Raw genomic sequence first — 115,343 nt, forward strand, 5'->3', positions numbered from 1 at the left:
TTCATGTAAAATTACCGTTTTTCCGGCGTAACGAGGCCCCGTCATTTGTATATGGTCAGGAAGCGCTTTTGTGAGCGAAGCAATCATTTTTTTTATAATGGCCTGTCTTCCCATCATCGGGGGAACGGAGGTGCCAAGTACAGGGAAAGGGAACTCAGACATTTTCTTCCTCAGATTCAGTTCTGGCCTGACTTACAATCACATCCGCATCCTGATGTTGTTCTATCCAGTCAGCCATTAGTGGTATCGTTAATGCGTATTCGCTGTCATAGAGATCACCTGAAAACTCAATCAGCTCCAGCTCGCGCAAATAAGTTAAATCTATATCCAGCGCTTCATCAGTAATCTCAATACCGGACTGAATCAACAGTTCCTGTAAGGATGTAAAATTCAGGTGTTCTCTATGTTTAACAGCCTGTGCACAGCGCAAGAGTATTAAGTGCCTTCGGTGTCTGCCAGTTATAGGCCCCTGGCTGGAGTAATCCCACAGGCTGGCAAAATGCTCATTATCCCTGACCAGTTCACGGGCAGCCTCATCCACAACTGTTACACCAACTGAACGGCTTCGCATTTGTACTGCAAAATCGAAAATTCGGTTACACAAACATTGCATCAGATAAGGATGGCGGGCTGTTAATTCCAGAAGCCGTTCAATAGCTCCCCTGGAAAAAGCCAGTCGTCCTTGAACAGGCTCTGTTACAACTTTACGGGCGCTTTCAACATCCAACGCAGTAACAGGAATACTGGTGCCCAGCCCATAAAGAGCAGACCAGTACTCTTCACGTAACCTTTTCAGTCTGCGACTCCCGGTCAGAATGGCCGAGAAACGGGCATATGTCTGGATAAGAAAACGTATATTTTCAGGAACCTGTGGTGATGTTACCCCATTATCAATCCCCTCCTGTAACTTATCAAACTCATCTAGCATAAGGAGGAGCCCCATATTTTCTAGGACAGGAGCTGTGAGAATGAGCTCAAGATAATCGCGAAAATCAGAAAAAGAGGAATCATTTCTAATCCCCGCAACGCATGCAGCACTAATAATTCTGGCCCTTCCCAGCACAGGTGCGTTTGACAGAATGAGCCCCCCGTCCGGTAGCGGAACATCTACAGCCATTTTATTAAGTGAAGATGCAATACTGTGTGCTATGCACCTGAAAACCTCCACTGTTGGAACCCCGGTTTTTTGGGCATCACCATTCCCCCCCTGTAGACTGCAGTATACCGCCAGCCAGCCTGGAATGGCTTTTAAGCCTTCAAGATGCTTAAGAATGGATGTTTTTCCGGCCCGTCGGTTTCCCTCCAGAAGTACAACATTTCCCTGAGTGGCAACCTGACGGCACACTTTATCAATCAATTCCTCACGGCCATAAAACACACTATGTCCGTGAGCGGGCTCCAGAGGACTCCCTGTCACATAGGGGCTCCCGCCGAGTTCAGACTCAAAAGCCCTGGTGCGATGGGCGGAGTCAGATACAGGTAAAACCAGTTCCTTTTCACCTTTCAGGTTCATACCGGATAATGATACTGCGTGCCATGTGATCCGCCAGGACAATATGCCTTCACGTTTTGGAGTATCTCCATGCATGGGAAGAACAAATGGTTGTTTTTCTGTTAACCATGGGATTGCTAATCCTCCCCAGTCAGGTTCTGTCCTGATCACAACATTGCGTAAAGGCAATACTCCCCGATTCTGAAGTTCAACTGAAAACTCTTCGAAACTGCCGGTATTCAGGTATTCTGGATGAGTGACCAACTGGATACAGTCTTTATCAACCATGTCACTGATCGCCGCTCTTAGCCAGATACGCATGCGCTCACTAATCATTCGGGCTCTGGATTCATGAGGGAAATGCCCTGTAGCACTGTCCATTACCTGTTTAAAAGAACGTTCGGCATCCATCAGGACTGTCATTAACCCGGCTCCGGGGGGGATTTTACTCACTCCTGCCAGTGAGTCCAGGCTGCGAATCATCAAGGGTAGCCAGCGAACAGTCGTTCCTCGTTCATGTAATTCTGAAAGTGCACCTCCAACAACCAGCGTCTCCATACGATTTAGAGAAGGCGTGTCATCAATACCCACAATATACTTTGGCAATCGTCCCTCTGTGTCAGACAGCCATTGAGTGAGCTGTTCCGATGAACTGTTGCCTGCCATGTGCAAAATAAAGGCCTGCGCACTGGTTCCAAAATCATGGAACTGTGCAGCCGCGTGATTTTGTAGTTCATGAGGCAGAACAGGGATCGGCAACATTTTGAGGGCTTCCCTGTGTATATGCTGAATCGCAGTACCACGGGAACGGGATAACAACCACGTCTGACATACCGGACTGTGCAGATATGCCAAGAGATATCCGGGTTCAATTTTACCGGAATTTACGCGCAGAACATAAAATCCGTGTGACGCAACAGAACCTGCTGAGGCACCATCAACCATTGCGGCTTTTCCAATCGTACCTGAACGGGAAAAAAGGATATCACCTTCCCTGAGCCTTTCATCAGCACTCAAACTGGACGCTGAGATCCAACTTGAGGGGCGGGTAATTTTACCCTGGAATAAATTTTTTATTCGTATATATCCAACAGCATCAGTTTTATTTAAGGGACTGTCGAATAGCTCAGTTGATTTATGTACACGCCCCGGGAAGACTTCAGAAATTGAAACAAGTGAGGCTATTTTACTCGTTTCGTCCAGTGTATCGTTAAAAAACTGATACAGTTCTTTATCGTTTCGCCTCCGGGGGGTCAGATCCCAGCCCGTAAGCGAAAGTTCATCAACAGTAACATCCCACGCAAAGTCCTCAAGACTGCTGAAAATACGCTCCGATGGGGAACTGATGTCAAAGAAGCTGTAAGTGCCATCCTGTATAATGTCATAAGTCCGACGAACGTCTCTGTCTGTACTCGCATTTACCAGAATGTCGGTATTTGCCTGTGTTATGGATAAGGTCTTACTACCTGGTGAGCGCTCAAATAAAAGGCTGGCATCAACCATTCTGATTGACTCTGTACGTTTTACCCTATTCTTCCTGAGTATCAACAGGTTGCCACGAAGAGTTGAATGGCGGAAAAGGGTTCCGGCAGGAAGAGCAACAACAGCCTCAACAGCACCTTCCTTAAGCAAATATTGTCGGAGTTCTCTGTCTGCGCCTCCCCGAAACAAAAAGCCATCCGGGACAACAATAGCTGCGCGTCCCTCTGTTTTCAGGCTGGAAAATACGTGCTGTATAAACTGACCTGTACTGTCCGTATCAGGAAACAGAAATTCATTTTTTGACGCTTCTGATGATATGTATTTTGCGCCAGTCACTGGCGTGGTCATAACAACATCATACTTATCACGGGAAGTATGAGTACCTTCTGAAGGAAGCTTAGTCATTAAATGGATGTTTGTGGCACCGGCTAATATCAGTCTGGTGATACCATACAAAAATACATCAGCACGAGCTTCACATCCGATAAAAGAGGTCCCGCCATCACTTATTCCTGTACCGGGTCTGCTTCGTCGAACTTTTTCGAATGCGGAAAGCAAAAATCCCCCCGAACCGGAACAGGGGTCATAAACTTTTTCGCCCGCTTCAGGCGACATAATTTCAGTTACCAGATAAGTGGTGACATCCGGAGCTGTAAAATACCCTGCCCTCATGTCTTCGGTTTCATCAAGTACTGTTTCAAACATCGTGCTCAGCATCTGCCTTTCATCCGGCATTCCACGGGCATATGATGCTATCCAGTTAACAGTTGCAGTAAACTGAGCCAGATGTGTTTCATGTAACTTCTGCACTATTTCATTTAGCGCATTCAGGACAGGGATCTCTTGCCTGTCATGCCGCGCCAGATAAGCGACGAGCGAACTAACAAACGCCGTAAGATCTGTTAAAGTTATGGGATGAGGCCAGTTCTGGAAACGCAGATAAGAAGGTAATAACGGATGATAATCCTTTTCCTCAAAGAGAGCGACAGCCTCTCCCTCGGCATCGTGTATATCAATCCACCTCAGCAATAAAAATGCAGAGAAAAAATCACGAACAAACGTCCTGAATATCACTTCTGGCATACCGGCGGTCAATGCTTTCATGGACATGATGCATTGCATGGTTTCTTCACTAACTCTTTTTTTATCTTTTATGCCGGATTCAGTATTCATAATTCCTCATGAAATATAAATAACCACACTTAATAAACACGTTCAAATATCAGTGCAGCTAGCTGGTATACAGTAGCTCTTTTATTTTTTCAAAATCTTCCCTGAGTCTTGCTGCCCCACCATAGCGCCTGGCCATTTCCGGAAAACTGCCAAACTGTTGAGTAAAGGGAGGAGTCATATAAATCTGAGCATTCTCAAGGTCATCGATCCCAAACAGACAATAGTGATCAAGCGCAGTTTGCCAGACCTGAAGTTTTATACTGGCTGTACTACCTTCATTTTCCAGCCAGGACATCCCTTTGTCCCAAAGTGATTCAACCCGTTCAACACGATCTGGTACCCAGTCGAGCTGGAAACCTACTTTTGCATAAATATCTACATCATCAACATCAGGCAGATTAAGTATTACCCTTAAAACTTCCGCAGAAATATTATTTAATCTGAGATCCTCCCGAAGGTATTGACGTTGAACTCTGTTGACCCATTGAGCATATAATGTCCCTTTGTTGTTCTGACAAAGACTCAGGATCCCTCTCCGGCAATCATTAACATAAATATCTGAAGGGAGCTTTTGGCCGTCCGGTAAGTGAACATGCCCTTTTCCATCCAGATCCGTTTCCACTGAGAATCCCGCCCCAACAGACAAAAATGAACGAAAGTGCCTTTCATCGGTCTGAAGTGTCCAGTTCTCACCACTTTCCAGCGCAGTGCCACGCTCATCAAGCCTGTGGACACCAGTGTAATCATATATTGTGTAAAAACGTTTATCAGATGCAATGCTGAGATGCGCACCACATGCTTTCATCTTTTGATAAAGCGTTTCGCTATGAACAGGTCGCATGAACACAAGATTTCTGACATCAGGAACAGGCGGACCCGACGTCAGAAAGTCAACAGTAACAGCAGCTCTGGGAGAATGTGAGTCAGCCACGATGAACTTTTGCACCAGTTGATTTCTATTTTCATCATACCCGGTTATGCGTACAGCATATCCGGGATCTCCGGACAAATGCCCGAGTTCCCTCACCATAAACTCAGCCTGAGTACTGTCAGCACAGAATATGATTGTTTTTTCGTTCGTTCGGCCTTCCTGACTTAATAAAGTCCAGAAATCATCAGCAATAATTCGGATGTAGTCAGGCGAACGAACATTATAAGATTGTTGATTAGTGAACGGGTTATTGGAGGAGTGGCCATAAACTGTATCCAGATGCCTTATTACCATTCGGTATGGAGCAAGGAATCCCTCATCTATAGCCTGCATACCACCGTAAATAAATACGGGATTTCCAAACCATTCCGCCTGCGTAGTACTGGCACCACTCTCAGCCAAACTACGCATATAAGATCCCGAGAATGAACTGACGCCAAGCTGCATGGCATTCGCAAAATGCTTAAGCACCGGGAGACCACGGCTAAATCCAGGCCCTGTACTGTCATCAATGATAATCAATCCAAAAGTGTCAGGCGGGAGATCTCTGAAATATTCTCTTCCTTCATACTGATTTACTAGCATCTGCACCGTTGCAAGGTGAACAGCTTCCTCATCTGCTGAAATCATCATTTCCCGGTTAAGTACAACAGAATTTATATCCGGAAACTGTTCAAAAATAAACCGTAATTCTTCCAGTCGGGCTGCTCTATCTGTAATGAAAAGAACTCTGTTGGCAGAAATTACCTTGCCAATTAACATTTTTCTGACCAGGTGGAGAATCACCTGGGTCTTACCTGTACCAGTGGCCATAATGATACCCGCACGTCTGTGCCCCAGAGCGAAGTGCTGAAGTACCTTGTTAACCGCAATTTCCTGATAGGGTCGCATCTGTCGAACTAAAGGATAATCAGCTTGGAAAACTTGATCCCAGCGTTCCTGATTCAGGGGAAACTCCATACGCCTCAGTAATGTTTCAGGTTCAGGAGGTGAAGTCAGGATTTCCAGCCCTCCCGTTTCGTTGTCTTTTAACACCCAGTCAATACCGTTAGTTGCAACAGAATATCGAAGCGAGAGCCTGCTCGCATATCTTGATGCCTGTTGTATACCGTCTGCAGCACTTTTTACTTTATTTTTAACATTGACAACAGCCAGAGGTATTCCTTGAAATCTCAGCAGATAATCTACGGTAATGGCACGCATATCATCATAGGCAGTGGAGCCAGAGATGCTGATTTGCCCTGGAGCAATCTGCACCTTTGCCTGCCATGCCCAGCCAGCAGTAGTGAGTGCATCTTCAATATTGCCATTCCTGAGCAAATGCTCGTTACGCGTCATAATCAGCCCTTTCGCACATCTCTCATCGATTCTTTGCCTTATATTAACATCAATGTTTATACCTTAAACAGGCGTTACTAATCAGATTTCGAGCCACCGACAAAGATATGGGTACAGCCACAGTTTTACGGCATTGCCCACCAATTCCGGGGATTCACCAACAGTGCAGAAGGATGCTGTCCCCTGCAGGAATAGAACAAAAAACCCAAATAGCGAGCATACAGGATGGGCGGTATCAGTACACCAAACTAAAACAGTAAGCAGAAGGGCCGCTCAGAGCTGTGAATTCAACGAGTCGAGGCAACGCAGTCATGAATGAACTCACGGCGCAGAGTGGACTCCCAGCATTCATTCTCTTCGAATATTAAAACAGTCTAAAAAGCGGTTATGTGGGATTGGTTCATGAAGTAAATTTTTAATGAAATGACTATTGGTTAATACAAATTACGGCAAAATCAATGCATTATAAAAGCTAGCGCCTGTGAACTAGATTTTAGCTCGACATAAGTTAAATTGAATTTATACCGCATAGGCTTCTAACCCCATGGACCTGTCCACTCTTCGCCCCGTCTGATTTCTCTGTCTATAACCAATCATGAACAAGGTTCGGTCTCCTGCAGTTGAGATGCTTTGAGCAAAGCACTCTGTATGCAAACGCTATACAGAGTGCAATCTCAGTGGTTTAACGCTGACAAAATACCGACGGCGAACGGCTGGTATAGAACTGCCATGTACTGCTATTGAGTCGCAATATGCTGAAATAAAATGGCTCTTTGGGTTTAAGGAAAAAATCTGGCAACGTTCTCGCTAACAATGGATGAATGTTAGTGCCACCGGAACTTGAAGCGACATTTCCGGATTCCATAAAGTAATCATCATCCTTGCGGGTAAAGGTAAACCAGACATTTTGATTTACCGCCAGGTTTTCACCGTTATTATCAGTGATTTTTCCGCGTAAAATAGCCACCCCATTGCTGCCATTAAAAACGTATCTGACTGAAATATCACCACGAATATCTGGATACTTCATTACTAATTCTCCAGAGCAATCGAAATGCGACCGCTGCCAGTTTTGTAACGTCACCGTGGCTGCAATTGTTAACGCTACTGCTAAGATGATGCCTACGCACCATTTTATATTACGTCCCCACATGTCTGGACTCCGCGAAATAATAATGGGTCACACAATCATTATCCCGCCAGCGACTAAATTGCTTTCGACAAGTTAATGCGGAGATCCGCGGGAAATTGGGATACAGCGTGAGATAAACCCAGGGATAGCTTTGACAATCCAGCGTACTTGTTTTGATAAACTGCTGGTGCTGATCAAATTTAAGCACATCCTGATTGGCGTACCAGTGACATCCCTCCCCTACGCTTAATGGCACATAACGACTGAGTCTGGGATCAAACTGTGCCTCCCAGGTCACTATTGCGGCTAAAACGCAGCACACCACACTCGCCAAAATCCAGCACAGTGTGCGCATACGCAGTGATTTTGTCACTGTGTTTACCGACGTTACCGATGGCGTGACGGGGTGATCGCTGAGCGGCTCTTCTATCTTCTGTTCCAGCACTTCCAGTTGCGGCTCCAGACGGATCCCGACTTTCGGCACGGTTACGATAAGTTCTTCATTCAGGCTAAGTTCTTTAAAAGCGCGACGTAACAAGGAGATATTCTGATAGAACGTATTATTGGTGACCTGCGCACCGTTAATATACCAGACATGCTCAAAAAAATAATCACGGCCAATAACTTGACCCTGTTGTTGAATTAATAATAGTAAACAACGGGTTGCCGGATTGCTTAATGTTATACGTTTGGTCTCATCTGATTTCGCGTAGAGTACGTTCCGCTCTGGCCAGAATACAACGGTACTGTTAAGCAAAAACACGTGTGCCATTATGTTCCCTGAATATGGATTTTTGTCATTTTAGCTGGTGCGAGCACTGCCAGCGTTAATTTACGACAGTTGAAAATCCCCAACGATTTCCTTCATCGTTAATCACAGTGAAGTTTATCTTATTATTCAGCATTTCAGGAGGCGCGGATTTAAAAATTACCTGCCGGGAACGTGGTGAAACCACTATTCCAGTTATGGAATAGTCTCCTGAAGATACATTAGCCAGAGTTATGTTCCAGGAACTCTGATTAACAGCATAAATTTCCCCACTTTCATGGTGAAAACTCAGAAGATTGATGCTTTTTTCAGTCAACACGCCTGTGTTTTTCGGTCTCCATAGGACTTTTAGCTGATTTCTTAACGTTAAGCGCACTTTTTCACCAGTTGAGCTACTTTTCACCTCCGCTGGAACCTGGTACACGTTGAGCCAGAATAATGATTCGCGATCGTTGGCAAGCCCCGCACCGGACGTCATAACCTTTATCTCGCGTTGTTCGCCGGGGAGAATTTTTAGCACCGGGGGAAGCACGATAAAAGGCGAACTGGCCTGTGATGGCCCTTTCTCTGGGGTGCCGTCATCTACCCAACTTTGAACCACCACGGGATATTTACCGTCGTTGACTAACATCACCGAGCGTTGAGTTTCTCCGTGGTTGAAAATGACCCGAGTAGTACTGATGTTAACCGCCGCATGTAGGCCAAATGCCAGCATCCAGAGGCTACTGAATACGCAATAAAACTTGTACATGTGACTGGTAGCTCCCCGCCGTTAACGTATCCGCGCCAAAACTTGCCAGACGAGCTTCGAAGCTTTCGCTGTAGTAATTGATGCCATCCTGGCTGCCATTTTGCTGCGTATTGCTGCCAATGACTGGCATCCAGCCGCCTTCGCTACCGCTACCGACAGTCGACACCGCCATAAAATTCACCGGATTACCCGCACGGTAAACACGCACGCCAACGCCGCGAGCCCGCCCGGGAGCGCCATATTGCGTATCCAATAGCCAGGTTACTGTTTTACCGGTAATCAAATTAAAACCCCATGCGCTGTTGACGCTGCTTTCCGGCGCAAGCAGCCCCATTGCGACATTGCTCTTCCCGGTCGCCACACCGGAAACCACCGTTGATTCGCAGGCAAATCCTATCTGGAAGGGGGCTGAGGAATATTCCCCTTGCTTAAGCTGAGCCACGGAAATTGGCGGCAGATGCACTACCGGCGTAAAATCAGTGACCTGACACATTGCTGCACGTTTGACGAAGATCCCGTTGTTGTACAGGCTGATCACTGATGGCCAGTCATTCGCCCAGCCAGCCCAATTTCCACCACGGTGCGGCTGACCTATCTTGATACCCCACGAAGTTGTACCTGGCCCACGAAAAACCACGTAAGCATTGGGATTCACATAGCTATTATAAGTAGCAGACTGTGCCTGGTTGGCGTAATAGCGTGTATCCAGCGTTTTAATCAACTCGGCACTTATCGTCGAGAAGTTCTTGGCCTTAATCAGGAAGTTGCCATTGGTGTCAAGATCCAGGTTCTCCAGTGGGCGTTGCTGCCAACTGTCGGTAAAGACGCTACCTGTCGCGTCATGCGTCAAGCGTAATGCGACGTTTTTCATTATGGTCAGATACGCGCCAGGTACATCCGTTGCTTCATACCAGCCAGCCACGATGTCATCGCCGTTCGTTGACCAGGCTTCATAAAGTTGCCCGGCAGTGTCCGGTGTACAACGGAAAAATACCTGCTCAGGATCGTAACCACCGCCTTTATGGGCATATGTAGTAAAAGGGATCCCGCCGCTGGAAGTCAGTATCGTCCCTGCTGGCTGAAAGCTGCTATTACTGGTGATATCAACAGACTTACTCAATCCCGGCAATAATCCGTTCCAGGCATCGTTGCCGCCGCCGGAGCGCCAGTCATTGGCGATGCCGTCCGTACTTGCACTGAGTCTGTGGGTGCCTTGTGCACCACTACTCCCTGATTTGTATGGATAAATAATGTATTCACAGGCGGCCTGCGTTTGGCAAGAAAACAGCGCCAGCACCAGAAAAAATAGTCTCATGAGCGCCCTTTTATTACGCAATCCACCGTTAATGCAATTAATGGTTCTGTACGTTGTTGTGGGTTAAGTTTCCACGGCAACGAACAATCACTGCTTTCCAGCATCAATAGTCCCTCTTCGTCTTCAACGCGGGCATATACCTGATTAGCCTGGGCAACCATCCCCACTACCCGGCCTCGACTGTCGGTCACTGCCGCTCCCATCGGTAACGTCACGTCACTCTTCACAGTGATGAGTAACGGATAGCCAGAGAGCGTTGCAAAACGCAGTTTTACTGCGGCCCCTGCCATTGGCGCAATGCGGCGTTGACTCTCCTGAAGCTCTGCGTTGGTGTTCATTCCGCTACCGTCGAGAGTCACGTTGTTATAGCGATAAGGTGTCAACGAGGGGACCAGCGCATAACCCCCACTGTTCACGGTTGCACCCTGTCCACCCCCTACTCTGGCTCCCGCAGCGCCTGGCGCTTCTACCAGAGCAAATGTGTCGCCAACCCACGGGCCGGCAACGATGCCATGGCGATGTACAACGAGTGCCCCGCGAACACCAGCAGCCCATTGTTGATAGTTTTGTGACTGTGAAACGCTGCCGTTTAGCGTGCCGAAAGCAGTATTTTTTTGCAGCGAACCACTCCAGTCGGTCACGCTGTTCGATTCCTCTTGCCCTTGTTGCCAGCCCGTGGACAGCGCGTAATTGAGGGTTTCATCCTGATCAAGCGCACCAGACAATGCCAACTGTGCATTGCGCCCTGCATGTTGAGCCTGACTCGCCGACAGCGCCAGCGTATGCTCACGTTCGCCTATACCGAAAGGCATTGAGACGGTAATCGTTGCCATGTTTTCTTTTTGCACTTGTGACCGATCGCCGTTACGCCACCAGGTATCCTGTCTGCTGAATGACATACCTAACGTCATTCGTCCAAAGGTGGTGTTATAACCAGCCTGCAATTGTGTGCTGTTGCCACGGTCACTGTAGTAATCCATCATTGATCCCGACAGCCATAGGTTTCCGTAGCTGTTCAGTGTTTGGTTCACCGTAACGGAGAACTGGTTTTTTTGACGCAGTGTATCCGAGCGCCACTGCGCATTGCTCCCACTGACGCTTCGCTCACCCAGGACGTCACCGTAGTCACGATACCCTTCTGTGGAATAGCGATACCCCGCCAGCGCGACGTGAGTGCCTGTCGGGTTGAACGTTTTGCTCCAGTTGGTTTGCAACCGCCAGCCACTCATAGTTTGAGAAGAAATCCGGGCCCGCGAACCGGTAATATCGACACCAAAAGCGCCCATCGATGTAGCCAGAACGCCTCCCATCAGCAGTGCCTGATAGTCGTCGCCGATCCGCAAAGCGCCATTGGCGGTCAGGAGATTCGTCATCCCGCGCTCCAGCGTGAAATCGGTAAACAGACCATCGGCAGCGCTGTAATCCCGGGTCTTCCCTGCCACCAGACCGTAGCGCCAGACGCCGGGACGCAGTGATAAAGGTACGCTGGCATATGGCACGGTATAGCTACTCTTTTTGTTATCGGCGCCGGTGATTTCAACTTGTAAATCACCGTCCCAGGCTGTATTCGGCAAATCATCAAGTACAAAGGGGCCTTGTGGTACGCTGGTTTCGTAAAGCGTTCGACCATTCTGCTTGACCACAACGCGTGAAGGTGTCGATGCCGTGCCACGAATTTCTGGGGCGTAGCCGCGTCGCGACTGCGGCCACATCCGTTGATCGGTTTCCAGTTTGACACCTGTAAACGCCATACTGCCAAGCAGATTTCCCGAGGTGTAGCTTTCGCCTACCGTCAGTAAACTCTCCAGTGTTGCAACAGGATGTTGAAGCCAGGTTTGCAGCGCATCCCAGCGTTGGCTTTCACGATCGCCATCGCGCCGCCAGTTGGCAGATGACTGTTGGCGAAATTGCCAACTCCCCATATTGAAGCCGCTGCTCAGACCCAGCCAGCCGTAATCACTTTGCTGACCGTTATTTTTATTGTGATAAGCGTGCAGATTGTAGTTACTGAACAGCACACTCTCGCCACTTTGCCACTGCGACGGCGGTACATAATCCATTGGGGTACGTTTTAATGCGGCCTGAGGCACGCTGAGATTCAGACGCAACAGGCTCTGGTCAAAATCCCACCGTCCACCGCTGATCCGAGCTTCAGGGGCAAAGCATTCCTGCGCTTGTTCCGGTGCTGCTGTTACGCCCTGTTCATCCCAAAATTTAGCCGGAAGACAAGGTTCGGTACGCCCTGCGGTATTCTGGCGAAACAATACATCATCCCGCCCTACATATTGTCCATTGAGCCAGATATCCACGCTATAACGTCCCGCAACCACGGCATCCGGATCGTTGAGCATTGCCAGGCCTTTCTCGTAGCCACTTCCAAGCAACAATGTTTCATCAAAGGTGTAATCGCTGGCAAAAACAGGCATCGCAATGGGCAAAAACAGCCACCACCAACGTGGATTAGTCTCGGACATTGTCCTGCTTCTCCAGCGCCACACGCCCGCTTAATGAGGCTCCTTGATCGTTAATCCAGCGCATTTGCGCGTCGTTCAATTGCGAAATTTTTGCAGGCCATGACATCGTCGTCCACGGTGCGATCGTTTCGCTCTGAATGCGCTGTTTTTTTCCCGTGCCGCTGACGTCAAGTGACGAAAGTGCGAGATAGTAACCACTGTTATTGCGGAAATGCAGCTTGCCATTCTGCAGCCAGACCCGGCTGGTGTTCGCCATCTCCAGCGGTGAACCCACCAGCCCTTTCGGTCTGACCAATACTTTTACGCGGCTACGCACCAGCACCAGAAGCTGGTTATCGGTTTGCGCGTCCTTATTTGTGGGCGGGATCTGAATGAAGTTAAACCACCACAATGATTCCCTGTCCTGTGCGACGGGTTTACCGATGTAACGCAACCGCACAGTTTGCCCCGCGTGGGCCGCCATCCGAAAGACCGGTGGTGTGGTGACAAAAGGAGCGGCCGCAGTTTGTGGTACTGATTGTGCATCGCCATCATCAAGCCAAACCTGAACAACGCCGGGGACGTCGCCGCGATTAGTTAATTGCACGCTGACTTCCCGACTGTCTGCCGGATAGATTATCCGGTTGCCGGTCATCACTATGCTTGCCTGCGCGCAGAAGCACATCATCATTACTGCCAAACTAATAGCCAATCCTTTCATCACGCAGATCTCGCTTACAAATAGGAAATGGCGTATTGCACAGTGCCAACAACTGTCCCGGCGGTTGCCCCACCGTTCGGGCTATAATACTGCACGGCAAAGTCGTGCTCACCGGATGTATTTCCGGCCGCAACGGTAATTCCTGCAACCGGAGTTCCAGTACGTAAATCGATCGGCGTAGTACCCGCGCTATCGGTCAGCAGTTGTAATTCAACATTTTGCGCGGTACCTGTATTAGCCAGGTTACCGCGTTCGGTCATATTATTTGCAACGAAGACGGTTTTAATATCCAACGCGTTAGAATCAACTGTACAGCCGGTCACGCCGAGGGTGAATGTTGTCAGGCCTGCTGAAGATGCTGCTGACGCGAGATCGCTTTTCGCAACAGATGGCAGTAATACTACTGGCCGTGCATTTACACCGTTAACCGTGACTTCGCAAGTTTGTTCGGTCACTTCGCCTTTAAAGGTGATGGTATTTGCTGAATCAGCATACGCTATCTGCGCAAACAATAATGCAAGGCCACCAGCTGCAAATATATAACTGGCATGAGGAATATTGGTTTTCATATTGTCTATCCTTAATTAATAAATACACTGGCATCGTAATAAAATGATGCAATAACCCTTCTCCGCTTAGCGTGGAGTATTTATTCAGGGATGCAGCGACATCAGTAATGTCTTATGACACCGTAAGAGTAACCCTACGATGACGGCTAGTTTAAGAATAATCCCAGAAATTAAAACCTTTGTTTTCTCAAATCATATTAGGTCGATCTTAAATAAGATCTTAATTTCGATATTTTCATTCTAACTAATTGCTTTTATTGAGTTTTAATGATAATGATAATTTCCATAAGAAAAATTTTCTTAACCTGAATTAAATACAATAATAACGATATTCATCACAAATTAATGCAGCAACAGTCATCCAGATGACTGAGATGATGTTATATTTTTCTCATGAATTGAAGCTTCAATTAACATTGCCAAACTGAAATCCCCACAGAACGAATTAAAAATTAAAGCGGGAATGCCCGCCAGCGTGACGATCAAGACCGGTGAACGAACCTTGATGAGTTACCTGTTTAAACTGTTAATTGCCCGTCTGAAACTGGCCTTTAAAGAGTATTGAACCCTCCATTGCCGGTATGGCGTTCTGCTTGCGCGTCATACCGGTTTCTGCCATTGCTGGCAGCTTTGCTTTCTTGTAACCTTCTTTCCGTCGCACTACTGACAAAATCTGGAACCACTGAACTGGACTTCATATGAATGCTCATATTTCTAAAGACCCTTTACATGGCGTAACGCTTGAAATGCAGGTCAATGCACTGGTTGATCGTTACGGTTGGGCTGAGCTGGCACAACGCATTAACATCAACTGTTTTAAAAATGAACCGAGCGTTAAATCCAGTCTGAAGTTTCTGCGTCGTACGCCGTGGGCGCGGGCAGAAGTTGAAGCGCTGTACCTTGATTCTCTGGATGACCAGGCCTCAAATAACACCGTCGAACCGGCCATTGATCCCTGGGCTAACAGCCGCAACAAGAAGAAATAAGAGCCAAATCTGATGTCTGCATCCGGTTTTATTTCAGGAAATTATCAAAAAAAATTGGCGAATTTACTCGCCCGTTCCCGAGCCAGACTGCCGCTCACCAACATGAAATGGTTCACGCTGCTGGTAGGTAGTATGTTGCTACTCGGCAGTTGTTCTTCACAGCCGCCAGGTTCCAAAATCACCCCACAGACTCCGGTAAACAAATCACAGCAGAGCAAAGAGCCAGTGCGCGGTATCTGGCTGGCAACGGTTTCGCGTCTGGACTGGCCACCGATTTCATCTGTCAACATCAGTTCGCCTGGCGTTCGCATCAGCCAGCAGCAAAAAGCGCTGACTGACAAGCTGGACAATCTGAAACGTCTTGGTATTAATACCGTTTTTTTCCAGGTAAAGCCTGATGCCACCGCGCTATGGCAATCAAAAATCTTGCCGTGGTCAGATACTCTGACGGGAACGATTGGTCAGGATCCGGGCTACGATCCGCTCCAGTTTATGCTTGATGAAGCGCATAAACGCGGCATGAAAGTCCATGCGTGGTTTAACCCCTACCGCGTATCCGTGAACACCAAACCTTCGACAATCACCGAATTAAACAATACGTTGTCACAGACGCCTTCCAGCGTTTATGTTCTGCATCGGGACTGGATCCGCACCTCGGGCGAGCGTTTTGTGTTAGATCCCGGCATTCCGGAAGTTCGCGACTGGATAACCAGCATCGTGGCTGAAGTGGTTGAGAATTACCCGATTGACGGCGTGCAGTTTGATGATTACTTCTATACCGAGTCTCCCGGTTCTGCGCTCAACGACAGCCAGACTTTCAGACGATACGGCCAGGAATTCGCATCCAAAGCAGACTGGCGGCGTGATAACACGCAACGTCTGATCGCCCAGGTTTCACAAACCATCAAGAAACTCAAACCTGAAGTCGAGTTTGGCGTCAGCCCTGCGGGTGTGTGGCGCAACCGTTCGCACGATCCAGCGGGGTCCGACACGCGCGGCGCGGCAGCGTATGATGAATCATACGCCGATACCCGCCGCTGGGTGCAACTGGGGCTACTGGACTATATCGCCCCGCAACTGTACTGGCCCTTCGCCCGCGATGCGGCACGATACGATGTGCTGGCAAAATGGTGGGCAGATGTCGTGAAATCAACCAACACTCGCCTCTATATAGGGGTGGCGCTTTACAAAGTCGGCGAGCCGTCGCGAAAAGAACCAGACTGGACGGTTAAAGGCGGTGTACCAGAGTTAAAAAAACAGCTCGATCTGAACGAGTCGGAACCGCACATTAACGGCACTATTCTGTTTCGCGAAGATTATCTTAACCAACCGCAAACGCAGGAAGCGGTAACTTATATTCGCAACCGTTGGGGACGTTAATGGTTGTCCTCTGGTCTGTTTAGCGGGGAAATGTAGCGGGGAAATTTTTCCCCGCTCAGGCCGACGTCTTCAGTCCGCGTGGCGACTGTCTCGGCATCACCTGGACATTAACCTGCGGACATTATCATTAATCTGTTTCTGTATCGTATTCAGCGTAGTTTGTGTTATCTGATCGGCGTATTTGTCTTTGGCTGTAACGCTTAGCGCTGTCGCATAGTGGCAGATCTTGTCGATTATGGCGTTCACATGCTCAGCTGATAGCTCGGCTTCCTGTTCGCCAAGCTGCTGCAGGTGCTTTCTTTCGATATCCAGCGCTTCTCCCAGCACGTCCATTTGGTGATATCCGCCTGGCCCTTCGCACCAGGTCACGTCGTAAGCCGGGGCCAAAGTCCAGTTTCCGTCGGCTGACATTAAATAGGCAAAGTTTTTGGGATGATCATCGCGGTTGTTAAATGCCACGTTGAAAACCACGCGTTCGAACGCTTTCGCTTTTTCTCTGACATCATTGGTACAAATCTGTGTGGCGCGCAGAAAATCCCGGTAATCTAAAGCACCGGGTATCTGGTAATTTGCACCGGTAAATGCCGCCAGACTCTGCATAGGAATACGGACCGACTGGTCACGGTCGAAACGGCGGGTAGCAAACGCCGCCTGCTCGTCAGGCAGATTGAAATACGCTGTATCTGGCGTGGTAATCCCACATTGCCGCAAACATTCTGCGTATACTGCTTCGATGGCACATACCTCGGCATGCTCGTGCCTGGCAGGAAATTTAATCAACCAGCTTTCGCTCCCCGGGAGGGGCACAGTGGTGAATTTTGACGTGACACTGTCACGATAAAGTAACGCTTTTGGCCTTGCCCCTTGTGGTGAACCTCCCATCTGGAGAAGTTTTTGCAAGAATTCCCCGCCTTCTCCACTCAGGACTTCCTGAACCTCAGATGCCAGTTGTTCAAGAGGAACATCCTCTTTTGAAAGTTTCTCGACATCTGACTGAACGGGCCGGAACGTCATGGCACCCATTGCGTTATTGCCGACCCAGGTTAACCTCTCCAGAGGTCCTATGCGCGCTGCGTTGAGTCCACGGCGTTTAAATAACCGATCCATCAACAGCATCCCCCAGCCATCAGGTAGCGAATCGTACACGGGACCAGGTAATCCCAATTGATGAGCCGGGAAATCCCTGCGTAAACGGGGACCGTTCAGCGGTAACGTTAGCCGGGACAGCTCCAGCCCCTTACGTATGGCGTCTTCACTGTATTCAAAAGCGATCAACGGGCGTCCGGTCAGGGCTGTGGAAGACACCAGTTTTCCCCACAACCATTTTTCACCCCAGCCTTCATAAAAGACATCGACTTGCTCAGGCATCAGTATTTTTCCTTTTCACCCGCTGGCGTGCTGCGCTCTTCTCGTAACGCAAAATATCATCCAGACTGTCAATCCTGGGTTTAAATAAGCCCTCCAGCGCCTCACCATAGCCTAACACCATCGCGACTTTGACCAGATTCTCAAATCCTACATTCTTACCCGCTTCCAGATTTGAAACGGTATTCACACCGACCCCTGAACGCGCGGCAACATCAGCCTGCGTCATTTGCCGCGCGAGTCGTTCCTTACGCAATCTGTCGCAAAGTAGTTTGACGATATCGGCTGCTGTATTGAGCATTAAATCCATAATATTGGCTCTTATAGGGATAAAATAGACTTTACACCCAATATTATAGAGTTAAGCGAGGAATGATTCAAAGTTTTGTAAGACACAATAAAAAGGAGTTAAATCGATAATTCGTGGTTAAGCATCATTATACTGGAGTTATCCGGGCACAACGTTTGCACCCGGATATCGTGTCGTTATCAGGCAACTGAAGGCTCAGGCAATCTGAATGACGAGACCAACAACGCCAACTGTTCCGCCTCCTCTTTCAATGCCTGCGTACGTGCGGCGGCATCATCAATTAACGAGGCGTTTTGCTGAACGGTGCTGTCCATTTCGGTAACGGCCAGCGTAACTTCTGAAACGCCCTTACGCTGTTCTTCACCTGCCACACGAATTTCCCCCATCAGCTGACGTACCTGACGTACATTGCTGACCAGTTCTCCCAGACGTTCGCCCGCATGGTGAATTTGCTGGCTTCCGCTACCAACATGAGAAACGGATTCATCTATCAACGCTTTTATTTCCTGTGCAGCGGTGGCACTTCGCTGGGCCAGCGTGCGCACTTCGGAGGCCACAACGGCAAAGCCTCTGCCTGCATCACCCGCTCTGGCGGCTTCAACCGCAGCGTTGAGGGCGAGGATATTGGTCTGGAACGCAATGCTGTCGATGACTGCAACAATTTCTACCATTCTGCCGGATGACGCGCTGACGTTGTCCATCGTAGAGATAACGCCCTGCATCACATCGCCGCAGCGGTTGGCCGTTTGCGCTGTGCTATCGGAGAGTTCATCCGCCAGTTGTGTATTACTGGCATTTTGATGAACGGTTGCGTTTAATTGTTCCATCGCCGCTGAACTCTCTTCCAGCGCCGCGGCCTGCTGCGTTACGCGAGATGAAAGTTCCATATTACTGTCTGCCAGACTGACGGCGTTATTCGCCACTACCACGCTACTGCTTCTGACGGTGATCAGGACGGCTGCGATTTTATCGACGAACAGGTTAAACGCTTCGGCGATGGCTGAAATCTCATCTTTACCACGCACATCCAGGCGACGGGTAAGATCGCCTTCTCCCTGTGCAATGTCATCAAGTGCCTGACGAGTATCATCGAGACGCGAAATCAGTCGGCGAACCACTAGCCAGGATCCAACCAGCAACAGCGTCATAATCGGGATCAACACTTCCAGTACGTCCTGCATCATCACTTTAGCAAGGCCGACGATACGTGATTCAGGCGTCACCAGTCCCACTACCCAACCGGTATCTGCCATCGGGAACAGCATCACCCGGGACGCCGTATTCAGAACGTTGTCGTTTGCAAGCGTAATAGTCTTCACCCCATCTGTCGGGCGGAGAGATTTCAGGCCGTTTTCCACCGGGATAAGCCATTGCGCGCTTTGCGCCAGTTCATTAATGGTTTTATATTTTGCCAAATCGGCCTGCGGGAAGTAGAGAATTTGCCCCTGTTTGTCCACCACAAACGCGTAACCTCCGGTGCTGTTTCCCTGCTGTTGCATAAAGGTGGCGACGTTATCCAGACGAATATCGGTGGTAGCAACCCCGGCAAACTTGCCCGCCAGTTGATATGGCACGCTGCACGTTACCATGTTGACGCCCGAACTGGCGTCCTGATACACATCAGACCATAGGCAGCTGTTTTGTGAATGGTTTTTGGCGTGCTGATACCAGCTTTCATTATGGTATCCGCTTGATCCTTCGACGTTATAGTCGTTGGAATACACCAGTTTACCTTCCGCATTACGCGCCCAGAAAAAGCTGCGCTTCTCCACGCCAGCGGTAAAGGCGCCTGGTTCTGGCCAAATGCCGCCGCCGGTAATAATCGAGTCTTTACTTTCGCCAATCAGATGTGGAACGACGCTTTGGTAGAGGGATTCATCGTTGGGCAATACTTCAGCCAGTCGTGACAGGCTGACGGTCTCGCCTTCAATTCGGGACAACACGGTACTCAGTTGACGGGTTAAACCTTGCCCTGTTTCTTCGATCAGTGCTGTGTTGATTTCAACAACGCGCGGCTGACCACGCCAGAGCATAATCGCCACAATAACAAGCGTCGTGACTGCAAGCAGCAGAATGCCGCCGATGGTTAAACGCGTTGAAATACGAGTGGGATACCAGGCCATACAAACTCCTTGTGCGAAAGGCTAAGTTTTATCCAGTATCGGCACAGGCGTTTATATCTTTATAAAGTTTTCTTAAGTATCACAAAATAAATAAGTGACGTTGTCACGAATAGCAAAACCCAGCACTTGGACTGGGTTTAAATAACAACTTAATCTTATTTTGATAATTCTTTTTTGATTTCGTCTTTTATTTTACTTAATTCACTCTGCGGATGTTTTTTACAAAGTTCAACGGTCAGAGGAACTGCGGTAGTGACGGTTTCGTTATAGTCTACGTAATCACCACCTTTGAAGTCTTCGTCTTCATTGAGCACCCAGAAAGCCACTGGAGCCATAGTTTGCGGGTTCAAATCAATAAACTCCTGGCAGCTCATGCCTTTCGGAGTCACTTCAGTTTTAGCGTTATCAGTTGCTGCATTGACGCTGACACTGGTTAACAGCGCTGCGACCAGAATACCTGCTGTAGAAAGGGAGAATTTATTCATTGTAGTACTCCATTTATAATATAAATAATATCTACACTTGCGCTTCAAACCGTTAATGTAGTTCGCAAAAAATAATACCCCTACCTTCATAAGAATAAAGATCAACACCATGGATATGGCTGAAATTTATATTTCACATTACTGATTCTGATGTTCGAGCGCAAAACGTGGCCACAATGTGATCGTTCCGACGAAATCAGTAGATTCATACTCCATACCCCTGTCACTGCACCAAAACTGAACTACGCTGCACAAATGTTGATCATTGGTTAACGAATTTGAGTTGAATTTTAACAAAAACAGCCAGCATGCCGCTGTTACCAGCCTGGCACGCGTCCTGCATTGTTAATTCGCTAACAGTGAGCCGTAATCTGACAGACAACTAACAGCGAGAAAGTAATGACAGCGAAACCTGAGTTATTTACCCGCATAGAGCAGACCTTTAGCCAGCTGACGCCCAGCGAAAAGCGCGTGGCCGGATGGCTGTTAGCCCATGCTGTACAGATCCCTTTTGAGACGGCGGATGGTATCGCGAAGGCGACCGGAACCAGCGGCATTACCGTTGGACGCTATCTGCGTAAACTGGGCTTTCGCAATCTGGAAGATGCAAAAGCCAGCCTGCGAGAACTACCCGTAGTTCCCTATCAGCCCTGGGGTATGAACGAGCGGTTGGACTCCTGGCACCAGCAACAAAGTCTGCCCGATCGCGCGCAGCAGTCGCTGTTACTGGAAATCGACGCTATTACCCACGTTTATCAGCTTGCTCAGGGCGAGACATTTTTACGCATTGCGCAACAGCTGGCGCATGCGGAAGCCGTGTTTATCCTTGGGATCCAGTCTACCCGCGGGATCGCCAACGCTTTTTTCAGCCATCTGGAATACCTGCGGCCTAAAGTCAGCTACTCCGAAGGGCTTTCAGGCAGTTGGGTGGAATCACTGAATTCGGGTTTCACCCAGCCTTACGTAGTGATCACCGATATGCGCGCCTACTCTGCGGTCTCCAGACAATATTGCCGTATCGCCACAGAGCGCTGCATTCCGCTGGCGCTGGTCACCGATGTGTGGTGCCCGTGGGCCAGAGACTATTCCATTGATTTGCTTCAGGTGAAAACTGACACCGGGCATTTCTGGGATTCACTGGCACCGGTGAGCTGTCTGTTCAACTTATTACTCTCTGCGGTGGTGGCACAACTGGGTGACTCCCTCACAGAACGCCTGCAAACCAATCGCCAGTTACAACAACAATTTGGTCAATTTGAACAATAAACAGGAAACGTGCTATGTCAGAGACCCCAGAACTGGTCGATCTGTCAGTGATATTCCCGTCACTGCATATCGATCTTAAATACGCTACTGCAGATAACATTACCGGTGCGCCAATTTACCGGGAAGCACGTTGTCTGTTGCACACCGAGGCGGTAACCGCGCTGGCTAAAAGCATCAGTATTGCGCAACTGGCGGGCCTGAAGCTTGTTGTGTACGACGCGTATCGCCCGCAGCAGGCACAGGCGGTGCTGTGGAATGCGTGTCCGGATCCTCAGTACGTTGTCGATGTGGCGATTGGTTCTAATCACAGCCGCGGTACGGCTATTGACGTTACGTTAATGGACGATCGCGGCAAGGTCCTTGATATGGGAGCCGGTTTTGATGAAATGCACGACCGTTCCCATGCCTGGCATCCGTCTGTTCCTCCGATTGCACAGCGTAATCGCCTACTGCTCAATGCCATTATGTTCGGCGGCGGCTTTGTCGGTATCAACAGCGAGTGGTGGCATTTTGAATTACCTGATGCCGCCCGCTATCCGCTGCTTGACGATCAGATAGATTGTTACACTGTCACTCCCACAGCAACACAACATCCCCTTTGATTCTGGAGCCTGGTTATGAAGACTACACCTGCGTTAAACGCGTTTTTTCGCCCCGCTCTGATTGCCGTTGCGCTGGCGTTTGCCCTGCCCGCCGCACAGGCCGCCGTTCCCAAAGATATGTTGGTGATTGGTAAAGCAGCCGATCCACAAACGCTCGATCCCGCCGTGACCATCGATAACAACGACTGGACGGTCACCTACCCCTCTTATCAGCGACTGGTTCAGTACAAAACCGACGGCGGTAAAGGCTCCACGGAAGTTGAAGGTGATTTAGCCAGCGGCTGGAAAGCCTCTGACGACCAGAAAGAGTGGACGTTTACCCTGAAAAACGATGCCAAATTCGCCGACGGGACGCCGGTAACGGCTGATGCGGTAAAGCAATCTTTTGAACGCTTGCTCAAAATTGGCCAGGGCCCTGCAGAAGCATTCCCGAAAGATCTGAAGGTTGAGGCTATCGATAACACGACGGTGAAGTTTACCCTCAGTCAGCCGTTTGCGCCGTTCCTGTATACGCTGGCGAATGACGGAGCCTCAATCATTAACCCGGCCATTTTAAAAGAGCATGCTGCAGACGATGCCCGCGGATTCCTGGCGCAAAACACGGCAGGCTCTGGTCCGTTCATGCTTAAAAGCTGGCAAAAAGGACAGCAGTTGGTGCTGGTTCCTAACCCGTATTATGCCGGTGAAAAACCTTCGTTTAAGCGGGTTTCGGTAAAAATCATCGGTGAAAGCGCCTCCCGCCGACTGCAATTGTCACGTGGCGATATCGACATTGCCGATGCGCTTCCAGTTGACCAGCTTGCCGCTTTAAAACAGGAAGGCAAAGTTAACGTAGCGGATTATCCCTCACTGCGCGTGACCTATCTGTATTTGAACAACAGTAAAGCGCCGCTCAATCAGGTGGATTTACGCCGCGCCATCTCGTGGGCCACCGATTATAAAGGCATGGTAAATGGGATCCTCAGCGGCAACGGGAAGCAAATGCGTGGTCCGATCCCTGAAGGCATGTGGGGTTTTGACGACAAGGCCATGCAGTACAGTTTTGATGAGGCCAAAGCGAAAGCGGCGTGGGACAACGTTGCCAGCAAACCTGAAAGCCTGAGCTTCCTGTACTCTGATAATGACCCTAACTGGGAACCTATCGCGCTCGCCACTCAGGCAAGTCTTGGCAAACTGGGTATTAAGGTGAAGCTGGAGAAACTGGCAAACGCCACCATGCGTGACCGTGTAGGTAAGGGAGATTACGACATTGCCATTGGCAACTGGAGCCCGGATTTTGCCGACCCGTACATGTTTATGAATTACTGGTTTGAGTCAGACAAGAAAGGTTTACCCGGTAACCGCTCCTTCTACGAAAACAGTGAAGTCGATAAGCTGCTGCGTAGCGCCCTGGCGACCACCGATCAGGCGGCCAGAACCAAGGATTACCAGCAGGCGCAAACCATCGTAATTGATGAAGCTGCCTACGTTTATTTATTCCAGAAAAATTATCAGTTGGCGATGAACAAAGACGTTAAAGGATTTGTATTCAACCCCATGCTGGAACAGGTCTTCAATATCTCCACCATGAGTAAATAAGCCACGTTGATGCGGAGCCGCTCGGCTCCGCAAGGGGAAGCTAATGACGTTCTGGAGCATTTTACGCCAGCGATGCTGGGGACTTATTCTGGTGGTGATCGGTGTTTGCGTAATCACCTTTATTATTTCACACCTGATACCTGGCGACCCCGCACGGCTGCTGGCAGGCGATCGCGCCAGTGATGAAATTGTCGAAAATATTCGCCAACAGCTAGGGCTGAACCAGCCGTTGTATGTTCAGTTTTTTCGCTACGTCAGCGATATTTTCCATGGCGATTTAGGCACTTCCATTCGTACCGGCCGTCCGGTACTGGATGAGCTACGCATCTTCTTCCCCGCCACCCTTGAGCTGGCTTTCTGCTCCTTGTTGCTGGCGCTGCTCATCGGTATTCCGTTGGGCATTTTATCTGCGGTCTGGCGCAACCGCTGGCTTGATCACCTCGTTCGCCTGATGGCGATCACCGGCATCTCTACGCCTGCATTCTGGCTGGGGCTGGGGGTTATTGTGCTGTTTTATGGTCATCTGCAAATTTTACCCGGCGGCGGGCGTTTAGACGACTGGCTGGATCCACCCGCTCACGTCACCGGGTTCTACCTGATTGATGCACTGCTGGAAGGCAATGGCGAAGTCTTTTTCAATGCGCTTCAGCATCTGATCCTGCCGTCGCTGACGCTGGCTTTTGTGCATCTCGGAATCGTTGCCCGCCAGATTCGCTCTGCCATGCTGGAGCAACTCAGTGAAGATTACATTCGTACCGCTCGCGCCAGCGGGTTACCGGGCTGGTACATCGTGCTGTGCTATGCATTGCCTAACGCACTCATTCCATCAATCACTGTCCTCGGCCTGGCGCTGGGCGATCTGCTCTACGGTGCGGTGCTGACCGAAACGGTCTTCGCCTGGCCGGGGATGGGTGCCTGGGTAGTGACATCAATTCAGGCGCTCGACTTCCCGGCGGTAATGGGATTTGCCGTGGTGGTCTCCTTCGCCTATGTGCTGGTCAACCTGGTGGTGGACTTGCTCTATTTGTGGGTGGACCCTCGAATTGGACGTGGAGGCGCACAATGATGCTCACACAAGAAACGCCCGCGGCACCGCTGACCGTTCGCCGTCGCACGGACTGGTCCAAACTGTTCTGGATGATGAAAAGCAGCCCGCTGACGTTGGTTGGCGGGGTCATCATCGTATTGATACTGCTGTTGATGGTGCTGTCGCCGTGGATAACCCCTCACGACCCAAACGCCATCGATTTAAGTGCGCGCCTGCTGCCCCCGTCAGCAACTCACTGGTTTGGTACCGATGAAGTTGGCCGCGATCTGTTCAGCCGCGTTCTGGTGGGGAGCCAGCAGTCGGTCGTTGCGGGTCTGGTGGTAGTGGGTATTGCCGGAGGAGCGGGTTCACTGCTGGGCTGCCTGTCAGGTGTTATGGGCGGACGTGCAGATGCGATCATTATGCGCATGATGGACATTATGCTGTCTATTCCCTCGCTGGTGCTGACGATGGCGCTGGCTGCCGCGCTGGGTCCAAGCTTGTTTAACGCCATGCTGGCGATTGCGATCGTAAGAATTCCTTTTTATGTGCGCCTCGCCCGCGGTCAAACGTTAGTGGTGCGTCAGTTCACCTATGTACAGGCGGCGCGCACTTACGGGGCTTCACGCTGGCATCTTATTAGCTGGCACATTTTACGTAATTCTCTGCCCCCACTCATCGTGCAGGCTTCGCTGGATATCGGCAGTGCGATCCTGATGGCTGCCACGCTCGGGTTTATTGGTTTGGGCGCACAGCAACCGAGCGCTGAATGGGGCGCGATGGTCGCAATTGGCCGCAATTATGTGCTTGATCAGTGGTGGTATTGCGCTTTCCCCGGCGCGGCCATTCTGATTACCGCCGTGGGCTTTAATCTCTTTGGCGATGGTATTCGCGATCTGCTGGATCCGAAAGCCGGAGGAAAACAGTCATGACACAACCCGTGCTGGAAATCGAAGATTTACATTTGAGTTTCCCCGGCTATAAAGCTGAGGTGCATGCGCTGAACCATGTCTCGTTACACATCAACCGCGGAGAGATCGTTGGCGTGGTGGGTGAATCCGGTTCCGGTAAGTCCGTGACGGCCATGCTCACTATGCGTCTGCTGCCGGAGGGTAGTTATCATATTCACCAGGGACGCGTTTCGCTGCTGGGTGAAGATGTGCTCAATGCCAGCGAGAAACAAATGCGTCAATGGCGCGGCGCACGCGTCGCGATGATTTTTCAGGAACCCATGACGGCACTGAATCCAACCCGACGTATCGGTCAGCAAATGGTGGAGGTTATCCGTCATCATCAGGCGTTGAGCCGCACGGATGCCCGTCAGAAAGCCATCGCTTTACTCGAAGAGATGCAAATCCCGGACGCGTCGGAAGTCATGAAACGTTTCCCGTTTGAGCTTTCCGGCGGGATGCGCCAGCGTGTCATGATCGCGCTGGCCTTTTCCTGCGAGCCAGAGCTTATTATTGCCGATGAACCAACCACCGCGTTGGACGTCACGGTGCAACTGCAGGTGCTGCGGTTACTGAAATTAAAAGCGCGAGCCAGCGGTACTGCCGTGTTATTTATCAGCCATGATATGGCTGTGGTTTCACAGCTATGCGATCGGTTATACGTCATGTATGCCGGAAGCGTGATTGAGAGTGGCCCGACGCAAACCGTTATTCAACACCCGACGCATCCTTATTCTATTGGCCTGTTGAAATGCGCCCCCGAACACGGCGAGCCGCGCGCATTGCTACCTGCGATCCCCGGCACCGTGCCGAATTTAACCTGCTTGCCGGCGGGATGCGCATTTCGCGAGCGCTGCTTTGCCGCTGGTCCTCGCTGTGAAGAAACACCCGCGTTAAGCAGTCAGGGAGGCGCGGAGCAACAATCTGCCTGCTGGTACCCGCAACTGGAGACAACACATGTCTGACTTTTTACTGGATCTGCAGGATGTCCATGTCAACTTCCCTGCGCGTAAAAACTGGCTCGGCAAAGTAACGGAGCGAGTACATGCGCTCAACGGTCTGGATTTACAGATCCGACAAGGGGAAACGCTGGGAATTGTTGGCGAGTCTGGTTGCGGAAAAAGTACGCTGGCACAACTGCTGATGGGCATGCTGAAACCCAGTAAGGGAAACTATGGCCGCCGTGGTGACACGCAACATAACGGTATGCAGATGGTATTTCAGGATCCTCTTTCATCGCTGGATCCTCGCTTACCGGTGTGGCGAACTATCACTGAGCCGGTATGGATCCAAAAACGGAATCCGGAACGTGAGCGCCGCATGCTTGCCGAAGATTTGGCCCAACAGGTGGGAATCCGCCCAGAATATCTCGATCGTCTGCCGCATGCGTTTTCCGGTGGACAACGTCAGCGTATTGCCATCGCCCGGGCGCTATCGTCAGAGCCGGATGTTATCGTACTTGATGAACCCACTTCGGCACTGGATATCTCCGTACAGGCGCAAATACTTAACCTGCTGGTGTCACTGCAGGCGCGCAGAAACCTGACCTACGTGCTGATCTCGCACAATGTGTCGGTGGTCCGCCATATGAGCGACCGCGTGGCGGTAATGTACCTCGGGCAAATTGTTGAGCTGGGCGATGCGCAGCAGGTTCTCACTCAACCCGCCCATCCCTACACGCGATTATTGTTGGACTCCGTCCCTAAAACGGGAGCGCCGTTGGCGGAAGATTTAGTGTTGCGGAAAACCGAACTTCCGGGAAATCGAACTCTGCCAGAGGGCTGTTTTTTCCGTGACAGATGCCCGCTTGCGACCAGCGGTTGTGAGAAGAAACAGGCATTATTGAAATGTGATACCGGATGTGACGTTCGCTGCTGGCGGGCGGTTACATGACCTGAGCCGTTGAGAAAAGTCAGGTGCGATACGCCTTTTTCAGTGAATCCACCAGCACTTCAGAGGCGGTAGATAACTTATGATGTGCCGAACGCAAAACGCCGATCCGACGTTGGATCACCGGCGTATCCAGATCGATACAGATTGCGCCCAGCTCGGTCATTTGCGTACGGCACAATGCTGGCACGGCGCTGCCGCCCAGTCCACTCGCCACCAGGCGACCAACTGTCACCAGTTGATGGCTCTCCAGCGCCACCTCCAGCGTATGCCCGCTTTGTACCAGCTGTTCTTCCAGCATCAGACGCACGGCGGAAGGCCGTTGCAGGGTGATGAAATCCAGCGTCAGCAGTTCGCGCCACGCAATACGATCCCTCCCCGCCAGTCGGCATGTCGGCGGCACAATCGCAATAAAACGATCCACGCCGAGCGGCGTGAAATGCAGATGACCTGAGTAGTCAGGCTCAAAGGCGATACCCATCTCTACCCGCCCTTCGCTGACCATCTCAATCACCTGTTCGTTGATCACATCGTGTACCGTTACGTTGATACCAGAGTAAGAGTCACGAAATGTTTTCAGTACCGATGGCAGGACGTTAGCGGCAAATGAAGGCATGGCGGCAATCGAGATTTTACCGCGCTGCAGCGTAAAGTGTTGGCGCATTGCCTCTTCCGTATTCTCCCAGTCCGCCAGCAGTTGTCGTCCCATGTTCAGCAGCGTTTCTCCCTCCTGCGTCAGGGTCACTTTGCGGGTGGTTCTCAACAGTAACGCCCCGCCCAGGGAATCCTCCAGTCCTTTAATCGCCAGGCTTAATGCGGGTTGCGACATATTCAGTCTTTCACTGGCATGAGCAAAATTCAGAGTGTGAGCTACCGCTAAAAACGCGCGTAACTGTTTGATGCTCATTCCCATTTCGCATTCCCTTAACTTGTTGAATACCTTTAATTAACATTAAATTGATAAAAAAACCCAATGATTGAGTCACAAATTTAAAATTAACAAATCATTTTTCACCCCCAATGATGTCGGCAAGGACAACTGGAGGGGCAAGTGTATGGCTGGACTGGATAAACGGGTTGCCACTTATCAAGAGGCGCTGGAAGGACTGACCGATAACATGACGCTGCTGGCGGGCGGTTTTGGTTTATGTGGGATCCCTGAGAACCTGATTGCCGAAGTACGCCGTCGGAAAGTTCAGGGGCTTACGGTGGTGTCAAACAATTGCGGCGTGGATGGTTTTGGCCTTGGTGTACTGCTGGAAACGCGGCAGGTGCGTAAAGTTGTCGCATCCTATGTGGGTGAGAACGCTCTGTTTGAGCAGCAGGTACTCAACGGCGAACTGGACGCTATCCTGACGCCGCAAGGCACGTTGGCGGAGCAACTTCGGGCAGGCGGCGCGGGGATCCCGGCATTCTTTACCGCAACCGGCTACGGAACCCCGGTCGCACAAGGAAAAGAAGTTCGTGAATTTGCCGGACGCCCGTACATCCTGGAGCAGGCAATTACTGGTGATTTTGCCTTGGTTAAGGGCTGGAAAGCCGACTGGTACGGCAACGTTATTTACCGTCACACCGCACAGAATTTTAATCCACTGATGGCCGCGGCCGGGCGAATCACCGTCGTGGAAGTCGAAGAAATTGTCCCTCCCGGAGAGCTTGACCCCGCCGCTATTCACACCCCAGGAATTTTTGTTAACCGCATTATTCAGGGGCAATTTGAAAAACGTATTGAACAACGCACCCTTCGCCACAAAGGAGCCTGACCATGTTAACGCGTGAACAAATGGCGATGCGTGTCGCCCGCGAGCTGCGCGACGGTTATTACGTCAACCTTGGGATTGGTATTCCCACTCTGGTGGCGAACTACATTCCCGATGGCATGGATGTCATGCTGCAATCAGAAAACGGTTTGCTGGGTATGGGCCCGTTCCCCACGGAAGACGAAATTGATGCAGACATGATCAATGCCGGAAAACAGACCGTTACAGCGCGCAAAGGCGCGGCGATCTTCGACTCGGCGCAATCCTTCGCCATGATCCGCGGTGGCCACGTCGATCTGACGGTACTCGGCGCGTTTGAAGTGGATGTTAACGGCAATATCGCCTCATGGATGATCCCCGGAAAAATGGTGAAAGGCATGGGGGGCGCGATGGATTTGGTTGCTGGTGCTGACAACATCATCGTGGTGATGACGCATGCCTCCAAAAGTGGTGAGTCGAAACTGCTTCCCTCCTGCACCCTGCCGCTGACCGGCGTGGCCTGCATTAAACGCGTGCTTACCGATCTGGCGCTGCTGGAGATCGCCGATGGCGCGTTCATTCTGCGTGAGCGTGCGCCGGGCATCAGCGTGGATGAGATTGTCGCCAGAACAGCCGGCAAGCTGATCGTTCCCGAAAACGTCCCCGAAATGCAATTTAGCTGAGGATCTGACCATGCAGGATGTTGTTATTGTCGCCGCAACGCGTACTCCGATTGGCAGTTTTCATGGCGCGTTGGCGCCGCTTTCCGCCGTTGAGTTAGGCTCGGTAGTGATCCGTTCTCTGCTGGAAAAAACCAACCTGGCGCCTGAACAAATTGATGAGGTGATTTTAGGTCAGGTACTAACGGCAGGCTGCGGCCAGAATCCGGCCAGGCAAACGGCGTTACGCGCAGGACTGCCGGCAACCACGCCCGCGTTAACCATTAATCTGGTGTGCGGTTCGGGCCTGAAGGCGGTGCATCAGGCGGTCCAGGCGATTCGCTGCGGCGATGCGCAAATCGTAATAGCCGGTGGTCAGGAGAGCATGAGCAATGCGCCCTATTTTCTCGACGGTGCGCGAGCCGGTCTGCGGTTGGGCCATGCCAGTATGAAAGACAGCGTGGTACATGACGGCTTGTGGGATGCGTTCAACGATTATCACATGGGAATTACCGCGGAAAATCTGGCGGATAAATTCGTTATCAGTCGCGAGCAGCAGGACGCCTTTGCTCTGCGTTCCCAGCAAAAAACGGCTGCCGCCATGGAAGCCGGTCGTTTTATCGCGGAAATCACGCCGGTCATCGTCCCGCAGGGTAAAAAACCGCCGCGCGTTGTGAACCATGACGAACAGCCTCGCCCGGATACCCTGGCTGAGAAGCTGGCGCTGCTCAAACCAGCGTTTCGCCCTGGTAACGGCACAGTGACCGCCGGGAACGCCTCTTCAATCAACGATGGTGCCGCCTCAGTGATGTTGATGAGCGCCGCCAAAGCAGCAGAACTCAATCTGCCGGTTCTTGCCCGGGTGGCGGGCTACGCCGTTTCCGGCGTCGACCCTTCCATTATGGGCATTGGGCCGGTAGAGGCCACACTCCAGTGCCTGAAGCGAGCAGGCTGGACGTTGAATGATGTCGATCTCATTGAAGCCAACGAAGCCTTCGCCGCACAAGCGCTGGCGGTTGGTGAATCCCTGAACTGGGACAGCGACCGGGTGAACGTAAACGGCGGTGCGATTGCGCTGGGCCATCCCATCGGCGCATCAGGTTGCCGAATTCTGGTGACGCTGCTGCACGAAATGGCGCGTAGTAACGCGACCAAAGGGCTGGCTACGCTGTGCGTAGGCGGCGGTCAGGGCGTAGCCCTGGCGGTAGAGCGTTTGCAGGAGGTCCCTCATGCAAAGTAAATATGTCTGCGTATTGGGCGCGGGTTTAATGGGCGTCGGTATTGCCACCCACTTTGCTCGTTATGGTCACGATGTCTGGCTGTATGACACCGATAGCGACCGAATTGCTGAAATTGGCGCCGTTGCCAGCGGTATTCTGGATGAACTGATCACCGCCGAAAAGTTTGCCGCTGACGAAAAAGATCAGGTTGTGAGTCGTCTGCACGGTACGACTTCGCTACCGGAGATTGCTGCGTGCGGATTACTGATTGAAGCCATCCCGGAGCGGCTCGGGCTCAAGCACGCGTTGTATGCGCAACTGGAAAAACTGATCGCGCCGGAGGCCGTCATTGCCAGTAATACCAGCGGCCTGCCGCCGGATGCGCTGGCAGAAAAGCTCGCCCATCCTGAGCGGCTGCTCATCGCCCATTTCTGGCACCCGCCACATTTTATCCCGCTGGTCGAAATTGTCCCCGGCACCGCCACGAAACCGGAATACCTGCGTGAGCTGCAACAGCTGCTGCTCTCGATGCAACTGGAAGCCGTCGTCCTCGACCGCGCAGCACCTGGTTTTGTCGGTAATCGCCTGCAATTTGCGCTGCTGCGTGAAGCATTACATATCGTAAAAAGCGGTATCGCCAGCGCAGAGGTGGTGGATCAGGTCATGCGCGCCTCGCTCGGTCGCCGCTATGCGATGGTTGGCCCGCTGGAGGCGGCAGATATGACCGGACTTTCTACGGTGCAGGACATTTGTCGGCATCTGCTGCCGGAACTGGCCACCGGTAGCGACATGATGTCGCTGGTCGCGGATAAGGTTGCCTCTGGTGATACCGGCTTGCGCAGCGGCCAGGGGTTTTATCGCTGGGATGATTCGCGCAAGGAGTATATCCAGCAACGCCGAGAGCATCAGCTGCGCTTTGCCCTGAAACCGTAACTTCTCTTTCTGTACCCCACTATAACAATGATATTGAGGAGTCATGATGAGTGTATTAATCGCCCTGGCAGCGCTGGGCCTGCTGATGCTGGCAGCCTATCGCGGGTACAGCGTTATCCTGTTTGCCCCCATCGCGGCATTAGGTGCTGTATTGCTGACCGAACCCAGCGCCGTTGGCCCTGCCTTCACCGGCCTGTTTATGGAAAAAATGGTCGGTTTTGTGAAGCTTTACTTCCCGGTATTTTTACTGGGAGCGGTATTTGGCAAGTTAATTGAGTTATCCGGTTTTTCTCGATCGATCGTTGCCGCCGCCATCAATATTCTCGGGCGTCGTCACGCCATTCCGGTGATTGTGTTGGTGTGTGCGCTGTTGACCTACGGCGGCGTGTCGCTGTTCGTGGTGGCGTTTGCGGTGTATCCGTTTGCGGCGGAACTGTTCCGCCAGAGCAATATTCCGAAGCGCCTGATCCCGGCAACCGTGGCGCTGGGCGCGTTCTCATTCACCATGGATGCGCTACCTGGTACGCCGCAAATCCAGAACATTATTCCAACCAGCTTCTTCGGGACTAACGCCTGGGCCGCGCCTTGGCTGGGTCTGATCGGTTCCGTGTTTATCATCGTTGTCGGTCTGGTTTATCTCGAACGCCAGCGCCGTAAAGCACAGGCGAAAAACGAAGGCTATGGCACTGAACTGTTAAATGAACCGGAAACGCCGGATAACATTAACCTGCCGAACCCGATAATTGCTATCTCGCCGCTGATCCTGGTCGGGGTATTTAACCTGCTGTTTACCCGCTGGATCCCCCAATGGTATGGTGCCACGCATCAACTGGAACTTCCGGGTCTTGCCAAACCGATTACCACCGAAGTCGGTAAAATCACCGCTATCTGGGCGGTAGAAGCAGCGCTGATCTCTGGGATCTTGCTGGTGGTGGTGTTCGGCTATCGCAACATTAAAGGTCGCCTGGCGGAAGGCAGCCGAACGGCGGTTGGCGGCGCAATCCTCGCGGCCATGAACACTGCGTCAGAATACGGTTTTGGCGCGGTGATCGCCGCCCTGCCCGGATTCCTCGTACTGTCAAAAGCGCTGGCTGCCATTCCCGATCCGCTGCTCAATGAGGCAATTAGCATCACCACGCTTGCCGGGATCACCGGTTCAGCATCTGGCGGCATGAGTATTGCGCTCGCCGCCATGTCGGACACCTTTATCGCTGCCGCTCATGCCGCAAATATCCCACTTGAAGTCTTCCACCGCGTCGCCTCTATGGCCAGCGGAGGCATGGATACTCTGCCGCATAACGGGGCGGTGATTACGCTGTTGGCTATTACCGGTCTCAGCCACCGTCAGGCGTATGGTGGGATTTTCGCCATTACCATAATTAAAAGTCTGGCCGTGCTGTTTGTGATCGGCGTTTTCTACACCACCGGAATTGTTTAAGGAGAATCATCATGAACTTAACGGGAAAAGTAGCCCTGGTTACCGGCTCTACCAGCGGTATCGGATTAGGCATCGCGCAGGTGCTGGCGCAAGCAGGCGCGACGTTAATCCTCAACGGATTTGGTGATGTCGATGCCGCCAAAGATGCCGTTGCGCAGTATGGCAAAACACCGGGCTATCATGGCGCAGACTTAAGCGATGAAGCACAAATTGCCGACATGATGCGTTATGCCGAAAGCGAATTCGGTGGTGTGGATATTCTGGTCAACAACGCCGGGATCCAGCATGTTTCACCGGTAGAGACCTTTCCGGTTAATAAGTGGAACGCGATTATCGCTATTAATCTCTCTTCTGTTTTTCACACCACGCGTCTGGCACTTCCCGGCATGCGCACGCGTAACTGGGGGCGCATCATTAATATCGCCTCTGTTCATGGTCTGGTGGCGTCAAAAGACAAATCCGCTTATGTGGCAGCGAAGCATGGCGTGGTGGGTTTAACCAAAACCATTGCGCTGGAAACCGCGCAGACGGGAATCACTTGCAATGCGCTGTGCCCCGGCTGGGTGCTGACCCCGCTGGTCCAGCAGCAGATTGATAAGCGTATTGCCGACGGGGCTGAACCTGATGCAGCGCGTGACGCTCTGCTGGCGGAAAAGCAGCCGTCACGCGAATTCGTTACGCCGGAACAGCTGGGTGAGCTTGCGCTGTTTTTGTGCTCAGACGGTGCGGCGCAGGTACGTGGCGTCGCGTGGAATATGGATGGCGGCTGGGTGGCGCAATAAATTACATTGGCCGGATAAGACCCCGTCGTATCCGGCGCATACTTATTAAGACTTCAGTTGATAATCCAGTGTAATTTCCGCGTTCAGCACCTGGGATACCGGACAACCAGCTTTCGCTTTCTGGATGATGCCGTCAAATGTGGCGGCATCTATCCCCGGGACGCTTACCTGGCTGTGCAACGCCACTTTGGTGATAGCAAACCCGGCATCCACTTTATCCAGAGAAACGTCGGCTGTAGTATCAATGGCATCTGGCGTAAAACCTGCTTCGCCCAGCATGAGCGAGAGCGCCATTGAGAAGCAGGCTGCATGGGCCGCGCCAATCAACTCCTCAGGATTGGTGCCTTTCACTCCTTCAAATCGTGTATTAAACCCATACGGTTGCTGATTCAACACCCCACTTTCGGTCGACACGGTACCTTTCCCGCGCTTGATGTCGCCTTCCCAGTGTGCCAGACCTTTCTTATGGATAGTCATTATCGCTCTCCTGTGTTGTCGTTGGAGTTACAAGTATAGGACGGCTGAGAAAAAGCATGACACATAAGGGATAGTTCTCATTTCCTGCTTAAGCATTGACCTTTCAGATAAAATGACCGACCATCCAGAAAGCCGTTATGTTGAACATCGGCTTTCTATCAGGTTGTATTTCGTCCGTTCTTATACGGGCTCGCCCTTGAAACCAGTAACAGGATAAAGGAGTTAGAATGAAATCGAACCGTCAGGCCCGCCATATTCTTGGACTGGACCACAAAATCTCAAATCAACGCAAAGTCGTGACCGAAGGTGACAAAACCAACGTGGTCAATAATCCTACCGGAAGAAAGCGCCGCACTGACGGCAAATAGCCTTTCGCACGTATGACTGAGTAACGAGATAAACACCATTGCAACCGCAGTGGTGTTTTTGCTTATAAAACCCCTTAACCCATTCACAATGCTTTATACTTCGCCTGTTTCCCTGGCGGACAGGCCCGATACGATCATAAGAGTGCCAGGGACGGTTATTCAAAAAAGAGTGAGTGACATGGAAAACGAAACTAAAAAATTGCGTTCCCTTTACATCCCTTACGCTGGCCCGGTACTGCTGGAATTTCCTTTACTGAATAAGGGGAGCGCTTTCAGTGTGGAAGAACGCCGTAACTTCAACCTGCTGGGTTTACTGCCGGAAGTGGTCGAGACGATTGAAGAACAGGCCGAACGTGCCTGGATCCAATATCAGGGATTCAAAACCGAAATCGATAAACATATTTACCTGCGCAACATCCAGGACACTAACGAAACCCTGTTTTACCGACTGGTGCATAATCACCTTGATGAGATGATGCCGGTTATCTATACCCCAACAGTAGGCGCGGCCTGTGAGCGTTTCTCTGAGATCTATCGTCGCGCACGCGGCGTGTTTATCTCTTATCAGAACCGCCACAATATGGACGATATCCTGCAAAATGTTCCTAACCACAATATCAAAGTTATCGTCGTCACCGATGGGGAACGTATTTTGGGTCTTGGCGATCAGGGGATCGGCGGGATGGGTATTCCAATCGGTAAACTGTCGCTGTATACCGCGTGTGGCGGGATTAGCCCGGCTTACACTCTGCCAGTGGTACTGGACGTCGGGACTAACAACCAGCAATTGCTGAACGATCCACTGTATATGGGTTGGCGTAATCCGCGCATCACCGATGATGAATACTACGAATTTGTTGATGAATTTATCCAGGCTGTGAAGCATCGCTGGCCTGACGTGCTGTTGCAGTTTGAAGATTTTGCGCAGAAAAACGCCATGCCGCTGCTGACCCGTTATCGCGACGAAATTTGTTCATTTAACGATGATATTCAGGGCACCGCGGCGGTGACCGTCGGTACGCTGATTGCGGCCAGCCGTGCGGCGGGTAGCCAGCTGAGCGAGCAGAACATCGTTTTCCTCGGGGCGGGTTCCGCCGGTTGCGGGATTGCCGAGCAGATCATCGCGCAAATCCAGCGTGAAGGTTTAAGCGAAGAAGCCGCGCGTCAACGTGTGTTCATGGTCGATCGCTTCGGCCTGTTAACCGATAAAATGCCCAACCTGCTCTCTTTCCAGACCAAACTGGTGCAAAAACGCGAAAATCTGCAGCACTGGGATACGCAAGAAGATGTACTGTCGTTGCTCGACGTGGTCCGTAACGTTAAGCCGGACATCCTGATCGGGGTTTCCGGACAGGTTGGCCTGTTTACCGAAGAGATCATTCGCGAAATGCACAAGCATTGCCCGCGTCCGATCGTCATGCCGCTGTCTAACCCGACTTCCCGCGTAGAAGCCACGCCGCAGGATATTATCGCCTGGACCGAAGGCAACGCACTGGTTGCGACCGGTAGTCCGTTCGCACCGGTAGTGTGGAAAGAGAAAACTTATCCTATCGCCCAGTGTAATAACGCGTACATCTTCCCGGGTATTGGCCTCGGCGTGATTGCTTCTGGCGCTAAGCGCATTACCGATGAAATGCTGATGTCGGCCAGTGAAACGCTGGCACAGTATTCACCGCTGGTGCTCAACGGCGAAGGATTGGTGTTGCCTGAGCTGAAAGACATTCAGACCGTGTCCCGCGCCATTGCGTTTGCCGTCGGTAAAATGGCCCAACAGCAAGGTGTGGCGGTGAAAACGTCCGCTGAAGCGCTGCAACAGGCGATTGACGATAATTTCTGGCAGGCAGAATATCGCGATTACCGTCGAACCTCTATCTGACGCTTTGCCCGGTGGCACGTTGCTGCCGGGCAATTTTTATCATTCAATTAACAAAGGCGTTATATCGACTATTGCTCTGAAAGTTCAAGCTCTGCAATAACCGGCAAGTGATCGCTCGCAGTAGACCACGTGAACTCTGGCGAATTATGTGGGATCTCCAGATTTTTAACGTTCCACTTCTGGCCTTTAAATGTGAAAATATGGTCAATATCAATCGCCGGGTTTACGGCTGGCCAAGTACGAGTATCCATCCCTTCTTTTGTGACTTCATTGAAAAAATAACGTATTTCTTTAAGTGGCTGCTCATCCCGGGTCGAATTGAAGTCCCCTGCCAGGATCTTGATTGAAGATGCAATATCCTGGAAATCAGATGTTGCATCACCAATGCTGATATCTAACAGGTAACGCGCCTGCTCTGTCCGCATTGTGGGATCTTTTTGCCAGTCGAGATGTGTCACCATAATAATAGGCGCGGAATCAAAGCCGGGTACGTCAACCTGCGCCAGGAGCACCACGCGTTGTTCCGCGTTTCCCGAGGGTAGTTTCACGACCTGCGAATGCAGGATTTTATATTTGGAGAGAAGACCTAAGCCGTACTCACCACCATCGAAATCAAGGGCTTTACCGAAGGAATAATGTAGGTTATTGGCCTCAGCGATTTTTTTGAGTTGATCAATCTTTTGGCTACGTCCCGTTTTGTTATCAACCTCTGGAACAGCAATAATATCGGCATCAATTCTTTTAATCGCCGAATTAAGTGCTGTAAAATCCTTTACATCAGCAGAGGTTTCATTTTTACCAATGTTATAGGTGGCAATCTTTAAATGCGGTTTTTGTTGTGAGTAAATTTTGTCAGGCACCCCACCTTTTTGAACTTTAAGTATTTCATTTCCAGCAAGTTTCTCATTTGCCTGAGCATTTGCAAGTAAACATCCCAGCGCAATCATCGTGAATGTAATTGTTTTTTTCATATCATCTATTCTCCAAAAAATAAAATAGTGAGAAGAGGATACTGGAGAATTTCGACTGTTGTTGTGATCGTTAACTCATGCTTTTGACGCGAAGAAAATTAACTTTTGAATAATTATCCTGTGTTCATGGTTTCTGCATTAACGTAACGTCCAACATGCCAGGTTTCACGGCCATACGTTCGAAACTTGCACTACTGCGTAACTTGCGATTACACTTTCACCATCGATTAACATTCGGAAATATAAAAGGAGGATACTTATGCTGTACTGTGAACGTTTCATCGTTTCACATGCTTTTGGCGATCGCCAGTGCTCAAGCGTTATCGGTATCGTGCTGCGATAACTTCTGCTTGAGCGAAGCTAACTTCTAAATCCCCTTCTCTCGGGCTTACCGGGTTATCGTCAGCGATGTTTGACGAGGCGTTTTTACGCCTGTAACTCTTGAGTAAGCAACAATGAGCACATTACTAACCGCACAATCCTTACACGTTGATACGGCATTTGGCACGCTATTCGACGATCTCACATTTACCCTGAAAAAAGGCGACCGCATCGGGCTTATCGGCTATAACGGCTGCGGCAAAAGCACGTTGTTAAAGCTGCTTGATGGCACCATTTCTCCCACCAGTGGCGTAATCGCGCAGGCGAATTACTGTCAACTCGCCCGTGTAGAACAACATTTACCCGACGATGTACTGCCGCTAACGTTGCAGGAGGCGGTTCTTGCTCAACTTCCCGAACATGAGCGCGCCAGCCAGCAGTGGCGAGTTGAAGCGTTACTCGCCGAAATGGGCTTTACGTCGGAGAATTTGCACCTCACTGCACAGACGCTGAGCGGCGGGCAGCACACGCGGCTTTTATTAGCGCGGGCGCTGATGCGAAATCCCGATCTGCTGCTGCTGGATGAACCGGGTAACCATCTGGATTTGCCAACATTACTGTGGCTGGAACAGTTCTTACAGAACTGGTCTGGCAGTTTTGTGGTGGTTTCTCACGACCCACAATTGCTGGATGCGGTGACGCAGGGAACCTGGATCCTGCGCGATCGTACTCTCCATGCCTTCGATCTACCCTGCAGCGAGGCGCGTCAGGCTCTGGCAGAAAGAGACGCCAGCGATGCTCTGCGCCATAAGGCTGAACAAAAGGAGATAGACCGGGTTACCGCCAGCGCTAAACGGCTGGCAACCTGGGGGCGGGTCTACGACAACGAGGATTTGTCCCGCAAAGCGAAGCAGATGGAAAAGCAGGTGCAACGCCTGAAGGACGTTCAGACGGAAGTGACCGCAGGAAGTCAGTGGACACTAACATTGCATGGCGATGCCCTGCGTGCAGATCGTTTACTGGAGATGACTAATTTGTCGGTGGCCCCTGCTCCCGGCGCAGATACGCTGTTTTCCATTGCCGGAATTCGGTTAAAAAGCGGCGATCGGGTGGCGATTGTCGGACGCAACGGTTGCGGGAAATCTTCGCTGTTAAGGCTTATCTGGCAACAGTTTCAGTCACAGCTGGTATCACCTTCGCTGGTGTTGCACCCGCGCGTTACGTTGGGGTATTACGACCAGACGTTGCATCAGCTTGCCGATAGCGATTCGCTATTTGACGCGCTGGAGCCTTTTGCGCCTCAGCCTGATATCCGCAAAATGGCGCTGATTAGCGCGGGTTTTCCGTGGATCCGCCACGCGCAGAAAGTCAGTGTTTTAAGTGGTGGTGAGCGCTCCCGGCTGCTGTTTGTTGGGCTCTCGCTAGCTCGCTACGGCCTGCTGATGCTCGACGAACCGACCAACCATCTGGATCTGGAAGGTAAAGAGGCGCTGGCAGCAACGCTGCAAAGCTACCACGGCGGCGTGTTGCTGGTCAGTCATGACCGTCAGCTTATTAGCCAAAGCTGCAACCGGTTTTGGTTTATCGACGAGGGTGAGCTTGGCGAATGGCATGACCTGGAGGCAATCAACGCGCGTATTCAGGGCGCCACCAGTGAGTTAATGGTGCATAACAGTGTGGCAAAGGTTGTTCCTGCTCCCCATCGCAGTGGAGATGAAGTACTGGAAAAACTTCTTGAGCTGGAGCAGCGGCTGGCCGACGACCTCGCCCGCAAACCGAAGCATCAGAAACCGCAATTACAGACGCAATGGCGGAAGGAGATTGCGCGTCTGAATTCACAACTGGAGTAAACCCATTGCCGGACAGCGGCGTTGGCCCTGTCCGGCAAATCTTGCGTGACTTGTTTCTTCATGGAAGAACATCTGGCGTTATGGCGAAGCATGTCCGACGATTGCGTGCGACACAGACTCGCTGTTATCGATGTGGCCAGCCATATTACTGATATCAATATGCCCGGTTATAGGTTGCATCCACTGGCGGGCGATCGCGACGGCATATGGGCAATTTCTGTTTCAGGTAACTGGCGCATTACCTTTGAATTTGTCAATGGCGACGCGTACATATTGGACTACGAGGATTATCATTAATGAAGATGGCAAAAAAACGTGGATATTTCACGCCTGCGTAAGCTGGCAGTGCAGTGATAAAAGTGAATGCCGGATACGCTAACGCCATCCGGCATTTCATTTACTGCTTCGGCTGTTTTTCTTTCCAGGCATCCCATGCCTGCTTGATCTCTTGTTTCGCGGTGGCTGCATCGTTAAAGCCATTTAACTCTACTTTTTTACGCCCTTCCGGCAACTCTTTATACACGCGGAAAAACGACTCCAGTCGTTGCACTTCGATCTTTGGCAAATCGCTCAACTCTTTGATGTCGTCATAGGTGGGGTCAATTTTGCTTGCCGGCACGGCGACAATTTTATCGTCCTTTTCCCCGCCATCGATCATCTTCAGCACGCCGATCGCGCGCAACTTGATCAGCGTTCCCGGGGCCAGCGGTGCCCGGGTATAGAAAATCACATCCAGCGGGTCACCGTCACCTGCCAGGGACTGGGTCAATGAACCGTAGTTTGCCGGATAGACAACCGGCATCGACTGGAAGCGATCGGCGACGATAAAGCCGGTTTTCGCATCGGTTTCATATTTTATGATCCCGCCTGCCGGGATTTCAGTCACGGCATAAAACTCTTCCGGGTTATTCTCCGGCTGCGGAAAGTCGAGGATATTCTGCGCCTGAACGGACGCACAGAGAAATACGCTGACTGCGAGTAATGTTTTCACCAGATGCATTGTCTTTTAACTCTTCTCTTAATGGAAAGACAACACCTTACGTTTACCAGATGACAGAAACATGACGTTTTTTTGGCAAAAAAAATGGCGCTACGTCGGTAGCGCCATTTTTATCAGCAGAACGTTAATGGATTATTGTAACCCTTCCTCGTTCTCTTTTTTGGCTTCGGCCTTTTCAACTTCACGATACCAGCGCGGGTGGTGTTTCTTCGCCCAGCGGCGACTCACCTTCCCTTCGACCATGCCCTTAATCGAACCTTTCACCCAAAATGCCATATACATATGGATGAGGATCGCGTGCATCAGAATGATGCCCGCCGCAGCATGGATTAACAGGCTGTAGCGGACAACCTGCATCGGGAAAAACTGCGCAAAGTACGGACGCCAGATAATGATGCCGGTAATCAGCAGCACGAAAATCATGCTCATGATCGACCAGAACATCATTTTTTGTCCGGCGTTGTATTTGCCCACATCCGCCACCTTGTGTTCATTGCCCTTCAGCACTTCGACAATGTTTTTCAGCCACGGAATATCTTTCTTATCCGGGATGTTGTGGTGCACAAAGCGTACAAACATGAACATTAGCGCGACGAAAATCAGCAGACCGAAGAACGGGTGCAAAATGCGCCCCATCTGTGGCGTACCGAAGGTTTGCGTCAGCCATTGCAGCGTCGGGAAGAAAAACGAAATCCCCGACAGTGCCACCAGAAAGAAGCAGATCACCACCGTCCAGTGACAGGCGCGGTCGATAAACTTCGTGCGCACAATCATTTTCGACTTACTCATGATGATCCTCCTCGTCGTCGTCCACTTCCTTATTCGGACCAATACCAATGTAGTGATAAATCAGTCCGGCGAAGGTGGCGATAAATCCGGCAGCGGCCAGCGGTTTCAGCGCTCCTTTCCACAGATTGATAGAAGTATCGATCTTAGGTTCTTTCGGCAGACCGTGATACAGCTCCGGCTGGTTGGCATGATGCAGAACGTACATGACGTGCGTGCCCCCCACACCTTCCGGGTTGTAGAGACTGGCGTGTTCAAAACCACGTGCTTTCAGTTTTTCCACACGCTGCTCGCCCATTTCCAGCATTTCCTGCTTGGTGCCGAAATGTATTGCCCCGGTTGGACAGGTCTTCACGCAGGCAGGTTCCTGCCCAACGCTGACGCGATCCACACACAGCGTACATTTATACACGCGGTTATCCTCTTTATTGAGGCGCGGAATATTAAATGGACACCCGGCAATACAGTAGCCGCAGCCAATGCAGTGCTCTGACTGGAAATCGACAATCCCGTTGGCATACTGAATGATTGCCCCGGCAGATGGGCATGCTTTCAGGCAGCCCGGATCTTCACAGTGCATACAGCCGTCTTTACGAATCAACCATTCCAGCTTGCCGTTCTGTTCGGTTTCGGTGAACCGCATCACCGTCCAGGACTTAGCGCTGAGATCGGCGGGGTTGTCATACACCCCTACGCAGTGGCCGACTTCGTCACGGATATCGTTCCATTCTGAGCATGCCACCTGACAGGCTTTACAGCCTATACAGGTGGAGACGTCGATTAGCTTCGCAACTTCGGCTTTGTAATCACGGCCCTGAGGCGGCGGCGTGATGGAGTTTGTTGCGGACCTTTTGATGATGTCCTGCGTTTCCATAGACATTTGTTCGCCCCCTTACGCCTTCTCGATGTTAACTAAAAACGCTTTGTATTCCGGCGTTTGCGAGTTTGCATCACCGACATTCGGCGTCAGGGTGTTGGCGATAAAGCCTTTACGCGCGACTCCTTCAAAGCCCCAGTGAATTGGGATCCCAACCGTTTCAACCTGCTGACCGTTGACGTTCAGGGTACGCAGACGACGAGTGACGACAGCAACTGCGCGAATAAATCCACGCTTGCTGCTGACTTTCACGTAATCGCCATTGTTAATTCCCTTCGCTGCCGCCAGTGTTTCGCTGATTTCCACAAACTGCTCTGGCTGGGCAATCGCATTCAGTAATGCGTGCTTGGTCCAGGTATGGAAATGTTCGGTCAGACGATAGGTTGTCCCGACGTACGGGAAATCCTGCTTCGTCCCCATGCGTAATTTATCCGCCTCGTACAGACGTGCTGCCGGGTTGGAGATCACGCTCGGGTGCAGCGGGTTAGTACCCAGCGGTGTTTCCATCGGCTCGTAGTGTTCCGGGAACGGCCCTTCCGCCATTTTATCGATAGCGAACAGACGACCCAGCCCTTCCGGCTGCATAATAAACGGATTAGTGCCACTGCCCGGTGCCGCGGTGCTGAAGTCCGGGATATCGTTCCCCGTCCACTTCGTGCCGTTCCACTGGATCAGCATACGTTTTGGATCCCACGGCTTGCCCTGCGGATCCGCCGATGCGCGGTTATACAGGACGCGACGGTTCAACGGCCATGCCCAGGTCCAGCCCAGCGTATTACCAAGACCTGACGGGTCGGCGTTATCGCGGTTGGCCATCTGGTTGCCCTGCTCGGTCCAGCTACCGGTATAAATCCAGCATGAGGATGAGGTCGTTCCATCATCGCGAAGGAGTGCAAAGCTGCTGAGCAACTGACCTTTCTTCGCAATTAGCACGCCGTTGGCGTCATAGAGATCTTCCAGCGCATAGCCGTTATTCTCTTTCGCCACTTCCTCGGAATGCGGTTCGTCCGGTTGCTTATAGTTCCAGCTCATTTTCAGCACCGGCTCTACGGCCTTACCGCCTTCAGTGCGATACATATCGCGCAGACGGTGGTAAATACCGGCCAGAATTTCGCCGTCGTTGCGGGCTTCACCCGGCGCATCCTGTCCTTTCCAGTGCCACTGCAGCCAACGGCCGGAGTTGGCGATGGAGCCATCTTCTTCCGCAAAGCAAGTGGATGGCAGACGGAAGACTTCGGTCTGAATAGATGCCGGGTCGACATCGTTAGACTCGCCGTGGTTCTGCCAGAACGTTGAGGTTTCAGTCACCAGCGGATCGATTACCACCAGATACTTCAGTTTACTCAGCGACTGCACCACTTTGTTTTTATCCGGGAAGGACGCAACCGGGTTAAAGCCCTGACAGATGTAGCCGGTGACTTTCCCGCTATCCATCATGTTGAAGTATTTAATGACGTCGTAGGACTGATCCCACTTCGGCAGCCAATCAAAGCCCCAGTCGTTCTCTTTTTGCGCCGCATTGCCATAGAAAGACTTCATCAGACTGACGAAGAATTTCGGATAGTTGCCCCAGTAGTTAACCTGATCGGCTAACGTGGCTTTCGGCGTATTCGCGGCCAGATAGGTTTGCAGATCCGCGTGTTTCTCTGACGGCAGCGTCAGGTAGCCCGGCAGACTGGTCGACAGCAGACCTAAATCAGTTAACCCCTGAATGTTGGAGTGACCGCGTAAGGCGTTAACCCCACCACCTGCCATCCCCATGTTGCCGAGCAACAACTGGATCATCGCCATGGTACGGATGTTCTGCGCCCCGACGGTATGTTGAGTCCAGCCCAGCGCATACAGGAAGGTGGTTGTGCGATCGGCTGCGCTGGTGGAAGCCAGCACTTCGCAGACTTTCAGGAAGTCTGCTTTTGGCGTACCGCAGATGTTTTCCACCACATCCGGCGTGTAGCGGGAAACGTGCTGTTTTAACAGATTCCAGACACAGCGAGGATGGCTTAACGTTTCATCGCGTTTCGCGTAGCCGTTTTCATCGAACTGATAGTTCCAGGACGATTTATCGTATTGGCGTTTTTGTGCGTCGTATCCGCTGAACAGACCGTCTTCAAAAGTAAAGTCATCCCGCACCAGCAGGCTGGCGTTGGTGTAATGCTTCACGTATTCAGCATTGATTTTGTTGTTTTCAATCAGGTACAGCAAAACACCTGACAGGAACGTGATGTCCGTGCCGGAACGAATCGGCGCGTAAATATCTGCCACCGAGGCTGTACGGGTGAAACGAGGGTCAACAACAATCAGCGTGGCATCATTGTTGTTTTTGGCTTCCATCGCCCAGCGGAATCCCACCGGATGTGCTTCAGCGGCGTTACCGCCCATCACCATCACGACGTTGGCGTTTTTAATATCTACCCAGTGGTTGGTCATCGCACCGCGACCAAATGTTGGAGCAAGACTTGCTACCGTTGGTCCGTGTCAGACGCGTGCCTGGTTATCAACTGCCAGCATGCCGAGAGAGCGCACAAATTTTTGCGTCAGCATGCCGGTTTCATTACTTGCCGCAGATGCACACAGCATCCCGGTAGAAAGCCAGCGGTTAACCGTTACGCCCTGCTCATTCTTCTCAATAAAATTGGCGTCGCGGTCAGCTTTCATCAGTTTCGCGATGCGGGTAAAGGCATCATCCCAGCTGATACGCTGCCATTTGTCGGAGCCAGGAGCGCGATATTCCGGGTAACGCAGACGGTTTTCGCTGTGTATGTAATCCAATAATCCTGCGCCCTTAGGACATAATGCCCCACGGCTCACCGGATGATCCGGATCCCCTTCAATATGGTAAATCGATTCTTTGGCGTTTTTAGCTCCATCACCCAGGCTATACATTAATAGCCCGCAACCTACGGAACAGTATGTGCATGTGTTTCGGATCTCTTTGGCGCGTAACAACTTATAGTTTCGCGCCTGAGCCAGTGCCATTTTGGGTGCAAAACCCAGAGCGGCTACTGTTGTTCCCGCCATACCGCCCGCGCAGATTTTAAAAAATTGTCTGCGGCTGACGTCCATTGCTTTCCTCTTTTTTGCAGGGGTTCGTACAGGAAATCTCTCAAATTGCGCCAGCGCGGCTGTTTGAAAGATGACATGTACAACTTCGCGACGAAACTATCAGCTATATCCATATTTTTTTTGCGTCAAATCAATAACGAAACGGTTCCGCTACTAAATAGTGCTCTTTGCTTAACCTTTGTACTCATAAGGGAGTAGGTAAAAGGTAATTAATTAGCGTGCTATGGTGCAAAAGTGCTATAAATTTCAGCTTAATTTTTGCCAGTATCATGGACAGACAAATAGCATGACAAAACAAAAAGCAACGTTGATTGGGCTGATTGCCATTGTGCTCTGGAGCACCATGGTGGGTCTCATTCGTGGAGTAAGTGAAGGACTGGGGCCAGCGGGTGGCGCGGCAATGATTTTTTCATTAAGCGGCTTGTTGCTGATATTTACTGTTGGCTTTCCTGATATCAGAAAAATCCCTGTACGTTATTTGATCGCCGGTAGTGTGCTTTTTGTGAGCTATGAAATATGTTTAGCGCTGGCCCTGGGTTATGCCGCAACTCGTCATCAGGCCATTGAGGTCGGCATGGTCAACTATCTCTGGCCAAGCCTGACAATATTATTTGCCATTTTATTTAATGGCCAGAAAACAACCTGGTTGGTGGTTCCCGGATTAATCATCGCATTGACCGGGGTCTGTTGGGTATTGGGGGGTGAAAATGGTCTCAATCCTGGTGAAATTATCAGCAATGTCGCTACCAGCCCGCTTAGCTATTTCCTCGCCTTTCTCGGAGCTTTTATCTGGGCAACGTATTGCACGGTGACCAATAAATATGCAAAAGGTTTTAATGGCATCACCGTCTTCGTTTTACTGACGGCTGCAAGTTTGTGGGTTTACTATTTTATTACTCCTCAGCCGGAAATGGTTTTCAGCACGTCGGTGACGATTAAAATGTTCACCGCTGCATTAACGTTAGGATTTGCCTATGCTGCGTGGAATATCGGTATATTGCACGGTAACGTGACCATCATGGCTGTTGGGTCTTATTTTACCCCGGTGCTTTCCTCCGCATTGGCTGCTGTATTGCTCAGTGCTCCGCTGTCCCTTTCCTTCTGGCAAGGTGCGCTGATGGTCTGCGCTGGCTCGCTGCTTTGCTGGCTGGCAACGCGGCGCGCCTGAAAAAATACGGGTTTTATCACAAATAAATAAAACCCGGCTATACTTTAGACAAATTGATGAATAATAATTGTTCATTCTGTCTGCGCTTTATGTTTATATTTGTTTAATTAAATGTTAAATATGTGGTAATTAATTAACGCCCGAAAATATTATGCGGTTATCCATATCCCTTCACATGTATATATTACACCTGAGAAACTAACACTATTTAAATCATAGGGCTGGCAATAGTCCCCTATGTAAATATACCCATTCAGATCTGTCACATATAAAGATTAATGCAATCAGTTATATTATGTAGATCTGGATCACACAACTTCAAATATTTCGCAATATTATGAAACTTATTATTGAACTTATACCACTGCGTCATTTAAAAATAGTTTGCCATTGACGAACCCCTCGTTTAGCAATGGTTTAGGAAACACACCAAGAAATAATTATAAGGATTATTTAGAATGAAACTTAAATTAGTTGCAGTGGCAGTGACTAGCCTGTTGGCGGCAGGTGCAGTAAACGCAGCTGAGGTATATAACAAAGACGGTAACAAACTGGACCTGTACGGTAAAGTTCACGCTCAGCACTACTTCTCTGATGACACCGGCAGTGATGGCGACAAAACTTATGCACGTATGGGTTTCAAAGGCGAAACTCAGATCAATGACCAACTGGTTGGTTTTGGTCAGTGGGAATATGAATTCAAAGGCAACCGTTCTGAATCCCAGGGTTCCGACAAAGACAAAACTCGTCTGGCATTCGCTGGTCTGAAGTTTGCTGAATACGGTTCTTTCGACTACGGTCGTAACTACGGCGTAGCCTACGACATCGGCGCATGGACCGACGTTCTGCCAGAGTTCGGTGGCGATACCTGGACCCAGACTGACGTATTCATGACTGGCCGTACTACCGGCGTTGCAACCTACCGTAACACCGACTTCTTCGGTCTGGTTGAAGGTCTGAACTTTGCTGCTCAGTACCAGGGCAAAAACGACCGTTCTGACGTCAAAGAAGCTAACGGTGACGGCTTCGGTTTGTCTACCACTTATGAGTATGAAGGCTTTGGCGTAGGTGCTACCTATGCGAAATCTGACCGTACCGATTCCCAGACCCGTGCTGGCAGCGCATTCAAAGCTGACGGTAAAAACGCTGAAGTTTGGGCTGCTGGTCTGAAATATGATGCGAACAACATCTATCTGGCAACCACCTACTCCGAAACCCGCAACATGACCACCTATGGTTCTGTAAACGGTATCGCTGAAAAAACTCAGAACTTTGAAGCTGTTGCTCAGTACCAGTTCGACTTCGGTCTGCGTCCGTCCGTTGCTTACCTGAAATCTAAAGGTAAAGACATTGCAGTATACGGCGACCAGGATCTGGTTGAATACGTAGACCTGGGTGCTACTTACTACTTCAACAAAAACATGTCCACCTTCGTTGATTACAAAATCAACCTGCTGGATGACAACAACTTCACCCGCGCTGCCGGTGTAAGCACAGACAACATCGTAGCTGTTGGTCTGAACTACCAGTTCTAATTTTGTTGTAGCCTGAATACAAAGCCAGTCCTTCAGGGGCTGGCTTTTTCTCTTGATGTAGACTCGGTCATAAGGAGTATGCCGTGCAGACATTCACTGGTCGTTGTCTTTGCGGACAGAGTCATTTTACCGTCGACGTCGAAATGCTGGATGTCTATGCCTGCCACTGTACGCTATGTCAAAAGTGGTCTGGAGGCATTGCTATGTATCTGGAATCCAGCACTCACCCTCAGATGTCGCCAGATTCAGCCGAACCCTCACACTTTCCTTCTTCAAATCGTGGGGAACGTTTCTTCTGTTCCGGTTGCGGATGTCCCCTGTGGTTTACCCTAACGGGCAGCGATCGTTATTTTGTGCCGTGGACATTGCTGGAACTGAACGAGGTGGATCGCCGCCGCCTGGTGTTAGCGGCAGAGATCTATACGGAAACACAACCTGCGTTCTGGAGACTGACGGGGCAATACGCTCGACTGAGTGGAAAAGAAGTCGAAGAGATGGATTACCCCTGTCATTTAGCCCATTAGTTAATGACGCTGTACCTTTGCCAGACTGAACCACATTCCTACCGCCAAAACGATAAGCATGCTGCCGGCACTGCTTAAGGCCACGCTGTGCGACCAGGTAAAGGCTTCTCTGGCTGCTGACAACAACGCCTCACTCAGGGACGCCGGAAGCGAATGCGCCAGTTGTACCGCCTCACCCATTGACGATGAGGCTCGCTCTATTTCCTGCGGATTAAGTCCCGCAGGCGGCAGAATCGAGGCTGAAAAGCTACGGCTCAACAACAAACCAAAGATAGCAATCCCAAGCCCGGCCCCCAGTTCATAAGCCATTGTTTCGATGGCGCCTGCGGCAGCAGCTTTTTCTGCCGGTGCTGCCGCCATGATAGCCGCCGTTGAGGCCAGGAGCGCGCTGGCGGCGCTAAAACCGAGCAAAGCCATCAATATCCAGGCCTGAATCTGCTGGGTACTAAAGTCCGTCATTGCCAGACCGTAAAAACTGACGGCGCTCAGCGCCATACCCGCCGTTGCCACGCAACGTAATCCCAGACGTGATACCAGCATACCAGCGATCGGTCCGCTGAAGCCGCTGGCCAGCATCACCGGTAGCATAAATAACCCCGCCTGATACGGCGTTAAGCCATGTACAAACTGCAGCTCCTGAGCCATCAGCAACTCAAAACCAACCAGAGTAATCATCGCCGTCATCGCCATAACTACGCCGCTTAAAATAATACGATGCGTGAACAGCCGCATATCAATCATCGGGCGCGCGGCCGCAAGCTGGATACGCACGAACTGCCCCAATAATAACGCACCAATTATCAATGTCAGTACGATGACCACGATCGCTGTATGCCCTTTCAACGCCGTTTTCGCGCTGTAAACCAGCAGCAGAATGGCGACAATCAGCATTATCGCATGACCGAAGTTTAACGATTGATCGCGTCGTCCGGCCTGGCGCGGCACATAACGCGCGGTTAATGCCATAACCACCAGGACAATGGGCACATTGATTAAGAACACGGAACCCCAATAGAAGTTCTCCAGCAGCATGCCGCCCACTAACGGTCCAAATGCGGCACCACCGGAACCCACGGCTGCCCACACGCCCAGCGCCATATTACGATGACGTTGCTCGGCAAAGGTTGCGCGGATACCCGCAAGCGTTGCTGGCACAATCATCGCCGCACCAATCGCCAATACGGCCCGCGTGGCAATCAACCAACTGGCGCTGTGGGCAAAGGCGGCGGCCAGCGATGCCAGACCAAACAAGCCTCCACCTAACAGCAGCAAGCGTTTAAAGCCAATGCGATCGCCCAGCGCCCCCATGGGCAACACCATACCGGCCATTACCAGAGAATAAATATCAATGATCCACAGCAGCTCGTTACCACTGGCACCCAGCGTCATACTCAGCGTGGGCGCGGCAACATGCAGCACCGTTGCATCAATCGCAACAGGGATGTAGACCAGCACAATAATCACTAACGTTAACCACTGACGAAACATAAAATTCCCTTCGAAACTAAAACTGGACACATGTCCAACTTCAGCGATCCTACGGAAAATTGAACATATGTCCAACTTTTTGTTACACTGTGTGCTAAACGGGTATGGGAGGAACGATGAGCTATCTGAATCGGGATGAACGTCGGGAAGTGATTCTGCAGGCGGCAATGCGCGTCGCGCTTGAGGAAGGATTTACCGCCATGACGGTGCGGCGTATTGCCACGGAAGCTCAGGTGTCCACCGGCCAGGTACACCATCACTTTACGTCTGCCGGTGAGTTAAAATCCCTCGCTTTTGTGCAACTGATCCGTACCCTTCTGGATGCCGAACTGGTCAGCGCAAACGCCAGCTTCCGTGAACGGCTTCACGCCATGCTGGGCAGTGAAGACGGCGGGTTCGAACCCTATATTAAACTGTGGCGTGAAGCACAGGTTCTGGCGGATAAAGATCCGGAAATCAAAAGTGCTTACCTGCTGACCATGCGGATGTGGCACGAAGAAACCGCCGCTATCATTGCTCAGGGACAGAAAGCAGGTGAGTTTTCTCCAGGCCCGGATGCTACCGATGTGGCCTGGCGTTTGATTGCGTTGGTCTGCGGTCTGGATGGCATCTATGTATTAGGCATTGAAGAAATGGCCGATCCTGCGTTCAAGCGCCATTTGGATCGTATGATTACGTTAGAGTTAGTTAATTGATGTTATAGATGAATTAATAATACATCTTTTATGTTTACAATTGGTAACACTTAAGCAACGTGTAATCCCCCCATCACGCCGCGTTATTGCGCTTTTTTATCTATTCTTTCAGTCAATATTCCCAAAACTTTTCAATAGTTTCTAAAAAGAACCCGCGCGGCGCTGTATGCGTTTATTTCTTTTTCATGAACGGCATGTGCATGGAGAATAATATGTCAGCATCAAATGAGAAAAATAATCGTTATCTTTTAACTGACTGGAAACCGGAGAACCCCGCCTTTTGGGAAAATAAAGGTAAGCATATTGCCCGAAGAAATCTCTGGATATCAGTGAGTTGCCTGTTGCTGGCGTTCTGCGTCTGGATGTTGTTCAGCGCCGTGGCCGTCAATCTGAATAAAATTGGTTTTAATTTTACCACCGACCAACTGTTTTTATTAACCGCATTGCCTTCTCTTTCTGGCGCGATATTACGTGTTCCCTACTCCTTTATGGTACCTATATTTGGGGGGCGTCGCTGGACCATTTTTAGCACCATTATTCTGGTCGTTCCCTGCGTCTGGCTCGGATTTGCCGTGCAAAACACCGCTACTCCGTTTGGCGTATTTATTATTATTGCGCTGATGTGTGGTTTTGCTGGTGCTAACTTTGCCTCCAGCATGGGCAATATCAGCTTTTTCTTCCCAAAAGCGAAACAAGGTAGCGCGTTAGGTGTTAACGGCGGTCTCGGCAACCTTGGCGTCAGCGTGATGCAGTTGATCGCACCGTTGGTGATCTTTCTGCCCATCTTTACCTTTTTGGGCGTACAGGGCGTCCCGCAAGCCGACGGCTCGTTACTGTCGCTGGCCAATGCCGCATGGATTTGGGTTCCGTTATTGCTGATAGCCACCGTGGCGGCAAGCACGGGAATGAACGACATTGCCAGTTCGAAGGCCTCCATTGCTTCCCAGTTACCGGTCCTGAAGCGTTTTCATCTGTGGCTATTAAGCCTGCTGTATCTTGCCACCTTTGGTTCATTTATCGGTTTCTCGGCAGGCTTTGCCATGCTGGCGAAAACCCAGTTCCCGGACGTGAATATTCTGCAACTGGCGTTCTTTGGCCCATTTATTGGCGCGCTTGCGCGTTCGGCGGGCGGCGTGATCTCTGACAAGTTCGGCGGTGTACGCGTCACATTAATTAACTTCATCTTTATGGCGCTGTTTAGTGCCCTGCTGTTTCTTACCCTGCCAGGGTCTGGCGAAGGAAACTTTGTCGCCTTCTACCTGGTGTTTATGGGCTTGTTCCTGACCGCAGGTTTGGGTAGCGGTTCGACCTTCCAGATGATTGCGGTGATCTTTCGCAAAATCACCATTTACCGGGTGAAGCTGCACGGTGGTACTGAAGAACAGGCTCAGCGTGAAGCGGTAACCGATACCGCAGCCGCTCTGGGATTTATCTCTGCTATTGGCGCGGTCGGGGGCTTCTTTATTCCGAAAGCGTTCGGTTCATCGCTGGCGCTGACCGGCTCTCCGGTCGGCGCCATGAAAATATTCCTTGTGTTCTACATCGTCTGCGTGCTGGTGACCTGGCTGGTATACGGCCGTAAATCACAAAAAAAATAGTCATCTTTTAGCCAGTGCGGGCAACGTTATTCGAAGCAGGAGTTATGTCATGAGTAAACTGTTAGATCGCTTTCGCTACTTTAAACAAAAGGGTGAGACATTTGCCGAGGGGCATGGGCAAGTGATGCACACCAACCGGGACTGGGAAGACAGCTATCGTCAGCGCTGGCAGTTCGATAAAATTGTGCGTTCTACCCACGGCGTTAACTGTACCGGCTCATGCAGCTGGAAAATCTACGTCAAAAACGGGCTGGTAACCTGGGAAACTCAGCAAACCGACTATCCTCGTACCCGACCTGACCTGCCAAATCATGAGCCCCGTGGCTGCCCACGCGGCGCAAGTTATTCCTGGTATCTGTACAGCGCCAACCGCCTGAAATATCCGCTGGTGCGTAAACGTCTAATCGAATTGTGGCGCGACGCCCTGTCCCGCCAGCCCGATCCGGTGCTGGCCTGGGAATCCATTATGAACGACCCGCAAAAATGCCTGAGTTACAAGCAGGTGCGCGGGCGCGGCGGGTTTATCCGTTCCAACTGGAAAGAGCTTAATCAGTTGATTGCCGCCGCCAACGTCTGGACGGTAAAAACCTACGGTCCGGATCGCGTGGCCGGATTCTCCCCCATCCCCGCAATGTCGATGGTCTCTTATGCCGCAGGCACACGCTATCTCTCGCTACTGGGCGGAACTTGTCTGAGCTTCTATGACTGGTACTGCGACTTACCGCCTGCATCACCAATGACCTGGGGCGAGCAGACCGATGTACCGGAATCTGCCGACTGGTATAACTCCAGTTATATCATTGCCTGGGGTTCTAACGTGCCACAGACCCGAACCCCGGACGCGCACTTTTTTACTGAAGTACGTTACAAAGGTACCAAGACGATTGCCATTACGCCGGATTACTCGGAGGTCGCCAAACTCTGCGACCAGTGGCTGGCACCCAAACAAGGGACGGACAGCGCGCTGGCGATGGCAATGGGCCACGTCATCCTGAAAGAGTTCCACCTCGACAATCCCAGCGATTACTTCCTCAATTACTGTCGCCGCTATACCGACATGCCGATGCTGGTGCTGCTGGATGCCCGCGAAGATGGCACCTACGTGCCTGGACGCATGATGCGCGCCTCAGACCTTGTCGATGGTCTGGGCGAAAACAACAATCCAGAGTGGAAAACGGTGGCTTTCAACCGCGAAGGCGAACTGGTTGTCCCGAACGGATCCATCGGTTTTCGCTGGGGCGAGAAAGGCAAATGGAATCTCGAATCGCTGGCGGCAGGGACTGAAACAGAGCTTTCCCTCTCGCTGCTTGGTCAGCATGATGACGTGACCGGCGTGGCGTTTCCCTATTTCGGCGGCAACGAAAACCCACATTTTCGCAGCGTGAAACAGGAGCCGGTGCTGATTCGCCAACTGCCGGTAAAACATCTTACCCTCGCCGATGGCAGCCGTTGCCCGGTGGTGAGCGTCTATGATCTGGTACTGGCGAATTACGGCCTCGACCGTGGTCTGGATGATGTTCATAGCGCGCAAGATTACAGCGAAGTGAAAGCCTACACCCCTGCCTGGGGCGAGCAAATTACCGGCGTGCCACGCCGTCATATCGAGCAAATCGCCCGCGAGTTTGCTGATACCGCGCACAAAACGCATGGCCGCTCGATGATCATCCTCGGGGCGGGCGTTAACCACTGGTATCACATGGACATGAACTATCGTGGGATGATTAACATCCTCGTGTTCTGTGGTTGCGTGGGGCAAAGCGGCGGCGGCTGGGCACACTATGTGGGTCAGGAGAAGCTGCGGCCGCAAACCGGTTGGTTACCGCTGGCCTTTGCGCTGGACTGGAACCGTCCTCCGCGTCAGATGAACAGCACCTCGTTTTTCTACAACCACTCCAGTCAGTGGCGCTATGAAAAACTTACCGCTCAGGAACTCCTCTCTCCGCTGGCCGATGCATCGAAGTTTAGTGGGCATTTAATTGATTTTAACGTGCGCGCAGAAAGGATGGGCTGGCTGCCGTCCGCCCCGCAGCTAAACCTCAACCCACTGACCGTCAAGGAAAAGGCAGATCAAGCGGGAATGTCTCCGGTGGAATATACCGCGCAGGCGATGAAATCGGGTGATATTCGTTTTGCCTGCGAACAGCCGGATAGCGGCAAGAACCATCCACGCAACCTCTTCGTCTGGCGCTCTAACCTGCTCGGCTCTTCCGGTAAAGGGCATGAATACATGCTCAAATATCTGCTGGGTACCGAAAGCGGGATCCAGGGAGAGGCGCTCGGTTCAAGCGACGGTATTAAACCTGAAGAAGTTGAATGGCAGTCCGCAGCGATTGAGGGCAAGCTCGATCTGCTGGTAACGCTCGATTTCCGTATGTCGAGTACCTGCCTGTTCTCCGATATCGTTTTACCAACCGCCACCTGGTATGAAAAAGACGATATGAACACCTCGGATATGCATCCGTTTATTCATCCCTTGTCAGCGGCAGTCGACCCGGCGTGGGAATCGAAGAGCGACTGGGAAATTTATAAAGGCATCGCCAAAGTCTTCTCCGAGGTTTGTGTCGGGCACCTTGGGCAAGAAACGGATGTTGTATTGCAACCGCTGCAACACGACTCCCCGGCAGAACTGGCGCAGCCGTTTGACATTCTGGACTGGCGTAAAGGCGAATGCGATCTCCTGCCGGGGAAAACAGCGCCCAATATTGCCGTTGTGGAGCGTGACTACCCCGCCACCTACGAACGTTTTACTTCGCTCGGCCCACTCATGGATAAGCTCGGCAACGGCGGGAAAGGTATTGCGTGGAATACTCAGACGGAGGTCGATTTCCTCGGCAAGCTGAACTACACCAAACGCGAAGGCCCGGCAAAAGGCCGACCGTTGATTGACACTGCACTGGATGCTTCTGAAGTAATCCTCGCCCTGGCACCGGAAACCAACGGTCAGGTGGCGGTAAAAGCCTGGGAAGCGCTGGGCGCGATGACTGGTCGCGACCATACGCATCTGGCCTTGAACAAAGAAGACGAGAAAATTCGTTTTCGCGATATCCAGGCGCAGCCGCGCAAAATTATCTCCAGTCCTACTTGGTCCGGTCTGGAAAGCGAACATGTCTCCTATAACGCAGGCTATACCAACGTCCACGAACTGATCCCATGGCGTACCCTGTCCGGTCGTCAGCAGTTGTATCAGGATCATGCGTGGATGCGAGCGTTTGGTGAAAGTCTGGTGGCATATCGTCCGCCTATCGATACCCGCAGCGTCAGTGAAATGCGCGAAGTTCCGCCTAACGGCTTCCCGGAAAAAGCGCTCAACTTCCTGACGCCGCATCAGAAATGGGGGATCCACTCCACCTACAGCGAAAACCTGCTGATGCTGACGCTTTCTCGCGGCGGCCCCATTGTCTGGATCAGCGAGACCGATGCCAAAGAGCTGGGCATTGAGGATAACGACTGGATTGAAGCCTTCAACGCCAACGGTGCGCTCACTGCGCGTGCAGTAGTGAGTCAACGCGTACCTCCGGGAATGACCATGATGTATCACGCTCAGGAGCGAATCATGAGTATCCCAGGCTCGGAAGTCACCGGGATGCGTGGCGGGATCCATAACTCGGTCACCCGCGTCTGCCCGAAACCCACGCACATGATCGGCGGCTATGCGCAACTGGCATACAGCTTCAATTATTACGGGACGGTCGGCTCTAACCGCGATGAGTTCATCATGATTAGAAAAATGAAAAACATTAACTGGCTGGATGATGAAGGTCGCGATCAGGTACAGGAGGCGAAAAAATGAAAATACGCTCACAGGTAGGCATGGTCCTTAATCTGGATAAGTGCATCGGCTGCCACACCTGCTCCGTCACCTGTAAAAACGTCTGGACCGGGCGTGAAGGGATGGAATATGCATGGTTTAACAACGTCGAGACCAAGCCGGGCATTGGTTATCCGAAAAACTGGGAAGATCAGGAAGAGTGGCAAGGCGGCTGGGTTCGTGATGTCAACGGCAAGATCAGACCGCGTCTGGGCGGCAAGATGGGCGTGATCACCAAAATTTTCGCCAACCCGGTGATCCCGCAAATCGATGATTATTACGAACCGTTTACCTACGATTATCAGCATCTGCATAGCGCGCCGGAGAGCAAGAATCAGCCCACCGCGCGTCCGCGTTCACTGATTGATGGCAAGCGGATGGACAAGATTATCTGGGGTCCTAACTGGGAAGAGCTGCTCGGCGGTGAGTTTTCAAAACGAGCCCGTGACCGTAACTTTGAGAAGATGCAAAAGGAGATGTACGGGCAGTTCGAAAACACCTTCATGATGTATTTACCGCGCCTGTGCGAACACTGTCTGAACCCAAGCTGTGTCGCCACCTGCCCGAGCGGTGCCATCTATAAGCGTGAAGAAGACGGCATCGTGCTGATCGACCAGGACAAATGTCGAGGTTGGCGTTTGTGCATTAGCGGTTGCCCGTATAAAAAAATCTACTTTAACTGGAAGAGTGGCAAATCAGAGAAGTGCATTTTCTGTTATCCACGTATTGAGTCCGGTCAGCCAACGGTGTGTTCAGAAACCTGCGTCGGGCGTATCCGTTATCTCGGCGTATTGCTGTACGATGCCGATCGCATCGAGGAAGCTGCGAGCACCGAGCATGAAACCGATCTCTACGAGCGTCAGTGCGATGTGTTCCTCAACCCGAACGATCCGGCGGTGATTGAAGAAGCGCTGAAACAGGGGATTCCGCACAACGTTATCGAAGCGGCCCAACGTTCACCGGTCTATAAAATGGCGATGGACTGGAAGCTGGCGCTGCCTCTGCATCCCGAATACCGCACTTTGCCGATGGTCTGGTATGTTCCGCCGTTGTCACCGATTCAGTCAATTGCCGACGCCGGTGGCCTGCCGCACAACGGCAACATTTTGCCTGCGGTTGAGTCACTGCGAATTCCGGTTCAATACCTCGCCAACATGCTTAGCGCGGGCGATACCGGCCCGGTACTGCGCGCGCTAAAACGGATGATGGCGATGCGCCACTATATGCGTTCGCAAACCGTCGAAGGTGTTACGGATACTCGCGCGATTGAGGAAGTGGGTCTGAGCGTTGAGCAGGTTGAAGAAATGTATCGCTATCTGGCGATTGCCAACTATGAAGACCGCTTCGTGATCCCGACCAGCCACCGCGAAATGGCGCGCGATGCCTTCCCGGAGAAAAACGGCTGCGGCTTTACCTTCGGTGACGGCTGCCATGGCTCCGACACTAAATTCAACCTGTTCAACAGTAGCCGTATTGACGCTATCGACATCACAGAAGTGCGCGATAAAGCGGAGGGGGAATAATGCAAATCCTGAAGGTTATCGGCCTGCTGATGGAGTACCCCGACGAACTGCTAAGGGAGTGTAAAGACGAGGCACTGGCGCTTGTGGCCTGCGATGCCCCAATGCTTAGCGAATTTAGCCAGGCGCTGCTCAATGCGCCGTTACTGGATAAACAAGCCGAATGGTGCGAAATCTTTGACCGGGGTCGGGCCACCTCTCTGCTGCTGTTTGAACATGTGCACGCCGAGTCTCGTGACCGTGGTCAGGCAATGGTTGATCTGTTGGCGCAGTACGAAAAGGTCGGGCTGCAGCTCGACTGTCGTGAACTGCCGGATCACCTGCCTTTATATCTTGAGTACTTAAGCGTGTTACCGGAAGCGGAGGCTAAAGAAGGGCTGCAGAACGTCGCACCGATTCTGGCGTTACTGGGTGGGCGTTTGAAGCAGCGTGATACGCCCTGGTATCAACTGTTTGATGCCCTGCTGCTGCTTGCAGGAAGCCCCCTCTCAAGTGACAGTGTCACTAAACAGGTTAGCACGGAAACTCGCGACGATACCCGACAGGCGCTGGATGCAGTCTGGGAAGAGGAACAGGTGAAGTTTATTGAGGATAACGCCACCGCCTGTGACAGTTCACCGTTACAAAATTATCAACGACGCTTTAGCCAGGACGTGGCACCTCAGTATGTCGACGTCAGCGCGGGAGGCCCGAAATGATACAGTACCTGAACGTCTTTTTTTACGATATCTATCCGTACCTGTGCGGTACGGTGTTTATCCTCGGCAGTTGGCTACGCTACGACTACGGGCAATACACATGGCGCGCCTCTTCCAGCCAGATGCTGGACAAACGCGGTATGGTGTTGTGGTCAAACTTATTCCATATCGGTATTCTGGGGATATTCTTCGGTCACCTGTTTGGCATGTTAACGCCGCACTGGATGTATGCCTGGTTCCTGCCGATTGCGGTAAAGCAGCAGATGGCGATGATTGCCGGCGGATTTTGTGGCGTGCTGACGCTGGTTGGCGGCGCTGGCCTGCTGGTGCGCCGGCTGACTAATCCGCGCATTCGTGCAACCTCCTCCACCGCCGATATTCTGATCCTCTGCGTTCTGCTGATTCAATGTATTCTCGGTTTAACCACTATCCCGTTCTCAGCGCAGCATCCTGACGGCAGTGAAATGCTGAAACTGGTCGGTTGGGCGCAGTCGGTGGTGACCTTCCAGGGCGGTGCGTCTGCGCATCTGGATGGCGTGGCGTGGATTTTCCGTGTGCATCTGGTTCTGGGAATGACCATTTTCCTGCTGTTCCCGTTCACCCGACTGGTCCACGTATGGAGTGCGCCGTTTGAGTACTTTACCCGCCGTTATCAGATAGTGCGTTCACGCCGCTAATTTTTTCTGATGCCCGGTATAGCTTGCGCTTACCGGGCCTGGATCGCTATCCCGCTTTTTGTACGTTATGATGCTTCTCCATCCCAGGGAGAACGCTAATGAAACCACAGGTTTATCACGTCGATGCCTTTACCTCGATACCCTTTCGTGGCAATTCAGCGGGAGTGGTGTTGCATGCTGACGGACTGAGCGAAGCGCAGATGCAGCTCATTGCTCGCGAGCTACGTCATTCGGAAACCGCATTCCTGCTGACCAGTGACGACAGCGATGTTCACATCCGTTATTTCACGCCGACGGTCGAAGTTCCTATCTGTGGGCACGCTACCGTCGCAGCACATTATGTGCGCGCCAATGTGCTGGGTTTGGGCAACAGCACCGTCTGGCAAACCTCGCTCGCCGGTCGTCATCGGGTCGATATTGAAGCAAGTGACAATGACTATCGCATCAGCCTTGAACAAGGCGTACCTGGATTCGAAGCTCCGCTGGAAGGTGCTGTACGTACCGCGATAATCGATGCACTGCACCTGAGCGAAGACGATATGCTGCCCGGATTACCCATTCAGGTAGCCACCACCGGACACTCTAAAGTGATGATTGCGCTGAAGCCTGAGGTGGACCTCGACGCCCTTTCCCCGGATTTGCCTGCCCTGACCGCTATCAGCCAGCAAATTGGCTGTAACGGGTTCTTCCCTTTTCAAATTCGCAAGGGCGAAAACGCCACCGATGGCCGCATGTTCTCGCCTGCTATTGGTATTGTGGAAGATCCGGTCACCGGCAATGCCAACGGTCCAATGGGGGCGTGGCTGGTTCACCATGGCGTGATGCCGCATGACGGGAAAACGCTACGTGTTCAGGGGCATCAGGGCCGCGCGCTCGGGCGCGACGGTATTGTTGATGTGACGGTGGCTATCCGTGATAACCTGCCGGAAAAAGTGACTATTACCGGTTCGGCAGTGATCCTGTTTCATGCCGAATGGGCGATCGATTTTTGATTGAATCTGTAAGCCGGATGAAGCGATGACGCCGCATCCGGCATTATTCCCATCCTCTATTTCCCCGCCTCCGGATGTGTATCAAACGCCGCCATGACGGTCGCCAGCTCATCCAGGGTAAACCCATGCTTCACATCATCCACACCCAGTCCAAACCGTTCCTGCAGCAAGGCATACAGACTGGCGACATCGGGTAAATTTATCTGTTCTACCGCACGACCATCCTGATAATGGGTAAAATGAAAATTGGTCAACGTCAGCTTGCCGCCGTCCGGAAGATGGCGACACATCAGCAGATGATGACGAAAATGTGATTGTGGCCAGTGCGCGGACCAGAAGTTACCTATCAGATAATCGCTGTGATGTTGCACCACCAGATCGAAGCAGTACATTGACTGCCAGTGATCGTGATGGCGGAACTGCAGGATCCAGTCATCACCCTCCTGAACCAGGCGATATTCGCCGTGTGGCGTTTGCTGCTCAATGTCGGCCTGCAGACGAATCGGCGCCGTCAGCGTTTGTCCGCCGAAGCCAACGTCGGCGATCCACTGCTCTCCCTGTAATTCAACCAGCAACAGACGATGCGTGCGCGGCGGCAAGCTTGACGGATTAGCCAGAACCACTCGTCCGAGAAGGCTACGTACGTTAAAACCGATTTCGCGTAACGCGCGCTCAAACACTCCGTTCTGCTCAAAGCAATAGCCGCCGCGACGCGCGGTCACCAGTTTCTCTTCCAGCGACTGATCGTCGAGCTGCATCTCTCTTGGCAGCAATACATCCAGGTTCTCAAATGGAATTGCACCGTTGTGCAGTAAATGCAGTGCTTTTAAGGTTTCAATGTCGGCGCTGGCCGAACCTGACCAGCCAATGCGGGCAAAATAAGCGGTTAAAAAAGGCGTCATACGGCGTTCCTGTTCGATTGGTGCAGTACTTATAACGCATTTTTAATTTTACGCTGTCGAAATTGTGCGTTGTTCCTCAAGACGAGGCGACAAAATCGCTAATACCGTTAATATCTATATCTATTGTGGTGTGTTATCTCTCAGATCAGGAGCATCCATGAGCCATTTCCGTTCAATCGAATTAAAACATGCAAGTCGGCTGCTTAACCACGGCCCTACGATACTAATCACCAGCCGGGATGAGCATACCGAGCGGCGCAATGTGATGGCGGCGGCATGGTCAATGCCCGTGGAGTTTGAACCGCCGCGGATCGCAATTGTTGTCGATAAAACCGCCTGGTCGCGTGAATTGATTGAGCGTAGCGGCAAGTTCGGCATCGTTATTCCGGGCGTGGCCGCCACCAACTGGACCTGGGCGGTAGGCAGCGTTTCGGGCCGCGTAGAAGATAAATTTAACTGCTATGGTATTCCGGTGGTAAAAGGTCCGGTACTGGGATTACCGTTAATAGAAGCGAAATGTCTGGCCTGGATGGAGTGTCGTCTGCTGCCTGCAACGGCGGCACAGGAAAAATATGACACCCTGTTTGGCGAAGTGGTATCTGCTGCCGCTGATGAGCGTGTCTTCGTTGAGGGACGCTGGCAGTTTGATGATGGCCTACTCAATACCCTGCATCATCTTGGCGCCGGAACCTTTGTCACCAGCGGGAAACGCATAACAGCGGCTGAATAATACGGGCGCAATAATCGCCCGTTTACTTTCACATGCTGTAGCCGGGTTTTTTAATCAGCCTCGTCATCTGCGGCGCAATTTCGGCATCCCACACGCCCTGCCACGCCTCGGGCTCAATTTCATTCAGCGCCACGCTCACTGAACTCTCTTTGCTTTGTAAATGACGAATAATGACTTCGGTAATATCCGCCGCCAGTGCGGCCTTCTGTTCTTCGTTCAGATCGCGAGGAAAACATTTGATATCAACGTGCGGCATGACAGGTTCCTTATTGTTTTGGGATGCAGGTTACTTATGCGGACTCTCGTTCAACCAGGTGAAATCCGACATCAATAATATCGTCTTCACGCGGGATTTGTTCGATACGATCGGCCAGAAGTGTGGCAGCGCGCTGTCCATAGCAAACCAGGACGGCGATAACCTTTGTTCAGCAAATAGTCTGCCACCGCCTGTATCACTTTTTCCACGGTTTTCGGGCGCGCCAACTGCGGGTTATTTAGCGCCCTGCTCACCGTGATGGGTGACAATCCTCAGTCTTTTGATTACGCCATTCAGTACGTCGGTTCGATGGGGCTGATTGGCCTGATTTCTTATCTGTTTATCGTGGGTTCATTGGATCGTATTACGCTGACGCCTTCCGTCGCGTAATTTTACCTTATGGCGATAGTTCGCCCGCTGTTCCGGGATTTGCACTCCTGCGGAATAGCGTTTTTTTATTCAAATAATCTTATTGTTTTTCAGTACAGTACGCAGCCGTGGGTGCTGACAAACTGCATCAGCGATGGCGCTAATATTCGGCGTGTTGTCCTGAAACCAGTCATGCCCTGGCCCCCAGGTGCGCATAACGGCAATATATACGTCCAGTAGTGTTAGCTGATCCCCGAATGCGTACGGCTCGGCGTTTAGCTGATCGTTCAGCCACATATAGAGAGATTTCCGGTACTCAATGCAGTTTTTTTTCAACTGCGCCGGAGCATCTGGCGCCCAGCGATCGGGATAGTCGGCAAAGGTAAATGTAGGATAGACATTTGCCACCAGCCAAATCAGCAGGCGCTGAAACTGCTGGCGTTCGGCGTGTCCAACGGGTGGCGCAAGTTCAGGGCAACGATCGAGGATCATCAGCGCGATCGCTGCCGTTTCCGTCATCACATTGCCATTTTCCAGCACCAGTGTGGGCACCTGACATAGCGGATTCATTTTTTTAAGTAACTCCCGCTGAGGGCCGTCACTGTCAAAACCGTCGACATTAATAAAATGATAAGGGATTTCCGCCAGTGTGAGCATAACTTCACTGATGGCCGATCCCCAGCCCGGCACCCCATAGATTTTCATCATGCTGCAACCCTCAATGTTAAAACCCTAAGTGTAGAGCAGCATTCGTGAGTCTATGCAGTCATCATTATTACTCTAATAATAACAATACCCGTGCCAGAGCGAACACCAGGAGAGTAAGAGATGCGTTCCAGTATGTTTAAATACATGAGCATTTTTGTGCAGGTTGTGGAGCAAGGCGGATTTGCCAAAGCCGCCGATGTGTTACACCTGCATCGCCCTGCTGTAACCAAAGCGATGGGCGTAAAGCTGCTTAAGCGCACCACCCGCAAAGTGAGTCTGACTGATGAGGGCGACGCTTTTTATCAGCGCACAAAAATATTACTTGGTGATGTTGATGACATCATGACCTCTTTCTCACCCACTCGCCCTCCGCGCGGAAAACTCAGGGTGAACGCTCCCCTGTCGCTGGCGCATTCGGTATTAGTCCCGGCCCTGAACGATTTCCAGTCGCGCTACCCGGATAACGGTTTATCTTTGAAGGACTGCAATCCGGTCAGCTCAAACCGCTGATTGATAAAACCTTCGCTTTTGATGACATTGTCAACGCGCATCGCTACATGGAAGCCAACGGTCAGGTGGGTAAAATCGTCGTCACCCTGTAATCCCTGTGCGGCGCAGCCTTGTGCCTCACGGTGCGCTCCTGACAGCGCTTTCTTTCTGGCGCGATATTTTCACTATGCCTATCACTTCCTGATTAAAAAATCTTGTATGCGTACACTACAAAATATAATAGGGATGTTATCCGCCCTGTAAAAAAATATACTTTTGAGTTTGTTTTATTTCAACAGTAAGATAGCAGTTAATTTAACTTAGGTCAGGGCAAACCGCCTTTCGCGTTATATGTTTGTATTAATTGTTTAACTTTTATGACAACAAATGAATAGTTTAAATGGAAATTTTTATTTTAAGTACTTTCACAAAATTGATGATTAGTAGAGAATGCAGCGTTTCTTATTAAGACTTATTTAAAACAACTTTTAATATCCCCTGGTTTCATTGCGGGGATTTTTTGTATGGATTTTACATACCATCATGGGGTCTCTATGAAAAGTAACACGCCCGTTACACAAATTGAGCACAGACTTAACGATAAAGCGACGCTGCTTTCTACGACGGATAAAGAAAGTCATATTACCTACGCCAACTCTGCGTTTATTGACGCCAGCGGATTTAACGAACACCAGTTAATGGGCGAACCGCATAATATTATTCGCCACCCTGATATGCCTCCCGCGGCGTTCGCCGATATGTGGTACACGCTACAGCAGGGAGAGAGCTGGACAGGGATGGTGAAAAACCGTCGGCAGAATGGCGACCATTACTGGGTTCGCGCCAACGTTACACCGGTCTGGCAAAATGAAAAGCTCACTGGCTACATTTCGGTGCGTACCGTTCCTTCGCGTGATGAAATAACTCATAGTGAAAGCTTATACCAAAAAATTAATAGTCAGCAGTTTAAAGGCTTTCGGCTTTATAAAGGCATTATCATTCGTCGCGGCATAATGGCATGGGCTTCTATGTTTAAATGGCTGAGTATTAGCCAGCGCGTCAATTATTCTTTAGGAGTAGCCGCCCTGCTCACTTTGTTATTTCAGTTCGCCCCTATCAACCCATTTATTCAGGCGGGTGGGTTGTTAATATTATTTCTTATGCTTGCTATTTACCTTAAGTATCAAATTTGTCAGCCAGTTAATACGCTACTGACGCAAATGAAAAAAGTGGTATCCGGACGAAAACCTGATAACTGTCATTTAAATCGGGTGGATGAGATCGGAATGCTGATGCGGCTGGTTAATCAGTCCGGACTTAACCTGAATTCACTGGTCGATGACGTCAGTACGCAAATCTCCGGCATTCGCGCGATCAGTCAACGGGTATCAAAAGAAGGTACGGCGCTGCATAAACGCTCAGAAGAAACCTCAGCCGACCTGCAACAGACGGCTGCGGCCATTGAAGAAATTGGCAGTGCAGTACAGCAAACCGCTGAAACGGCGGCTCATACCATGACTATGGCCGATAAAACCAGCGCCAACGCTGCAGAAGGCGGCGATATCATGAAACAAACTATCGCCATGATGCAGGCGATATCGCGTGACAACGGGCAGATCGTTGACATCATTGGCGTCATCGACAGCATCGCTTTTCAGACCAATATTCTGGCGCTCAATGCCGCAGTTGAGGCGGCGCGCGCCGGGGAATCCGGCCGTGGTTTTGCCGTCGTGGCGGCAGAAGTACGAAATCTGGCGCAGCACTCAGCGTCCGCGGCAAAAGAGATCAAGCAACTTATCGAAAAAAACGTCGCTAACGTGAATAGCGGGGTCAAAATGGTGGAGCAAACTGAAACACATCTCACCGGGATGATTGGCGATGTACTGCAGATGTCGATGATGATCAAAGACATTAGTCTGGCCACCCGCGAGCAAACCCTGGCGTTGGATCTGATTAATGATTCGATTTCACGCGTTGGCACCATGACACACAATAACGCCGAGATGGTGGAACGTGTCACTGACGCGACCGCCGATCTGACCCAGCGTTCATCACGTTTACAGCAGGCCGTTCAGGTCTTTGGCGCATCGGCATAAACACGCCGCGCTTATCGGGTAAATGTCTCGATAAGCGCGCCTCTCCTTGTATTAACCCCCTTCTTTTTTATTGGCTGAATCGGGGCCACACCGCGCCAGCTATGGCTGTACAAAAAATACTGAATTCTTGTTATCGGGGCTTTGCGAAACCGATCAATTGAATGTAGGATGCTCGGCCGGCTGTTTTCCCTCGTAACACAATGAAGGGTAACGCTGTTTTCGCCGCAGCAGGTGCGGCAAAAAGGACGTTGAATTTTTGTCAGGTCAACAGGAAACGTAATGAACACAAACAACACGCAAGCCGCAGAGCAACATGCGGCGAAACGACGCTGGTTGAATGCTCACGAAGAGGGGTATCACAAAGCGATGGGCAATCGACAGGTGCAAATGATCGCCATTGGCGGCGCAATTGGTACCGGATTGTTTTTAGGCGCAGGCGCACGCTTGCAGATGGCCGGGCCTGCTTTGGCGCTGGTCTATCTGGTGTGCGGTATTTTTTCGTTCTTTATACTGCGCGCGCTCGGTGAACTGGTTTTACACCGCCCTTCCAGCGGCAGTTTTGTTTCCTATGCTCGTGAATTTTTAGGTGAGAAAGCCGCCTATGTGGCGGGCTGGATGTACTTCATCAACTGGGCAATGACCGGCATTGTCGATATCACCGCAGTGGCGCTGTATATGCATTACTGGGGCGCATTTGGCGATGTGCCGCAGTGGGTATTCGCCCTCGGCGCACTGGCCATTGTCGGCACCATGAACATGATCGGCGTGAAGTGGTTCGCAGAGATGGAGTTTTGGTTTGCACTGGTTAAAGTACTGGCGATTGTCATTTTTCTGGTGGTGGGGACCGTATTTTTAGGTACCGGAAAGCCGCTTGATGGTAACGCCACGGGCTTTCACCTGATTACCGACAACGGCGGATTCTTCCCGCATGGCCTGTTGCCAGCGCTGGTACTTGTACAGGGTGTGGTTTTTGCGTTTGCCTCTATTGAACTGGTGGGCACTGCCGCCGGTGAATGCAAAGATCCGAAAACGATGGTGCCAAAAGCAATCAATAGCGTTATCTGGCGTATTGGTCTGTTTTATGTGGGTTCTGTCGTGCTGCTGGTTCTGTTACTACCATGGAACGCCTATCAGGCAGGACAAAGCCCGTTTGTCACCTTCTTCTCCAAACTGGGTGTGCCGTACATCGGCAGTATCATGAATATTGTGGTGCTCACTGCGGCGCTTTCCAGCCTTAACTCCGGGCTGTATTGCACCGGGCGTATTTTACGTTCCATGGCGATGGGCGGATCTGCGCCGAAGTTTATGGCGAAAATGAGCCGTCAACAGGTACCCTGGGCTGGGATCCTCGCCACGCTGGTCGTGTATGTCGTTGGCGTATTCCTGAACTATCTGGTGCCATCGCAGGTGTTTGAGATCGTGCTGAACTTCGCGTCGCTGGGCATTATTGCGTCGTGGGGATTTATTATGGTCTGTCAGATGCGTCTGCGCCGGGCCATCAAAGAAGGCAAAACGGCAGATGTCAGCTTCAAACTGCCGGGCGCACCGTTTACCTCCTGGTTAACGCTGCTGTTCCTGCTGAGCGTGCTGGTACTGATGGCGTTTGACTATCCGAACGGTACTTATACCATCGCATCATTACCGCTGATAGCCATCCTGCTGGTTGCGGGTTGGTTTGGTGTACGTAAGCGCGTTGCTGAAATTCACCGCACTGCGCCGTAATGACAAAAGGCCTGACAGGTTAATCCTTCAGGCCTTCTTTTTTAGTTAGTTTCAATCAACTGCGCGACGTCATTGCTGTTAATTCCCCGCGCATTCCCGTCTTTTTATCCAGCTTTGACGAGGCGTATCGTAGGGTTTGGAGAAATGATCGGAGGGGTTTCCCCCTCCGGTTAATTACAGCGCAATACGAATAACATCGTCCGGCTGGGTAGCTTCCTGCTCGCGTGTAGACTTCTGCTTCACGCTGACGTACAGGGTTCTACCATCGGTGGAGAGCGCCAGGCTGTTCGGGAATGTTGGGGTATCAAACGTTTTGATGACTTTATAAGTTTTCGCGTCGATCACGCTGACTTTTCCGGCCTGACGATGGGTCACGTAGGCTTCGTTACGCACCGGGTTGAACAGCACGGCCAGGGATTCCGGCGCGACGACTTTAGCCAGTACGTTACCATTACGGGTGTCGACTACCAGCACTTCTGCCGCTTTAGAGTCGGTGACAAATGCACGGTTACCCGCCGTGTCCAGGCTCAGGTTGATGAAGAAATGCTCTTTGCCATCATCCAGCAGCTTTTTGCGACTGAGAATTTTGTTGGTGGTGGTATCGATGGTAATGAATTCACCGTCTGCATTGGCCGTATACAGGCGCTTAGCGTTGCTGTCGACCGCCAGAGCGGTGCTCATTTTGCCGGTATTTTGAATGGTGTCCTTCAGTTTAATGGCATCACCGTCCACCACCCAAATCACGCTCTCTTTACCAATACCGCTAATGTATACCGTGTTCGTGGCGTCATCTGCGGCCAGCTCACGCGGCTGCAGCGGGCGAACATCTTCAGAACGCTTACGCGCATCCAGCACCAGACGCCCTTTCACTGTGCCCGTTTTGGCATCCATCGCCGTTACCGCGCTATTTACCGTGTTGCCGAACCACAGCGTTTGCGTGGCGTTGTTAATGGTGGCACCAAACGGTTTGAGATCGTTATGAATAACCTGAGTCACTTCGAGGGTGACTGGATCAAGACGATAAACCACCCCGCCGACATCCAGTTTGCGGCTCTGCGAGGTTGCCAGCCACAGTGCGTTCTCTTGTTGGCTGTACGCCATTTCATAGGCGCCTTTACCCACGGCTTTGCGCAGTAGTTCTTCTGCAGCCTGCGTAGTAAAAGATGATGCAACGAGCAGTGAACCTAACAGTAATGAACCACGCAGACGCGGTGAAAACAGATGACGTAAAGACATGACGACTCCCTTTGAAAAATTCGTTTGTTACTGCTTCACATAGCTTCAATGCGCAAAATCATAGTTTTGCTTTGTAGTAATGAGAATAGTAATCATTATTCATCTCAAAGTGGAGCACTTATTCACATATTGACTACAATCGTTTTGGTTGTCCGGTTATTTACCGCAATTCAACAGCGCTAAATTTCATCTTTTATAAAAATATTCACATGATTACCGCCGATTTTACGGCGTAAACATCATTTACTGGCCTTGTTCATGACGATTTTTTCAGCTCGCTTTATTGCATTTCCTGTTTCATTACTGTCTTTCCTGCTCTCCCCATGTGCTGTGGCAGAAAGTGAGATCAACGATCAAACGCTGATCGTGAGCGCGACGCCGCAATCCGTTTCTGAGCTGGACACCCCAGCCGCCGTCAGCGTCGTTAACGGCGAAGATATGCGTCTGGCAACGCCGCGAATTAATTTGTCTGAATCCCTGACTAGTGTCCCAGGGCTACAGGTGCAAAATCGGCAGAACTACGCCCAGGATCTACAGTTGTCGATTCGCGGATTTGGTTCGCGAACCACGTATGGCATCCGCGGTATTCGTTTGTACGTCGACGGGATCCCGGCAACGATGCCGGATGGACAGGGTCAAACCTCCAATATTGATATCAGCAGCGTACAAAATATTGAGGTTTTACGTGGCCCCTTCTCGGCTTTGTATGGCAATGCCTCCGGCGGGGTGATGAATGTCAGCACTGAAACGGGTCATGAACCGCCAACCATTGAAGCCAGCAGTTATTACGGCAGTTTTGGCACCTGGCGCTACGGGTTAAAAGCAACGGGCGCGCTGGGTGATGGTACTCAACGAGGGGATGTGGATTACACTGTTTCAACAACCCGGTTTACCACCCACGGATATCGCGATCGCAGTAGTGCGCAAAAAAGTCTGGCCAATGCCAAACTGGGCGTGCGCATAGATGATGCGAGCAAACTGACACTGATTTTCAATAGTGTAGACAGCAAGGCCGACGATCCCGGCGGTCTTACCGAGTCGGAATGGCAGTCTAATCCGCAGCAATCGCCTCGCGCAGAGCAATTTAATACGCGAAAAACCATCAAACAGACCCAGGCGGGATTGCGATATGAACGCCAGCTTAGCGCGCAGGATGATATCAGTATCATGACCTACGCGGGGGAGCGTGAGACCACGCAGTACCAGTCGATCCCAATGGCCCCTCAGTTAAAACCGTCTCACGCCGGAGGCGTCATTACCCTGCAGCGTCATTATCAGGGGATAGATAACCGTTGGACTCACCGTGGTGAGCTGGGCATACCCGTGACCTTCACTACCGGTCTGAATTATGAAAACATGAGCGAAAACCGGAAAGGCTACAACAACTTTCGCCTTGATGAAGGCGTGCCGGAGTATGGCCAGAAAGGCGACTTACGACGTAACGAACGTAATCTGATGTGGAATCTCGATCCCTATCTGCAAACCCAGTGGCAATTAACGCAGAAGCTTTCGCTGGATGCAGGCCTTCGCTACAGTTCGGTGTGGTTTGATTCTAACGATCGCTATATTACCCCAGGTAACGGAGATGACAGCGGTGACGCCAGCTATCACCAGTGGTTACCTGCCGGGTCGTTAAAATACGCCATCACTGATGCCTGGAACGTTTACCTGGCTGCGGGACGCGGGTTCGAAACACCGACCATCAATGAATTGTCTTACCGCGCTGATGGTCAAAGTGGGATGAATTTTAACCTACAGCCTGCAACAAATGATACCGTTGAAATTGGCAGTAAAACGCGTATCGGTGACGGATTGTTTACCGCCGCCCTGTTCCAGACCAACACGGATGACGAAATCGTCGTTGACAGTAGCAGCGGTGGAAGGACGACCTATAAAAACGCCGGTAAAACCCGCCGTCAGGGCGCCGAGTTAGCCTGGGACCAACGTTTTGCAGGAGACTGGCGCGTAAAAGCGGCATGGACCTGGCTTGATGCAACTTATCGCAGCAACGTCTGTGGGGATCAAAACTGCAACGGCAACCGACTGCCCGGCATAGCGCAAAACATGGGATTTGCGTCACTGGGCTACGTGCCTGATGAAGGTTGGTATGCGGGAACAGAAGTTCGTTATATGGGCAACATTATGGCCAATGATGAAAATACAGCGAAAGCCCCGTCCTATACCGTTGTTGGTTTGAATACCGGTTATAAATTTTATTACAGCAGTCTCATGATCGACCTGTTCACTCGGGTGGATAATCTGTTCGATAAAACTTATGTCGGCTCGGTGATTGTGAATGAGTCAAACGGCAGATACTACGAACCGGCGCCAGGACGAAACTACGGTTTAGGAATTAATCTGGCATGGCGTTTTGAGTAAAACTGGCGGGAATGACTCCCGCCCTCCGATTTACGCATCGTCGGCAAGACGAATAACCACCTTGCCAAAGTTTTTGCCGGTCAGCAGGCCGATAAAGGTCTGCGGCGCATTTTCCAGACCGTCGGTGATTTGCTCGCGGTAATGGATTTTGCCCTCTTTAACCCAACGTCCCATCTCGCGCTGAAACTCCTGAATGCGGTGACCATAATCCTGACCAATGATAAAGCCCTGCATGCGGATACGCTTTTTCAGTAGCGTTGCCATCAGCAAAGGTAATCTGTCCGGTCCGGCAGGGAGCGATGTGGCGTTGTAACCGCTGACCAGTCCGCAAAGCGGAATGCGCGCAGACGTGTTGAGTAACGGCAGGACAGCGTCAAATACCTTTCCGCCGACGTTTTCATAGTAAATATCGATCCCCTGTGGACAGGCTTTTGCCAGCTGTTGCGCGAAATCTTGTGCGTGGTGATCGAGACAGACATCAAAACCCAGTACTTCGGTGGCATGGCGGCATTTTTCAGCGCCGCCTGCAACGCCGATCACCCGGCAACCTTTGAGCTTACCTATCTGTCCTACCGTTGCGCCAACCGGGCCTGTCGCGGCTGCCACAACCAGCGTTTCTCCCGCTTTCGGCTGACCGATATCGAGCAGCCCCATATAGGCGGTAAAACCTGGCATACCCATAACACCCAGTGCCCAGGAGGGATGCTCGGGGTTATCGCCAAGTTTCACCAGCCCGTTCCCATCGGAGATGTCATAGTCCTGCCATCCGCTGTAGCTCAGCACCCACTCGCCAGGCTGATAGTCAGGATGATTAGATGACACTACGCGACTTACGGTACCGCCAACCATAACGCCGCCAATCTCAACCGGTGCGGAGTAAGACGGTTCATCGCTCATGCGTCCACGCATATAGGGATCGAGAGAAAGAAAAACAGTGCGCAGTAAAATCTGACCTTCACCCGGCGTTGCAACCTCATCTTCTTCAAGACGGAAGTTGTCCGTAACTGGCGCGCCATGCGGGCGGGAAGCCAGTACCCAGCGGCGATTACGATTAGTCTGTTGACCCATGATGTGCTCCTCTGCTTTTGGCATGAATCCATCAATAGTAGCAGCCCGGACCTGCCATTTAGCTGACGCCAGGGTTTAACCGCACAACCAGGTAAACGCAGGGTTGTGTAGTTTCATTGATAAACCGACAGTCATTTGGTGGGCCAAGCTCCAGGCAATCGCCCGCCTGCATTTCATGTCGTACGTCCCCCTCCACAAAGACTAACTCCCCTTGCTGGAGCCAGATAAGCTGTCTGGCCTGCACATAAGAAGAGGCTGGCATCGGAATATCGCTGCCGGCAGGCAATTCTATCTGCACCAGATCAATCGGCAGATCGCTGCGCGGTGAAACATGGCGGCGTAAATAATGGCTTTGCGGGTCGTGCCAGACGGGCTGGTCAGCTAAGCGCAGCAGCTTGCCCTCCTGCATTTCGGCCCGCGCAATCAGCATAGACATGCTGATACCAAAGGCGCCGGAGAGCCTGCCCAGCAGCGTGGCCGTTGGGCTGCTTTCACCGCGTTCTATTTTATGGATCATCGCCCGCGACACGCCCGCGCGCTCGGCAAGTTCCGTCAGTGACCAGCCGCGAGATTCCCGCTCAATGCGAATTCTTGCCGCGATCCGTTGATTTATGCTGTCTTCAATAGTATTCATATTGTAATACTATAGTGAACAAGCCTTGAGGTTCAACATGTCAATTCGATTTGCCAGCAAAGAAGACTGTGCAGCTATTGCCGAAATCTACAACCACGCGGTACTGCATACGGCGGCTATCTGGAACGATCAAACGGTCGATGCCGAAAACCGTATTTCCTGGTACGAAGCCCGCCAGTTGATGGGGTATCCGGTGCTGATAAGTGAAGATAATGGCGTGGTTACGGGATATGCCTCCTTTGGCGACTGGCGTAACTTTGATGGATTTCGCCATACCGTTGAACATTCGGTGTATGTCCATCCTGAGCATCAGGGAAAGGGCCTGGGACGAGCGCTGCTTAGCAGGCTGATAGAAGAAGCTCGTGTATGCGGCAAGCATGTGATGGTGGCCGGTATTGAGTCTCAGAATCAGGCGTCTTTGCATCTGCACAGCACGCTGGGTTTTAAAACCACCGCGCAAATGCCGCAGGTTGGCACCAAATTTGGCCGCTGGCTGGATCTGACCTTCATGCAGTTGCAGTTAGACGATCGTCGCGAACCGGATGCCGGCAGATGAACCAGACGCTGACCCTCTCCTTTCTGATTGCGGCGGGTATTGGTCTGGTGGTGCAAAATACCTTGATGGTGCGCATTACGCAGACATCCTCGACGATCCTCATCGCCATGTTATTGAACTCGCTGGTCGGGATCGTATTATTTGTCAGCATATTGTGGTTTAAGCAAGGTGCGGCAGGATTTGCAGAGCTGGTCTCCAGCGTACGTTGGTGGACGCTAATCCCCGGCTTGCTGGGATCGTTCTTCGTTTTTGCCAGTATCAGCGGATATCAAAATGTGGGCGCAGCGACGACTATCGCGGTGCTGGTCGCCAGCCAGTTAATTGGCGGGTTGGTGCTGGATATTTTGCGCAGCCACGGCGTGCCGCTGCGGGCGCTGGTGGGGCCAGTCTGTGGTGCGGTGCTGCTGGTCGTCGGGGCCTGGTTGGTGGCGCGACGCTCATTTTAATTGCGCTTATCCGACCTACAGAATGTGCCTGTAGGCCGGATAAGGTCCGGCAAGGAAATATCAAAGAATAGAGCCGCCTTTGGTCAACTGTTCGCGACGGGCTTCCATATCTTCTTTATGCTGACGGCCATGATGTGCGATCGCTGTACGCAAACGCTGTTGCTGGGTGTAGCGATCTTCCCGGCTCAGCACAGCATCATCGCTGAGTTCAATCAGCAATTCATTCATATGCGTAATGACGCTCTCTTCAATGGCGGCATCAACCCGTGCGCTAACCTCATCCAGATGCGACATAACCTCTCCTTAACTCATTAATTTAACTTTGCTTTCGAAAAATCACTGCCCATCAGGCTCACGCTGTATCCGCTGACATTACTGCGTGTCGCGTAGAACGTTTTACCGTTCGCCAGCGCAATCCACGGTGCCTGCTGATAGAAAATCTCTTGTGACTGCTGGTAAAGCGCGGCGCGTTCTTCAGGTTTGCTCACCAGTTTCGCCTTTTCAACCAGCGAATTATACGCTTTATCGCACCAGCGCGCGGCATTAGATCCGGTTTTAATGCTGTCGCAGCCCAGCAGTACATCGGCGAAGTTATCCGGATCGCCGTTGTCCGACATCCAACCGAACAAAGCGGTGTCATGCTCACCTTTACGCATTCCAGAAAGATATTCGCCCCACTCGTAGGACACAATTTTCGCCTTCACGCCAACTTTTGCCCAGTCGCTCTGGATCATCTCGGCAATCCGTCGGGAGTTCGGGTTGTACGGACGCTGAACCGGCATTGACCACAGTGTCGCTTCAAAACCGTTTTCCAGCCCCGCCTGTTTCAGCAGTTCTTTCGCTTTTTGCGGGTCGTATGTGTAATCCTGCAGATCTTTATTGAACCCCAGCATATTCGGCGGAATCGGTGATTTTGCCACCGTACCAGAACCTAAAAAGACAGCGTTAATAATGGCCTTTTTATCCGTTGCGTAGTTCAGAGCCTGACGCACCAGCACGTTATCAAACGGTTTTTTCTCGGTGTTAAACGCCAGATATCCAACGTTCAACGCGTCAACCGAATGCAGCGTCAAATCTTTATTCTTTTTAATCTCGTCAAACTGTACGGGCGCTGGTGCCGGGATTATCTGGCATTCATTGGTTTGCAGTTTTGCGAGCCGCGTCTGAACGTTCGGCGTGATTGAGAAGATCAGGTGTTTTGTCGGGACCGCACCATCCCAGTAGTTCGGGTTGGCGAGATAACGGATTTGCGAATCCTGCTTGTACTGCTGCAACACGTAAGGCCCGGTGCCAATTGGCCAGTTATCAACGTTTTCCGGGGTGCCTTTTTTCAGCATCGCGTCGGCATATTCCGCTGAAAGAATGGAGGCGAAATCCATTCCCCAGTCGGCAAGAAACGCGGCGTTAGGTTCATTCAGAACAAACTGAACGTGATAATCATCGAGCTTCTTCACTTCTTTAATCAGTTTATCCAGACCGACATCGTTAAAGTATTCGTAGCTTCCCTGAGAAACCTTGTGGTACGGATGATCGGCATCTTTCTGCCTTAATACCGAGAAAATCACGTCATCAGCATTGAAGTCGCGCGTCGGTTTAAAGAATTTATTGCTGTTGAATTTTACACCCTGACGCAGGGTAAAGGTGTAGATCTTACCGTCCGGCGAAATCGTCCAGTCCGTCGCCAGAGACGGTACCGGCGTATTTTTTACCGGGTCGAAGTTGATGAGTCGGTTATACAGCACTTGTGAACTGGCCACAAACGACGGGCCTGAGCTGGCGATTTGCGGGTTAAATGACTCAGGCGACGCTTCAGAGCAGTAGATGATAGTGTCAGTATTGGCCGCCAATGCAGCGCCTGACGGTATGACGGCGCTGAGCGTCAGCGCGAGTAACGTTTTCCTTGCAATCATGGTTATAAGCCTTCTTATTTTATTATTAACCGTGATATCAGAGCATAGCTGACAAAAACTGACCAATAACGAATCACTATCAGGTTATTCTAATCCGGTGTATTTCGTTGAATAATCCATCACCCTAAGCGAATTAATTTCCCTTAAGTCTTTTTCGAAACGTCAAGATTTTTCCCGGCACTCTATGCCATGAAAATTAGCCCCTTTTTGCCTCTCTTTCACCGTTTGCTCGTTTTTATAAAACGTAAAGTAGATACGTGAAGAAGTATAAGGGGTAACAACGTGGCAAAAACTCTCTTGCGCAGCGGCAATTTGGATGACTATCAGGCCGTGGGTGGCGGTGGTCAGGCCGTGTTTGATTCAGCATTGCAAATTCGCGAAACGCTTCGTCTGCGTAAACAACAGGCAATGGTGGATTGTCTGGCGATCCCACAAATTAACGACAACGGCGATCGGGTGGACTGGTATTCCCCGATCGAAGGGAAAGTCGTTGCGTGGAAAGCCGCTGATGAGGAGGCTCGTTTTCGTGCGCTGCGCTATCTGGGGAGCACGCTGGAAAATGCGGCTGCTCTGAGCCGTAAAAGCCTGCAATCGGGGAAAACCTCACTACAGCTGTTTGGCTCACTGCTCGAAAAAGCCATCCAGTTTCCTGGTGAGAATCACGTTTTTTTGGTTGAAGGCAAACCCGTTATTACGTTCTGGGGCTTCGTCAATCTGAACGAAAATCCTCGCGACGAGGTGCTCGATTGCCTGCGACTTGCTGATACTCCTCCTGTCGTTACCGTAGCAGAGCCGGAGTCGGAAGAAGAAAGCAGCCCTGAAATCACCTTCGCCGAGGCTGATACGCCTTTATTGACGCCGGTCGTCGAGCTGGCTAAACCGGCTGAACCTGAACCACAGCCGCCGGTTATAGTTAACGAACCTGAAGTCACACCGCCACTGGCACAAGAGAAACCCGCGCGCCGCCTGCCGCTGTGGAGCCTGCCGGTTGCCGCAGTAATCATTGCCGCCATTGTTGGGCCACTGTTGTGGAAACAACAGACAGTCCAGCCCACTCCCGCAGTCATCCCTGTTGACGTTGCGAAGGCAGATATGGCTCCGCTGCCAGAACTGACATCTGCACTGCCGCTGCATCGGGCTGAAGTGATCCCGGTCGCGAAGAAAGAGAAACCTGTGGAAGGACCTGTCGTGATCGCCGCGATTCCGAAAGATGCGCTGGTCATGGATGCCAACCAGATGAAGGCAGGAACAACGCGTTTTCTCAACGGCAACTGGCGTGTAATGGTCGATGTTAAAGATCCGGTCAGCGGCAAAGCGCCGTCACTACGCTATCAAATCCAGGCCAATAAAGGCACTGCTCGCGTGGTTCATGGTGACAATATCGTTTGTCGAGCCGAGATTTTCTCCGGTTTGCACCAGTCGGGTGAATTAATGATTAAGAGTCGCGGGAATGCCCGTTGCACGGACGGGTCACGTTATCCAATGCCTGAAATTACCTGCAAAGCGGGAACCAATGACGTCGCCACGTGTACCGCACGTTATGACGATCACGCGGAAATCCCTCTGACGATCAAAAAGATAGGTGCCTGATTTTATGTTGGTGAATCTGTGTGATTACAAACAGAGTGTGACGCTCATCGCCAATAGCGGTGTGCAATTCCTGGATTTTGGCCTGACGCCGCAAGAATCTGCGCATCATGGTCGCTTTGTGCGCAAAACGGCAAACGGTCCCCTACTACGGCTGGATTTCGATCTGGCAACGGGTCGCTATACCTTGCCAGGCAGTACCGGCGGTCAGCCCGAAGTGGTGAAACCGGAAAGCACCCAGACGCTGCATTATTCGCTTGATGTCCTCGACGGCGTCTGGCTGCCACTGCCGTTTCTGCGCTTTAACCCACCGCGCACGTTTGTTGAAGGTCCGGATAACTGGGCACGCGTGCAGGTACGAAAACTGGCGCAGCCCGACAGCGCGGGCAACACCCACCGCGTTACCGTAGCTCTGGACAGCCAGCTCACTGAAAATGCCCCTGCAGCGTTAACGCCTAATGAAAACGACCTGCTCAACGGGACACGATTCGCGCTGGCCTGGCATGACAATGAAATTGCCGATTTCCTCGACCAGACATGGATTGACGGTTGGTTGCGCGAGTCTTTTATGCATCATGTCACACAGCATGAGAACCGCTCTGAACACGAGATCCAGCAGGCTCTGCGTAATTTTGAATATCAGGCACACTGGCTGAATGTGCTGACCCTGTTAGGCGAACAACTTTCGGTGCCGGAAGTGAAGCTGGTTACGCACACCCTCAGTACACCCGCCATTCCCGTCGATCTCATTCTGGATATTGGTAATACACACACCTGCGGCGTGCTGATTGAAGATCATGGCGACGCCAATGACGGACTGCGTCAGACTGCTGAATTACAGGTGCGTTCGTTAAGCGAGCCGCAGTATCTCAACGACCCACTGTTCACCAGCCGACTGGAGTTTTCTGAAGCGCGTTTTGGCAAGCAGCACTTTTCTGTGGAGAGCGGTCGTGATGACGCCTTTATCTGGCCGTCGATTGTCCGCGTGGGTGACGAAGCCCGTAAGCTGGCGATGCAGCGTATGGGCACTGAAGGCAGCAGTGGGATCTCCAGCCCACGCCGTTATCTGTGGGACGAAACGCCGGTGCTACATGATTGGCGCTTTAGCCAGATGAATGGCAAAACCCAGCGCGAGCCGCTGGCTACCGCCTTCCCGCTGATGAACCTGATGAACGATGACGGGCAACCGCTGTTTAGCCTGCCGCAGGACGATCGTCTGCCGGTATTCTCACCGCAATACAGTCGCAGCACGCTGATGACACATATGCTGTGCGAAATTCTGGCTCAGGCGCTGGGCCAAATTAACAGCGTGGCAACGCGATTGCGTCTTGGATTCCCGGCCTCTCCTCGTCAGTTCCGGACGTTGATCCTGACCCTACCGTCGGCAATGCCCAAACAGGAGCGCGAAATTTTCCGCCTGCGCATGTTTGAGGCTATTGCGTTGGTGTGGAAAGCGATGGGCTGGCACCCGCAGGATGAAGATTTCACCACTCGTAAACAACAAGAAAAGAGCGTGGTTCCCGTACCTGAGATCCAGATGGAATGGGATGAGGCCAGCTGTGGGCAACTGGTGTGGCTGTATAACGAGGCTATCTCCCACTATGATGGTCACACTGAATCGTTCTTTAACGCCCTTGCCCGCCCGGACCGTCTGCCGGAACCCGGTGAGACTAAAGGTCGTGCGCTGCGCGTGGCGTCGATCGACATTGGCGGCGGGACAACGGATATGGCCGTGGTTCATTACCAGCTTGATGATGGCGTTGGGGCGAACGTCAAAATTACCCCGCATCTGTTGTTCCGTGAAGGTTTTAAGGTCGCGGGGGATGACATGCTGCTGGACGTAATTCAGCGTTGCGTTTTGCCCGCGTTGCAAACCCGCTTACAACAGGCTGGCGTGACTGATGCCGCCGCATTGCTGGCGACGCTATTCGGCGATTCCGGGCGCATCGATACTCAGGCGATTTTGCGTCAACAAACGGCATTACAGCTCTTTATGCCGCTTGGTCATGCGGTGCTCTCTGCCTGGGAACAAAGTGATATTAACGATCCGGTAGCCGGGCTGCATGCCACCTTTGGCGAGCTGCTCAGCCAGCGACCCACACGTAACGTGATGAATTATATCCAACAGGCCATCGACCATGCGTTGCCAGCAGGATCGCCAGCGTTTGATGTTCTGAACGTTCCCTTACAGGTACAGTTCAGGCAGCTACAAGAAGCGTTACTGGCGGGACAATTTACTCTGACTGCGCCGCTGCACGCGGTCTGTGAGGCCATTTCGCACTATCGCTGCGATATTTTATTAGTGACCGGCAGACCTGCCTGTTTACCTGGCGTACAGGCGTTGATCCGCCATCTGCAGCCCGTTCCAGTTAATCGTATGATCTGGATGGATAACTACCGCGTACATGAGTGGTATCCGTTTAGCCAGCAAGGACGGATTGGTAACCCCAAATCCACCGCAGCAGTAGGTGCCATGTTGTGTAGCCTGGCGCTGGATTTACGTCTTCCACGCTTTAACTTTAAAGCTGCCGATATCGGCGCTTACTCAACCGTACGATATCTCGGCGTGCTGGATAATACGGTCAATACGCTGCGCGATGAGAATATCTGGTATCACGATATCGATCTGGATAAGCCCGGCGCTAAGCTGGATACCCGCCTGCACTTTCCTTTGCGCGGTAACGTGACGTTAGGTTTCCGTCAATTGGCAAACAGTCGCTGGCCTGCCACGCCGTTGTATACGCTCAGCATAAATTCTGCCGAACTGGCAAAAACCATCGCCGGAGATGGCGTGTTGAATGTCCGGTTGCAACTACGCGGTGGTAGCAAAGAAAGCGGACCGGAATTCTTCGTACTGAGCGACGCCTGGTTACAGGATGGCACTCCCGTTGCCGCCCATGCCTTAACGTTAAAACTGAATACGCTGGCAGACCGTCGCCATAGCGGTAGCCATTACTGGATTGATAGCGGGAGCGTGTACCTGAAATGAGTAAGATGTTAAATACCGCGCAGGCCGCCATCGAATGGGTATCTGATACCCGTCAGCGCTCGGCACGTCTTGATGATGAAGCAGATGCCCTGCTGGCCCAGCTCACGTTAGCCGCCGTGCAGGAATCTGCGTTAAAGACGGCTTTTTCATCGCGAGGGTGCGTTGGGTTATATGGACATTCACAATCGGCGAAAGCGCATCTGCTCGCGGCATTGTGCAACAACGCCAATGGCAAAGTGAATATCGTCACTCCGGATCGCAGTTTTGATTACTTTTCGCATATTAATCCCGGTCATGCGCCAACCAATATGGCGATCCGTTTCACGCAGGAAGAAAATCCGCTTGATAGTGAATGGCCATTGCGTCTGCGGTTACTCAGCGAAGCCGAACTGGTACAACTGTTTATCGCCCAGTTCAGTGCGCTCCCGGACAATCGCCAGGTTGAGAAATCGATTATTGAGTCGCGCCTGGAAAAATGGCAAACGCTACGTCAACGTCATCCGGTACAGGGCATTACTGCACAAGATGTTGCGTCGATTGGCCGCTTCTGGCGCGCCTGCGTGCCAACCAATCAGCAGCAAATCGACGATACGCTATGGCATCAGTTTGCCACGCTGTTACCCGCACTGGACCTGACGACCCGGGCAAACGCCTGGGCGTTACTGTGGGGAGAGCAACCAGAACTGACGCAACAGTGGTTGGCGCTGGCGCATACGCTGCAGCAAACCGGGAACGCGTCAGAATTAGCAGCACCGCTGAGCCTGCTGGTCGATCATTTCGGTTTACCTGCGGAAAGTTTTCTTACCCAGATGGCGTTAACCGGGAATGAGGCGCAAAGCGATGTGGTGGTTCATCCCGTTGAAAATCATCAGTTGCTCAACGCGGTTAGTCTCCCTCAGGCATCACTGGCGCTGCTCACGCGCGAACTGGTCCTGACAGTTGAAAACGCTGAACTGGGGAATGTCGATCTGCTTGATATTCCCCTCGCCCCGGATGTTCATCTCCATCCACTGTGGCAGGCCAAATTAGGCTGGATGCTGGAACATTACCGCCAGCATCTGCAACCGGATGTGCTCTTAATCTGTAATGCGGTATCGACCCGTTCCCAGACGCCTGCTATCACCCGCAAGCTGCTGAGCTGGGTTAACGATACTCAGCCCGTACATGACGCCGCATTGCCGGGCGTGGTGTGGGCCATTACCCCGCAGGATGCGCGTTTTAGCACTCAGCAAAACCTGGATGAATCCGTACAGCAATTAATGGGTAAGCCCGGACTGCACTGGGGCACACTGCAGGCGCTGGATAAACACAGCTTACAGCGCCTTGTCGAGTGGCTGACTCAAGCCACCTCGCCACAGCAGCGCCAGGCCAGGTTGGATTCCCTGCGTGAGCAGCACCAACAGCACGTACGCCAAACCCTGATCGGCTGGATTCATCCCGTTGAAGCCGAATCCGGTAGCAATGAGTGGGTGATCCGCCAGTTACAGGCTCAGGCGGCAAAGCATGGCGAACTCCTTGATGGTTTGCTCCCGCCGATGCGCCTCTTTGAGTCGCTGCTGCGTATTCAGCAGCCACGCGAGGAACAGGTGAGCGGACTCTTTAATGAAGATATTGACCTGTTTGCCGAGGTGCGCGATACGCAACACTCGCCGGAAAACAAAGAGATCGGATATCAGGCGCACAAAATGTGGATAAACCACGTGCGCCAGTGGTGTCGCGATGAAAATAATGCGCGCCGGTTACGCCTCGACGCCCGTACGCTAAGGCAGGTTGCCGATATCCTCGTTACCGCCAGCTATCGCCTGGAGATGCCGCAACGCTTACAGCGCATTTTGCAGCGAGAAAACGTCTGCGCCGCGCAACTTCACGCCGATATTGGCGATTTTATTACCTGGCTTGGATTTGCTAACGTTGCCGAGGAACAGCGTCCGGCCAGCAGGATCCAAAAAGGATCGGCTATTTTTAGCGCGCCTAAGCAACAGCCAATGTTACGCCTGACGAAACTGGATGAACAACCTTCGCACGGCGCAAGTCGCTACGTTTACGACTGGCTGGTCGCTTTATATACCCGTGCGAATGAGAACGTGGGGTATCAGCATCCGCAGGACGTCAGTGACGCCGACAGAAAACGATTAGATGCCCTGCTTTCCGCCTGAAACGGCGTTTACGCCGTCATCAGAAGAGAGAAAACATTAACGCGACGGGAAAACTCATCGGCCAGGTCGCCCCGACTAATACTGCGCTGAGAAAACGAATCCGCTTTTTATCGCGGGAAAGAAACCAGGTGATGATTGCCGTGATAGCGGCCATCACCGCATAAAAAACCAACATTTTTTGGTACAGAGACATGTAAGGCATCCGGGCCGAAAGGTGAAATCGCGCGCAATATGCTCTTTTTCATGACCCACATCAAGTTTTATTAATTATTTTAAGAGAAACAGCGGTAAAACACACCGTTTTCATTGTGTTCGGAATTCGTACTATTGCGGATAGTTATAACCCGTACTATACCCATAAGGGTTTAAACGAAAGGTGGCACAAATGAATGTTTCCAGTAAAACGGTGGTGCTGATAAATATATTTGCTGCTGTAGGACTTTTCAGTCTGATTTCCGCAAGGTTTGGCTGGTTTGCTTGATGTGGTTCTTGTGTAATTAATCGCAGCGTCCGCTGGCAGAGAGGTTTTTCTCTCTGCCATTAGTACACCATCTTCCCACTCTCACACTTCCGGGTAAATTATCCTTAGTATGTAATCCCCCTAATCCTTCAATGGCATTAGGTATCCAAATAACGCCTCGGTGTTGTGCCGGTATGCTGATGGAAATTGAGATCCCTTGGCTGAACGGGGTTGTTACTGGCATTTGCTTCACTATTGGGCAGCCTGCTGAACCGGCGATTATTGACGACAGGTCTGACGCCGGAACAACTGGGACTGGTTCTGAGCGTTTGTGCGCTACTCGCCTGACTTAGCAGCTTACGCCGCTAATAACCGGACGGTATACCTGAAAGCACAAAGCCCCGATATTCAACCGGGGCTTTGTTGTATCAATTAGCCTGACCTCGCGGATATTTCCAACTTACCGCCGTCCGATGGCGACGAGGCCAGTGGCACGAATAGTATAGACGCACGTTTGCCAATATTTAGCTATCCGTGCCCCATTTACCGCTCGCGCTTCAGAGACTACTCATGCTTGATCATGACATGGCGAACAATCGTGTAATCTTCCAGCCCGTAAACCGACATATCCTTGCCATAACCAGACTGTTTTTGCCCGCCGTGCGGCATCTCGCTGACCAGCGTGAAGTGTGTATTGACCCAGGTGCAACCATACTGCAGGCGAGCGCTAAATCGATGCGCGCGCCCCACATCCCGGGTCCAGACGGAGGATGCCAGCCCGTACTTCGAATCGTTAGCCCACGCCAATACCTGATCTTCATCATCAAAGACCGTTACGCTGACCACCGGACCGAAAACTTCCCTCTGCACAATGGCATCGTCTTGCTTTGCCCCAGCCAGCAGCGTCGGGGCGAAATAGTAGCCTGCCCCCTCCACTTTCTTACCACCGGTGATAACGTTGATGTGCCCCAACGCTTTAGCCTCATCAACCGCTTTGGTGATGCGATCAAGATGCGCCTGCGAACTTACCGGTCCCAGTTCCGTCGATTCGTCGTTCGGCGCACCAATTTTCAGGCTGGCAACCGCGGCGCCGAGTTTCTCAACCAACGCGTCATAAATGCCTTTTTGGGCATAGATTCGGCAAGCGGCAGTGCAGTCTTGCCCGGCATTGTAATAACCAAAGGTCCGCACGCCGCTCACTACCGCATCCAGATCGGCATCATCAAAAATGATCACCGGAGCTTTGCCGCCCAGTTCCATATGTGTGCGCTTAATTGACGGCGCGGTGTGCTGAATAATGTGTTCACCGGTTGCAATGGAGCCAGTCAGAGAAACCATGCGGACTTTTTCATGGCCGGTCAGCGGATCGCCCACCGTTTTACCGCGACCAAACAGGACGTTGATAACGCCAGCCGGGTAAATATCTTTGGCAAATTCAGCCAATTTAAGCGCCGTCAGCGGGGTAATTTCTGATGGTTTAATCACCACACAGTTTCCCGCAGCCAACGCTGGAGCCAGCTTCCACGCTGCCATCATCAGCGGATAGTTCCACGGCGCAATAGAGGCCACCACGCCCAGTGGATCCCGACGAATCATCGACGTATGCCCTTCCAGATACTCTCCGGCCGCCTGTCCTTGCAGAGTTCGCGCTGCCCCGGCAAAGAAGCGGAAAACGTCGACGATTGCCGGAATTTCATCATTGAGGACGCAGTGCAGCGGCTTACCACAGTTGAGTGATTCCAGCTCGGCAAAGGTTTGCGCGTTATCGGCGATAACATCCGCCAGTTTCAGCAGCAATTCCGAGCGGACTTTCGGCGTGGTTTGCCCCCAACTGGCAAATGCGCTGTCTGCTGCACGTACTGCGGCATCAACCTGCGCAGCAGACGCCTCGGCAATCTCCAGAATAATTTCACCAGTGGCAGGGTTATAGACTGGCTGCTTTTCACCTTCACCGTTGACCAGCTCGCCATTAATCAGTAATTGATGTTGCATAGCAATTTCCCATATCGTCGTTTATTTACCGTTTCCGGCGAGAGTGTCGCCTTCACGCGTTAGCCACCAGGCCCCTAAAATTGGCAGTGTTGTCACCAGCATTACCAGCAATGCCACAACGTTGGTGACAGGCACATCTCGTGGTCGACCCAGTTGATTGAGTAGCCACAAAGGAAGTGTTCTTTCATGTCCGGCGGTGAACGTTGTCACGATGATTTCATCAAACGACAAGGCAAACGCCAGCATCCCTCCCGCCAGCAGTGCCGATGCCAGGTTCGGCAGCACGACATAACGAAAGGTTTGCCAGCCATTGGCGCCAAGATCCATAGACGCTTCAACCAGACTCCATGAGGTACGGCGAAAACGCGCCACGACGTTGTTAAACACCACCACCACGCAAAACGTCGCATGGCCCACCACGATCGTCAGAAACCCTGGTTCCAGGTTGATGGTTTTAAACGCAGTCAGCAGCGCCAGACCGGTAATAATTCCCGGCAGCGCGATCGGTAAAAGTAGCAACAGCGATATTGCGCTTTTACCAAAAAAGTCCCTGCGCCACAGGGCAGCCGCGGCCATCGTCCCCAGAACCAGGGCAATAGCTGTCGACAGCGCCGCGATTTTAAGTGACAACGTCACCGATTCCAGAATATCGCTACGCTGCGCCGCAACGCTAAACCATTTCAGCGTTAACCCCTGCGGTGGGAAACTAAAAGCGGCCTCCTCTGTATTAAAAGCATAGGTGGCGATGATGAGGATGGGAAAGTGCAGGAAAATAACCCCGCCCCATGCCGCCAGTTTGAGTAGCCAGGGTACGCGTTCAGAGTGCATCGAAAGCTCCCAGACGCTTCACGAACGCCAGATACAGTGCGATTAAGACAATTGGCACCAGAGTAAATGCCGCCGCCATAGGCATATTGCCGATAGCCCCTTGTTGCGAATACACCATGTTGCCGATGAAATAGCCTGGTGGTCCCACCAACTGCGGTACGATAAAATCGCCCAACGTCAGTGAGAAGGTAAAAATCGAACCCGCCGCGATGCCGGGTATCGCCAGTGGGAGAACCACATAGCGGAAGGTTTGACGCGGACGCGCGCCCAAATCAGCGGAGGCCTGTAACAGTGACGGCGGAAGTCTCTCTAGTGCAGCCTGTACCGGCAGAATCATAAACGGCAGCCAGATGTAGACGAAGACCAGGAAACGACCCAATCCTGACGTCGACAACGTATTGCCGCCTACCGCAGGCAGCGTCAGGAACGAAAGCAGCAGCGGCTCCAGCCCAAGATGGGTTAAAAACCACTGCGCCACGCCGTCTTTAGCCAACAGCAACGTCCACGCGTAAGCTTTAACAATGTAGCTGGCCCACATCGGCAACATCACGGCAATGTAAAAAAAGGCTTTCATTTTGCCGCTGGTATATCGCGCCATATACCACGCCATCGGAAACGCCAGAATCGCGCTGGCAATGGTGACTGCCACCGCCATCGTCAGGGTACGCAAAATGATGTCGTAGTTAGCCGGATTAAACAGCGCCTGCAAATTCGCCAGCGTCAGGTCCGGCGTGACCGACATCGTGAAATCGTCAAAGGTATAAAAACCTTGCCACAACAGCGTCAGTAATGAGCCAAAGTAAACGATTCCAAACCACATCAGCGGCCCGAGGAGCAGCAAAAACAGCCCCAGCCCCGGATTACGCCAAAAGAAACCTGAGATCCGGTTCAGATTTGTCGGCTGTGGAGGCGAATGTAAGACGTTCATAGCCATTCACCTCTCCTCAACCAGCGGTACCATCACATCACGTGACCATGAGGCTATCACCTGCTGACCCGGTGACAGCGTTGGCGGCAGCACTTCTCCCGTCAGGTTAGCCTGGCTAACCAGCAATTTTTCACCACCGGCGAGTTTCAGCTCAAACCGCGTCGCCGCTCCCTGGTATTGCACAGCCTGAATGATCCCCGGAGCCTGGACTTCGCCACTGACGTCATTCAAGCGAATGTGTTCCGGACGCAAGGAAAACATACCCTGCAGCCCGCAAACGTTGGCCGACATCGCCTCATCGAAGACATTTGACGTCCCAACGAAACTTGCCACAAACGGTGTCCGCGGGCGCATGTACAGTTCACGCGGAGAATCCACCTGTTCAATACGACCGTTATTAAACACCGCCACACGATCGGACATCGACAGGGCTTCCCCCTGATCGTGGGTGACAAAAATGAACGTAATACCCAGGGATTGCTGTAACTTCTTCAGCTCCAGTTGCATCTGTTCACGCAATTTAAGATCCAATGCCCCAAGCGGCTCATCCAACAGCAGGACGCGTGGTTCATTGACCAACGCCCGGGCAATAGCCACGCGCTGCCGCTGCCCACCGGAAAGCTGTGACGGTTTGCGTTCATGAACAAAACCGAGCGCGACCTTATCCAGTGCCTCGCGTGCTTTTGCGTGACGTGTCTTTTTATCAATGCCTTTGACCATCAACCCGTAAGCGACGTTATCGAGAATCGACATATGCGGGAATAGCGCGTAATCCTGAAAAACCGTATTGACGTCCCGTTCCCAGGGCGGCAATTCGCTGGCCTGCTTACCAAAAATAGTAATTGCGCCGCCTGAAAGTTGCTCAAAACCGGCAATCAGGCGCAGACAGGTGGTCTTGCCGGAGCCGGATGGCCCCAGCATAGAGAAAAATTCACCGTCGTTAATCGCAATACTCACCCCATCAACAGCACGAACATCCCCGTACAAACGCGAGACGTCATGAAACTCCACTGCGTACGTCATAAAACCCCCAGCGGAATTAACGACCACCCATAATGGCGATGTAATCCTGCGTCCAGCGACTGTAAGGAACGAATTTGCCGCCTTCGGCAATCGGCGTTTTCCAGAAGGCAATTTTGTCGAAATAGCTATAGCCGTTGGTTTCACAGCCTTTTTCACCCAGTAACGGGCTGGCTTTACAGCCTTCCGGCACCACTGGCAGAGAACCAAACCATGCCGCTACGTCGCCCTGTACTTTCGGGGTTAATGACCAGCTCATCCATTTATAAGCGCATACCGGGTGTTTTGCCTGACTGTGCAGCATGGTGGTATCAGCCCAGCCAGTAACCCCTTCTTTTGGGAAAACTGTGGCAATCGGCTGACCTTCCCCTTTCAGGGCGTTAGCCTGATAAGGCCAGGCGCTTGAGGCCACCACACCTTCATTTTTGAAGTCGCTCATTTGCACGGTGGTATCGTGCCAATAGCGATGAATTAACGCGTGCTGATCGCTCAGGACTTTGATAACCGCCTGATACTGCTGTTCGGTGAGCTGATAGGGATCGGTAATACCCAGTTGCGGCTGAGTGGCCTTAACGAATAACGCGGCGTCGGCAATATAGATCGGGCCATCGTAAGCCTGAACGCGACCTTTATTGCTTTTACCGTCAGGAAGATTTTGTTCAACGAATACCACGTTCCAGCTGTCCGGCGGCGTTGGGAAGGTTTTGGTGTTATACATCAGCAGGTTTGGTCCCCACTGGTATGGCGTACCGTAAACTTTACCCCCAACGTTAAACCACTCTCCTTTTACCACTCGCGGATCAAGGGTTTTCCAGTTAGGGATCAGCGCGGTATTAATTGGCTGAACGCGTTTACCCATAATCAGTCGCAATGAAGCATCACCGGAAGCGGTAACCAGGTCGTAGCCGCCTTTCGCCATCAGGCTGACCATCTCATCAGAGGTGGCCGCCGTTTTAACATTGACCGCGCAGCCGGTATCTTTCTCAAACTGCGAGACCCAATCATATTGTTTATCAGTTTGTCCACGCTCGATGTAACCCGGCCAGGCAATAATATCCAGACGACCTTCCGGTTTACTTAATGATGTCGGGGGTTCGGCTGCCTGCGCCGTCATCAGCGTCATGCTGAAGGCACACAGGCTACTGAGGGCAAGTTGCTTGCTCATAACGTCTTACTCCTGTCGAAAAAATATTGAGCGGCAGCCTTGCCGTAAATATATGTCCTTTCCTAAAAATAGTCGGGGTGTGGTAAGCGTTCCTGCTGGCGCAAGGAAATTTAATCAGGTTGTGAGCTAACGCTCATTACGCGACTGACTCCGACCATGAGGCTTAATCTTCTGGAGTATAGACAAGGAGTTAGGTGCAAAGGTGGCAATAGTAAGAACTATTGATTTTTTGTATGGTAGCACTCGATATAAATAACATCAGTGCTATGTATTCTCTATTTCGAAAATAAGAACGCGCTATTCTTTTATATTGAATAGCGCGTTACGTTTTATTTCATCATCTCGCGAATTAATTTTCCCAACTGTTTCACCGCCTGTTCCTCACGTTCTCCCCAGTGCCATGCGGTATTAAAACGAAAGAAACGCGTCCAACTCCCCGAGGTTGAGAACATTTTTCCCGGCGCAATGCTGATATGGTGCGCCAGTGCCTGGGTAGTGAGTTCGCCTGCATCAAGCGGTTCTGGTAATTCCAGCCATAAAAAATAGCCGCTGTCGTTGTGGTGAATTTTGACTTCCGCCGGAAGATGACGCAGCAACGTTTGCCAGGCCTGCTGTTTGCGCTCTGCCAGTTGGCGGCGTAAGCGACGCAGATGTGCGTCATAGCGCCGGGTTGACAAGTAATCCACCAGTGCAAGCTGCATCGGGGAACTGGTGGATAAGGTGCTCATTAGCTGAAGTCGCTGAATACGCCGGGCATGCTTCCCGGCCGCCACCCAGCCCACACGGAACCCGGGCACGAGGCACTTCGAGAAAGACGAACAATGTAAAACGCGGTCAGCACGATCCCAGGCCTTGGCGGGCTGCGGTTTTTCACGACCAAAGTACAGTTCGCTGTAGACATCATCCTCTATCAGCATCACGTGGTATTTTTCCAGCAATGCCACCAGGTGCGCTTTTTTCTCTGGTTTGAGCGTAAAACCCAGCGGATTTTGACTGTTAGTCATCAGCCAGCAGGCTTTGACCGGATACTCCTGCAACGCCTGCTCCAGCGCAGCCAGATCGATCCCCTCTTTGACATCGGTGGCAATCGCAAGCGCCTTCAGGCGTAATCGCTCCAGAGCCTGCAACGCGCCGTAAAAACAAGGGTTTTCGACAATCACCCAATCCCCCGGTTCGGTCACCGCCTGCAGGCTCAGGTTGAGGGCTTCCAGCGCGCCGGTGGTGATCACAATCTCATCAGGTGAAATAGTCATTCCCTGTTGAGCATAGCGACGGGCAATGGCATGGCGCAATTCTGCATTTCCCGGCGGCAGGTTTTCGATCACGCTCATAGCAGTGGCGGTTTTACTCACCTGCGCCAGCGAGCGGTTCAACTGCTGAAGTGGAAACAGTCGCGGGTCGGGGAATGCAGAGGCAAATGGCATTACTGACGCATCACGACTGGCTTGCAACATATCAAAAATATAAGTGTTGATATCCACTGCTTCATCGCGCATGACCTGTGCCTGCGGTGCTGCCAGCTCACGTTGTGGGCGCGCGGCGACATAGTAACCCGACTGCGGTCGGGCAATAATCCGCCCCTGACTTTCCAACAGTTGGTAGGCGTGTCCGACGGTCATAAAACTCATGCCGCTGCTGACCACCTGTTCACGCAGTGACGGCAGGCGATCGCCTGGCTGCCATACGCCAGACGCGATTTGATCGCGAATTTGCTCAGCCAGTCGCTGATACTTTTTCATTTTTGATCCTGATTACCGGTGTCGGTGACAATCACTGTGTATATCAGTTTACATAATCAGGGTGTTTTTTATAACTGTTATAGTTAACAGTTTTACAACATCGTTAACGCCAGTTCTTTGCCTAAGACGCGAGCAGCAATCTGTACGGCATCAATTTTGGTCGTGTGCTTTAAATCAAATAAACGGGTGATCTCCTGCTTAGGTCTGCCGATCCTGTTCGCCAGCTCCTGCTGGGTGATTTTTGATTCAAGGAAGGCATTCAGCAGAAGAACCTTAGACGCAACGCTCAGCGGTATTTCTACGTAGGTATCTTCAGCGCCAACCGCCGAAGGGAGTGGAATCGCCTCGTTGTCGTCGAAATAGAATTCAAAAGCGGTAATCAATGCAGTCTGCGCGGCCTGGAAAGCGTCATGGCGAGTATTTTCCTGAGTTAATGCTTCCGGAATATCCGGAAAAGAAACCACAAACCCACCTTCCACTGCCGGTGTTAGACTCGCTTCCAGATTTCATATCAGCGTGTACAACCTATAACAGCACTGCAACTGTTATGGTTAAAAAGAACTGTTCTGTTTCTGCCCCGCATTCCTTCCTAAGCTTAGAATTGCGCCAAATCAATTTTGCCTGCGGAGTTAAGCATGTTCGGTCTTGACGCGTTTCACCTGGCGAGGATCCAGTTCGCGTTTACGGTATCCTTTCACATCATCTTTCCGGCCATTACCATCGGCCTCGCCAGTTATCTGGCGGTGCTTGAGGGGTTATGGCTAAAAACAAAAAATCCCACCTGGCGTTCGCTATACCATTTCTGGTCGAAAATATTCGCCGTAAACTTTGGTATGGGCGTCGTTTCCGGGCTGGTGATGGCTTATCAGTTCGGCACGAACTGGAGCGGTTTTTCCGAGTTTGCCGGAAGCATCACCGGACCGCTGCTGACCTATGAGGTGTTAACCGCCTTTTTCCTCGAAGCGGGCTTCCTTGGGGTAATGCTGTTTGGCTGGAACCGGGTTGGTCCTGGACTTCACTTCTTCGCCACTTGTATGGTTGCGCTGGGTACGATTATTTCTACTTTCTGGATCCTCGCCTCCAACAGTTGGATGCAAACACCGCAAGGCTATGAAATCGTTAACGGGCAAGTGGTTCCCGTCGACTGGTTCGCCGTTATTTTCAATCCTTCATTCCCTTATCGTTTGTTGCATATGTCCGTTGCCGCTTTCCTCAGCAGCGCGTTGTTTGTCGCGGCTTCAGCCGCATGGCATTTACTGCGTGGGAATAGCACTCCCGCTATTCGCGCCATGTTTTCGATGGCGCTGTGGATGACGCTAATCGTCGCCCCACTGCAGGCCTTGATTGGCGATATGCACGGATTGAATACGCTGAAACACCAACCGGCAAAAATTGCCGCTATTGAGGGACACTGGGAAAATCCGCCAGGCGAACCAACCCCGCTGCTGCTCTTCGGCTGGCCGGATATGGAGCAAGAGCGCACTCGCTATGGGCTGGAAATTCCTGCGCTGGGCAGTCTGATCCTGACCCATAGTCTGGATAAACAAGTCCCGGCCCTGAAAGAGTTTCCTAAAGAAGACCGGCCCAACTCCACCATGGTGTTCTGGTCGTTTCGCATTATGGCGGGGCTAGGCATGCTGATGATCCTGTTGGGTGCGTTTGCCTTGTGGCTGCGTTATAAGCAGCGTTTATACACCTCGCGCGCTTTCTTGCGCTTTGCATTGTTGATGGGCCCTTCCGGTCTGATTGCCATTCTGGCTGGCTGGGTGACCACTGAAGTGGGCCGTCAACCGTGGGTGGTTTACGGTCTGCAACGTACAGCGGATGCGGTTTCCGCTCATGGCGATTTACATATGAGTATCAGCCTGCTGTCCTTCTTTGTGGTGTATAGCTCGGTATTTGGCGTGGGTTACAGCTACATGATCCGCTTGATCCGTAAAGGGCCGCAGGAAGATGACCCGACCATTCCGCCAACCGGCACACCTGCCCGGCCGCTTTCTGCCGCAGTTCTCGATTCTCAACCGGAGGCACATCGCTAATGGGTATCGATTTATCAGTTATCTGGTTTGTGATTATCGTGTTCGCCACGCTGATGTATATCGTGATGGACGGTTTTGACCTCGGGATCGGTATTTTATTTCCCGCTATTCAGGACGCTGATGATCGCGACGTGATGGTTAACAGCGTCGCTCCGGTATGGGACGGGAATGAAACCTGGCTTGTTCTGGGGGGGGCCGGGTTATTTGGTGCGTTCCCGCTGGCCTATGCAGTGATTGTCGATGCGCTGACGATCCCGTTGACCCTGATGCTAATCGGCCTGATATTTCGCGGCGTCGCGTTCGAGTTTCGCTTCAAGGCTACACCGGCGCATCGACCATTCTGGGATAAAGCCTTTCTCGGCGGTTCAATTCTGGCGACATTCACCCAGGGCGTGGTGGTGGGTGCTGTACTCAACGGATTTTCCGTTACCGGTCGCAGCTACAGCGGCGGTCCTTTCGACTGGATGACCCCGTTTACGCTGTTCTGCGGCATTGGTCTCGTGGTGGCCTACGCCCTGCTGGGAGCAACATGGCTGGTGATGAAAAGCGAAAACCCGTTACAGGATAAAATGCGCGGCGTGGCAAAAAAACTACTGCTGGCGATGTTGGTTGTCATTGCCATTATCAGCCTGTGGACGCCGTTGGCGCACAATGCTATTGCCGTGCGTTGGTTTAGCCTGCCCAACCTGTGGTTCCTGCTGCCGGTTCCGCTGCTGGTTGCGTTAATTAGCCTCTGGTTGTGGCGCGCGCTGGGCCAGCGAAACAGCCATACTCTGCCTTTTGTCTTGACGCTGGGGCTGATTTTCCTCGGGTTTAGCGGACTGGGGATCAGCATTTGGCCACACATCATTCCACCGTCCATTACGCTCTGGCAGGCGGCGGCTCCGGCGCAAAGTCAGGGCTTTATGCTGGTTGGCGCACTGCTGATTATCCCAATAATCCTGGTGTATACCTTCTGGAGCTACTACGTTTTCCGCGGCAAAGTTCAACATGGTGAGGGGTATCATTAATGCAACAATCTATCTGGAAACGTCTGATGTGGCTGGTCATTCTCTGGGGCGGCAGTGTGCTGGCCCTGGCGGCCGTCGGTTCATTCTTTCGCTTACTGATGACCGCTGCTGGGTTTAAGTCCTGATTTTCCCCCCGGTAACAACCGAGTCGCCCTGTGCTTCCCGGTTGTTACAAATCCTAATGCTGGCTAAACAAAAATGTAAAAAACATCGAATTGGCAAAACAGAGATTGCCATTATCCCGATTAAAATATTGAATAGTCACAAGGTGAAATTATCGCCAATTCCGCAGCTAACGTACCAGAGGGTGCATGATGTTTAAGAAAGGGTTAACGGTGTTATTGCTGGCCAGCGCGCTTTTTTCTGGTCAGCTTTTCGCGACTAATCAGGGACATGAATATCTTCAGGTACAGGATGCCGATCACGTATTACGACACACGGCCGACAGCGATGAGCTGCGAGTGACGGCGGAAGAATCCGCCGCCACTCTTCGCGAGCACCATCACTGGCAAAAATCACGAAAACCCGATATCCATATGAGTTAACCGTCAGCCTTTACGCTTCGGCAGTGTCTTCATCAGGTCTTCGGGGCTGACGGAAGCCACTATACTGCCAGGCAATGGCATCTTCAGAATGTGATGTTTCATCTTGCCGATCACGTGCATTTCGCACGGTCGGCAATCAAATTTCAGCGTCAGGACTTCATCGCCGTTAACCAGTTGCATCGGCGTGGCTTTCCAGCTCTTGATGTTCCCTTTCGCCTGTTTCGGACACAGGTTAAAGGCGAAACGCAGACAATGTTTGGTGATCATCACCGGTACATCGCCCTTTTCTTCATGCGCTTCATAGGCGGCATCAATCAACTGCACACCATAGCGGTGATAAAACTCACGCGCTTTATGGTTGTAGACGTTAGACAGGAAACTCAGATGCGTTTGCGGATAAACCGGCGCCGGTTGTACGACCGGTTTACGACTGCCCCGCTGATAATTTTGCAAACGCGCGGCATCCAGCATGTCGACAGCTTCACGTCGCAACTGATTCAGTTGACCGTTTGGTACGAACAATGCCCCCGGCAAGTTGATCTGAATATCGCGGGCGTAATACATCGTTTGTCCGAGCTTTGCCAGGCCATCCTGCAGATTGTTCAACGCTTTTTCCGCATTGTTCGCTTCCTCAAACTGACCATCCAGCGTATGGGTGATACTCACGCCCTCCTCGCTGGTGAGCGTCAGGATTAACTGTTCCTGCCAGCCGCCCAGTTCAATATCGACCGCAACGCGGCGTTCGCTGGAGGTTTTGGTCAGCGCCTGTTGCCAGTTATGATCGAGGTTGCGATTCAGCGGATGGTTAGCACGAACTTTGTGCAGATCGACGGGCATTTCATTCGGCCACACCCGATAACGATTGTGCCCGGTTTTTTCAACGGTGTTAGCGCGAAATCCGACGACCTCACGCTTGATTAACACGTTCAGACCATCCCCGTTCGCCAGCGGTTCTGTCACCTCAACATCGAGATGATCTTTTGCCACCTTCAGGACTTCACCAATCGGCAGGCCAATAAACTTTGGAGAGTCGAATGCGCCGATATCGGCCTTACGGGCATTTACAAAGTAATCAGTACTGCCGCGATGGAAGGTTTTCTCCGTAGACGGGGTGAAGAAATGTTCTGTGCGTCCAGCTGAAGAACGGGCCAAATCTCCCCGCTCTTCGATGATAGCGTCCAGCATCTGACGATAATGCGCGGTAATATTCTTCACATAGCTCATGTCTTTGTAGCGCCCTTCAATTTTGAAGGAACGCACACCTGCGTCAATCAATGCGCCGAGGTTGGCGGTCTGATCGTTGTCTTTCATCGACAGCAGGTGTTTTTCATAGGACACCACGCGCCCCTGATCGTCTTTCAGGGTATACGGCAGGCGGCAGGCCTGAGAACAGTCGCCACGGTTAGCACTGCGTCCGGTTTGAGCATGAGAAATATAACACTGGCCTGAATAGGCAACGCACAGCGCACCGTGGATGAAAAATTCAATGGTTGCGTCAGTAGCCTGATGGATGGCGTTAATTTGCTCAAGGCTCAGTTCGCGCGCCAGGACAATCTGGGTGAATCCGACATCAGCAAGAAACTTCGCCTTCTCAACACTGCGAATATCACATTGGGTGCTGGCATGCAGCTCAATGGGGGGAATATCCAGTTCCAGAATCCCCATATCCTGCACAATCAGGGCATCAACACCGGTCTGATACAGATCGGTAATTAACCGTTGTGCGGGTTCCAGTTCATCATCGTGCAAAATGGTATTTAGCGTCACAAAGATTTTCGCCCCGTAGCGATGGGCGAAAGGCACTAGTTCGGCAATATCTTTCAGACTGTTACTGGCGTTATGACGCGCGCCAAAACCCGGGCCGCCAATGTAAACGGCGTCTGCGCCGTGCAAAATGGCTTCACGGGCAATGGCGGTATCCCGGGCCGGGCTTAACAATTCAAGGTGATGAGGCTGCTGGCGCATACAGTTGTTATCATCCACAAGCGGTAAAAATGGCGGTTATTGTAGTCACAAGCGGGGCGTTTCGGAATAGTTTTCCCGATTAACCACGTCGGTAATGGATCAGCGAATGAAAGTGCACCGTTTGTTCGCTGCTGTTACGGTAGCTATGTGCCCTGTCTCCGGCAAAACGAACTCCCTCGCCGGATGTAATGGTACGCCACTGCCCCTCAATACACATATCCAGCAGTCCGTTAATCACCACAACATGCTCGATAACCCCGGATTCATGCGGAGTTGATTCGCTGAGTGCACCGGGTGCCAGCAGGATTGAAAAATGATCGAAGCACAGTTGCGGATCCCACGGGAACAGCGATGTGACGACCATCGCCTGCTGCTGAGGATCAAATGCCGGCGTATTGTCTGACTCTGGCGGTGAAATAAACGTCGAAAACGGCACGTTCAGTCCAGTGGCAATTTTCCACAATGTCGCCACCGTTGGGCTGGACTCGTTGCGCTCAATTTGCCCCAACATGGCTTTTGATACACCGGTTTCCTCCGCCAGACGTGAAAGGCTCCATTCTCGCTGGTGACGTAACGTCCGGAGCGTAGTAGCCAGATACTGGGTTAAGTTGTCCATTTTTCTCCTTCATCGGTCTCCTTTCACGGACCTACAGTTTAGCACTTGTACGCTATAACGCACAGTGTTACAGTGCCTGACCGTTATAACGCACAAGGAGTGAATATGCGCGCATTTTCTATCCCTCTGCCTACCGTTCTGTCCGGTTTTGTGGCTGTCCTGGTCGGCTATGCCAGCTCCGCAGCCATCATCTGGCAAGCCGCTCTGGCCGCAGGGGCGACGACTGAACAAATCGCGGGCTGGATGACCTCGCTGGGGATAGCAATGGGTGTCAGTACGCTGGTGCTGACATTATGGTATCGCGCCCCTGTTCTCACCGCATGGTCAACGCCCGGTGCCGCGCTGCTGGTTACGGGCCTGCAAGGCATCACGATTCAGGATGCTATCGGCGTTTTTATTGTGGCTAATGCGCTGATTGTGCTGTGCGGCGTAACCGGGCTGTTTGCCCGTTTGATGAAAATCATTCCGCATTCACTGGCATCTGCCATGCTGGCCGGGATCCTGCTGCGTTTTGGTTTGCAGGCATTTAATAGCCTGAATAACGAACTTATCTTATGCGGGAGCATGCTGCTGGCATGGCTGGTGTGTAAAGTCATCGCCCCACGGTATGCGACGCTCGCCGCGATGCTGGTAGGTATCGCCATTGCGCTGATTAAAGGTGACGTTGTCACTAGCGGTGTTAATCTGTCGCCGGTATTTCCTGAATTTATTGCCCCACACTTTTCATTTGCCCACAGTATCAGCATTGCGCTGCCGCTGTTTCTGGTCACCATGGCCTCGCAAAATGCTCCAGGCATTGCCACCATGAAAGCATCAGGCTATGCGTTACCCGTATCACCACTGATTGTTTTCACTGGCCTGATGGCGCTGCTGTTTTCGCCTTTTGGCGTTTACTCTATTTGTATTGCCGCCATAACCGCAGCAATTTGCCAAAGTCCCGAAGCACATCCTGATGCCAAACGACGCTGGCTCGCCGCCGCTGCGGCAGGCGTTTTCTATCTACTGGCCGGGGTTTTTGGTGGTTCGGTCACAGGACTGATGGCGGCCCTGCCCGTAAGTTGGATCCAGATGCTAGCTGGCCTCGCCTTGCTCGGTACGATTAGCGGAAGTTTGTATCAGGCACTGCATAATGAGGCCGAGCGCGATGCGGCTATCGTTACTTTTCTGGTCACGGCCAGCGGTCTGACGTTGTGGGGTGTTGGGTCTGCATTCTGGGGGCTGGTCGTCGGCGGTTTCTGCTACGCAGCCTTGACGTTATTTCGCCGCACGTAACTGCGTTGGCGTTTTACCCGTTACCTGTTTAAACCGGTTACTAAAATGACTCGCCGAACTAAACCCGCAGGTCATCGCAATATCCGACAAACTGCGTGAAGAATAACAAACCAGATTCTGCGCCAGCGCCATCCGACGTTGCATCACATACTGGTGCGGCGCCATATTCATCGACTGGCGAAACATTCTGGCAAAGTGGAAATCACTAAGCGCCGCCTCGCTTGCCAGATCGCTCAGGGTTATCGGGTGCGCCAGATGCGCTTCAATATAGGCCAGCACATTACGCAAAGTGGCAGGTGCAAGACCTCCAGTGACTGTGGGCAACCGCCATTGTACATTGCTGTAATGCTGGATCAGATGCGTTAGCAGCAGTGAAGATGCGGCGCTGAGCGTAAGATGATTGGCCGGTTGCTGCCAGTCGTTACCGAGCAAAAACTGACGATAAACCGCTGTGATCCCCGGATCGCTGCCAAATGTATGCTCGTCCAGCGTGAAGCTATAGGGGCTTTTGTCCCAGACTTTTTCACCCACTTCGCGCAGATGGGTATCCGTACAATAGAGGTGAACGAAGGAAAGATCGTCGCGAATATCCCAACTGGATTCGCTCTCTTTTGGCATCAGGCAAAAACGATCCGGCCCGCCGCCATTCTTCCAGCCTTCCGCCGTCTTGTGATAACTCTCGTAGCCATCCGCGATGTATAAACTGAGCGTGTGGTGATCGCAATACTGGGTAATGGTATCGCGCTTGTTTGACCAGGCGGCCAGTTGGATCCCCGAATGTAACGCAACTGATTCATGCAGCACGGCATTATGTTTGCGTAATTTTTCAAAGGCATCGTAGGGCTGAGACATACCATCACGTTCAAAAATAGATTAGCAGGTTTTCAGTCTATATCAGCTACATGTTGTAAACAGCCAACTTTTCGTTTCTTACGCTAAAAAAGCGCAAGATTTTGCAAGTTCGCCGCAAGCCGATGAAAGCCCCCTGCCGCCAGCCGTGACACAGTGTGAGCCTGATTACAAAAATGAGAGAGTTGTATGAACGCACTGTTGTACTGTCTGGTCGTCGTCATTTGGGGAACAACATGGATTGCGATTTATTTGCAGCAAGGCCCTGTTTCTGCCCCTGTTTCTATCTTTTGGCGCTTTGCCGTGGCCAGCTCGGTAATGATTGTTGCCCTTCTGGTTAGCGGGAAATTACGCAAACTGTCCGGTCGCGATCATCTGTTTTGCCTGTTGCAAGGTGGATGCGTTTTTTGCTTCAACTTCTGGTGTTTTTACACAGCTGCGGCATGGATTAATACCGGCCTGGAGTCGGTAATTTTCTCAATGGCCGTTCTGTTCAATGCGGTCAATAGTTTTATCTTTTTTGGGCAAAAACCACCGCTGCGTTTCTATATTGCAGCCGGCCTGGGATTGACGGGCATTGTCACTTTGTCCTGGCAGGATTTGCTCAACAGCGGATTCAACCATTCGCTGCTGCTGGGCATTGGCTTAAGCGCCCTTGGTACTTTTGGTTTCTCATTGGGCAATATGATAAGCCTACGTCACCAGAAAAAAGGGCTGGAAGTATTAACCACCAACAGCTGGACCATGCTGTATGGCACGCTATTGATCGCCGTTATTGCGCTGGTGCGCGGGGATAACTTCATGCCGCAGTGGACTTTCAGCTATATTAGCGCGCTGTTATATCTGGCTATTTTTGGCTCGGTGATTGCTTTCGGTGCCTATTTCACACTCGTAGGGCGTATTGGTCCCAGTAAGGCGGCATACAGTACGCTGCTTTTCCCGCTGGTCGCGCTGACGCTGTCAACATTGTATGAAGGATACATCTGGCAGGTTAACGCAATTGCTGGATTACTGCTGATTTTGCTGGGTAATCTGGTGATGTTTGCTCGCCCGGAGGCGTTAATGGGAAAACTGCTTTACCGCCGTCGGACGGCATAATAAAAAACGCACCATCCAAAGATGGTGCGCTCAGCATTACGGTTTTGTGTTGACATCAAACATGGAGGCATCTGTCGCCATGTCATCAACAACTTTCTTCAACGTTTCGAACGCCATTGGCGTACTTTCGTTGTTCAGGTCTTTACCTTCACCCTGCCGTACCACTTTAATCACTGGCTTGTTGGTTGCCGCATCGATCAACTCACCTTCAAAATAGAGGTGAGTATCCATGGTACGGTGGCCTGTCGCCATTTGTGTACCCGCTACAAGCAACGCAACCGGAACGACTTCATAGAACTGCAGCCCTTCTTTGCTGGTTGCAACACCGGTAATCGCGCCACGGAAAATCAGGCTACGCGGACCGGGGGTCGTCACCAGAGGTTTACGTTTACTAATCGCGGTTTTCATCTGCGTATTGGTATAGCTCAACAGTTTATCCAGCACCTGTTGTCCAACCTGAGTCGTTGGTTTAGGAATCGGATAATAGGTTATCGGGTTATACACAATACTGTCATAGTTGGACTCATTGAAGTTGGGATCAACCCAACGCAGCACAGGTTGTCCTGTTGCCGATTTCGTTTCCTTCAGGCCAGAGTAATTTTTTAAAAAACCTGAATATTTATCCGGCTGCGTGATTTTTGACGCACAGCCTGATAACGCCAGTAAACCCGTAAGCACTGCAACTTTAAATAAAGTTTGAGCACGCATGGAATGATCCCTTAGTATTTGCAGATATGCATCTGAAATAGTAGCAAAAGGAAATCATGCTAGTTGTGCGAAAAATGGTACGCATCACACAAATTTTCTTTCTGCGTTCGACGTAAAAGCGTTGAACGCAGAGCATAAGCCATTAGCCGATTTTGCGGGCCAGCATAGTCGCAAAACGCAGCTTAATCCGATTGCCGTTTTCATCTGTACGGTGCAGTTCGCCCACGTCTTCGTTATATTTCAGCAGTTCCCATCCGCGATAATAGTTGCGTAACTCCCCCGCTTTAAACGCGAACGGAAAGCCAACGGTGCACGGGAAATCATCGGTATCCATCGCCGCAACGATTAAGTTATATCCCCCCGATTTCGTGCAACGCTGCATATTTTCGATAAGTCCCGGAATGGTTTTCGCTTCGAGAAACATCAGCACTACGGTAGACAGAATAAAGTCGTATTCACCGTCAAAACTCAACGCATTAAGGTCCGCGACGCTCGCCTGCAGATTAGTCAGCCCTTCGGCTGCTTTGATACGCTCAAGGTTAGCGATACTCATGGGATTTTTATCCCATGCTGTTACGTCATAACCGTTTGCTGCCAGGTACAGGCTGTTACGACCGTTACCGCAGCCCAGATCTAATGTTTTACCTGGCTTAACAATTTTTGCCGCTTCTACAACATCGGAATGCGTACGGGTTAAATCGTATTTCTCAGTAAAGTAGTTTTCGTCGCAAAGGGTCATTATTTATCCTCAGATTTCAGTAATGCAGTACGCTCTGTGCGGATGAGCAGTTTTCCCTGCATCAGCAATGCAAACGTACGTACCAGTAATAATGCAATGATAAAATTGGTAAAAATAAACAGTGGGATCGACAGCGTATGAAAAAATCCTGATTCGCTGCCTTGTCCCAGATGCAGCCCCGTTGTCGCCAGAGCCGACACGCCAAACGAGAAGCTCCAGAAAGACGCATTAAAGGGCTGAGACAGATACCACGGCATGAGGCGTAGCATAAAAAGAAGTTGCAGCAGACCATAGCCGAACAACATTTTGGCCAACGTATCCCCCTCGCCGCCGTTGACGCTAAGCCAGGCGCTGCAGGCGACCAGCGCAGGCGCCAACTGAATGCCAAGCGAAGTACGTAATACCGTTGGCAGTTCGCCGCAACTGCGTAAACGTTGCAGGATCACTGGCTCCAGGCTGAGCCAGGAAAATACCCCAGCGCCCAAAAAAACCAGCCCTGTGTCGTTGAAACCCAGCGCACCACAGGCCATTGCACTAATAAAGTTATTGGCGACAGTCGGCAGATACAGCCCCGGCGTGGTGGCTTCTTCTGGGTGCTCCCCGCGCCATAGTCCCGCGGTTTGCCACGCCGCGTACGCCAGTTGGATCACAACCCCAATGCTGAACAATCCAAGCGCCAGTGGTCGATACCACGGGACAAAACCAATCGCGACCAGCATGGTTGTGGCCGGAAACAGACTGACAAAGCTACTCATCACCGGGTGACGAACCTCTGCCAAAACGCTATGCGGAAAACGCAGTAAACGACTAATAAAGGCCAGCGTCAACAATCCCCAGATGACCATCGCAAGGATCACTAAACCGTCGCCGATCCAGTGGCTTACAGGCCACACCTGGCTGGCATAACGCCACGCAAATCCCATCCCTATGATGCCCAGTACCATGCCAAAATAACCAGCCGGAAGATTGAGGACCTGTTCACTGTGCTTGTTCTTACTCATTTTGTTTATTTTTTAAAGTATATTTGAAATGCATTTTATGGAATTTCCGCTGATTTAGCCAGTCCGGAAAACTTTGCTACGTTTAACTAAGGCGCGCAACATGGAAACGAGCTATGACCAAATATCGTCTAAGCGATGAACCTCGCTCCTTTAGTTATCAGGATAATGGCAATAAAAAAAGCGTATTACTACGCCAAATCATTGCGCTCACTGATTTTAATGATGTCCAGGCCGGTACTCCCGGCGGCTGGATTGATAATGAAAGCGTGCTGTCGCAAAACGGCGATTGCTGGATTTACGATGAAAACGCGCTCGCTTTTTCCGGCGCAAAAATTACAGGAAATGCTCGTATCACGCAGGCAAGCGTGGTTAGAGATGGCGCTCAGATTGGCGATACCGCGTGGATTGACCGGGCTGAGATCAGTCATCACGCTCACATCCGTGACAATGTCATTATTCAGGATTCAGTCGTTCGCGGTGAGTGTCTTCTCTTCGGTGATGCGCGCGTGGTGTGTGGCTCTGAAATCATTGCAGCCAGGGGACTTACCCCTGAACATGACCAGATCCTGCAAATTTACGATCGCGCTTTTGTCAGCAGCTCGCGTGTAGTGCATCAGGCACAACTTTATGGTGATGCAAAAATCAACTATGCCTTTATTGAACATCGGGCAGAAGTGTTTGATTGCGCAAGGATTGAAGGTAATGCAGAGAACAATGTCTGGATCTGCGATTGCGCCAAAGTCTACGGACACGCACACGTCATTGCCGGAACCGATGAAGATGCCATTCCTACCCTACGTTATAGCTCGCAGGTGGCGGAAAACGCGGTGGTCGAGGGCAACTGCGTACTGAAGCACCATGTGCTCGTCGGCGGTCATGCGCAGTTACGCGGCGGGCCGCTCCTGCTTGACGACCACATCCTGATTGAAGGCCACGCCTGCGTGCTGGGCGAAGTGCTGATCGAGCATCACATTGAAATAAGCGACCAGGCGCATATTGAAGCATTTGATGGCGATGCCATTCATCTGCACGGCCCGAAGGTGATCAACGGCGAGCAGCGCATTACGCGTACACCGATCGCAGGCTTATTCTGAGGTGCTATCAATGATTCGGGCATAGAGATTCACATCATGGTAATCACCATTGAGGAACTCCGCCTGTTTCATACATCCTTCCAGCAAAAAGCCATTGCGCTGCGCCACTTGATTACTCTCAAGGTTATCGACGCGGCATTTAATCACGAAGCGGCGGATCTCCTGACGCTGCGCATAATGGTGAATCAATGCCTGTAGCGCCAGAGACATGATCCCTTTGCCCTGATGTTCCTCATCCAGCCAGTAGCCGATATACGCGGCTTTGTTCAGCGGTTCTATCTGGTTAAACGAGATAACCCCGACCATATTTCCTTGCTCAAAAATCAGGAACATTTTGGCGTAACCGCGCTGATGCAACATCATATTGCCTTGCACGTTCTTGCGGGTGTCTTCCTCTGACGTAACAAACTGCGGCCAGTTCAGCGACTGCTGGAGCCAGCTTTTATTTTTAAGTACAAGCTGATACAGAGGCGTGACGTGTTGTTCTTCTACGGCACGCAGTTCCAGCGTTTCATTGATGGTAATCACTTCTGACATTTTTATTCCGTTATGCTGGTTCAGCAGGCAACCCTGCTCATCAAATAAAACAGGAAGGGCTCCCTTTTGGAAGCCCTTTTACACAGCAAGTGCCGTTTTATTTAGCTCTCACTGACACTCTCTTTTTGCAATATTTTGAGCAGATCTTCCTTCAGGTGGAGTTTCTGTTTCTTAAGGCGAACAATGTCCAAACTATACCCACGACCATCCGAACCTTCCAGTCTGGAGATCTCATGATCAAGGCTGTTGTGTTTTTCGAATAAGGACAGAAAGCGAGGGTTCTCGGATTTCAGTCGGGAAATAAGGTCTCTGTATTCTGGAAACATACTTTCTCCCTGTTAGTGGACAAGAACGTGTATAAGAAATACACACCTTCAGCTTATCGGTTTAAGTCAGGGAAAAATGCGAGCAGGATCGAGTAAATAGTGTACAGCGTTTTTTAAGAAAATGACGAATATGGCTCCCCGACGGAGAGCCATAAAGATGAGGATCAACGCATCTCGCGGTCGTCAACGTACTGGCGTTTATCCGGCGCTGGCGGGAAGTACTGATACAGCCAGGTTTCGCTGATAGCGTCGCCTTGGCAACGCAGGAACATACGCATATCTACCGGATCGGTTGAGTCAGAGGTCGGATACCAGTCAAACTGGATGCGGTAGCCGTCGATAGGTTCAACGTAAAGGATCTCAATCTGTTTCGCTTCACCACTCGAAAGCGTAATTACCGGTTCAATACCTTTCGGCGCGGCGGCTTTTAAATCGCCACCGACGAAATCAACGGCAAAACGTCGTGCCCATTTTTCCGGGTAGTGCTCGCCCGGTGCCCATCCTTCCGGGAAACCGCCCATGCCTGTACGGGTCGCCATCACGCGAGCCAGCGGCGAACGCACTGGCGGCTGAGCGCTCCAGTACAGGCGATATTTGAATTCCAGCTCATCGCCAGCTTTGATCTTCCTCTCCGGCTGCCAGAAGCAAACGACGTTATCCAGCGTTTCACCGGTCGTCGGGATCTCCATCAGGCCGATAGTCCCCTTGCCCCACTGGTTACGCGGTTCGACCCACAGACTTGGACGCTTGTTGTACCAGCCCATGATGTCCTGGTAATGTGAGAAGTCGCGATCGAGCTGCAGCAAACCAAACCCTTTCGGGTTGTTATCGGTATAGGCGTTGAACTGCAGTTTTTGCGGGTTATTCAGCGGGCGGCAGATCCACTCGCCGTTACCTCGCCACATCGCCAGACGATCGGAGTCATGAATTTGCGGGTGAATGGTGTCGCACATCCGACGTTCATTGTTGCCGCAGCTAAACATGCTGGTCATCGGCGCAATGCCGAGCTGCTTGATGTCTTTGCGCGCATAGATGTGGTTTTGTACATCCATGATCACCTGCGTTTTCTCACAGTGGATCACGAACTTGAATGCGCCAGTAACGCTTGGGCTATCAAGAAGCGCATACACGGTAAAGGAGGTTGCGCCCGGTTTGACCGTTTCGAACCAGAAAGCGGTAAAATCAGGGAACTCTTCTTTGCTGTCGGTGTAGGTATCTACCGCCAGACCGCGAGCCGATAATCCATACTGGTAGGTGTCATCCACGGCGCGGAAATAACTGGCGCCCAGGAAAGAAACGATGTCGCGACGGGCCAGCTCTGGCGCCTTAAATACGCGGAACCCGGCGAAGCCGAGGTCAGTTTGCCCTTCCAGTTGTTTGGTATCCACGCCCGCATCATTGTATTTAAACAGTTCCGGACGGAAGTGAATTTCACGTGCCATATGCGTACTGGCATCAACCGAGAACATGCGTACACGGCGACGGAAGCCCATTCCCACGTGGAAGAATTGCGCATCAAGCTGACGATTTTCAACATTGTTCCACAGAGACTGCTCTGCGTCATATTGAATGCTGTTGTAGGCCTGCGGCGTCAGTTTTGCCAGCGTGTCAGGTAACGCGCGCGGTGCGCCGCCCCATGGCTTCTGTGCTAAATCATGAGCCATCGATTGCAGAACGGAAAAATCAAAACGAACGGTTTTTCCGTCTGCAATGTCAGACTCTGCCGCAAAGGCGGCGCGGGAAAAGAGTGATGCAATACCACTGGTTCCGCACACGGCGGCCACTGCCATTGAACCTTTAATAAATCGTCTGCGATTCATGCCTGAAAGTGAATCCTTCTGGTCGTGTAAATGGTCCCGCGCCGGTCATAATCAGCGGCAAGAGAGTGCACATTTCTGACCGCTCACTCTAGACAAAATTCATTAATAATCCAATTGTTGGTCGCCGATTATCTGTACAAAATCGAAAATATTTTATGTCGATGGGAACAGGCCGAATCCCATGTAAATTCCGTTAAAGTAAACCACAGCGACGTTTACTTCGATCTTGCGCCTCCTGATACAGCGCAAACTCATCATACACCGCGCAACCCAGCGCCTGTTCAAACGCGTCGCGGCTGGAATTTCCATGGCTGCGAGCCTGCGTTTCATTCCCCAGATTTGACTGGAAAATTCCTGCGGCACTTACCGGTAAAAAATCTTCGTAGGTGATGGGTTGCGCAACCAACCAGCCTCGCTCAATGAGCGGCTGCGGGTCGTCATCCGGACGGATTGCCTGTCGATGCGCCTCGCCCGACGGTGTCAGGCGATAACGGAACCAGGCGAGCCCTTGCTGGCGCAGCAAAAACTCGCTGTCCGGGAATGCTTTGAACACTTCCTGAAGATGCAACTGATGCGTCAGGTTGTCTTTTCCCATTCCCGCCTTATTCAGCAGTTCGTCATACAGTGCTCTGCCTTTCGGCGTCAGGGCCACGCCGCGCTGTTCGATCTCACCGAAACGCGCCGTGTGGGTGCCGCGCATCTCCCCGGCAAACCACACCGGTTCTTCAAGCGCTTTAAAACTGGTCTGACGCAATAAAATGGGCACCTCGCGACGCGGTGGCCCTTCAATCAGTATTTTGGGTTCAATACCGCATTCGGGCATCATCGACTGCACCCGGTCGATATCCAATGTACGCGGCGTCAGATGGTTGATATGACAACCAGGGAAGCACACCACATCGGCAATCAGTCGGTGCTCGTCATGTAATGCGTGGTAGGTTCCTTCATCAACTGTGGCATGCTGATGCCAGCGGAAGGTTTCCAACGCCTCATGCACAAACTCATGCGCCTGCGCCTGCGTAAAACTGCCCTGCGCATCATATTCATTCAGAAGTTCGTGACAACGACGGGTGAATATGTCGCGTTTCGCGAGGATCTCCGCGGCCTTTTGCCTCAACGCGACGTTTTCGATTAATTCGAGGCGTAATAACGAGGTAAATACCCGAAACGGATTGCGCGAAAGCGACGCATCGTCGATGGGCCGAAAAGCCGTGGAATGTACGGGAACGCCGGCCTGGGAGAGATCGTAATAACTCACCGGATACATACCCATAATCGCAAACATCCGGCGCAGCGTAGAAAGTTCCTGCGCAGTGCCCACCCGAATAGCGCCGTGGCGCTCAACGTTTAGCCGCGCCAGCTCATCCGCATTAGCCAGTTTTTCATGCAACGTCGGATTATTTTCCAGTACCGCCAGATTCACATCAGCGACAAGTTCCAGCAACGTGCCATATTGCGGGACTTCCTGCTGGTACATTGCTGACATTGCCTGCGAAAATTGTTCCCGAATCTCATCTGCCGTGATGGTGTTCGCCATAATGTCATGCCTCCAGTGAATATTACCTGGAGTGTAGAGAACACCGCAGACTCCGGTGGGAAGAATTTACAAAGTGTGACCTCGCGTAAATTTCCCACCCTTACTGACGATGAACAGAACCTACTGACGTGGTTTTAAATGCGTTTCCAGCCACGGCAGCATCTGTTTTTTACGGCTGAGCATACCTTCAACTTTACAGGGCTGCGGGATGTCTGAGAGTTCACAACCAGCAAACCACAGGCTGGTGTCGCCCAGATTAATGTCGGTGAGCATCAGAACAACCAGTGCGGCATTCTTTTCCTCTGCATAACGCACCATTTCATGACGTAAATCGTCCAGCACCGCATCCACCTGTTGCAGCGAATACAGCTCAAGCTGTGCCACACAAACCGAATGCCCATGGATGGTGAAGGATTTGATGTCTTTCTGCAGAAGTTCGTGGGCGGTCATGCCTTCCACGCTGGTTTTGGCAGATAGCAGACCGCGACTGAAAACGTCAAGGTCCACTCCAGTTTTTAGGGTTAATGCCTCAACTGCCAGGCGGTCATCTGGGGTCGTGGTCGGGGAACGAAGCGTGACAGTGTCACTCAACGCGGCACCCAGCAATAAAACGGCCTCGGCGGCAGACAACTGGCTGCGCTCAGCTTCCGTCATCAGTTGCCATAACAGCGTCGCGCTACTACCGACGGGTTTCACCCACACTTCAGGCGGCAGACGGGTCATTAATCCCCCGAGTCGGTGATGATCGATAATGCCCACGACGTTACTTTCTGCCAGCGATTCCGGCCCCTGAGCAGGCTCCGTGAAATCGACCAGCCAGACATCAAGATCGGTCAGCGGAAACGTCAGCCGCCCAGGTATTTCCAGCCCTGCATGCTCAAAGATAAATTGCGTTTCGCGATTCGGTTCGCCCAGACGCCATGCCGTCGCCTGCTGACCGCGTAAAGTAAGCCAACGCGCCGTCATTGCGGCAGTACAAATGGCATCGCTATCGGGATTAAGGTGCCCTATTACGTGTATCATCAATCAGTGCCTTGTGAAGAGAAGGGTTCAAAAGCCAACAATAACGAAAGTATATCGACTGGATACATTCCCTTCCATGATCCTATCCCCCTGTACATGCTGTACAAAACATAAGCAAAATAAATTAGTTGTAAGTAAAATACGATAAATGTTAATAATATTTTGCTATCAAGTTATCAAAAACAAACAACTTCACTTGTCATCGATACGGCTCTGTTTTTAACATCGCTTATGGAAAAAAATGTTCTGTTCAATCAGCGCATTCGCTTGCGCCACCTTCATACTTTTGTCGCCGTTGCACAACAGGGAACGTTGGGGCGCGCGGCTGAGACCCTTAACCTGAGCCAACCGGCCCTCTCCAAAACGCTGAATGAACTGGAGCAACTGACCGGTACCCGGCTCTTTGAGCGTGGCCGTCTTGGCGCGCAGTTAACGCTGCCCGGAGAACAGTTTCTTACCCACGCGGTAAGAGTGCTGGATGCGCTTAACACCGCCGGACAAGCATTAAACCAGCGCGAAGAGTCGCAGACTGATGTCGTACGAATTGGCGCCTTACCCACCGCGGCGCTGGGCATTCTGCCGGCGGTAATTGGCCCATTCCATAAACAGCAAATGGAAACCACGCTGCAGGTTGCCACCATGAGTAATCCGATGATCCTGGCAGGTTTAAAGTCCGGAGAAATTGATCTCGGCATTGGTCGTATGGCCGATCCGGAATTGATGGTCGGTCTGAACTACGAATTATTATTTCTGGAATCACTCAAACTGGTCGTGCGTCCTAACCATCCATTGTTGCAAGAAACCATCACGCTGAGCCGGGTAATGGAGTGGCCGGTGGTGGTTTCGCCGAAAGGAACCGCACCTCGCCAGCACGCAGAGACATTGTTGCAAAGTCAGGGCTGTAAAATGCCGTCGGGTTGTATTGAAACGCTGTCAGCATCGCTCTCCCGCCAACTGACGGTTGATTACGACTATGTGTGGTTTGTCCCATCAGGCGCGGTTAGAGAAGATCTGCGCCAGGCGACACTGGTGTCATTACCAATTCCCACTCACGGTGCGGCTGAACCCATCGGTATTCTTACTCGTGTCGATGTGCAACTCTCTCAGGCCGCGCAGATCCTTATCGCCGCAATACGCAAAACCGTGCCGTTTTGATGCCAAAAATAAAGGGACCATCTGGTCCCTTTATTGATGCTTAAAACGTTTCCCAGTTATCGCCGTTGGCCGTTGCCGCCTGCGGACGTGAATGACCCGGCGTAGGCGCCACCTGAGCGCGTTTAATTGCGCTTGTCCCGGTTAAACGGAATGTGCCGACGGCTTCCGTTAAGCGTGCTGCCTGTTCTTCAAGAGATGCTGCAGCGGCGGATGCTTCTTCAACCAGCGAGGCGTTTTGCTGCGTGACCTTATCCATCTCTGAAATAGCCTGACTCACCTGGACGATGCCCCGGCTTTGTTCATCGGAGGCCGCTGCAATTTCCAGCATAATGTCGGTCACGCGTTTTACCGCATCGACAATATCCGTCATCGTATTGCCTGCTGCGACCACTTCTCCGGACCCCTGGTCAATCAGCCGGACTGACTCGCTAATCAACCCTTCAATCTCTTTTGCCGCCTGGGCGCTGCGGCTTGCCAACGTACGCACCTCACTGGCTACGACGGCAAACCCTCGCCCCTGCTCTCCTGCCCGCGCCGCTTCTACCGCTGCGTTCAGCGCCAGGATATTAGTCTGGAAGGCAATGCTGTTAATAACGGCGGTAATTTCAGAAATTTTCTTCGAACTCGTTGAGATATTTCCCATGGTTTTAACCACGCCAGAAACCATCTGCCCGCCCCGGCTGGCCTTGCCGGAAGCATCTTCCGCCAACTTGCTCGCATGATGCGCGTTGTCGGCATTTTGCTTCACCGTGGCCGTCAACTCTTCCATGCTGGCTGCTGTTTGCTCAATCGCCGCGGCCTGTTGCTCGGTACGGGAAGACAAATCGGTGTTCCCTGCCGAAATCTCACTGGTACCGCGATAAATTTCTTCCGCGCCCTGACGAACCGTGCCCACTGTCTTCGCCAGCGACCGTTGCATAGTTTGCAGATGGCGGCTCAGGCGGCCAATTTCGCTGCGCCCGGTCGGTTCCTCCTGCATCGTCAGATCCCCTACTGAAATTTGCTCAATGCGCTGTGCCGCGCGCAACAGAGGATGAATGACGGTACGGCGCAGAACGATGAACGTCATCACGGTCAGCGCTAGTGCAAGAACGAATGCGCCCAGCATAAAGGCCATGCCAAGCTGTGTACGTTGGTGTGCCTGTTCGCTTAACTGATTCGCCCTGGCGGTACGAATGTCGATCGCTTTTAACAACACCTTATTGTAAGCAGAGTCCAGCGGTCTGGCCTGTTCATTTTCATGGTTGATGATCGCTTCGAACATGCCGTTTTTAGCGTACTTCAGCATAGGTTGTAAGCCGTCGATATAGGCTTTGAAACTGGCACTCAGTTCAGCGTCTAACGCTTCACCGGCAGTGGTTTTCACTGCACGCGCCATATAGGTATTGAAACCGTCCTGCGATTGCTTAATACGTTTTTCTGCCTCGGCAATATTGGCCTTCATGTCATCCATTTCAGCAATACGGCTCGCCGCACCAGCATGGATCATGTTGATACGCGCGGTGCGTAAGTGGTTAGAGCTGTTAGATAACCCCATCCGAACCTGAATCTCATCGGTTACATCGCGCTGATCGCGATCGGCCTGCATAAGAAAATAACTTGCCAGCCCCGAACTTAAGGCGAACAACAGAAGGATGCCACCGAGAATGGAGGAAAACAGCGGAACCAGCCGGATTTGATGCAGAAAGCCCAGTTTATACTGGGCTTGCATCGATGTAGTGTTGTCCATGACCGTCGACTCTCTTGTAGGGTTTATGCGTGAAAACACGCCCGTTAGATAGTCATCGGCAATCCGGGAGGTTTACTTACCGTGAAAAGCGCCGGATTCGTCACACTTTCACAACATAATTCTAAAAAATTCAGGAAAGTGCCAGCGGTCAAATCCGCTGGCCCATGAATCAGTTATCACCAAAATGGATAACTGTACGGATGGATTTACCCTGATGCATTAAATCGAACGCTTCGTTAATCTGCTCCAGCGGTAAACGATGGGTAATAAAGGGATCCAACTGAATTTTCCCACTCATCGCTTCTTCGACCATGCCAGGAAGCTGAGTGCGCCCCTTCACGCCGCCAAACGCGGAACCGCGCCACACGCGCCCGGTCACTAACTGGAATGGACGTGTTTTGATCTCCTGACCAGCACCCGCCACGCCAATAATGATGCTTTCGCCCCACCCTTTATGACAGCACTCCAGTGCTGCACGCATCACGTTAACGTTGCCGATGCACTCAAAGCTAAAGTCCACGCCACCGTCGGTAAGTTCGACAATCACGTCCTGAATCGGTTTATCGTAATCGTTCGGGTTGATGAAATCGGTCGCCCCCATTTCACCAGCCAGTTTGAATTTCTCCGGATTGGTATCAACGGCCAGAATACGCCCGGCTTTTGCCTGCACCGCGCCCTGAATCACTGCCAGGCCAATACCGCCCAGACCAAATACGGCTACGGTATCGCCTTCCTTCACTTTCGCGGTGTTATGGACCGCTCCGATACCGGTGGTCACGCCACACCCCAGCAGACACACTTTATCCAGCGGAGCCTGCGGGTTAACCTTCGCCAGCGAGATCTCTGCGCAAACGGTGTATTCGCTGAAGGTACTGGTGCCCATATAGTGATAAATCGGCTCGCCATTATACGAGAAGCGCGTTGTGCCATCCGGCATCAGACCTTTGCCCTGTGTCGCCCGCACGGCCTGACACAAGTTAGTTTTACCCGATTTACAGAACTTGCACTCGCCACATTCTGCGGTGTACAGCGGGATCACATGATCGCCCGGTTTCAGGCTGGTGACGCCTTCCCCCACTTCAACCACAATGCCGCCGCCTTCATGACCCAGTACCGCCGGGAACACACCTTCCGGATCGTCACCTGAGAGCGTAAAAGCGTCAGTATGGCACACGCCGGTGTGGGTAATTTTAACCAGCACTTCACCTTTCTTTGGCGGTGCAACGTCGATTTCGACAATTTTTAACGGTTGGCCGGGGCCAAATGCAACTGCTGCACGTGATTTCATTTGTCTCTTCCCATTATTGCAAGGTGATGGTGTTATTTTAGATAAGCACGCAGAAGATGGCCGATCTCAGCCATGCGCACAGCTCGTTGGTCTGGCGTTGTCTCCCCACTGACCAGTTCATCTTTCAGGTGAATCTCAACCATTTCGCCCATCAGGCCATTGGATGCACCGCGTACGGCGGCAATTTGTTGCAGGATCGCCAGACACGGTTCGCCAGATTCCAGCGCGCGCTCAAGTGCATCAACCTGACCGCGAATACGGCGTACACGGGTGAGAATGCGTTTTTTATCTTCAGGTGAATGCGGCATACGCCCTCCAAATCCTATACCCCCCTATAGTATCACTGTTTTTAATCTATTTGTAACAAATTAGGTTTATTTACTATTCACCAATGAAGATAATCCCGTTTTGCAGGATTGATGAGCATTTTGAATGGTCGGCACGAAGATAATTGTTCTGTAATACTAACTATAATTATATGGATATAACACGTAAAATGGATTCATTATCCAATAACTAGAATAATTATGAATTTTTATCATTATTTTATAATATACGCCGTGGGATTTGTCGTCATGTTCACGCTGTTAATCCGCGGGGACAAAATACATGACCTCGAATTTGATTTAATCGATACGCTCAGAACATCTTTATTGTGGCCATTTTATGTAGTAGCAATGATCTGCATTATTATTTACTCATTTTTTATACGGAAAATACTATATGAGTAATATAGAGAAATGTGCAACGCTACTACCTAACCCGCAACAAATCGCTGTATCTCGTGGTATAACGCGGTGAAAGCATGTCTCGCTTCATCGCCCACGGTTGCTGTATCCCTTGTCCGGCAAAGTAGAGCGTTCCTTTCCCTTTTTTAGCATTAAGCGTATCCAGTACATCCATCAGTTTATCGCTGTTACGCCGTGGGCAGTTGTCGTCAAAAAGATTCAGCTGCGCAACGCCAGAGCTAAAAAAATCCCCCAACATAACGCCCGCTTTTTGGTAACGCAGCCCCGCTCGCCAGATGGCATCCAGGCTGCGCGTTGCCGCTGCAATAATATCCCGACTATCCTGAGTTGGCGTCAGCAGTTTTATCGACGCGCTGTTTCCGTAATAAGGTTCATTCAGAACAAACGGACTGGTTTTGATAAACGTAGAGATAAACCGGCAATACTGGTGCTCTCTGCGCAGCTTTTCCGCAGCGCGTGAAGCATAGGTGCAAATTGCCTCTCTCATCGCGTTGTAATCCGTGAGTTTTTCACCAAACGATCTTGAGCAGATAATTTCCTGCTTATCCGGCGCAAACTCTTCCAGCGCCAGACAAGGTTCACCGCGCAATTCCCGAACGGTTCGCTCAAGTACGACATTGAAATGTTTACGAATGAAGCGAATGTCGGTATTCGCCAGATCGAGAACCGTTTTAATGCCCATGGCATCCAGTCTCTTGCTGATACGGCGCCCGACACCCCAGACTTC

At 51.6% G+C, this 115,343-nt stretch carries 101 protein-coding genes and 5 pseudogenes (2 of these 106 only partly in view); 51 read left to right on the forward strand and 55 right to left on the reverse strand.

What is annotated here, in order from left to right:
* The 10 genes from On2M_RS15300 to On2M_RS15345 form a co-directional block, all read right to left on the reverse strand.
* Positions 1–162: the beginning of a hypothetical protein gene (locus On2M_RS15300; protein ID WP_210905082.1), read on the reverse strand. The gene continues 1,425 nt to the left of window position 1, outside the view; 162 of the gene's 1,587 nt are visible here — the first part of the coding sequence; it begins with the start codon at positions 160–162; its stop codon lies beyond the left edge, outside the window.
* On the reverse strand, positions 155–4,147 hold the full coding sequence (locus On2M_RS15305) for an N-6 DNA methylase (protein WP_210905083.1): 3,993 nt from the start codon (positions 4,145–4,147) through the stop codon (positions 155–157). The genes On2M_RS15300 and On2M_RS15305 overlap by 8 nt, the downstream gene beginning before the upstream one ends.
* Before the next feature lie 58 nt (positions 4,148–4,205).
* A complete protein-coding gene (locus On2M_RS15310; RefSeq protein WP_210905084.1) occupies positions 4,206–6,416 on the reverse strand; it encodes a DEAD/DEAH box helicase family protein in 2,211 nt (736 codons plus the stop codon).
* A gap of 682 nt (positions 6,417–7,098) precedes the next feature.
* A complete protein-coding gene (locus tag On2M_RS15315) occupies positions 7,099–7,569 on the reverse strand; it encodes a hypothetical protein (RefSeq protein WP_247604997.1) in 471 nt (156 codons plus the stop codon).
* Positions 7,556–8,320: a winged helix-turn-helix domain-containing protein gene (locus On2M_RS15320; protein WP_210905085.1), complete on the reverse strand. Its 765-nt coding sequence runs from the start codon at positions 8,318–8,320 to the stop codon at positions 7,556–7,558. The genes On2M_RS15315 and On2M_RS15320 overlap by 14 nt, the downstream gene beginning before the upstream one ends.
* 55 nt (positions 8,321–8,375) lie before the next feature.
* Positions 8,376–9,032: a molecular chaperone gene (locus On2M_RS15325; protein WP_210905086.1), complete on the reverse strand. Its 657-nt coding sequence runs from the start codon at positions 9,030–9,032 to the stop codon at positions 8,376–8,378.
* Between the two features lie 7 nt (positions 9,033–9,039).
* Positions 9,040–10,383: a fimbrial protein gene (locus tag On2M_RS15330; protein WP_151219226.1), complete on the reverse strand. Its 1,344-nt coding sequence runs from the start codon at positions 10,381–10,383 to the stop codon at positions 9,040–9,042.
* Entirely contained in the window at positions 10,380–12,857 is a 2,478-nt protein-coding gene (locus On2M_RS15335; RefSeq protein ID WP_210905087.1) for a fimbria/pilus outer membrane usher protein, read from the reverse strand. The genes On2M_RS15330 and On2M_RS15335 overlap by 4 nt, the downstream gene beginning before the upstream one ends.
* The gene (locus On2M_RS15340) at positions 12,844–13,557 is read right to left on the reverse strand and encodes a molecular chaperone (RefSeq protein WP_247604998.1); all 714 of its coding nucleotides are present in this window, start codon (positions 13,555–13,557) and stop codon (positions 12,844–12,846) included. Before On2M_RS15340 ends, On2M_RS15335 begins: the two co-directional genes overlap by 14 nt.
* 14 nt (positions 13,558–13,571) lie before the next feature.
* Positions 13,572–14,126, reverse strand: coding sequence for a fimbrial protein (locus On2M_RS15345; RefSeq protein ID WP_151219228.1), 555 nt, complete (start codon positions 14,124–14,126; stop codon positions 13,572–13,574).
* A gap of 698 nt (positions 14,127–14,824) precedes the next feature.
* Here On2M_RS15345 and On2M_RS15350 point away from each other — a divergent pair.
* Together On2M_RS15350 and On2M_RS15355 are read left to right on the forward strand one after the other, a co-directional pair.
* Positions 14,825–15,112, forward strand: coding sequence for a VF530 family protein (locus On2M_RS15350; protein ID WP_210905088.1), 288 nt, complete (start codon positions 14,825–14,827; stop codon positions 15,110–15,112).
* Between the two features lie 12 nt (positions 15,113–15,124).
* Positions 15,125–16,492, forward strand: a complete 1,368-nt coding sequence (locus tag On2M_RS15355) for a glycoside hydrolase family 10 protein (protein ID WP_187259659.1) — start codon at positions 15,125–15,127, stop codon at positions 16,490–16,492.
* Positions 16,493–16,588: 96 nt separating this feature from the next.
* Here the strand turns inward: On2M_RS15355 and On2M_RS15360 are convergent, their stop codons facing one another.
* The 4 genes from On2M_RS15360 to hdeB all read right to left on the reverse strand — a co-directional run bounded on the left by On2M_RS15360 (position 16,589) and on the right by hdeB (position 20,775).
* On the reverse strand, positions 16,589–17,860 hold the full coding sequence (locus tag On2M_RS15360) for a type II toxin-antitoxin system HipA family toxin (protein WP_187252418.1): 1,272 nt from the start codon (positions 17,858–17,860) through the stop codon (positions 16,589–16,591).
* Complete coding sequence (locus On2M_RS15365) at positions 17,853–18,167, reverse strand: helix-turn-helix transcriptional regulator (RefSeq protein WP_151219231.1); 315 nt, start codon at positions 18,165–18,167, stop codon at positions 17,853–17,855. The genes On2M_RS15360 and On2M_RS15365 overlap by 8 nt, the downstream gene beginning before the upstream one ends.
* Positions 18,168–18,346: 179 nt before the next feature.
* Complete coding sequence (locus On2M_RS15370; protein WP_151219232.1) at positions 18,347–20,290, reverse strand: methyl-accepting chemotaxis protein; 1,944 nt, start codon at positions 20,288–20,290, stop codon at positions 18,347–18,349.
* 155 nt (positions 20,291–20,445) lie between these two features.
* On the reverse strand, positions 20,446–20,775 hold the full coding sequence (gene hdeB, locus On2M_RS15375; RefSeq protein ID WP_043016321.1) for an acid-activated periplasmic chaperone HdeB: 330 nt from the start codon (positions 20,773–20,775) through the stop codon (positions 20,446–20,448).
* Between the two features lie 399 nt (positions 20,776–21,174).
* On the opposite strand from hdeB, the gene On2M_RS15380 reads away from it, so the two are divergent.
* From On2M_RS15380 to On2M_RS15410, 7 genes are read left to right on the forward strand one after another with little or no spacing between them, the layout of a single operon-like run.
* A complete protein-coding gene (locus tag On2M_RS15380) occupies positions 21,175–22,041 on the forward strand; it encodes a MurR/RpiR family transcriptional regulator (protein WP_151219233.1) in 867 nt (288 codons plus the stop codon).
* Between the two features lie 14 nt (positions 22,042–22,055).
* The gene (gene ddpX / locus On2M_RS15385) at positions 22,056–22,643 is read left to right on the forward strand and encodes a D-alanyl-D-alanine dipeptidase (protein WP_151219234.1); all 588 of its coding nucleotides are present in this window, start codon (positions 22,056–22,058) and stop codon (positions 22,641–22,643) included.
* A 15-nt stretch (positions 22,644–22,658) separates the two neighbouring features.
* Positions 22,659–24,221: an ABC transporter substrate-binding protein gene (locus On2M_RS15390; protein ID WP_151219235.1), complete on the forward strand. Its 1,563-nt coding sequence runs from the start codon at positions 22,659–22,661 to the stop codon at positions 24,219–24,221.
* Between the two features lie 43 nt (positions 24,222–24,264).
* Complete coding sequence (locus tag On2M_RS15395) at positions 24,265–25,287, forward strand: ABC transporter permease (protein ID WP_151219236.1); 1,023 nt, start codon at positions 24,265–24,267, stop codon at positions 25,285–25,287.
* On the forward strand, positions 25,284–26,180 hold the full coding sequence (gene ddpC / locus On2M_RS15400; RefSeq protein ID WP_210905089.1) for a D,D-dipeptide ABC transporter permease: 897 nt from the start codon (positions 25,284–25,286) through the stop codon (positions 26,178–26,180). The genes On2M_RS15395 and ddpC overlap by 4 nt, the downstream gene beginning before the upstream one ends.
* Positions 26,177–27,163 (forward strand): ABC transporter ATP-binding protein, encoded by a 987-nt coding sequence (locus On2M_RS15405; RefSeq protein ID WP_151219238.1) that lies wholly within the window; start codon positions 26,177–26,179, stop codon positions 27,161–27,163. Before ddpC ends, On2M_RS15405 begins: the two co-directional genes overlap by 4 nt.
* Positions 27,156–28,091, forward strand: a complete 936-nt coding sequence (locus tag On2M_RS15410; protein ID WP_210905090.1) for an ABC transporter ATP-binding protein — start codon at positions 27,156–27,158, stop codon at positions 28,089–28,091. The genes On2M_RS15405 and On2M_RS15410 overlap by 8 nt, the downstream gene beginning before the upstream one ends.
* A gap of 19 nt (positions 28,092–28,110) precedes the next feature.
* Here On2M_RS15410 and On2M_RS15415 read toward each other — a convergent pair whose 3' ends face one another.
* Positions 28,111–29,001: a LysR family transcriptional regulator gene (locus On2M_RS15415; RefSeq protein ID WP_210905091.1), complete on the reverse strand. Its 891-nt coding sequence runs from the start codon at positions 28,999–29,001 to the stop codon at positions 28,111–28,113.
* Positions 29,002–29,143: 142 nt separating this feature from the next.
* On the opposite strand from On2M_RS15415, the gene On2M_RS15420 reads away from it, so the two are divergent.
* The 6 genes from On2M_RS15420 to On2M_RS15445 are packed head-to-tail and all read left to right on the forward strand — an operon-like array spanning position 29,144 to position 34,859.
* Positions 29,144–29,851 (forward strand): CoA transferase subunit A, encoded by a 708-nt coding sequence (locus tag On2M_RS15420; RefSeq protein WP_187259651.1) that lies wholly within the window; start codon positions 29,144–29,146, stop codon positions 29,849–29,851.
* 2 nt (positions 29,852–29,853) lie between these two features.
* Complete coding sequence (locus tag On2M_RS15425) at positions 29,854–30,510, forward strand: CoA transferase subunit B (protein WP_151219240.1); 657 nt, start codon at positions 29,854–29,856, stop codon at positions 30,508–30,510.
* A gap of 10 nt (positions 30,511–30,520) precedes the next feature.
* Positions 30,521–31,726 carry an acetyl-CoA C-acetyltransferase gene (locus On2M_RS15430; protein ID WP_210905092.1) on the forward strand — a complete coding sequence of 402 codons (1,206 nt, stop codon included), beginning with the start codon at positions 30,521–30,523 and terminating at the stop codon, positions 31,724–31,726.
* On the forward strand, positions 31,716–32,639 hold the full coding sequence (locus On2M_RS15435) for a 3-hydroxyacyl-CoA dehydrogenase family protein (RefSeq protein ID WP_151219242.1): 924 nt from the start codon (positions 31,716–31,718) through the stop codon (positions 32,637–32,639). Before On2M_RS15430 ends, On2M_RS15435 begins: the two co-directional genes overlap by 11 nt.
* Positions 32,640–32,682: 43 nt before the next feature.
* Positions 32,683–34,077, forward strand: coding sequence for a GntP family permease (locus tag On2M_RS15440; RefSeq protein ID WP_210905093.1), 1,395 nt, complete (start codon positions 32,683–32,685; stop codon positions 34,075–34,077).
* Between the two features lie 11 nt (positions 34,078–34,088).
* A complete protein-coding gene (locus On2M_RS15445) occupies positions 34,089–34,859 on the forward strand; it encodes a 3-hydroxybutyrate dehydrogenase (protein ID WP_210905094.1) in 771 nt (256 codons plus the stop codon).
* 45 nt (positions 34,860–34,904) lie between these two features.
* On the opposite strand, the gene On2M_RS15450 is transcribed toward On2M_RS15445, so the two are convergent.
* A complete protein-coding gene (locus tag On2M_RS15450; protein ID WP_210905095.1) occupies positions 34,905–35,336 on the reverse strand; it encodes an OsmC family protein in 432 nt (143 codons plus the stop codon).
* Between the two features lie 227 nt (positions 35,337–35,563).
* On the opposite strand from On2M_RS15450, the gene sra reads away from it, so the two are divergent.
* Together sra and maeA are read left to right on the forward strand one after the other, a co-directional pair.
* Positions 35,564–35,704 carry a stationary-phase-induced ribosome-associated protein gene (gene sra / locus On2M_RS15455; protein ID WP_079937903.1) on the forward strand — a complete coding sequence of 47 codons (141 nt, stop codon included), beginning with the start codon at positions 35,564–35,566 and terminating at the stop codon, positions 35,702–35,704.
* A 178-nt stretch (positions 35,705–35,882) separates the two neighbouring features.
* Positions 35,883–37,580 (forward strand): malate dehydrogenase, encoded by a 1,698-nt coding sequence (gene maeA, locus On2M_RS15460; protein ID WP_151219245.1) that lies wholly within the window; start codon positions 35,883–35,885, stop codon positions 37,578–37,580.
* Positions 37,581–37,648: 68 nt separating this feature from the next.
* On the opposite strand, the gene On2M_RS15465 is transcribed toward maeA, so the two are convergent.
* On the reverse strand, positions 37,649–38,551 hold the full coding sequence (locus On2M_RS15465) for an endonuclease/exonuclease/phosphatase family protein (protein WP_151219246.1): 903 nt from the start codon (positions 38,549–38,551) through the stop codon (positions 37,649–37,651).
* 455 nt (positions 38,552–39,006) lie between these two features.
* On the opposite strand from On2M_RS15465, the gene On2M_RS15470 reads away from it, so the two are divergent.
* Both On2M_RS15470 and On2M_RS15475 read left to right on the forward strand, forming a co-directional pair.
* Positions 39,007–40,722, forward strand: a complete 1,716-nt coding sequence (locus tag On2M_RS15470) for an ABC-F family ATP-binding cassette domain-containing protein (protein ID WP_210905096.1) — start codon at positions 39,007–39,009, stop codon at positions 40,720–40,722.
* Positions 40,723–40,802: 80 nt separating this feature from the next.
* A pseudogene (locus On2M_RS15475) lies at positions 40,803–41,019 on the forward strand (type II toxin-antitoxin system RelE/ParE family toxin).
* 100 nt (positions 41,020–41,119) lie between these two features.
* Here On2M_RS15475 and On2M_RS15480 read toward each other — a convergent pair.
* From On2M_RS15480 to fdnG, 4 genes are all read right to left on the reverse strand, one after another.
* Positions 41,120–41,722, reverse strand: a complete 603-nt coding sequence (locus On2M_RS15480; RefSeq protein ID WP_151219248.1) for an inorganic diphosphatase — start codon at positions 41,720–41,722, stop codon at positions 41,120–41,122.
* Between the two features lie 132 nt (positions 41,723–41,854).
* Positions 41,855–42,511, reverse strand: a complete 657-nt coding sequence (gene fdnI, locus On2M_RS15485; RefSeq protein ID WP_151219249.1) for a formate dehydrogenase-N subunit gamma — start codon at positions 42,509–42,511, stop codon at positions 41,855–41,857.
* Positions 42,504–43,388 (reverse strand): formate dehydrogenase subunit beta, encoded by an 885-nt coding sequence (gene fdnH / locus On2M_RS15490; RefSeq protein WP_210905097.1) that lies wholly within the window; start codon positions 43,386–43,388, stop codon positions 42,504–42,506. Before fdnH ends, fdnI begins: the two co-directional genes overlap by 8 nt.
* Before the next feature lie 12 nt (positions 43,389–43,400).
* Complete coding sequence (gene fdnG, locus On2M_RS15495; RefSeq protein WP_210905098.1) at positions 43,401–46,448, reverse strand: formate dehydrogenase-N subunit alpha; 3,048 nt, start codon at positions 46,446–46,448, stop codon at positions 43,401–43,403.
* A 286-nt stretch (positions 46,449–46,734) separates the two neighbouring features.
* Between fdnG and yddG the strand changes: the two genes are divergently transcribed.
* The 3 genes from yddG to On2M_RS15510 all read left to right on the forward strand — a co-directional run bounded on the left by yddG (position 46,735) and on the right by On2M_RS15510 (position 49,675).
* Positions 46,735–47,616, forward strand: coding sequence for an aromatic amino acid efflux DMT transporter YddG (yddG, locus tag On2M_RS15500; protein ID WP_151219251.1), 882 nt, complete (start codon positions 46,735–46,737; stop codon positions 47,614–47,616).
* Between the two features lie 458 nt (positions 47,617–48,074).
* On the forward strand, positions 48,075–49,151 hold the full coding sequence (ompD, locus tag On2M_RS15505; protein WP_210905099.1) for a porin OmpC: 1,077 nt from the start codon (positions 48,075–48,077) through the stop codon (positions 49,149–49,151).
* 143 nt (positions 49,152–49,294) lie between these two features.
* Entirely contained in the window at positions 49,295–49,675 is a 381-nt protein-coding gene (locus tag On2M_RS15510) for a GFA family protein (protein ID WP_151219502.1), read from the forward strand.
* On the opposite strand, the gene On2M_RS15515 is transcribed toward On2M_RS15510, so the two are convergent.
* Positions 49,676–51,163, reverse strand: coding sequence for an MFS transporter (locus tag On2M_RS15515; protein ID WP_210905100.1), 1,488 nt, complete (start codon positions 51,161–51,163; stop codon positions 49,676–49,678).
* A gap of 116 nt (positions 51,164–51,279) precedes the next feature.
* On the opposite strand from On2M_RS15515, the gene On2M_RS15520 reads away from it, so the two are divergent.
* The 7 genes from On2M_RS15520 to On2M_RS15550 all read left to right on the forward strand — a co-directional run bounded on the left by On2M_RS15520 (position 51,280) and on the right by On2M_RS15550 (position 61,151).
* Entirely contained in the window at positions 51,280–51,858 is a 579-nt protein-coding gene (locus tag On2M_RS15520) for a TetR family transcriptional regulator (RefSeq protein WP_210905101.1), read from the forward strand.
* A 212-nt stretch (positions 51,859–52,070) separates the two neighbouring features.
* Entirely contained in the window at positions 52,071–53,456 is a 1,386-nt protein-coding gene (locus On2M_RS15525; RefSeq protein WP_151219255.1) for a NarK family nitrate/nitrite MFS transporter, read from the forward strand.
* Positions 53,457–53,505: 49 nt separating this feature from the next.
* Positions 53,506–57,246 (forward strand): nitrate reductase subunit alpha, encoded by a 3,741-nt coding sequence (locus On2M_RS15530; RefSeq protein WP_210905102.1) that lies wholly within the window; start codon positions 53,506–53,508, stop codon positions 57,244–57,246.
* Positions 57,243–58,787 carry a nitrate reductase subunit beta gene (gene narH, locus On2M_RS15535; RefSeq protein ID WP_151219257.1) on the forward strand — a complete coding sequence of 515 codons (1,545 nt, stop codon included), beginning with the start codon at positions 57,243–57,245 and terminating at the stop codon, positions 58,785–58,787. Before On2M_RS15530 ends, narH begins: the two co-directional genes overlap by 4 nt.
* Entirely contained in the window at positions 58,787–59,482 is a 696-nt protein-coding gene (gene narW, locus On2M_RS15540; protein WP_210905103.1) for a nitrate reductase molybdenum cofactor assembly chaperone, read from the forward strand. Before narH ends, narW begins: the two co-directional genes overlap by 1 nt.
* Complete coding sequence (gene narI / locus On2M_RS15545) at positions 59,479–60,159, forward strand: respiratory nitrate reductase subunit gamma (protein WP_187252403.1); 681 nt, start codon at positions 59,479–59,481, stop codon at positions 60,157–60,159. The genes narW and narI overlap by 4 nt, the downstream gene beginning before the upstream one ends.
* A 98-nt stretch (positions 60,160–60,257) precedes the next feature.
* Positions 60,258–61,151: a PhzF family isomerase gene (locus tag On2M_RS15550; RefSeq protein ID WP_151225467.1), complete on the forward strand. Its 894-nt coding sequence runs from the start codon at positions 60,258–60,260 to the stop codon at positions 61,149–61,151.
* A gap of 56 nt (positions 61,152–61,207) precedes the next feature.
* On the opposite strand, the gene nhoA is transcribed toward On2M_RS15550, so the two are convergent.
* Positions 61,208–62,053: an N-hydroxyarylamine O-acetyltransferase gene (gene nhoA / locus On2M_RS15555; RefSeq protein ID WP_187252402.1), complete on the reverse strand. Its 846-nt coding sequence runs from the start codon at positions 62,051–62,053 to the stop codon at positions 61,208–61,210.
* A 157-nt stretch (positions 62,054–62,210) separates the two neighbouring features.
* On the opposite strand from nhoA, the gene On2M_RS15560 reads away from it, so the two are divergent.
* Positions 62,211–62,783, forward strand: a complete 573-nt coding sequence (locus On2M_RS15560; RefSeq protein ID WP_151219262.1) for a flavin reductase family protein — start codon at positions 62,211–62,213, stop codon at positions 62,781–62,783.
* A 28-nt stretch (positions 62,784–62,811) separates the two neighbouring features.
* On the opposite strand, the gene pptA is transcribed toward On2M_RS15560, so the two are convergent.
* From pptA to On2M_RS24265, 3 genes and pseudogenes are all read right to left on the reverse strand, one after another.
* The gene (gene pptA / locus On2M_RS15565; protein WP_151219263.1) at positions 62,812–63,039 is read right to left on the reverse strand and encodes a tautomerase PptA; all 228 of its coding nucleotides are present in this window, start codon (positions 63,037–63,039) and stop codon (positions 62,812–62,814) included.
* A 34-nt stretch (positions 63,040–63,073) separates the two neighbouring features.
* Positions 63,074–63,178, reverse strand: a pseudogene (locus tag On2M_RS24445) (GntR family transcriptional regulator); the annotation flags it as partial.
* Between the two features lie 49 nt (positions 63,179–63,227).
* A pseudogene (locus On2M_RS24265) lies at positions 63,228–63,308 on the reverse strand (hypothetical protein); the annotation flags it as partial.
* Here On2M_RS24265 and On2M_RS15575 point away from each other — a divergent pair.
* Positions 63,298–63,429, forward strand: coding sequence for a glucarate transporter (locus On2M_RS15575; RefSeq protein WP_210905105.1), 132 nt, complete (start codon positions 63,298–63,300; stop codon positions 63,427–63,429). The pseudogene On2M_RS24265 and the gene On2M_RS15575 overlap by 11 nt on opposite strands.
* A gap of 69 nt (positions 63,430–63,498) precedes the next feature.
* On the opposite strand, the gene On2M_RS15580 is transcribed toward On2M_RS15575, so the two are convergent.
* Positions 63,499–64,116 carry a glutathione S-transferase family protein gene (locus On2M_RS15580; protein WP_151219266.1) on the reverse strand — a complete coding sequence of 206 codons (618 nt, stop codon included), beginning with the start codon at positions 64,114–64,116 and terminating at the stop codon, positions 63,499–63,501.
* Between the two features lie 120 nt (positions 64,117–64,236).
* Between On2M_RS15580 and On2M_RS15585 the strand changes: the two are divergent.
* The 4 genes and pseudogenes from On2M_RS15585 to ansP form a co-directional block, all read left to right on the forward strand.
* Positions 64,237–64,578: pseudogene (locus On2M_RS15585) on the forward strand (LysR family transcriptional regulator); the annotation flags it as partial.
* 2 nt (positions 64,579–64,580) lie between these two features.
* A pseudogene (locus tag On2M_RS15590) lies at positions 64,581–64,718 on the forward strand (zinc-binding dehydrogenase); the annotation flags it as partial.
* A gap of 441 nt (positions 64,719–65,159) precedes the next feature.
* Entirely contained in the window at positions 65,160–66,701 is a 1,542-nt protein-coding gene (locus tag On2M_RS15595) for a PAS domain-containing methyl-accepting chemotaxis protein (protein WP_210905106.1), read from the forward strand.
* Between the two features lie 279 nt (positions 66,702–66,980).
* Positions 66,981–68,423, forward strand: a complete 1,443-nt coding sequence (ansP, locus tag On2M_RS15600; protein ID WP_151225470.1) for an L-asparagine permease — start codon at positions 66,981–66,983, stop codon at positions 68,421–68,423.
* A 174-nt stretch (positions 68,424–68,597) separates the two neighbouring features.
* Here the strand turns inward: ansP and On2M_RS15605 are convergent, their stop codons facing one another.
* Positions 68,598–69,659: a YncE family protein gene (locus tag On2M_RS15605; RefSeq protein WP_210905107.1), complete on the reverse strand. Its 1,062-nt coding sequence runs from the start codon at positions 69,657–69,659 to the stop codon at positions 68,598–68,600.
* Positions 69,660–69,917: 258 nt separating this feature from the next.
* On the opposite strand from On2M_RS15605, the gene pqqU reads away from it, so the two are divergent.
* The gene (gene pqqU / locus On2M_RS15610; RefSeq protein WP_210905108.1) at positions 69,918–72,038 is read left to right on the forward strand and encodes a TonB-dependent receptor PqqU; all 2,121 of its coding nucleotides are present in this window, start codon (positions 69,918–69,920) and stop codon (positions 72,036–72,038) included.
* Between the two features lie 30 nt (positions 72,039–72,068).
* On the opposite strand, the gene On2M_RS15615 is transcribed toward pqqU, so the two are convergent.
* Entirely contained in the window at positions 72,069–73,106 is a 1,038-nt protein-coding gene (locus On2M_RS15615) for an NADP-dependent oxidoreductase (RefSeq protein WP_210905109.1), read from the reverse strand.
* Positions 73,107–73,164: 58 nt separating this feature from the next.
* Positions 73,165–73,740: an XRE family transcriptional regulator gene (locus On2M_RS15620; protein WP_210905110.1), complete on the reverse strand. Its 576-nt coding sequence runs from the start codon at positions 73,738–73,740 to the stop codon at positions 73,165–73,167.
* Positions 73,741–73,777: 37 nt separating this feature from the next.
* Here On2M_RS15620 and mddA point away from each other — a divergent pair, with 37 nt between their 5' ends.
* Both mddA and On2M_RS15630 read left to right on the forward strand, forming a co-directional pair.
* Positions 73,778–74,296 carry a GNAT family N-acetyltransferase gene (mddA, locus tag On2M_RS15625; protein WP_210905111.1) on the forward strand — a complete coding sequence of 173 codons (519 nt, stop codon included), beginning with the start codon at positions 73,778–73,780 and terminating at the stop codon, positions 74,294–74,296.
* Complete coding sequence (locus tag On2M_RS15630; protein ID WP_151219271.1) at positions 74,293–74,742, forward strand: DMT family transporter; 450 nt, start codon at positions 74,293–74,295, stop codon at positions 74,740–74,742. Before mddA ends, On2M_RS15630 begins: the two co-directional genes overlap by 4 nt.
* 60 nt (positions 74,743–74,802) lie before the next feature.
* Here the strand turns inward: On2M_RS15630 and On2M_RS15635 are convergent, their stop codons facing one another.
* Together On2M_RS15635 and On2M_RS15640 are read right to left on the reverse strand one after the other, a co-directional pair.
* Positions 74,803–75,036 carry a YdcY family protein gene (locus tag On2M_RS15635; protein WP_151225472.1) on the reverse strand — a complete coding sequence of 78 codons (234 nt, stop codon included), beginning with the start codon at positions 75,034–75,036 and terminating at the stop codon, positions 74,803–74,805.
* A gap of 17 nt (positions 75,037–75,053) precedes the next feature.
* Entirely contained in the window at positions 75,054–76,652 is a 1,599-nt protein-coding gene (locus On2M_RS15640) for an ABC transporter substrate-binding protein (protein WP_187259633.1), read from the reverse strand.
* A gap of 282 nt (positions 76,653–76,934) precedes the next feature.
* On the opposite strand from On2M_RS15640, the gene On2M_RS15645 reads away from it, so the two are divergent.
* From On2M_RS15645 to On2M_RS15655, 3 genes are read left to right on the forward strand one after another with little or no spacing between them, the layout of a single operon-like run.
* Entirely contained in the window at positions 76,935–78,242 is a 1,308-nt protein-coding gene (locus On2M_RS15645) for an SrfA family protein (protein WP_210905112.1), read from the forward strand.
* 4 nt (positions 78,243–78,246) lie between these two features.
* Positions 78,247–81,228 (forward strand): virulence factor SrfB, encoded by a 2,982-nt coding sequence (locus On2M_RS15650; RefSeq protein WP_210905113.1) that lies wholly within the window; start codon positions 78,247–78,249, stop codon positions 81,226–81,228.
* The gene (locus tag On2M_RS15655; protein ID WP_210905114.1) at positions 81,225–83,384 is read left to right on the forward strand and encodes a virulence factor SrfC family protein; all 2,160 of its coding nucleotides are present in this window, start codon (positions 81,225–81,227) and stop codon (positions 83,382–83,384) included. The genes On2M_RS15650 and On2M_RS15655 overlap by 4 nt, the downstream gene beginning before the upstream one ends.
* 19 nt (positions 83,385–83,403) lie before the next feature.
* Here the strand turns inward: On2M_RS15655 and On2M_RS15660 are convergent, their stop codons facing one another.
* Positions 83,404–83,577 carry a GhoT/OrtT family toxin gene (locus On2M_RS15660; RefSeq protein ID WP_016153148.1) on the reverse strand — a complete coding sequence of 58 codons (174 nt, stop codon included), beginning with the start codon at positions 83,575–83,577 and terminating at the stop codon, positions 83,404–83,406.
* 192 nt (positions 83,578–83,769) lie between these two features.
* On the opposite strand from On2M_RS15660, the gene yncL reads away from it, so the two are divergent.
* Together yncL and On2M_RS15670 are read left to right on the forward strand one after the other, a co-directional pair.
* Positions 83,770–83,865, forward strand: a complete 96-nt coding sequence (gene yncL, locus On2M_RS15665; protein ID WP_071524268.1) for a stress response membrane protein YncL — start codon at positions 83,770–83,772, stop codon at positions 83,863–83,865.
* Positions 83,866–84,044: 179 nt separating this feature from the next.
* Positions 84,045–84,197 (forward strand): hypothetical protein, encoded by a 153-nt coding sequence (locus On2M_RS15670; protein ID WP_187252389.1) that lies wholly within the window; start codon positions 84,045–84,047, stop codon positions 84,195–84,197.
* Positions 84,198–84,408: 211 nt separating this feature from the next.
* On the opposite strand, the gene patD is transcribed toward On2M_RS15670, so the two are convergent.
* The 7 genes from patD to On2M_RS15705 all read right to left on the reverse strand — a co-directional run bounded on the left by patD (position 84,409) and on the right by On2M_RS15705 (position 92,019).
* Positions 84,409–85,836: an aminobutyraldehyde dehydrogenase gene (patD, locus tag On2M_RS15675; protein WP_210905115.1), complete on the reverse strand. Its 1,428-nt coding sequence runs from the start codon at positions 85,834–85,836 to the stop codon at positions 84,409–84,411.
* 21 nt (positions 85,837–85,857) lie between these two features.
* Positions 85,858–86,664: an ABC transporter permease gene (locus On2M_RS15680; RefSeq protein ID WP_210905116.1), complete on the reverse strand. Its 807-nt coding sequence runs from the start codon at positions 86,662–86,664 to the stop codon at positions 85,858–85,860.
* Positions 86,654–87,598 (reverse strand): ABC transporter permease, encoded by a 945-nt coding sequence (locus On2M_RS15685; RefSeq protein ID WP_151225475.1) that lies wholly within the window; start codon positions 87,596–87,598, stop codon positions 86,654–86,656. Before On2M_RS15685 ends, On2M_RS15680 begins: the two co-directional genes overlap by 11 nt.
* Positions 87,599–88,615 carry an ABC transporter ATP-binding protein gene (locus On2M_RS15690; protein ID WP_151219279.1) on the reverse strand — a complete coding sequence of 339 codons (1,017 nt, stop codon included), beginning with the start codon at positions 88,613–88,615 and terminating at the stop codon, positions 87,599–87,601.
* A gap of 16 nt (positions 88,616–88,631) precedes the next feature.
* Positions 88,632–89,777: a putative ABC transporter substrate-binding protein YdcS gene (gene ydcS / locus On2M_RS15695; RefSeq protein ID WP_210905117.1), complete on the reverse strand. Its 1,146-nt coding sequence runs from the start codon at positions 89,775–89,777 to the stop codon at positions 88,632–88,634.
* 329 nt (positions 89,778–90,106) lie between these two features.
* The gene (locus On2M_RS15700; RefSeq protein ID WP_151225477.1) at positions 90,107–91,516 is read right to left on the reverse strand and encodes a PLP-dependent aminotransferase family protein; all 1,410 of its coding nucleotides are present in this window, start codon (positions 91,514–91,516) and stop codon (positions 90,107–90,109) included.
* A gap of 92 nt (positions 91,517–91,608) precedes the next feature.
* Positions 91,609–92,019, reverse strand: coding sequence for a type II toxin-antitoxin system HicB family antitoxin (locus tag On2M_RS15705; protein ID WP_210905255.1), 411 nt, complete (start codon positions 92,017–92,019; stop codon positions 91,609–91,611).
* Between the two features lie 132 nt (positions 92,020–92,151).
* Between On2M_RS15705 and On2M_RS15710 the strand changes: the two genes are divergently transcribed.
* From On2M_RS15710 to On2M_RS15725, 4 genes are all read left to right on the forward strand, one after another.
* Positions 92,152–93,555 carry a cytochrome ubiquinol oxidase subunit I gene (locus tag On2M_RS15710; protein WP_210905118.1) on the forward strand — a complete coding sequence of 468 codons (1,404 nt, stop codon included), beginning with the start codon at positions 92,152–92,154 and terminating at the stop codon, positions 93,553–93,555.
* A complete protein-coding gene (gene cydB, locus On2M_RS15715; RefSeq protein WP_210905119.1) occupies positions 93,555–94,565 on the forward strand; it encodes a cytochrome d ubiquinol oxidase subunit II in 1,011 nt (336 codons plus the stop codon). The genes On2M_RS15710 and cydB overlap by 1 nt, the downstream gene beginning before the upstream one ends.
* On the forward strand, positions 94,565–94,690 hold the full coding sequence (locus On2M_RS15720; RefSeq protein ID WP_005126742.1) for a DUF2474 domain-containing protein: 126 nt from the start codon (positions 94,565–94,567) through the stop codon (positions 94,688–94,690). The genes cydB and On2M_RS15720 overlap by 1 nt, the downstream gene beginning before the upstream one ends.
* A 189-nt stretch (positions 94,691–94,879) precedes the next feature.
* The gene (locus tag On2M_RS15725) at positions 94,880–95,110 is read left to right on the forward strand and encodes a DUF2554 family protein (protein WP_151219503.1); all 231 of its coding nucleotides are present in this window, start codon (positions 94,880–94,882) and stop codon (positions 95,108–95,110) included.
* Positions 95,111–95,113: 3 nt separating this feature from the next.
* Here On2M_RS15725 and On2M_RS15730 read toward each other — a convergent pair whose 3' ends face one another.
* Together On2M_RS15730 and On2M_RS15735 are read right to left on the reverse strand one after the other, a co-directional pair.
* Positions 95,114–97,075 (reverse strand): U32 family peptidase, encoded by a 1,962-nt coding sequence (locus On2M_RS15730; RefSeq protein WP_151219285.1) that lies wholly within the window; start codon positions 97,073–97,075, stop codon positions 95,114–95,116.
* A gap of 79 nt (positions 97,076–97,154) precedes the next feature.
* Complete coding sequence (locus On2M_RS15735) at positions 97,155–97,691, reverse strand: XRE family transcriptional regulator (RefSeq protein ID WP_151219286.1); 537 nt, start codon at positions 97,689–97,691, stop codon at positions 97,155–97,157.
* A 105-nt stretch (positions 97,692–97,796) separates the two neighbouring features.
* Between On2M_RS15735 and On2M_RS15740 the strand changes: the two genes are divergently transcribed.
* The gene (locus On2M_RS15740; protein ID WP_210905120.1) at positions 97,797–98,963 is read left to right on the forward strand and encodes a benzoate/H(+) symporter BenE family transporter; all 1,167 of its coding nucleotides are present in this window, start codon (positions 97,797–97,799) and stop codon (positions 98,961–98,963) included.
* On the opposite strand, the gene On2M_RS15745 is transcribed toward On2M_RS15740, so the two are convergent.
* On the reverse strand, positions 98,946–99,815 hold the full coding sequence (locus On2M_RS15745) for a helix-turn-helix domain-containing protein (RefSeq protein ID WP_210905121.1): 870 nt from the start codon (positions 99,813–99,815) through the stop codon (positions 98,946–98,948). The two genes, On2M_RS15740 and On2M_RS15745, sit on opposite strands and share 18 nt — an antisense overlap.
* A 186-nt stretch (positions 99,816–100,001) precedes the next feature.
* Here On2M_RS15745 and On2M_RS15750 point away from each other — a divergent pair, with 186 nt between their 5' ends.
* Positions 100,002–100,910: an EamA family transporter gene (locus On2M_RS15750; protein ID WP_210905122.1), complete on the forward strand. Its 909-nt coding sequence runs from the start codon at positions 100,002–100,004 to the stop codon at positions 100,908–100,910.
* A 36-nt stretch (positions 100,911–100,946) separates the two neighbouring features.
* Here the strand turns inward: On2M_RS15750 and On2M_RS15755 are convergent, their stop codons facing one another.
* The 3 genes from On2M_RS15755 to tehA all read right to left on the reverse strand — a co-directional run bounded on the left by On2M_RS15755 (position 100,947) and on the right by tehA (position 103,358).
* The gene (locus tag On2M_RS15755; protein WP_151219288.1) at positions 100,947–101,618 is read right to left on the reverse strand and encodes a DUF3313 domain-containing protein; all 672 of its coding nucleotides are present in this window, start codon (positions 101,616–101,618) and stop codon (positions 100,947–100,949) included.
* A gap of 142 nt (positions 101,619–101,760) precedes the next feature.
* The gene (gene tehB / locus On2M_RS15760) at positions 101,761–102,357 is read right to left on the reverse strand and encodes a tellurite resistance methyltransferase TehB (RefSeq protein ID WP_187252382.1); all 597 of its coding nucleotides are present in this window, start codon (positions 102,355–102,357) and stop codon (positions 101,761–101,763) included.
* Positions 102,357–103,358, reverse strand: coding sequence for a dicarboxylate transporter/tellurite-resistance protein TehA (tehA, locus tag On2M_RS15765; RefSeq protein ID WP_210905123.1), 1,002 nt, complete (start codon positions 103,356–103,358; stop codon positions 102,357–102,359). Before tehA ends, tehB begins: the two co-directional genes overlap by 1 nt.
* A gap of 113 nt (positions 103,359–103,471) precedes the next feature.
* Between tehA and ydcK the strand changes: the two genes are divergently transcribed.
* Positions 103,472–104,452, forward strand: coding sequence for a YdcK family protein (gene ydcK / locus On2M_RS15770; RefSeq protein ID WP_187252380.1), 981 nt, complete (start codon positions 103,472–103,474; stop codon positions 104,450–104,452).
* On the opposite strand, the gene rimL is transcribed toward ydcK, so the two are convergent.
* From rimL to On2M_RS15795, 5 genes are all read right to left on the reverse strand, one after another.
* Positions 104,444–104,989 (reverse strand): 50S ribosomal protein L7/L12-serine acetyltransferase, encoded by a 546-nt coding sequence (rimL, locus tag On2M_RS15775; protein ID WP_210905124.1) that lies wholly within the window; start codon positions 104,987–104,989, stop codon positions 104,444–104,446. The genes ydcK and rimL overlap by 9 nt on opposite strands.
* Before the next feature lie 101 nt (positions 104,990–105,090).
* The gene (locus tag On2M_RS15780) at positions 105,091–105,315 is read right to left on the reverse strand and encodes a YdcH family protein (RefSeq protein ID WP_003833168.1); all 225 of its coding nucleotides are present in this window, start codon (positions 105,313–105,315) and stop codon (positions 105,091–105,093) included.
* 164 nt (positions 105,316–105,479) lie between these two features.
* The gene (locus On2M_RS15785) at positions 105,480–107,135 is read right to left on the reverse strand and encodes a glucan biosynthesis protein (RefSeq protein ID WP_151225483.1); all 1,656 of its coding nucleotides are present in this window, start codon (positions 107,133–107,135) and stop codon (positions 105,480–105,482) included.
* 193 nt (positions 107,136–107,328) lie between these two features.
* Positions 107,329–108,672 (reverse strand): VOC family protein, encoded by a 1,344-nt coding sequence (locus tag On2M_RS15790; protein WP_210905125.1) that lies wholly within the window; start codon positions 108,670–108,672, stop codon positions 107,329–107,331.
* A 120-nt stretch (positions 108,673–108,792) separates the two neighbouring features.
* Positions 108,793–109,695 (reverse strand): DHHA2 domain-containing protein, encoded by a 903-nt coding sequence (locus On2M_RS15795; RefSeq protein WP_151219293.1) that lies wholly within the window; start codon positions 109,693–109,695, stop codon positions 108,793–108,795.
* Between the two features lie 231 nt (positions 109,696–109,926).
* Here On2M_RS15795 and pcaQ point away from each other — a divergent pair, with 231 nt between their 5' ends.
* Positions 109,927–110,850: a pca operon transcription factor PcaQ gene (gene pcaQ / locus On2M_RS15800; RefSeq protein WP_151219294.1), complete on the forward strand. Its 924-nt coding sequence runs from the start codon at positions 109,927–109,929 to the stop codon at positions 110,848–110,850.
* A gap of 40 nt (positions 110,851–110,890) precedes the next feature.
* Here the strand turns inward: pcaQ and On2M_RS15805 are convergent, their stop codons facing one another.
* The 4 genes from On2M_RS15805 to On2M_RS15820 form a co-directional block, all read right to left on the reverse strand.
* Positions 110,891–112,579 (reverse strand): methyl-accepting chemotaxis protein, encoded by a 1,689-nt coding sequence (locus On2M_RS15805; protein ID WP_151219295.1) that lies wholly within the window; start codon positions 112,577–112,579, stop codon positions 110,891–110,893.
* Positions 112,580–112,748: 169 nt separating this feature from the next.
* Complete coding sequence (locus On2M_RS15810; protein ID WP_151219296.1) at positions 112,749–113,867, reverse strand: S-(hydroxymethyl)glutathione dehydrogenase/class III alcohol dehydrogenase; 1,119 nt, start codon at positions 113,865–113,867, stop codon at positions 112,749–112,751.
* 32 nt (positions 113,868–113,899) lie between these two features.
* Entirely contained in the window at positions 113,900–114,175 is a 276-nt protein-coding gene (locus tag On2M_RS15815) for a metal/formaldehyde-sensitive transcriptional repressor (RefSeq protein ID WP_003833178.1), read from the reverse strand.
* 445 nt (positions 114,176–114,620) lie between these two features.
* Positions 114,621–115,343: the 3' portion of a Y-family DNA polymerase gene (locus tag On2M_RS15820; protein WP_151219298.1), read on the reverse strand. The gene runs 546 nt beyond the window's last position; the window shows 723 of its 1,269 coding nt (coding positions 547–1,269); its start codon lies off the right edge, out of view; the stop codon is at positions 114,621–114,623.

The sequence above is a fragment of the Citrobacter sp. On2M genome, assembly GCF_018035235.1.
Classification (GTDB): Bacteria; Pseudomonadota; Gammaproteobacteria; order Enterobacterales; family Enterobacteriaceae; genus Citrobacter; species Citrobacter meridianamericanus.

What these genes read in the sequence shown, in the direction of transcription:
- On2M_RS15305 (WP_210905083.1), bottom strand. Translation starts at nt 4,147, where the DNA reads ATGAATACTGAATCCGGCATAAAAGATAAAAAAAGAGTTAGTGAAGAA.
- On2M_RS15310 (WP_210905084.1), bottom strand. Translation starts at nt 6,416, where the DNA reads ATGACGCGTAACGAGCATTTGCTCAGGAATGGCAATATTGAAGATGCA.
- On2M_RS15315 (WP_247604997.1), bottom strand. Translation starts at nt 7,569, where the DNA reads ATGTGGGGACGTAATATAAAATGGTGCGTAGGCATCATCTTAGCAGTA.
- On2M_RS15320 (WP_210905085.1), bottom strand. Translation starts at nt 8,320, where the DNA reads ATGGCACACGTGTTTTTGCTTAACAGTACCGTTGTATTCTGGCCAGAG.
- On2M_RS15325 (WP_210905086.1), bottom strand. Translation starts at nt 9,032, where the DNA reads ATGCTGGCATTTGGCCTACATGCGGCGGTTAACATCAGTACTACTCGG.
- On2M_RS15330 (WP_151219226.1), bottom strand. Translation starts at nt 10,383, where the DNA reads ATGAGACTATTTTTTCTGGTGCTGGCGCTGTTTTCTTGCCAAACGCAG.
- On2M_RS15335 (WP_210905087.1), bottom strand. Translation starts at nt 12,857, where the DNA reads ATGTCCGAGACTAATCCACGTTGGTGGTGGCTGTTTTTGCCCATTGCG.
- On2M_RS15340 (WP_247604998.1), bottom strand. Translation starts at nt 13,557, where the DNA reads ATGAAAGGATTGGCTATTAGTTTGGCAGTAATGATGATGTGCTTCTGC.
- On2M_RS15345 (WP_151219228.1), bottom strand. Translation starts at nt 14,126, where the DNA reads ATGAAAACCAATATTCCTCATGCCAGTTATATATTTGCAGCTGGTGGC.
- On2M_RS15350 (WP_210905088.1), top strand. Translation starts at nt 14,825, where the DNA reads ATGAATGCTCATATTTCTAAAGACCCTTTACATGGCGTAACGCTTGAA.
- On2M_RS15355 (WP_187259659.1), top strand. Translation starts at nt 15,125, where the DNA reads ATGTCTGCATCCGGTTTTATTTCAGGAAATTATCAAAAAAAATTGGCG.
- On2M_RS15360 (WP_187252418.1), bottom strand. Translation starts at nt 17,860, where the DNA reads ATGCCTGAGCAAGTCGATGTCTTTTATGAAGGCTGGGGTGAAAAATGG.
- On2M_RS15365 (WP_151219231.1), bottom strand. Translation starts at nt 18,167, where the DNA reads ATGGATTTAATGCTCAATACAGCAGCCGATATCGTCAAACTACTTTGC.
- On2M_RS15370 (WP_151219232.1), bottom strand. Translation starts at nt 20,290, where the DNA reads ATGGCCTGGTATCCCACTCGTATTTCAACGCGTTTAACCATCGGCGGC.
- hdeB (WP_043016321.1), bottom strand. Translation starts at nt 20,775, where the DNA reads ATGAATAAATTCTCCCTTTCTACAGCAGGTATTCTGGTCGCAGCGCTG.
- On2M_RS15380 (WP_151219233.1), top strand. Translation starts at nt 21,175, where the DNA reads ATGACAGCGAAACCTGAGTTATTTACCCGCATAGAGCAGACCTTTAGC.
- ddpX (WP_151219234.1), top strand. Translation starts at nt 22,056, where the DNA reads ATGTCAGAGACCCCAGAACTGGTCGATCTGTCAGTGATATTCCCGTCA.
- On2M_RS15390 (WP_151219235.1), top strand. Translation starts at nt 22,659, where the DNA reads ATGAAGACTACACCTGCGTTAAACGCGTTTTTTCGCCCCGCTCTGATT.
- On2M_RS15395 (WP_151219236.1), top strand. Translation starts at nt 24,265, where the DNA reads ATGACGTTCTGGAGCATTTTACGCCAGCGATGCTGGGGACTTATTCTG.
- ddpC (WP_210905089.1), top strand. Translation starts at nt 25,284, where the DNA reads ATGATGCTCACACAAGAAACGCCCGCGGCACCGCTGACCGTTCGCCGT.
- On2M_RS15405 (WP_151219238.1), top strand. Translation starts at nt 26,177, where the DNA reads ATGACACAACCCGTGCTGGAAATCGAAGATTTACATTTGAGTTTCCCC.
- On2M_RS15410 (WP_210905090.1), top strand. Translation starts at nt 27,156, where the DNA reads ATGTCTGACTTTTTACTGGATCTGCAGGATGTCCATGTCAACTTCCCT.
- On2M_RS15415 (WP_210905091.1), bottom strand. Translation starts at nt 29,001, where the DNA reads ATGGGAATGAGCATCAAACAGTTACGCGCGTTTTTAGCGGTAGCTCAC.
- On2M_RS15420 (WP_187259651.1), top strand. Translation starts at nt 29,144, where the DNA reads ATGGCTGGACTGGATAAACGGGTTGCCACTTATCAAGAGGCGCTGGAA.
- On2M_RS15425 (WP_151219240.1), top strand. Translation starts at nt 29,854, where the DNA reads ATGTTAACGCGTGAACAAATGGCGATGCGTGTCGCCCGCGAGCTGCGC.
- On2M_RS15430 (WP_210905092.1), top strand. Translation starts at nt 30,521, where the DNA reads ATGCAGGATGTTGTTATTGTCGCCGCAACGCGTACTCCGATTGGCAGT.
- On2M_RS15435 (WP_151219242.1), top strand. Translation starts at nt 31,716, where the DNA reads ATGCAAAGTAAATATGTCTGCGTATTGGGCGCGGGTTTAATGGGCGTC.
- On2M_RS15440 (WP_210905093.1), top strand. Translation starts at nt 32,683, where the DNA reads ATGATGAGTGTATTAATCGCCCTGGCAGCGCTGGGCCTGCTGATGCTG.
- On2M_RS15445 (WP_210905094.1), top strand. Translation starts at nt 34,089, where the DNA reads ATGAACTTAACGGGAAAAGTAGCCCTGGTTACCGGCTCTACCAGCGGT.
- On2M_RS15450 (WP_210905095.1), bottom strand. Translation starts at nt 35,336, where the DNA reads ATGACTATCCATAAGAAAGGTCTGGCACACTGGGAAGGCGACATCAAG.
- sra (WP_079937903.1), top strand. Translation starts at nt 35,564, where the DNA reads ATGAAATCGAACCGTCAGGCCCGCCATATTCTTGGACTGGACCACAAA.
- maeA (WP_151219245.1), top strand. Translation starts at nt 35,883, where the DNA reads ATGGAAAACGAAACTAAAAAATTGCGTTCCCTTTACATCCCTTACGCT.
- On2M_RS15465 (WP_151219246.1), bottom strand. Translation starts at nt 38,551, where the DNA reads ATGAAAAAAACAATTACATTCACGATGATTGCGCTGGGATGTTTACTT.
- On2M_RS15470 (WP_210905096.1), top strand. Translation starts at nt 39,007, where the DNA reads ATGAGCACATTACTAACCGCACAATCCTTACACGTTGATACGGCATTT.
- On2M_RS15480 (WP_151219248.1), bottom strand. Translation starts at nt 41,722, where the DNA reads ATGCATCTGGTGAAAACATTACTCGCAGTCAGCGTATTTCTCTGTGCG.
- fdnI (WP_151219249.1), bottom strand. Translation starts at nt 42,511, where the DNA reads ATGAGTAAGTCGAAAATGATTGTGCGCACGAAGTTTATCGACCGCGCC.
- fdnH (WP_210905097.1), bottom strand. Translation starts at nt 43,388, where the DNA reads ATGTCTATGGAAACGCAGGACATCATCAAAAGGTCCGCAACAAACTCC.
- yddG (WP_151219251.1), top strand. Translation starts at nt 46,735, where the DNA reads ATGACAAAACAAAAAGCAACGTTGATTGGGCTGATTGCCATTGTGCTC.
- ompD (WP_210905099.1), top strand. Translation starts at nt 48,075, where the DNA reads ATGAAACTTAAATTAGTTGCAGTGGCAGTGACTAGCCTGTTGGCGGCA.
- On2M_RS15510 (WP_151219502.1), top strand. Translation starts at nt 49,295, where the DNA reads ATGCTGGATGTCTATGCCTGCCACTGTACGCTATGTCAAAAGTGGTCT.
- On2M_RS15515 (WP_210905100.1), bottom strand. Translation starts at nt 51,163, where the DNA reads ATGTTTCGTCAGTGGTTAACGTTAGTGATTATTGTGCTGGTCTACATC.
- On2M_RS15520 (WP_210905101.1), top strand. Translation starts at nt 51,280, where the DNA reads ATGAGCTATCTGAATCGGGATGAACGTCGGGAAGTGATTCTGCAGGCG.
- On2M_RS15525 (WP_151219255.1), top strand. Translation starts at nt 52,071, where the DNA reads ATGTCAGCATCAAATGAGAAAAATAATCGTTATCTTTTAACTGACTGG.
- On2M_RS15530 (WP_210905102.1), top strand. Translation starts at nt 53,506, where the DNA reads ATGAGTAAACTGTTAGATCGCTTTCGCTACTTTAAACAAAAGGGTGAG.
- narH (WP_151219257.1), top strand. Translation starts at nt 57,243, where the DNA reads ATGAAAATACGCTCACAGGTAGGCATGGTCCTTAATCTGGATAAGTGC.
- narW (WP_210905103.1), top strand. Translation starts at nt 58,787, where the DNA reads ATGCAAATCCTGAAGGTTATCGGCCTGCTGATGGAGTACCCCGACGAA.
- narI (WP_187252403.1), top strand. Translation starts at nt 59,479, where the DNA reads ATGATACAGTACCTGAACGTCTTTTTTTACGATATCTATCCGTACCTG.
- On2M_RS15550 (WP_151225467.1), top strand. Translation starts at nt 60,258, where the DNA reads ATGAAACCACAGGTTTATCACGTCGATGCCTTTACCTCGATACCCTTT.
- nhoA (WP_187252402.1), bottom strand. Translation starts at nt 62,053, where the DNA reads ATGACGCCTTTTTTAACCGCTTATTTTGCCCGCATTGGCTGGTCAGGT.
- On2M_RS15560 (WP_151219262.1), top strand. Translation starts at nt 62,211, where the DNA reads ATGAGCCATTTCCGTTCAATCGAATTAAAACATGCAAGTCGGCTGCTT.
- pptA (WP_151219263.1), bottom strand. Translation starts at nt 63,039, where the DNA reads ATGCCGCACGTTGATATCAAATGTTTTCCTCGCGATCTGAACGAAGAA.
- On2M_RS15575 (WP_210905105.1), top strand. Translation starts at nt 63,298, where the DNA reads ATGGGTGACAATCCTCAGTCTTTTGATTACGCCATTCAGTACGTCGGT.
- On2M_RS15580 (WP_151219266.1), bottom strand. Translation starts at nt 64,116, where the DNA reads ATGATGAAAATCTATGGGGTGCCGGGCTGGGGATCGGCCATCAGTGAA.
- On2M_RS15595 (WP_210905106.1), top strand. Translation starts at nt 65,160, where the DNA reads ATGAAAAGTAACACGCCCGTTACACAAATTGAGCACAGACTTAACGAT.
- ansP (WP_151225470.1), top strand. Translation starts at nt 66,981, where the DNA reads ATGAACACAAACAACACGCAAGCCGCAGAGCAACATGCGGCGAAACGA.
- On2M_RS15605 (WP_210905107.1), bottom strand. Translation starts at nt 69,659, where the DNA reads ATGTCTTTACGTCATCTGTTTTCACCGCGTCTGCGTGGTTCATTACTG.
- pqqU (WP_210905108.1), top strand. Translation starts at nt 69,918, where the DNA reads ATGACGATTTTTTCAGCTCGCTTTATTGCATTTCCTGTTTCATTACTG.
- On2M_RS15615 (WP_210905109.1), bottom strand. Translation starts at nt 73,106, where the DNA reads ATGGGTCAACAGACTAATCGTAATCGCCGCTGGGTACTGGCTTCCCGC.
- On2M_RS15620 (WP_210905110.1), bottom strand. Translation starts at nt 73,740, where the DNA reads ATGAATACTATTGAAGACAGCATAAATCAACGGATCGCGGCAAGAATT.
- mddA (WP_210905111.1), top strand. Translation starts at nt 73,778, where the DNA reads ATGTCAATTCGATTTGCCAGCAAAGAAGACTGTGCAGCTATTGCCGAA.
- On2M_RS15630 (WP_151219271.1), top strand. Translation starts at nt 74,293, where the DNA reads ATGAACCAGACGCTGACCCTCTCCTTTCTGATTGCGGCGGGTATTGGT.
- On2M_RS15635 (WP_151225472.1), bottom strand. Translation starts at nt 75,036, where the DNA reads ATGTCGCATCTGGATGAGGTTAGCGCACGGGTTGATGCCGCCATTGAA.
- On2M_RS15640 (WP_187259633.1), bottom strand. Translation starts at nt 76,652, where the DNA reads ATGATTGCAAGGAAAACGTTACTCGCGCTGACGCTCAGCGCCGTCATA.
- On2M_RS15650 (WP_210905113.1), top strand. Translation starts at nt 78,247, where the DNA reads ATGTTGGTGAATCTGTGTGATTACAAACAGAGTGTGACGCTCATCGCC.
- On2M_RS15655 (WP_210905114.1), top strand. Translation starts at nt 81,225, where the DNA reads ATGAGTAAGATGTTAAATACCGCGCAGGCCGCCATCGAATGGGTATCT.
- On2M_RS15660 (WP_016153148.1), bottom strand. Translation starts at nt 83,577, where the DNA reads ATGTCTCTGTACCAAAAAATGTTGGTTTTTTATGCGGTGATGGCCGCT.
- yncL (WP_071524268.1), top strand. Translation starts at nt 83,770, where the DNA reads ATGAATGTTTCCAGTAAAACGGTGGTGCTGATAAATATATTTGCTGCT.
- On2M_RS15670 (WP_187252389.1), top strand. Translation starts at nt 84,045, where the DNA reads ATGGAAATTGAGATCCCTTGGCTGAACGGGGTTGTTACTGGCATTTGC.
- patD (WP_210905115.1), bottom strand. Translation starts at nt 85,836, where the DNA reads ATGCAACATCAATTACTGATTAATGGCGAGCTGGTCAACGGTGAAGGT.
- On2M_RS15680 (WP_210905116.1), bottom strand. Translation starts at nt 86,664, where the DNA reads ATGCACTCTGAACGCGTACCCTGGCTACTCAAACTGGCGGCATGGGGC.
- On2M_RS15685 (WP_151225475.1), bottom strand. Translation starts at nt 87,598, where the DNA reads ATGGCTATGAACGTCTTACATTCGCCTCCACAGCCGACAAATCTGAAC.
- On2M_RS15690 (WP_151219279.1), bottom strand. Translation starts at nt 88,615, where the DNA reads ATGACGTACGCAGTGGAGTTTCATGACGTCTCGCGTTTGTACGGGGAT.
- ydcS (WP_210905117.1), bottom strand. Translation starts at nt 89,777, where the DNA reads ATGAGCAAGCAACTTGCCCTCAGTAGCCTGTGTGCCTTCAGCATGACG.
- On2M_RS15700 (WP_151225477.1), bottom strand. Translation starts at nt 91,516, where the DNA reads ATGAAAAAGTATCAGCGACTGGCTGAGCAAATTCGCGATCAAATCGCG.
- On2M_RS15710 (WP_210905118.1), top strand. Translation starts at nt 92,152, where the DNA reads ATGTTCGGTCTTGACGCGTTTCACCTGGCGAGGATCCAGTTCGCGTTT.
- cydB (WP_210905119.1), top strand. Translation starts at nt 93,555, where the DNA reads ATGGGTATCGATTTATCAGTTATCTGGTTTGTGATTATCGTGTTCGCC.
- On2M_RS15720 (WP_005126742.1), top strand. Translation starts at nt 94,565, where the DNA reads ATGCAACAATCTATCTGGAAACGTCTGATGTGGCTGGTCATTCTCTGG.
- On2M_RS15725 (WP_151219503.1), top strand. Translation starts at nt 94,880, where the DNA reads ATGTTTAAGAAAGGGTTAACGGTGTTATTGCTGGCCAGCGCGCTTTTT.
- On2M_RS15730 (WP_151219285.1), bottom strand. Translation starts at nt 97,075, where the DNA reads ATGCGCCAGCAGCCTCATCACCTTGAATTGTTAAGCCCGGCCCGGGAT.
- On2M_RS15735 (WP_151219286.1), bottom strand. Translation starts at nt 97,691, where the DNA reads ATGGACAACTTAACCCAGTATCTGGCTACTACGCTCCGGACGTTACGT.
- On2M_RS15740 (WP_210905120.1), top strand. Translation starts at nt 97,797, where the DNA reads ATGCGCGCATTTTCTATCCCTCTGCCTACCGTTCTGTCCGGTTTTGTG.
- On2M_RS15745 (WP_210905121.1), bottom strand. Translation starts at nt 99,815, where the DNA reads ATGTCTCAGCCCTACGATGCCTTTGAAAAATTACGCAAACATAATGCC.
- On2M_RS15750 (WP_210905122.1), top strand. Translation starts at nt 100,002, where the DNA reads ATGAACGCACTGTTGTACTGTCTGGTCGTCGTCATTTGGGGAACAACA.
- On2M_RS15755 (WP_151219288.1), bottom strand. Translation starts at nt 101,618, where the DNA reads ATGCGTGCTCAAACTTTATTTAAAGTTGCAGTGCTTACGGGTTTACTG.
- tehB (WP_187252382.1), bottom strand. Translation starts at nt 102,357, where the DNA reads ATGACCCTTTGCGACGAAAACTACTTTACTGAGAAATACGATTTAACC.
- tehA (WP_210905123.1), bottom strand. Translation starts at nt 103,358, where the DNA reads ATGAGTAAGAACAAGCACAGTGAACAGGTCCTCAATCTTCCGGCTGGT.
- ydcK (WP_187252380.1), top strand. Translation starts at nt 103,472, where the DNA reads ATGACCAAATATCGTCTAAGCGATGAACCTCGCTCCTTTAGTTATCAG.
- rimL (WP_210905124.1), bottom strand. Translation starts at nt 104,989, where the DNA reads ATGTCAGAAGTGATTACCATCAATGAAACGCTGGAACTGCGTGCCGTA.
- On2M_RS15780 (WP_003833168.1), bottom strand. Translation starts at nt 105,315, where the DNA reads ATGTTTCCAGAATACAGAGACCTTATTTCCCGACTGAAATCCGAGAAC.
- On2M_RS15785 (WP_151225483.1), bottom strand. Translation starts at nt 107,135, where the DNA reads ATGAATCGCAGACGATTTATTAAAGGTTCAATGGCAGTGGCCGCCGTG.
- On2M_RS15790 (WP_210905125.1), bottom strand. Translation starts at nt 108,672, where the DNA reads ATGGCGAACACCATCACGGCAGATGAGATTCGGGAACAATTTTCGCAG.
- On2M_RS15795 (WP_151219293.1), bottom strand. Translation starts at nt 109,695, where the DNA reads ATGATACACGTAATAGGGCACCTTAATCCCGATAGCGATGCCATTTGT.
- pcaQ (WP_151219294.1), top strand. Translation starts at nt 109,927, where the DNA reads ATGGAAAAAAATGTTCTGTTCAATCAGCGCATTCGCTTGCGCCACCTT.
- On2M_RS15805 (WP_151219295.1), bottom strand. Translation starts at nt 112,579, where the DNA reads ATGGACAACACTACATCGATGCAAGCCCAGTATAAACTGGGCTTTCTG.
- On2M_RS15810 (WP_151219296.1), bottom strand. Translation starts at nt 113,867, where the DNA reads ATGAAATCACGTGCAGCAGTTGCATTTGGCCCCGGCCAACCGTTAAAA.
- On2M_RS15815 (WP_003833178.1), bottom strand. Translation starts at nt 114,175, where the DNA reads ATGCCGCATTCACCTGAAGATAAAAAACGCATTCTCACCCGTGTACGC.